We start from the raw sequence: 113941 nt of genomic DNA on the forward strand, positions 1-113941 counted from the left end.
GGCCCGCCGTCATGGGGTCAACGGGCCTTGCGGGTCCTGCTTCTGCCACGGCGCGCCCTTCGTTCCAGTACCCAATGTCCCGGGCGGGAGGTGGACGCCTCCTGCCCGCCGGTTTACCTTTCCGGCACCAGCGTGTTACAGCCCGGCTGAGTCGTCAACCACCGGAACGTCGATGATGTGGTGGGCCTCCAGGTCCGCATCAGGGTGGGCCGGGTTATCCTCGGCGAAATCGAGCTGGCTGTCCCCGACCAGGCTGGTGGCCGCGTTGTCCTGGAAGGGGTCGTCCGGGTGTGCATCCAGCGCCATGGCCCCATGTCCGGCGGGATCGCTGTACGGACCGCCGGCTGGGGAGAACAGGCCGGCCTCCAGGGCGTGGCCGGAATGCCCGGGTTCCTCGGCGGATGAATCATCCGGGTCGAGGCCGGGACCGGCGGCCAGGGAGCCGGACAGCCCGCCGTGATCGTCCCAGGGGCCGTTCGCCGCATCGGCGTCCCCGGGACCTGCGTCCCCAATACCTGGAGCCCCAATGGCGGCGTCGCCGAACACGGCTGGGGCATGGGCTGAGGCCGCGGCCGCGTGGTCACCCGGTGCCACCGCAAGCTCGTTGTCGAACCACTGTTCCGCGTCCCCGTGGGCCCAGACGTTCTGTGGCGCGGATTGGCCTGCGATGGTGGCCCGCTCATCGACGATGGTGGCGCCGGCGGTGTGGGGGAAATGGTCCACCACGTGGTGGAGCTGCTGGACTGCGTAGGCGTGGTCGTCAGGGTCGTGGGCAGTACCGCCGTAGCCCGTGCCATGGCCGCCGGGCCCTGCCGCCGGGCCCGCGGGACCGGTCCACGGGCCGTTACCGCCGCTGCTGTAGCTCCGCTCGAACGAGGAAGCGTTGACCGTGATGGGGGCGTAGTCGAGGACAACAGGCATGGCGGCGTCGACATCGGCCGAACATACGTTGCCCAATCCGTGGTCCGCCAACGCCCGTTCCGGGTTGTCCAGGAACGCCTGGACTGCTTCCCGGTCGCCGAAGAGTTTCATGAGGAACTGCACGAGGTCGTTCGCGAGTGTTGGCATCTGCCTGCTCCTCACATCTTCTTCGAGTTTCGGAATCGACGGGTGCAGGACCCGGCCTGGTTCAAACCTAGGTTCGCAGCCGTGCACGGGGCATCGGGCTCATTCCCCCTAACGGCGGGCCTGGATGCGGGGTTCGGGCACCCCCGCCGCTAGGGGCATTAGGGGTTTCATTCCTGCCGCGGATGCAGGTGCTGGGGTTTGGCCGGCGCGGAATTGTCGGTGCCGAGGGCAAGGCGCAGGCGGGCCAGCAGGTCGGAGCGGTTCTCGGCCCCAAGCCGGCGCCTGATGCGGGCGATGTGGTGCTCCGCCGTCCGGGGCGAAATGTAGATGGACTCCCCGATCTCCCGGTACGTTTTGCCTTCCAGCACCAGCCTGGCCACTTCCTTCTCCCGCTCGCTCAGTCCCGAGGCGTCAGGCTGGCCCTTTCCGCCGGTCTCGGCGTTGGTTCCTGCCGATACCTCCGGCGTCCCGGCCGGGCCGCCCTGCGGGTGGAGGTCCCGGGCGCAGGCAAGCAGGCGCATCATGTCCCTGCGGTCCTCAGCCCGCGCGGCAGCGTGCCCGGCGAGGCGTGCCCCCTCCCATGGCATCCCCACCCCGCCCAGCAGCCTGGCAGCACCCTCCACTTCGGCGGGCCGGAACCTCCCGGCCAGCACCGAAACCCAGGCTTTGCCCGCGGCGGCCAGGATGGCGGCGAGGTGGCTGTGGGTCGAGGCCCTGGCCAGCGCCGTCGCGTGTGGGGCGAGGTCGGCGGGGCTCTCGTTCAGCAGCGCAGCCTGCACCGCGGCCCAATGCAGCGGAACGGTCCACAAGGGAGGTTCCCCCAGGCGGCCGAGCAGCTTCCACGCCTCGTCCACGTAATGCGCCACGCGGCGCGTCTCCCGCAGCCGGGACGCGGCAATGAGGAGTTCGCCCCAGGGCAGCACGCTGTAGAGGTCCACGGATGTATGCAGCATGGCCTCGCGGGCGCGTTCCCAGGCCCGGAGGAGTTCCGGAACCTCGCCATTCCTGCGGGCCAGCCCCACGTCGAGCGCCGCACTGAGGAATTCGTCACGCGGGACCAGCGGCCAGTGGTTGATCTTGGCGGCCTCCGTGGCTGCCAGCCGCGCCTCGTCGGGTTTGTCCTGCATCATGGCCGCCCAGGCCTGGATGAGCAGGAGCCTTGGCTGGGCGGCGCTTCCTCCTTGGCCCGCCGCCACGGCTGCCCGGCATACTGTCTCGGCCAGGTGCGGCTCCCCGCTGTGCAGGGCCAGCAGTGCGGCCAGTGCACCGGGTGTTTCCGGCAACGGAAGCGCCGTGCCGGCCGAGTTCAGCAGGTCCGAGGCATGGATCAGTACGGCGATTCCCTGTTGCGGTTTCTCCCCCAGGGAGGCGAGGATTCCCTCGCCGGTCTGGAGCAGTGCGGACGCGAGGAGTGTCGGGGAGGCCTGCGGGGCTCCCGGCGGAAAGAAGGCTTCCGCGCCCTTGAGGTCTCCGGTCCCCAGGATGGCGACGGCGGCCAGCGGCGCGGATGCCCCCACGCGCTCGGGGCCCAGCCAGTTGTAGGCGTCGCCGGCGCGGGCCAGCATTCCCCGCTGGGCCCACACGGAGGCGGCCACATCGACGCCGCGGCGGACGTCCGGGGGGTCTGGGCTGACCAGGAGGGTGTCGATGATCCGCGCCGCGGCGTCGAGTTCCCCGTCACCGGCTGCGGCCTGCGCGCGCCGGGCTGCAGTTGCCAGGGGATCGGCTCCGGCCAGGAGGGCCTCCTCGTAGAGCTGCGAGGCGAGCCTGGGGTCATGCTGCAGCGCCGCGTCTGCGGCCTGCTCCAGTTCCATGGCTACGCGCGGATCTGCGAGGCCTCCCCGTGCCAGTTCCCGGGCAATGGTTCCGAGCGGTTGCCCTGCGGACGCGAAGACGGTTACGAGTTCCCGCTGGAGGGCATGGATCTTGGCGGTCGGGGTAACGGCCAACAGGGCGTGCCGGGCCGGGCCCACCACCGAGCCGTCCGGCATCAGCAGCCCCGCTGACTCGGCGCGGTCCACCAGGGCGTCAAGGTTGTCCGCTCCCCTGCCAACTTTGTGCTGAAGCTCTGCCGGCAGCGGACCGGGCAATGCGAAACCCACGGAAAGCGCCAGCAGCAGTTCGCGTACTGCACCGTTGGCCCCCCTCAACTGCGTGGCCACTAATTCCGCGGCATGGGGCGGGTGCCCCGGGTGCTGCTGCAGCGCAGCGTGCAGGGATCCGGGCCGTTCCACACGCTGCAGGTTCCCGTCCATATCAGGCCGCCGGGGACGTCGTCGGGGCCGTCGCCACGGCCGCATCAGTGGGCGTGGGCGTAGGGTTTGTTTCCTCGGGCGTCGGGGATGGGGCGGTGGCCGGCACGGGCGTCAGGTCTACCGATGTCGGGGACACGATGGGAGCCGTGGCCGGGTCAGAAACCCCGGTCGTGGTGGGCACCGCCGTCGAGAGCGGTGTGGGCGTGGGTGCTGCCGAGGTGGCCGGGTCGGTGGGGCTCGTGGAACCGGAAACAGGCGTAGGTTCGGTGGTGGTACTCGGCGGCGCGGTCTCCGTCGGTGTCGCGGTGTCCGACGGAGAGGCAGTTCCCGTCCCGGGGCCCGTGCTGCCGGGCGGGGCGGTATCCGGTGGCGGCGCGGGAGCCACGGTCACGGATTCAGGCACCACTCCTGTGCCGGCGGTCCCCGTCCCTGCCGGGGCGCCCCCGGCCGTGGCACCATCGGCGGCCCCGGCGCCCGTAGTCGCCGCACCGCCCAGCTCCTGCTGTTTGCTGGTGGGAGAGGCGGAAACGTCCAGGCCCGCCTGCGGCGCGAGCGGCTTTTTCGCAACGGCCTCGATTCCGACCAGCGGCTGCGGGTTCACCGCGACAGCGGCTCCCCCGGTGCCCGGGGCTTCCGTCCCTGCCGGGCCGGTGGCCGTTCCCGGACCGGAAGCTCCGGTGTCGGCCCCTGCCTGCGGGACGAATATCGACGTCAGGTTCCCCAACCCGGCAGGGCTTTGGGCGGTCGTGGCCGTGAGGACCGTCAGGATGGCGGCCGCGGCGGCGACCGCCGTGACGCGGACCGTCGGTTTCGGGGCGTGCGCACCCCTTCGGCCGCCCCGCACTCCGGTAAGCCGGCCCGTCCCCACCAAGGCCCCCGCCGTCGTCGCATGCTGGCGTGACCAGCTGGGCCTGACCGGGGCACCGGACACGCTTGGTGCTGCGGGAACAGGGACGACGGCGGCCGGGCCCCCGGCTGCCGCGGCAACAGGCCCGGACGCGGCGGCCAGGGCCGGGGCGGCCGCTGCGTGTGCCAGGACGGCCGCCACGGCGGCCCCGAGGCAGATGGATGATTTCGGATCGGCGTCCACCGCAATGGGCCGTCCCAGTTGTTCGGACACCAGCTGCGCCACCAGGGGAATCCGTGACGAGCCACCGATCAGGAGGACCGCGGAGAGGTCCGCGGCTTCAAGGTGGAGCCTGGCCAGTGATTGTTCCAGCGCGTCCACCGTGTCCCGCACGGGGTCCTCGATCAGCGCCTCGAACTCGGCCCGCACCAGCCGCACCTGTTGCTGGACGCCGGGGAGCAGCACCGGAATGGTGGCTTCGCTGTCCGCAGAGAGGGCCTCTTTGGCCTCGACGCATTCACGCCGGAGCCGGCTCAGGGCGCCCATCACGGCGGGATCGGCGGGGTCGAGGTCCGCCAGGACAGTGCCGGTATGCTGCGCGACGTAGCGGAACACGGCGGCGTCAAAGTCCGCCCCGCCCAGGTCCTCGATGCCATCGGGGCGGCCCAGGAGCTCGAAGCGGCCGCCGCCGGACTTCCTTAGCACGGCGGTGTCGAAGGTCCCGCCGCCGAGGTCGTACACCGCGATGGTGCTTCCGTCCTCCACCCGCACTTGGGAGGCGTAGTGCAGGGCCGCAGCCTCGGGTTCGGGAAGGAGCGTGACGTTGTCCAGGCCGTGGGCGGCCAGCGCGTCGCGGATGGCGGACAGCCGGTGGATTCCCCAGGCTGCCGGGTGGGTCAGGAAGATGGCCGCCGGGAGCGCGCCTTCGCGTTCGGCCGCACGGCTGGCCACCCACCGGGCCACGGTGGCGAACACATCTTCAGGCCGTACCGCCAGGGTGCCCAGGGCGAACGGGACGTCGTCACCGACGCGCCGCTTGAACTCGCGGATGACGCGGCCGGGTGAGTCAAGGCCGCGACGCTCCGCGGCTTCCCCCACCAGGACCGGGCCCTCTTCCGGGTAGTACACAACGGAGGGCACGGACGTTCCTCGGAGGCCTAACGGCAGGCACTCCGGAAGGGGCGAAGCACCTTCGTCGAAACGGACAACGGCGGCCGCTGTGTAACTGGTTCCGACGTCGACGGCGAGAGCATAGCTCATGGGTACCTCGGAAAACTGGTGATCCGCCTGCAAACTTCATCACAGGGAACCTGACCAAAGTAGCATTTCCGAAGGACCGGGGAACAGCCCTGTTGCTACATCGAATGGTTATTCGATGCCGGCGGCTTAGAGCCCGGAGTAGGAATGGAGCCCGTTGAACAACGTGTTCACGATGGTGAAGTTGAAGATCACGCAGCAGTAGCCCACGATCGACAGCCAGGCGGCGCGGGTTCCGGTCCAGCCGCGGGTGGCCCGGGCGTGCAGGTAGCCGGCGTAGACAACCCAGATCACGAACGTCCATACCTCTTTGGTGTCCCAGCCCCAGAACCGGCCCCAGGCCTTCTCCGCCCAAATCGCACCGAACATGAGCGTGAAGGTCCAGCCGATGAAGGCAATGGCGTTGATGCGGTAGGACAGGTTTTCGAGGCTGAGCGCCGAGGGCACCAGGCGCATGAAGCCGAGCTTGTCGGCGCCGCCTGCGGCGACGGCCTTCTGCCGGTGGGACTGGACCAGCTGCAGGGCGGACATGGCGAACGTCAGTGTGAACAAGGCGGACGACAGCACCGCAATGGAAACGTGGATGACCAGCCAGTAGCTCTGCAGCGCGGGCACGAGGTGGCCGACGGGGGTCCAGAAGGCCACGGATGCAGCAACCATCATGATGATGACCAGGCCCACTATGAAGGTGCCCAGGAAGCGGAGGTCGCGGCGGATCAGGGAGAGGAGGAACACAGCCGCCACCAGGAACGCGCCGGTGGTAAGGAATTCGTACATGTTGCCCCATGGCACCCGGCCGGCACCAAGGGCCCTGGTCACCACGCCGGCGCCGTGGATGAGGACGGCGAGGGTGGTCAGGGCCACGGCGACCCGCGCCGGGACCCGGCGCTCCGCGGCGTACTTCATGTCGCCGTCGGCCGTGGCGACGCCGCCGGAACCTGCCCCGTTGGCCTTGGCAGTTGACGACGACGGCCGCTCGGCCCGGCCGGCGGGCCCGTCCAGGCGGGCCTCGGCGGAGCCGGCGCCAACGCCGGCTGCTACGGGAACCTTGGCCGGGGCACCCGCCTGGGCCGCCTTGAGGTCCACTGCGCGCAGCGCCTTGCTGCTTTTGGCCAGGTCCCATGCGAAGGCGATGAAAGCCACCGTGTAGGTACCCGCCGCCAGCAGCATGAAGAGTTCGCTGTACTGGCCCATGGTTTCGTTGATTCCAAATGGCATTACTGGTCCTTTTCGGGCCCGGTGGGGCCTGCTGGGGTGCTGACGGAGCCTGCGACATTATCGCCTGCCCGGCTGGGAGTTTGCTGGGACCCGGCGGTGCCTTCGGCATCAGCGTGGTCGGATGCCGTTTCGTCGGCGGCGTTGTCCTCGGGCAGTTGCCATTCCGTGGCGAAGAGTTTCCGGAGGGCGGCCGCCTCGCCGGCGAGGCGGTGGTCCTCACCGCGGGCCAGGAGCCCGTACTCCACCATGGTCCGGCCGTCCGCCGCGGTGCCGGTGCGCACCCAGACGCGCCGGCGGTTGACGTAGAGCGAGACGATCAGGCCCGCCACCGCGAGGAGCGCGAAGACCAGGGCGTAGACCTGGCCCGGGTTGTGGTGGATGTCCACACCGATGTAGCGCTTCACCCCGTCAAAACTGATGGTGCCCTTGCCATCCGGCAGGGTGTAGCTGGAGCCCGGAGCCAGGGTGATGCCGCCTGCGGCCAGGTTCCTCGCGTTGAGCGGCGTCAGGTTCCTGACGTCGAGTTCGAAGACGTTCTGCGGCGCACCGCTGTTCAGGCCCAGGTCGCCGTAGTAGGAGTTCAGGGTCAGCTGCGGGTTGAACAGCTCGGGGTCGGCGCTGAACGAAACGTTCTTGTCCGTGACGAACGCGGTGGGGAGGAAGAAGCCCACGAAGCCCAGCTGGTCCGGCTTCGCGTCGGGGACCTTGATCACCACGGAGGAGTAGTAGTTGTCCCCCTGCAGCTTGGCCACCACCGGGCCCTGCATGGCGATGTTCCCGGCTCCGTCGCGGACCGTGACCACGGGTGCGTAGCCGTTGCCGGTGAGGTAGATGCTGGTGCCGCCCAGGCTCACGGGATCGTTGACCTTCAGGATTTCCTGTTTGGCGGGGGCGTCCGGGGTTTCCTTGGTGGTGACGGCGGCCGAGAAGTCGATGGGCTGGCCGAACTTGCCCTTCGATTCCCGGTCAAAGGTGATGTTGAACTTGTCCAGCTGCAGCGAGTAGGGCTGGAGCTGGCTGGACTGGAAGTTGGTGCCCGGGTTGAACTGGTCGTAGCCCACCAGGGTGTTCACGAACGTGTCGCCTTCCACCAGGATGCGCTGGCCGCTGTACCCGAACAGGCCGCCGGCGGCGACGGACACCAGCACGCCGATCAGCGAGGTGTGGAAGACCAGGTTGCCCACTTCCTTCAGGAAGCCACGCTCGGCACCCAGGGACGGCAGGGCGCCGTCGGCATCCCTGACCTCCACGCGGTAGCCGCGCTTGCGGAGCAGCCCGGCGGCGCTGCGGATGGCGTCCGACGCCGGGATCCCGGCGTCGGCGGGAACCACCAGGGTGCCGTATTCGGGGAGCCGGGACAAACGCTGCGGGGTACGCGGCGGCTGGGAACGCATGGCCTTGTAGTGGGCAATGGCTCGCGGCACCACGCAACCGATCAGCGAGATGAAGAGCAGCAGGTAGATCGCGGAGAACCAGGCCGAGGAGTAGACGTCGTAGAGCTGCAGGGAGTCCAGCAGCTTGCCGTAGTCCGGGTGGTCCTTGATGTACTGGGTCACCACGGAGGGGTTGGCAGGCCGCTGCGGGAACAGGGAGCCGGGGACGGCGGCGACGGCGAGGAGCAGCAGCAGGAACAGTGCTGTCCGCATGCTGGTCAGCTGGGTCCAGGCCCACCGCAGCATGCCAACCGGGCCCAGCACCGGGAGGGTGGCTTCTGCCTTGGCTTCCGCGACAGGGGTGGCTTGCTTCTTCTTTACGTTCACACGCTCGCTCATCAGATCGGCAACTTCACGTCGGTTTGGAACCAGTACTGCAGCCCGGTCACCCAGGCTCCCCAGACGCCGGTGGCCATCAGCAGGCCCAGCACCACCAGGATGCCGCCGCCGGTCCGCTGGATGGCAAGGCGGTGTTTGCGGAAGAACGCCATGACGCCCATCCCGCGGCGCACCGCCAGCGCGATCAGCAGGAACGGGATGCCCAGTCCCAGGCTGTAGACGAACGCCAGGAATGCGCCCTTGGCTGCGGACGATCCGCCGGAGAGGCTCAGCAGCTGCACGGCGGAGTAGGTAGGCCCGATGCACGGCGCCCAGCCCAACCCGAAGGTCAGGCCCAGCAACGGTGCTCCCCAGAGCCCGGCAGGGGGTTTGGCGTGGATTTTCGCGTCCCGCTGGAGCCAGCTGAAGCCGCCCATGAACACGATGCCCATGACGATCACCAGGATCCCCAGGAGCTGGGTGATCCAGGCATTGCGGCTGCCGCTGATCAGGGTGCCCAGCTGCCCGAAGGCGCCGCCCAGCAGGACAAAGATCACCGAAAAGCCCAGGACGAACAAGCCGATGCCGGCCAGCATCCTGCCGCGCTTTTGCTTCTGCAGGTCAACGCCGCTCAATCCCGTGACGTAGCCGAGGTAGCCCGGAACGAGGGGCAGCACGCAGGGCGAGAGGAAGGACACCAGCCCGGCAAGCAGCGCCACCGGGATGGCCAGGAGGAGCGAGCCGCTGAGGATGGCTTCGGCGAAGGGACTGTTCACGGTTCCCGGGCCGCCCTACTCCGCCACGGCGGCGGTGATGAGGGCCTTCAAGGTGCCCTTTTCGATCTCGCCGAGGACCCGGGACGCCACGCGCCCCTGCTTGTCCAGGACCAGGGTGGTGGGAACTGCCCCGGGCGGAACCAGGCCGGACACGGACAGCAGGACGCCGCCGTCCTTGTCATCGAAGCTCGGGTAGGTCAGGTTGAAGGTCTTCTCGAACGCCTGCGCCGTGGGCTTCTCATCCCGGAGGTTGACGCCGAAGAACTGCACGCCCTGGTCCTTGAACTCCTGACGGAGTTCTTCGAGGATGGGCGCCTCCACCCGGCACGGGGCGCAGGCGGCGAACCAGAAGTTCAGGATGCTGACCTTGCCCTGGAAGTCGGCAGGGGTGACCTTGGCGCCACTGAAGAGTGCCCCTTGGATCTGGACGGCTTCCTTGCGGTCGCCGGCGGCGAATTCGGTGACGGAACCGTCGCCTGCCACGTAGTTCTTGTTGTCGCCGGCCTTTGCCTGCTTGGCCAGGGCGTCTTCCTGGGCGCAGCCGGACAAGCCCAGGGTCAGTGCGCCGAGGGCCAGGCCGCCCGCGGCGAGCATGCTCCGGCGCGTAGGGAGGAAATCATTGGTCACAGCTAGGCTCCAGGGGTGCTGGCGGCACCGGGAAGAAGGGACGCGGCGGGTTCGCTGTAGTCGACCCGCACCAGGGAGCCGGCGTCGTCGAACACCAGGGACGTGACGGAGGTCAGCGTGCACTCGCGCTTGCGGGGATCGTGCCACAGGGGCCGGCCTTCGGCGCTGAGCCGTGCGGCCCAGATGGGCAGTTGGTGGCTCACGAGGATGGCCTCGGGTCCTGCGGCACCGAAATCGCCGGCGGCCAGTTCAATTGCCCGGAGCCGGGCGTCCTGCGCTGCGGCGGCAACGCGGGCCGCCTGCTGCGTGTAGGGCTCGCCCCACGACGGGCGCAGTGGATTGACCAGCCGGGGCCAGTGCTTGGGCCGGCGGAGTTCTGCCTTGGTGACCTTCATGCCCTCGAAGTAGTTTTCCGCCTCGATAATCCGCGGCTCCGTGTGGATTTCCAGGTGCAGGGCTTCCGACGTCGGCCGGGCAGTTTCCTGCGCACGGTCCAGCGGCGACGCGGCCAGGTAGGTGATCCGTGCGCCCTGCTCGGCACGCTGCCGGAAGTGCTCGGCGAGGGTCCTGGCCATCTCCTGCCCCAGTTCGGAGAGGTGGAATTCGGGGAGCCGTCCGTACAGAACGCCGTCGGGATTGTGGACCTCGCCGTGGCGGAGCAGATGGACAGTGGCTTGGGGCATGTTTACCAGTTTCTCAAAGATGGCGTGCGATCCGAAATCTTCTACAAAAAGTAGAACTTAAGTTTCTGGAGAAATGTTCCGAATGGGGGAACAAAAGATGCAAATGCATGTTTATACTGGATGCAGCAAGTTAGTTGAGGCTTCAACCGATGAAGGTTCAACTGCATGACCCCAACAGGCATTACGAACAAGGAGCATCATCATGGCACTTCCCGCAGACGTCACCACCGGCACCTGGACCCTGGACAACTCCCACAGCGAGATCGGCTTCACCGTCCGTCACGCCGGCATCAGCAAGGTCCGCGGCCAGTTCACCGAAGCCGCCGCGACGCTTGACCTCGTCGAGGATGTGGCCGACTCAAAGATCAACGCCACCATCAAGACCGCCAGCTTCGACTCCGGCGACGCCAACCGCGACGGCCACGTCAAGGGCGAGGACTTCTTCGACGTGGAGAAGTTCCCGGAGATCTCCTTCGTCTCCAACGGCCTGGTGGCAAAGGGCAACAGCTACGAGCTCAGCGGTGACCTCACCATCAAGGGCGTCACCCGCCCGGTAACCCTGGAGACCGAGTTCAACGGCGTGGCCGTTGACCCGTTCGGCAACACCCGCGCAGGCGTCTCCGCGGAGACCACCATCAGCCGCAAGGATTTCGGCCTGACCTGGAACGCCGTCCTGGAGACCGGCGGCGTGCTGGTCAGCGACAAGGTTGCCATCAACCTGGAGCTCGCCTTCATCGCTCCCGCAGCCTGATTCCGCTCCGGCCCACCCCGGCAGCAGGCATTTCGCCTGGTGCCGGGGTGCCGCGTTTAAGGCCCGTCGCACGGGGAACAGCCCTGCGGAATCACGCACAACCAGGGCTGCCGGGGGTACGGTGGACCTAAGCCATGCTGGGGGCGGCACAGGACCGATTCCCGGCAGCCCGCCCGGATCCCGACCTGCAAAAGGAACGCCCATGAGTACTCCTCCCGTCCCGCCTCCCGTGCCGCACGATCCGCCATCCGGAAACGACCAGCCAGGCAACGGCCAGCCGGCCGGCGAACAGCCCCGCTACGGACAAAACGCCCCGCAGTACGGGCAGAACGCACCTGGTTCGCAGCCGCCGGCAGCACCGCAGTACGGGCAGAACGCACCGCAATACGGACAGAACGCACCTGGTTCGCAGCCGCCGGCAGCACCGCAGTACGGGCAAAACGCTCCGCAGTATGGCCAGAACCCGCCCCAGTACGGGCAGAACGCCCCCCAGTACGGGCAGAACCCGCCGCAGGCTCCGGGCTACGGACAGCAGCAGCCCTATGGACAGCAGCCCTACGGCCAGTCCCCCTACGGCCAGTACCCGTCGGAGCAGCCGCAGCCGGCGGCAAGCACCGGCATCCCGCAACTGGTCAACATTTCCTTTTGGATGCTGATCGCAGCCGCCGTGATCTTCGTCATCTCCCTGCTCACCGGGTTGACCCAGCTTGATGATCCGGCATTCCGGCAGGCCTTTGACCAGCAGGTCAAGGCCAGCGACGCGGGCATCACGTACGACGACATCAAGGGCGTCATCGCCGGAACCCTGGTGGTCTTCGCCATCATCGGGGCCGGACTGTACCTGCTGGTGGCATTCTTCGTCCGCAAGGGCAAGAACTGGGCACGCATCCTGGGGACGGTGCTGGCGGCCCTGTCGGTGCTGGGCCTCTTCGGGGTTCCGTCGTTCGCCACCGTCGGCACGGTCCTGGGCATCGCGGCCATTGTGCTGCTCTACCTTCCCGCGGCCGCCCCGTACTTCCGGAAGCAGCAGTTCGGCAACCCGTATGCCGGCGGCTTCGGAAACCCCTACGGCCGGTAGCAGCCTGCCACACCACCGAAAACGGCCCGGGACGCCTCGCAGCGTCCCGGGCCGTTTTCTTTTATCCGGTGGTCCTTACGCGGTCTGGCCCGGCGCTTGTGCCCGCTGGGCGTGGTAGGCCAGGATCTGCAGCTCGGTGGCCATGTCCACCTTGCGGAGGTTCACGCCTTCGGGGACCTGGAGCATCACAGGCGCGAAGCTCAGGACGCTGTGCACGCCTGCGGCCACCACGCGGTCGCAGATGCCTTGGGCCACCGCCGCCGGCAGCGCCAGCACCACCATGTTGGCTCCGGTGCGGTGCAGGACGGTTTCAAGGTCTGCCACGTCGCTGACCCGCAGCCAGCCCACCTCGTTGCCCACCACCATCTGGTCGGCGTCGAAGATCGCCACGACGTCGAACCCACGGGATTCGAAGCCGCCGTACCGGGCCAGGGCCTTGCCCAGGTTTCCGGCGCCGACGATCGCGACTTTCCAGTCGTGCGTGAGGCCAAGGGCCGCTGCGATATGGCGGCTGAGGTACTGCACCTCGTAGCCCACTCCCCTGGTGCCGTAGGACCCCACATGGGACAGGTCCTTGCGCAGCGTCGAGGAACTGACGCCGGAGGCCTCCGCCAATGACTCGGACGAGACCCGCTCGACGCCCTCCGCCAGCAAGGTGTTCAAGGCACGGAGGTACAGGGTCAGCCGGGCCACCGCCGCGGGCGGGATCTGCTTGGCCGGCGCACCGGTGGCGCCCGGAATGTCCGGGACAGGCTGGGACGTTGGTTCCAAGGACGTCATTGGCCTCCCCCTACCGGGCCATGGCGCGCTGCAGCACGCGTTCCAGGCGGGCTTCGTCAATCTTCCAAAAGTCGCGCTGGACCCCGTCCACCAGGACCACCGGGATTTCCTCGGCATAGCGTTCGCGCAGCTCGGGCTGGTGGTCCACCGACTCTTCGGCCCAGGTCAGTCCCAACGAGGCGGTAACCCGGCCGACGGCGTCGCGCGCCTCTTCGCAAAGGTGGCAGTCAGCTTTGGTGACCAGGACGACGCGGGGGGTAGCCATGGCTTAACGGTATCGCCGTTCGCGGCATGCCGGCGACGCCGACGGCGGCGGGCCGGCCTATTGACTAGACTCGAGTCCATGCCCGAGGAGAAATACGTCGCCGTAGTCACGCGGCCCGTCACTGCGCCGCAGCCCGGTGAAGCGGCGTTTTTCGACGTGGACAACACCTTGATGCGCGGCGCCAGCCTCTTCCATGTGGCCCGGAAAATGCACCAGCGCGGGGCGTTCACCCTGAGGCAGGCGGCTGGTATGGCCTGGAAACAGTTCAAGTTTGTGGCCCGCGGTGAAAACATGGATGATGTCCACGCCGTCCGGGACTCGGCCCTGACCCTGGCTGTGGGCATCAGCGTTGACGATATCCGGGCGTTGGGCGAAGAGGTCTATGACGAAATGATCGCCTCCCGGATCTGGCCGGGTGCCAAGGCCCTGGCCGAGCAGCACCTGCGCGTGGGCCGCCGGGTGTGGCTGGTCACGGCCACGCCCATCGAAGTTGCCACGGTCATTTCCACCCGCCTGGGCCTGACCGGCGCCCTCGGCACGGTCGGGGAAGTCTCCGACGGAATGTACACCGGCCGTTTGGTGGGCGATATCCTGCATGGCTCGGCCAAGGCCGTGGCTGTCCAGGCCATCGCCGACGAGGAGGACCTGGACCTGAAGCGCTGCTGGGCGTACAGCGACTCCTATAACGATGTCCCGCTGCTTTCCCTGGTAGGCCACCCCGTGGCCATCAACCCCGATGCCAAGCTCCGCCGGCACGCCCGCGACCGTAACTGGCCGGTCTACGATTTCCGTGCCGGCCGCCGCGCCGCCACCTTCGGGCTTAAGGTGGCAACCTTTGGCGGCGCCATCTACGGGCTGTGGAAGGGCTTCGCCCGGATGCGCGGCCCGCGCCTGTAGCCAGCTTTCACGCGCGTCTGGATATCCCGCGAGTCTGCCTTCCCCGCCTGCAGGTTCCCGCACCGTACCCTCCAGCGCACGAAAAAACGCCCGCCGCCTTGCAGGCGACGGGCGTTCTCCACGCTGTTCGAAGTATTGCTACTTCTTGTTGCGGCGCTGGTGACGAGTCTTGCGAAGCAGCTTGCGGTGCTTCTTCTTGGCCATACGCTTGCGACGCTTCTTAATAACTGAACCCACGAAAGTTCCTTACAAACTAGATGCAGTACCTGTCTGATGGAAATGGTTCGTGGACAGAGCTACGAACTGGACAACTGACAGATTCTTACAATGACGTAAAACGTTCCTTAACAGGGTACCGCCTATCGGAGGCGGCTTGGGACAAGCTGCCTTAGGCTGTCTCGGAGTGACCGTCCACCACGGCACCCTTGAGGTACTGCTCCACGGCATTCTCAGGTACCCGGTAGGAGCGGCCGAACCGCACCGCCGGCATTTCGCCGGAGTGGACCAGCCGGTAAACAGTCATTTTAGAGACGCGCATGACCTCGGCAACTTCAGCCACGGTCAGGAACTTCGCGTTGGAGAAGTTCTGTTCTGCCGACATTTCCCTATTTTCCTTTGCTGACGGATGGACAACAGTGACCCCAGGTACGTGCCAATGCGGTGTTCCGATGCTGAGCCATCCACCAATCACCTAAATAGATACTCTAGATGTTCATGTGGCAGATGTGAAAGTAGGTAAAGCCACTATTTCGCCTGCCGGCGCTTCCGCGCCGAGGCAGCCAACTGCTCCAGCACGGAGGCGGAAACGTCCCAGTCCATGCAGGCATCAGTGACGCTCTGGCCGTACACGAGTTCGGAGCGGCCGGCCGCATGCTCGGCAACGTCCAGGTTCTGGGCGCCGCCCACCAGGAAGCTTTCCAGCATCACCCCGGCGATCGCCTGCGCCGCGGCGCCCCCGTCTTCAAGCTGGGCACCGATCTCCAGCGCCACCTCGGCCTGGCGGTGATGGCTCTTGCCGCTGTTGGCGTGGCTGGCGTCAACCACCAGGCGCGGGTTCAGGCCCTTTCCGGCCAGCTCCCCGGAGGCCCGTTCGACGTCGGCGGCTGAGTAGTTGGGGCCCTTGCGTCCGCCGCGGAGGATGACGTGGGTATCCGGGTTCCCGGCTGTGGCCACCAGTGCCGCCCGGCCGTCGCCGTCGATCCCCAGGAACGCCTGCGCCGCCGCTGCGGCGCCGCACGCGTCGATCGCCACCTGCAGGCCGCCGTCGGTCCCGTTCTTGAAGCCGATGGGCATGGACAGGCCGGAGGCCAGCTGCCGGTGGATCTGGCTTTCGGTAGTGCGGGCGCCGATGGCACCCCAGGAAATCAGGTCCGCCATGTATTGCGGGCTGATCGGCTCCAGGAATTCGGTGGCGGTGGGCAGCCCCAGCGCGGTCACCTGCTGCAGGAACTGCCTGGCGGTGCGCAGCCCGGTGACCATGTCGTGGCTGCCATCCAGCCGGGGGTCGTTGATCAGGCCCTTCCAGCCGACGGTGGTGCGGGGCTTTTCGAAGTAGGTCCGCATGACCACCAGCAGGTCTTCCTTGTGCTTTTCAGCTTGGCTGACCAGCCGGCGGGCGTACTCCAGGCCGGCTTTGGGGTCGTGGATGGAGCATGGGCCCACGATGACCAGCAGGCGGTCGTCCACGCCGTCCATGATGGCCCGGACCTGGTCGCGTCCGCGTTCGACGACGTCAGCCGCCCGGGCGTCAAGGGGCAGTTCGGCGAGGAGCCCGGAAGGGGTGGGCAGCGCGGTGAATTCGCTGACGCGCAGGTTCGAGGTGGATGTGGTGCCGGCGTTGGCGGCTGCTGCTGTTGCGGTGCTCATGTTCGGGTCCTGTTCCAGATGGGAAGCGGGCCCGGATTTCAGAACCCGCCGGAGAAACGGCGAAGGGCAGAGAATGATCTCTGCCCTGTTGGCTCTGAAGGAATGCTGGATGCGTGTCAGTTAGACGCGGGCCCCTCCAGAGCCAACGAAAAATACGCATACCAACGGTTAGTCATGGAAAAGACCATAAGCCCGGCCGTCCGCCGCCGCAAAATCATCGTCCGTCACATTCCCGCGCCGGCCTACCCCAGGAGCTTGCGCAGGTACTGCAGCTGCCGGATCCAGTGGTGTTCCTGGCCGCCTTCATGGTTGTTGAACCGGTACACCTCGATCTCCTTGGCCGCCCCGGTGGAGGATGCCCCGGACGTCCCGGAGCCGTAGGCGTTGAAGCTGGCGAAGACCGTGGACGGCGGGCAGATGTCGTCCATCTGGGCCACTGAGTAGAGCGCCGGTGCCGTGGCGTACCGGGCCAGGTTGACGCCGTCGAAGTAGTTCAGGACCCCGAGTGCGTGCTGGTACCGGTCGCGGTGGCGCGCCAGGAACTGGGCGATCTCCGGGTAGGGCCCGCGCGGGGTGATGTCGATGGCGCGGGGGAAGTCCTGCAGGAAGGGGACGTCGGGAAGGGCGGCGATGACGCCGTCGAGCCGTCCCGCAGTGAGGCCCGCCGTGGCCACCACGATGCCGCCGCCCTGGCTGACTCCGGCGAGGACCACTTTGGCTGGATCGACGGCGGGGTGGGCCTGGGCTGCCTCCACGGCGCGGAAGGCGTCCACGTAGACGCGCCGGTAGTAGTAGTCCTCGCGCTTCGCCAGGCCCCGGGTCATCAGGCCCGCGTGCGCTACGTCCCCGGCGGAGGGGTGCGGGTCCGGAGTGTCCCCCAGGGTGCCGCCGTACCCCTGGCCGCGGGTGTCCATGATGAAATGCGCGTAGCCGGCCTGGGCCCAGCGGGTGTCCTGGTTGACCAGGCCCCGGCCGCCCGAATAGCCCACGTAGTGCACCACCACGGGCAGCCTGGTGCCGTCTTCCCGGGCGGCGGGCAGGTGCAGCCAGCCCTTGACCGGCGCCCCGCCGTAGCCGGAAAAGGTGACGTCGAAAGTGTCGATGACCGTCAGGTGGTTCTCCACCGGTTCGAACGCGGCGTTCAAGGGGAAGGCCCTGGCTTCTTCGAGGGTGGCGTCCCAAAACGCGCCCAGGTCCTCCGGCGGCGTGACGTCGGAAGTGTAGCTGCGCAGCTGGGCCAGGGGCAGGTCGAAGAGGGGCATCGTTGTCCGTTCTGTCAGGGGTGGTTGGCGGCCTGGTTGCAGCCTACTTCAGCTTCACCGGATGATGACGACATCCAGCCGCCGGGGCCCGTGGACGCCTTCGACGCGTTCAAGCTCGATGTCCGAGGTTGCGCTCGGTCCGCTGATCATGGTGAGGGGCTTTGTTCCGTCCAGGCGGCGGAGCGCTTCGGGCAGGATCGCGGTGACGTCCCGGCTGCGCACCACGCAGACGTGGTGGTCCGGGATGAGCGAGATGGCGCGGCGGCCCTGGTCCGGGCTGCCGTCCAGGATGATGGTCCCGGATTCCGCCACGGTCACCGCACTGGCGGTCACCACGGCGTCTGTTGCGTCGAGCTCGGTGACGGACCTCGCTCCGTGCGCGCCGCCGTCGTACCTGATCCTGCTGGTGTCTGTCTCCCAGGCCAGCCAGGCCGGGTCCAGGCCGGCGGGAACCACGTAGGAGCCGGCCCCGGCGAGGAGGTCCCGGATGGTGGCGGGGACTGCGTCTTCGTCCACCACGGTGACTCCGGCCTTGTAGTCCTCCAACCGGTCCACCAGGACGTCGATGCGCTGCTGCGCGTCGGCCTCCCCGTCCAGCCGGTACTTCCGGGGGATGTCCGGGACGGCGGGGGCGTCCTTGAGTGCGGTGCGGACGGCCGCAAGGATCTGTTCCCGGGTGCTCATGGTCTCTTGTGCTCCTTGGCCCACCAGTCACGGAAGGACTGCGCCGGGGGCGCCGGGATGTCCCGGCTCTGGGTCCAGCCGGCGGCGAGGCCGGGCAGCTTCTTGATCTTCTTGTCCCGTCCGGCGGCGGCCCGGCCCAGGGGCAGGAGCTTTTCGACGGCGGCCAGGCGGCGTCCGCCGGAGAGCGCCCAAGAGGCGGCCTTGAGTCCCACGTCCATCTGGGACGGCAGGCCGCCGCGGTGGGCGTCCACGTCCTTGCCGCGCAGGTGGACCAGGATGTCCGGGATGTTGATCTTCACCGGACAGGCGTCGTAGCAGGCGCCGCACAGCGAGGACGCATACGGCAACGAGCCGTTCTCTTCCGCCTCGATGCCGGTCATCAGCGGCGACAGGATGGCGCCGATGGGGCCAGGGTACGTGGAGCCGTAGGCGTGGCCGCCGGCCCGCTCGTAGACCGGGCAGACGTTGATGCAGGCGCTGCAGCGGATGCAGTGGAGCGCGGAGCGTCCCATCTCATCGGCCAGGGCGTTGGTGCGGCCGTTGTCCAGCAGGATCACGTGGAAATTCGACGGACCATCGCCCTCGGTCACGCCGGTCCACAGCGAGGTGTACGGGTTCATCCGCTCGCCGGTGGAGGAGCGCGGCAGCAGCTGGAGGAAGACTTCCAGGTCGGAGAACGTGGGAAGCAGCTTCTCGATGCCCATGACCGTGATCAGGGTTTCGGGGAGGGTCAGGCACATCCGGCCGTTGCCCTCGGACTCCACCACACCCAGCGTGCCGGAGTCGGCGATGCCGAAGTTGGCGCCGGAGACTGCCACCTTCGCGGTGAGGAACTTGGCCCGCAGGTGGGCGCGGGCGGCCATGGCCAGCCGGCGGGGTTCGTCCGTGAGGCCGGGATCGACGCCGGGCATTTCCTGGAGGAAGATGTCGCGGACCTCAGTGCGGTTCTTGTGGATCGCGGGGACCAGGATGTGGCTGGGCTTGTCGTGGCCCAGCTGGACGATGAGCTCGGCAAGGTCGGTCTCTAACGCCGAGATGCCGCGCTCTTCCAGGTACTCGTTCATGCCGATTTCCTGGGTGGCCATGGACTTGACCTTGACCACCTCATCCACACCTTGGGCGGTGACCAGCCCGTGGATGATCGCGTTGGCCTCGTCGGCGTCGCGGGCCCAGTGGACCGTTCCGCCGCGGGCGGTGACGTTGGCTTCGAAAGCCTCCAGGAGTTCCGGCAGCCGGGCCATGACGGAGGTCTTCAAGGCACTGCCCGCCTCCCGCAGTTCCTCCCAGTCCGGCAGCTCACCGGTCACGGCCAGGCGCTTGGCGCGGATGGTGGACGTGGCGTGCTTCAGGTTCTTCCGCAGCTGGCTGTTGCCGAGCTCGCGGCGGGCAGCGGACGGAAACTTCTCTTCGGCGAACAGGTTGCCGATGCCGGGGCGCAGGCCGGGCATCCCGATCGGGGTGCGGGACATTATTTGGCCACCACCTTGACGGTTCGCCCGGCGGGCCCGGGGACCGCGACCGGTTCCGTTTCGGTGCTGGCAAGGATTTCCGCCAGGTGGAGGGTACCTATGGTGTCTGCCTGCCGCGACAGGCCACCGCCGATGTGCATCAGGCACGAGTAGTCGCCGCCGGCGCACACGGACGCACCGGTGCTGCGGATGTTCGCTGTTTTGTCCGCCAGCATCGCGGATGAGACGTCGGCATTCTTCACGGAGAACGTGCCGCCGAAGCCGCAGCACTGGTCCGCTTCCGGCAGGTCCACCAGTTCCAGGCCCTTGACACCCCGCAGCAGCCCGGCCTGCCGGTCACCCAGCGTGAGCAGCCGCATGCCGTGGCAGGACGGGTGGTACGTCACGGTGTGCGGAAAGTAAGAGCCCAGCTGCGCCGCCGGGTTGGTGACGCCCAGGACGTCCACCAGGAGTTCCGAGAGTTCGTAGGTCTTCTTTCCGACGGCGTCAGCCCGCTGTTCCAGGGCGGCGTCCCCCGCGTGCCGGGCCACCATGGGGTGCTGGTGCTTCACCGAGGCGACGCAGGAACCGGACGGCGCCACGGCGACGTCGTAATCTTCGGATTCGAAGGCCCGCAGGTGGTTGGCCACCACGGGAAGGGCTTCCTTGAGGTAGCCGCTGTTGACGTGCATCTGCCCGCAGCAGGCCTGCCCCGTGGGAAAGACCACTTCGTGGCCCAGGCGTTCAAGGACCGCCACCGTTGCTTGGGCGGCGCGTGGATACATGGCGTCCACGATGCAGGTGGCGAAAAGTGCGATCTTCATGGGTTCAATTCCTGGCGGCGTTCACGGGCAGGGGCGCGGGTTCGTAGCGGCGAAGGCTCGTTCCCGTCGCGATGATTTCGCGCAGCTGCGGCAGCCCGCCCGCGGCTGCCCCGGCCGCGCGGGCCTGTACGAGCACGTTGCCCAGGGCAGTGGCTTCCACGGGTCCGGCGATGACGGGACGTCCGGTGGCGTTGGCGGTGAGCTGGCAGAGCAGGGTGTTCTGCGAACCGCCGCCCACCACATGGACCACTTCCACGGCACGGCCGGCAAGGCGTTCGGCAGCGGTGATGGTCCGGGCGTAACCACTGGCGAGGCTGTCCATGATGCAGCGGGTGATCGCCGCAGGATCGTCGGGCAGGACCTCACCGGTGCGCCGGACCGCCGCCCGGATGCGCTCGGGCATGTTGTCGGGAGCGATGAAGTAGGGATCATCGGCGTTCACTTCCGGACCACCGGCAGGAAGGGCCGCGGCCGCCGTGAGCAGGGCGGTCAGTTCCGGCCGGAAGCCCTCCAAGGCCCAGGTCCGCTGGCATTCGCTGAGCAGCCAGAGCCCGCCCATGTTGCGCAGGTACCGGATGGTGCCGTCCACCCCGCGTTCATTGGTGAAGTTGGCTTCCCGGCCGGCCTCGGTCAGGACCGGATGCTTCAGTTCCAGTCCCACCAGCGACCACGTGCCGGAGGAAATGTAGGCGAAGGCATCCTTCTCCGCAGGGACCGCGGCGACGGCGGATGCGGTGTCATGCGAGCCGACGGCCACCACCTTCGTGTCCTGGGTAAGCCCCACCGCGGCGGCAATCTCCGGCAGCAGCGTGCCGACAGTTTCACCGGGCTGGATCAGCGGCGGGAACAGGTCCTTCCGTAAGCCCAGTGGAGCGAAGAACTCGGTGGCCCACTCCCCTGCCACGGCGTCGAACAGCCCGGTGGTGGAGGCATTCGTGGCTTCCGTCCGGCGGATGCCCGTGAGCAGGAAGGCGATCAGGTCCGGGATCAGCAGGGCCTGCAGCCCGTCGAGGTCCTGTTCCGCGGCCAACTGGTAGATGGTGTTGAACTGCAGGAACTGCAACCCCGTGGTGGCATAGAGGCGCGCGGGGTCCAGCTTGGCGTGGACCGGCGCCACTGCGGCCCGGCTGCGGTCGTCGCGGTAACTGAATGGCTGCGCCACCAGCCGGCCGGCCTTGGTCACCAGGCCGTAGTCCACGGCCCAGGTGTCAATACCGATGCTGGCAATGGTTTCCCCCTGTGCCGAGGCCACGGTGGCCGCAGCCCTAAGGCCGGCAAGGACTTCGGCGAACAACGCGTCGAAGTCCCAGCGGAGGCCGCCATCGATCTCCACCACTCCGTTGGGGAAGCGGTGGACGGTCTCCAGCGACACCCCGGCGCCGGGAGTCACGCGGCCCAGCATGACCCGGCCGGACGAGGCACCGATGTCCACGGCGGCGAAGACGCCGGCGCCGGAACCAGCACCGTCAACGCCTGGAACGTGCGTGCTCATCGCAGGAAGGCTGCGGCCACTCCGGCGTCCACGGGGATGTGCAGGCCGGTGGTGTGGGACAGTTCGTTGCTGGTGAGGACGGCGGCCGCGTTGGCTACGTGCTCGGGCAGGACTTCGCGCTTGAGCAGTGTGCGCTGGGCGTAGTATTCGCCCAGCTTCTCCTCGTCGACGCCGTAGACCGCCGCGCGTTTTGCGCCCCAGCCGCCGGCGAAGATGCCGGAGCCGCGGACCACGCCGTCGGGGTTGATGCCGTTGACGCGGATGCCGTGCTCACCCAGTTCGGCCGCGAGGAGCCGGACCTGGTGGGCCTGGTCTGCCTTGGTGGCGGAGTAGGCGATGTTGTTGGGGCCGGCGAACACGGAGTTCTTGGAGGAGATGTAGATGATGTCCCCGCCCAAGCCCTGCGCGATCATGACCTTCGCGGCGGCCTTGGCCACCAGGAAGGAGCCCTTGGCCATGACGTTGTGCTGCAGGTCCCAGTCTTTTTCGGTGGTTTCCAGCAGCGGCTTGGAGATGGACAGTCCGGCGTTGTTGACCACCAGGTCCACGCCGCCGAAGGCCAGGACGGCGGCGTCGATCGCCGCGGCGACCTGGGCCTCATCCGTGACGTCCGCCTGGACGCCGATGGCAACGTCCGGGCCGCCGAGTTCTTCGGCCACCTTCTGCGCATTCTCCAGGTTCAGGTCGGCGATGACCACGCACGCGCCTTCCGCGGCGAGGCGGGTGGCGATGGCCTTGCCGATCCCGGATGCCGCGCCGGTCACCAGCGCAATGCGGGTGGCGTGCGACTTGGGCTTGGGCATCCGGGCCAGCTTGGCTTCCTCCAGCGCCCAGTATTCGATCCGGAACTTCTCGGATTCCTCGATGGGTGCGTAGGTGGAGATGGCCTCGGCGCCGCGCATGACGTTGATGGCATTGATGTAGAACTCGCCGGCAACCCGGGCGGTCTGCTTGTTGGCGCCGAAGGAGAACATCCCCACGCCGGGCACCAGCACGATGGCCGGGTCGGCGCCGCGCAGCGCCGGCGAATCGGCATCGGCGTGGCGGTCGTAGTACGCCTGGTAGTCCTCGCGGTAGTCGGCGTGGAGCTCCTGCAGCCGGGCAATCGAATCCTCGATGGAGGCGTCGGCCGGAAGATCCAGGATCAGCGGCTTGACCTTGGTGCGGAGGAAGTGGTCCGGGCAGGAGGTACCCAGGGCGCCCAGGCGCGGGTGCTCGGCGGCTTCGAGGAAGTCCAGGACGACGGCGTCGTCGCTGAAGTGCCCCAGCTGCGGCTTGTCCGTGGAGGCCAGGCCGCGGATCACCGGTGCCAACGCTGCGGCTTTGGCACGGCGTTCGGTTTCCGGCAGAGCGCCGTAACCCGGGAGCTTGGCGCCGAAGGGCTCGGCCGTGCCGTTCTCTGCGATGTACTTTTCGGCCTGGTCGATGATCCACAGGGAATTGGCTTCCGCTTCTTCGCTGGTGGCGCCCCAGGCGGTGATGCCGTGGCCGCCCAGGATGGTGCCGATGGCCTGCGGGTTGGCGTCCTTGATCGCTGCGATGTCCAGGCCCAGCTGGAAACCGGGGCGGCGCCAGGGAACCCAGACCACTTTGTTGCCGAAGATCTTGGTGGTCAGTGCTTCCCCGTCAACGGCGGTGGCAATGGCGATGCCGGAGTCCGGGTGCAGGTGGTCCACATGGGCGGCGTCCACCAAACCATGCATCGCCGTGTCGATCGACGGTGCGGCCCCGCCCTTGCCGTGCAGGCAATAATCGAAAGCCGCCACCATCTCGTCTTCACGCTCAACGCCCGGGTACACGTTCTTCAGGGCGGTCAACCGGTCCAGCCGGAGCACGGCCAGGTTCTGTGGCTTCAGCGTGCCCAGGTCCCCACCGGACCCCTTCACCCACAACAGCTGGACGTCCTCGCCCGTGACCGGGTCCTTCTCGATGCCTTTGGCGGAGGTGTTGCCGCCGGCAAAGTTGGTGTTCCGCTTGTCCGCGCCGAGGCGGTTGGAACGGGAAATCAGGTCTTCAACAGTCTTGGCTGCGTTCTGCATGTTCATGCCCTTTATGCGCCCCATCCGGCTTGCTGGCCGCCTGCGCGGTCCTCGTTGATCTGTTTCTGGTAGCCGCTGGCCTTGTAGGCAGCGATCGGGTCCGCGGGCAGGCCGCGGGATTCACGCCATTCAGCCAGGATGGGCCGGACGTCGGTGTAGAACGCATCGTTGAAGATGCCGTTCGCGGCCAGCACGTCGCCGGTGCGCTGTGCCTCGCCCAGGGCGGTGGTGTCCACCAGCAGGGCGCGGGCCGTCATCTCCTGGACGTTGAGGACCGAGCGGATCTGTCCCGGGATCTTCTCCTCCAGGTTGTGGCACTGGTCCAGCATGAGGGCGACGCCGGCCTCTTTCCCGAAACCGCCGCCACGGATCACCTCGTGCATGATGCGGAAGAGCTGGAACGGATCGGCGGCGCCCACGATCAGGTCGTCGTCGGCGTAGAAGCGCGAGTTGAAGTCGAAGGACCCCAGCTTGCCCAGGCGAAGCAGCTGCATCACGATGAACTCGATGTTGGTGCCGGGGGCATGGTGGCCGGTGTCCAGGCAGACGAACGCCTTCTCCCCAAGTGCCAGGGTCTGCGCGTAGGACGTGCCCCAGTCCGGGACATCGGTGTGGTAGAAAGCCGGTTCGAAGAACTTGTACTCCAGCACCAGCCGCTGTTCATCCCCCAGGGCCGCGTAGATTTCCTGCAGGGATTCGGCCAGCCGGTCCTGCCGGCCGCGGATATCGTCCTGGCCCGGGTAGTTGGTGCCGTCCGCCAACCAGATCTTCAGGTCGCGTGAGCCCGTAGCGTGCATGATCTGGATGCAGTCCAGGTGATGCTCGATGGCGCGGCGGCGCACCGACTCGTTGGAGGAGGTCAGGGAACCGAACTTGTACTCGTCATCCTGGAAGGTATTGGAGTTGATGGTGCCCAGCCCCACCCCCAGGCCGGCGGCGTAATCCTTCAGAGCTGCGTAATCGTCCACCTTGTCCCACGGGATGTGCAGGGCCACGGTGGGGGCCAGCCCGGTCAGTTCGTGGACTTTGGCGGCATCGGCCAGCTTTTCCTGGACCGTGCGCGGCGTGCCGGGCGTACCGAACACCTTGAACCGCGTGCCTGAATTTCCATAGGCCCACGAGGGGACCTCGATGGCAAGCTCCTCGAGCCTGCCCAGCGCCGTTGCTACGTCGTTCATGATGTTCTTTCCGGTGTGTGGTTCGTGTGGTTGTGGTGCCCCGCTGCTGGAGCCCTGTTGCTGTTGGTGCGAAAGTTGTGCGCGCAGGCGGTCAGCCTGCGGATGCGCTGGCCGCCAACTGGCTGTCAAGGTTGAAGACTTCCTCCAGCACGCGGAACCCCTCATCGGGCGACTGGCCGGAGTCTTCAAAGAGTGTTGCCATTTCCGCCTGCCACCTGGCGTTGACCTCCGTCAGGGCCATCCGGGCGCGGACGGCGTCGAAGTCGTCACATTCCACGTACCCCACCAGGAGCCCGTCGTCTCCCAGGAACAGCGAATAGTTGTGCCAGCCGGCTTCTTTGAGGGCGATCAGCATCTCCGGCCATACCGCTGCGTGCCGGCGGCGGTACTCGTCGATGAGCGCCGGCTGGACCGAGGAACGGAAACAGACCCTCATTGGTTCTCCTGTTCAAACTCGCGTTTTTTTGAATCGTTTCATTGTTACGATTCAAAGTACAGTTGAACCTGAGCAGGTGTCAAGCAATGGCAGAGAACTTTTGATCGTCCGCGCGGGACACCCGGCCGCGGACAGACCAGCACGGAGATTCGATGAACCGGACAGCAAGTATCAAGGACGTCGCCACCCACGCAAGCGTGGCCGTGGGAACGGTCTCGAACGTCCTGAACTACCCGGACCGGGTATCGGAGCGGACCAGGGAACGGGTCCTGCGGGCCATCGACGAGCTGGGCTTCGTCCGCAATGATGCCGCCCGCCAGCTCCGGGTTGGCCACAGCCGCACCATCGGCCTCATTGTCCTGGACGTGGGCAACCCCTTCTTCACCTCCGTGGTCCGCTCGGCCGAGGACGCCGCCGCCCTCCAGGGCAGCGCCGTGCTGCTCGGGGACAGCGGACACGACGCCGGCCGCGAAGCGAATTACATCGACCTCTTCCAGGAGCAGCGCGTTCAGGGCCTGCTGATTTCCCCGGTAGGCGATGTCACGGACCGGTTGGACCTCCTCCGCGAGCGCGGCGTCCCCACCGTCCTGGTGGACCGGCTGGCTGACGAATCCAAGTTCAGCTCCGTGGCAGTGGATGACGACGCAGGCGGTTACCTCGCAGCCCGGCACCTGCTGGACACCGGCCGCCGCCGGCTCGCCTTCGTGGGTGGCCCCACCTCCATCCGCCAGGTGGCGGACCGCCTCGAAGGCGCCCGCCGAGCCGTCAAGGAGGAACCGGACGCCACCTTGGAGGTGCTGGACTCGGAGGGCCAGACGGTCCTTGCCGGCCGAAGCGTGGGCGACATGCTGGTGCAGCGGGGCCGCGCGGAGCTGCCGGACGGAATTTTCTGCGCCAACGACCTCCTGGCCCTGGGCGTCATGCAGTCCCTCACCATGACGCACACCTTCCGCATCCCGGAGGATGTGGCATTGATTGGTTATGACGACATCGATTTTGCGATTTCCGCCGTGGTCCCCCTGTCCTCCATCCGCCAGCCCACCGAGTTGCTGGGGCGGACGGCGATCGAGCTGTTGTCCGAAGAAGTGGAATCCCAAAACCCTGTCCACCGGGCGGTAGTGTTCACGCCCGAGCTGGTGATACGGCAGAGCACGGCCGCGCCGGCAGCCGGCTGATCCGCGGGTCCGCTACTTGTCCTGCTGCAGCAGCCATTTCATGGACTCGGACCGGGACGTGAAGAAGCGCGTGGGGCACGGCGGAATGTGGACACCCAGGAAAAAGTTGGCGATGATCCGGTCCACCGGGCTTGCCCCGAGCAGGGCGATGCGGTTGGCCGCGCACGGGATGGAGAAGACCCCGCGGGCTTCCCGGCTGACAGACTCCGTGGTGGCCATGTCCACCAGCATGGGGTAGCTGCCGTCGCCGGCGATGTCGTTGACCGTGGCCATTGCTGCCTGCGCATCGTGGACTTCGATCCGTACCTTGGGCTCCCAGATGAGATGGAGAATGCCGTCCGGGCCCAGCTCCACCGTCCCCTTGCCGCCGTCGACCAATACGGGTTCCATGTCCCGCCTCCCTCCAGTGGGCAGATGTACGCCTCCTATCTTGCCTCAGTGCGGAAGCGACCTAAACCTTCTCCACCAGCAGGTTGCGGTAGGCGGCGCGCAGCGGTGCCATCTGGCGGAATCCGATCCGGCCGCCGCCCAACACTTTGTCCGACGGATCGTGCCACTGAAAGAGCCTCAACCCGTTGATGGCGAACTCCACCCGTGGCCCTTCTTTCACGACGTTGAGGCGGTAGAAGCCGGCGGCGTCTTCCGTGGGCGGCAGCGGATCCGCCCCTTGGGCCACCAGTTCGAAGCCGGCACTCTTTCGGAGGTTGCACGTGCGGAAGGCGCGCTCGGACTGGTGTTTGTGCCGGAAGTAGGAAACGTGCAGTACATCGATGTCCCCCGAGTGGTACTGCGGGTAGTACCCGGTCCGGGGCGCGAGCGAAGGGCTGAAAAGGTCCAGCCCGCCCTGTCCGGCGGCCGCGAAGAACAGCATGGCCAGGCCCGGTTCGGCGAGCGGCAGGAAGTCCCAGCTGATGCGGATGCCGTCCGGAAACTCCTCGGGGCACCAAAAGGTCCAGTGCGCATGATCGCCGAACTCGCCGTCATCCAGGGTGCCGGACAGCTCCAGGGCGCCGTTATGGCTGCCGAGGCCCAAGGGCCCTTCCGCCACCCAGCCGGCGACATCGTCCGGGCCTGCCAGCGGGTTGCTGTAGAGGACGCCCGTTGCCAAGCCCGCGGCGTCCACCTAGCCCTGTCCCGACGTCGTACCCAATGCCGGCTCAAGGACTCCGTATCCCAGCCGGCCAAGCTGCCGGGCCACCTCCCCGGCCACCAGCATGGCACCCTGCTGCGAGAAGTGGGTGTTGTCCGCCAGACCACCCGGCCAGCGGGCGTGCTCACCGGGCGCGAAGTGGCAGAAGAGGTTCCGCGATCTGTCGCGCCCCAGCCGCAGGTACAGGTCCCGGGTCCAGGCGTTCAGGTCCACCACCGGCACCCCCAGTTCCAGGCCGAGTTCGCGGACCACCTCGGGGTAGTCCTCCAGGCTTGCCTCCAGGACAGCGCCCGACGCCGGGCCGTCGCCCTGGTGCCTGGCGTCGAGGAAGTGCCGCCGCTCCACCGAGGTGCACAGGAGCGGCGCGGCGCCGGCCCCGTGCACCTCGTCCACCATGGTGCGCAGGTTGGCCGCGTATCCGGTTCGCGCGGCGAGGTGCTGCTTCTTCTGGTCGTTGTGGCCGAACTGGATGAGCACCGCGTCGCCGGGCCCGGCCTCGGCCAGCAGGTCCGCCCAGAGTCCCTCGTCGCGGAAGGATTCCGTGCTTGCCCCGCCTTTGGCGAAGTTGTGCACCGAGCCCCACCGATAGGTATGCGGCGGAAGTTGCGCTCCCCAACCGCTCATCGGGAACTCTTGGGTGGGGCAGTCGGCAACCGTGGAGTCGCCGGCCAGCAGGATTTTCATGGTGTGCTTCCTCCAGTACGGGGTCAGCCCTTGACGGAGCCGATGAGCATGCCCTTGGCAAAGTGCTTTTGCAGGAACGGATAGAAGATCAGGATGGGCAGGGTGGCCACCACGATCACCGCAAACTTGATGCCCTGTTCCGGCGGGATGTAGTTGGGGTCCACGTTGCCGGTGCCCAGGAGGTCCGAGGCGGCGGTGACCTGCCGCAGGTACATCTGCAGCGTCCACTTGGAGTTGTCGCTCAGGTACAGCAACGGGGACATGAAGTCGTTCCAGATCCCCACGGCGTAAAAGAGCGCGAACGTTGCGAGCACCGGCTTGGACAGCGGCAGCAGGATCCGCCAGAGGATGCCGATCTCGGTGGCGCCGTCCATCTTGGCCGATTCCTCAAGCTCGGCAGGGAGTTCCTGGAAGAAGTTCTTGATGATGATCAGGCTGAAGGGGTTGATGGCCGCCGGCAGGATCAGGGCCCAGTAAGAGTTGAGCAGGCCCAGGTCCTTGACCAGCAGGAAGGTGGGGATCATGCCGCCGGAGAAGACCATGGCGAAGACCACCAGCGACAGGATGACGTTCCTGCCACGCAGGCTTTTCTTGGCCAGCGGGTAGGCCATGGTCACGGTGAAGGCCAGCTGGACCAAGGTGCCCACGGCGGTGACCAGGATGGTGGTGACCAGGGCGCGGGTGAACGCCGGGGTGGCGAAGATGTACTCGTAGGAGCCCAGGGTGAATTTCTCGGGCCAGACGAAGAATGCCCGGCGGGTGATCTCCGCTTCGGTGGCGAAGGACCCGGCGAAGACGTAGACGAACGGCAGCAGGGTGATGATGCCGATCAGGGCAAGGAACACATAGTTGACGGCGTCGAAAACCCGGCCGCCGCGGGTGTTGTGGATTTTCATGGCTAGAACAGTCCGCTCTGGTTGAATCGTTTGGCCAGCCAGTTGGTGCCGAAGATCAGCACGATGCCCACCAGGGATTTGAACAGGCCCACTGCCGTGGAGTAGCTGTAGGCGCCCTGGGTGATGCCCACGAAATAGACGTAGGTGTCAAAGACGTCCGCCACCTCGCGGTTGAGGGCGTTGGTCATCAGGTAGATCTGTTCGAAGCCGGTGTTGAGCATCTGCCCGATGGCCAGGATCAGCATCACGATGATGGTGGACCGGATCGCGGGAAGCGTGATGTGCCAGACCCGGCGGAACCGGCCGGCGCCGTCGATGATGGCGGCCTCGTACTGGTCCTGGTCCACCGTGGCCAGGGCGGCCAGGAAGATGATGGTGCCCCAGCCGGTGTTCTTCCAGATGTCCTGCAGCACGATCAGGGGCCGGAACCACGCGGGATCGGACAGGAAATCGATGTTCGTGCCCATGACGTTGTTCAGGAACTGGAACAGCGGGCCGATGTCCAGGGCGAACAGCAGGAAGCTCAGGGACGCCACGATGGTCCAGGACAGGAAGTGCGGGATGTACACCAGGGTCTGGACCGTGCGCTTGAGGACGGACAGGCGTACCTCATTGAGCAGCAGGGCCAGGACGATGGTCAGCGGGAAGGCGATGCCCAGGTTCAGGAATGCCAGGATCAGGGTGTTGCCCAATAGCCGGGGAAAATCCGGGTTGGCAAAGAAATCCGTGAAGTTCTGCACTCCCACCCAGGGGCTGCCGTTTACCCCCAGGAACGGGACGTAATCCTTGAACGCGATGGATACGCCATACATGGGGGCGTACCGGAACACCGCGAAGTACACCACGCCTGGCAGCAGCAGCAGGTACAACCACTTGTAGTGCGCGAAATGGACGGAAAACCTGCGGTTCTTCCGTTCCCGCACGGGCGGCCGGTTGGCCGCCCGTGCCTCAGCCTCGACAACGGGGGCTGCCATTTACTTGTTGTCCTGCCAGAGCTTGTTGATCTCTTCCTTGACCTTGTCGCCGCCGCTGGTGTTCCACAGCTTGATGGCGTCCTTGAGCCCCTGCTCATCGATCTGGCCCGCCAGGTACTTGATCCGGGCATCGGCCACGATGTTGTCCAGCTGGGCTCCCTTGGCCACATAGGTGGCGGAAACGTAAGGCGCTGCCGGGTTGTAGACGGCGCTCTTGAGGTCCTCCGCCATGACGTCGGTGCGCTTGTCGAAGACCTGCTGCTCGTAGTCGCTGGCCTGCTTGACCGGGTAGAACTGGTTGCCGGCAACGTTCATGCCCAGCTGGGCGTAGCTCTTGATGTCCGTGGTGACGGCCTTGCTGGCGTCCGTTTCCGGCTTGACCGGAGCGGCCTTGCCGTCCACCACCGTGAAGTTGACGCCCTCAATGCCGTTGTTCAGGAGGATGCCGGCGTCCTTGCCGTTGAGGGTGTTCAGGAATTCCAGGACCTTGTCCAGTTCGGCTTCCGTCCGGACACTGGCTTTCGGGACGGCCAGGAAGCCGGAGTAGCCGTCGGTGGGGTGGGCGTGCAGCTTGCCGTCGGGGCCTTCGAGGTTGCCCACGAAGCCCACCTTGTTCTGGAAGTTGTTGGGATCTGCCTGCTTGAACAGGTTGATGAGGACGCTGACCCGGGAATCGACGTCCACGATGATGCCGCCCTTGCCGTTGAAGAATGGTTCATTCCATTTGGTGCTGTCGAACGTGGCGAAGTCGGGGTTGATGAGCTTCTCATCCACCATCTTCTTGATGAAGCGGTCCGCTTGGAGGAACTCGTCGGTCTCGAAGCTGGGTACCAGCTTTCCGTCCCGCTCGGTCCAGCGGTTGCCGGCCCCGAACCATTCCTCGATGACGTCGTAGGGGCTGTTGCTTCCCAGCGCGCCCCATTTGGGAATCGTGATGCCGTAGGTGTCATTCTTGCCGTTGCCGTCCGGGTCCTGCTCGGTGAACGCCTTGGCCACCTTGTAGAGGTCCTCCACGGTCTTGGGCGGCTGCAGGCCCAGCTTGTCCAGCCAGTCCTGCCGGAACATGACCGCGGTCCGCATCGGGGCGCGGCCGCGGAAGATGCCGTAGACCTTGCCGTTGACGCTGGCGTTCTGCTGGATGTCCGGGTAGGTGGTCTTGAGGTTGGGGTACTTGTCCAGCTTGCCGGTGAGGTCCCAGAAGGCACCGGCCTGGGCGTTCTTGACGAACCCGGGGCTCTTGCCCTGGATCACCATGACCTGCGGGATGTCCGATCCTGCCAAGGTGATGTTGGTCTTGTCCTCGTAGGAGGCGTTGGGAGCCCAGTTGATCTTTACCTGCTTGCCGGTGATCTCCTCCAGCTTCTTTTGCACTGCGCCGTCCGCGCCGGGCGGCTGCGCCTCGAGGAAGGGCGCCATGATGGACACCGAGGTGAGGTCGGCGGCCGGGGCGTCACCTCCGCTGCAGGCCGTGAGGGACAGGGCAGCGGCGGTGACGACGGCGGCGGCCAGGGAAAGTTTCCTGCGGATCATATTCTTCCTTTTCCACTTCATTGGGGTTCATTGGGCCTTAGGGCCAGTATTGATACGTTTCATTTAGAAGCCGGGCATGGCCTGGCCGCACCCGGGAGGAGGGCGGTCAGGCGGTGGAGGCTCCCTGCAGGGCGGCCCGGCCGTCCGGTTCCACTGCCAGCGCTTCGGCTACCGATTCGTCATTCGCGGTGAAGAAGCGGTCGCAGAGCCAGCCGGTCAGGAAGAGCCAGGCTCCGATGCTGAAAAACGGAATCAGGCCCGGGAGCGCCGCGCTGGCGTACGCCGCGGCGGCGGTGACGAACAGCAGGATGACGGTTCCCGCAAGATGCCGCACGGCAAAGCGCGACGACGTCAGCAAGTACTGCCGCAGCGGCAGTTCGTAGCGGGCGTACATGGGAAACACGTAGCACGCTGCGCCGGCCAGGAAGATTGCGGCAACAAAGATGCCTGCCGCCATGAGCTGCGCGAAGAGCCCGCGCCCCGCCGAAAAGTAGTTCCAGTTCAGGGCAAGAGCAACGGAGACGGCCATGACCGGCAGTGCAAGGATGTTCGCGCGGCCAAAATTCCTGGTGTATCCGGCAGCAAATCCGCGCACCAGCGGAGCCGCCTCCCCCCGGGCCCGCTTGCGCACCAGGATCTGCGCCGCGGCCGTGGCCGGCCCGGCACCAAGGATGCCGCCACCCATCAGGGTGAACACGATCCAAAGCAGGTTCAGGCCCGCAATCCATGCGAGCGTGTCAAAAAATGAATAGGCACGCGCACTGAAGGTCCCTGACAGCATGGCTGGGCTCCCTTCTGTTCTCCATCGTTGCAGAGGCGAAGCGGAAAGTGTCCCGCATCACGCTGGTAATCGGTTTCTCGAAAATCTAGACCCGCACCGGCATCTCGGTCAAGTGAATTTTTGAATCGTTACATAGCTGGACTGGCAATGCCTCCATGCCGCACACTGAACGGTGGAAAGCGCTTGCTGACAGATGGCGGGCGCTACAGGCTGGTGCCCGGACGGGCAGGACGGAGAACCATGGGAACGGCAACGGAAGCGGCCGGCAAGGGCGCCGGAACCGCCCCGGGGACTGCGGCGCGGGTGGCACTGGTGGGCGTGCACGGCTTTGGCACCCATCACCTCCGGAACCTTGAACGCCTGCAGGCGGCAGGCGCCGTCGAGCTGGTGGCGGTTGCCGATCCGCAGCCGCCCGCGCCAGGTGCCGTGCCGCCGTCGGCCGCCATCCACCCCGGGCTCGACGAGCTCCTCCAGGCCGCCGGGGACCTCGACCTGGTCATCGTGGCGACCCCCATCCAGACGCACGCACCGCTGGCCCTGGCTGCCCTTGCCGCGGACGCGGAGCTGTACTTGGAAAAACCCCCCGTCGCGTCCCTTGCCGATTTCAACCGGCTGTGTGCCGCGGCGGAGGATTCCGGGCGCGGTGTCCAGATCGGGTTCCAAAGCCTCGGTTCGCACGCCCTGCGGGCCATCGAGGAACTGCTCGCGGCCGGCACCATCGGCACCTTGGAGGGCATCTCGGCCACCGGCCGCTGGGTCCGGGACCGGGCCTACTACAAACGCTCGCGCTGGGCCGGGAAACGCAGCATCAACGGCGTGGACGTGGTGGACGGCGTCGCCACCAATCCGTTGGCGCATGCCGTGGCAACCGCCCTCCGGATTGCCGGGGCGCGCACCACCGCTGACATCGCATCCGTGGAGACCGAGCTGTACCGGGCCAACGACATCGAATCGGATGACACCTCCGTGATCCGGATCCGCACCACTCCAGGCCTGCCCATCACCTGCGCGCTGACCATCTGCGCGTCCGAATCCGTTGAGCCCTGCGTGACCCTGCAGGGCTCGGCCGGCACCGCCGTGTTCCACTACACCGAGGACCGGCTCAGCATTGAAACCGCAGCCGGGCGCAGCGAAAAGACGTTTGGCCGCGATGACCTCACCGAGAACCTGCTGGCCCACCGCGCCTCCGGCGTTCCGCTCACCAGCAGCCTGCTGGACAGCGGAGCCTTCATGCTGGTGCTGGAAGCGGTCCGGACGGCGCCGCTGCCCTCCCCCATCGATCCCGCCCACGTCCGGTGGGAGGGCGACGGCGACTCAGCCCACGCCGTCGTAACAGGTATTGAGGCCGCGCTGGAACGTGCGGGCCGGGAGCACGCCACCTTCAGCGAGCTGGGACTCCCCTGGGCCGTGTCCGCCCCGGCCACCTTTGATATTCCGGCTTCCTGATGGGCGGCCAGTTCCGCGACGCCGGTCACCTGCACGCAGCCAACCTGCTGACGGACGGGCTTTCCGCCTGCCTGGCTGCTTCGCCGGCCCCCGCGTTCAGCTGGCAGCTGGCCCAGGGCGACGGCGACGATCCCGCACTGGCACAGCAGACCGGCTACGAGGTTGAGGTCCGGGACACCCGGGGCGCGCTGGTGTGGGGCTCGGGACCGGTAGCTTCCGCATCCCAGCGCGGCGTGCCCTATGGCGGCCCCGCCCTGGCGGACGACTCGGACTTCGCCTGGCGCGTGCGCATCCATGATGCTGCCGGCAGGGCGGGCTCCTGGTCTTCCCCGCACCCCTTCAGCACCGGCCTGACGGACGCGTCCTGGCAGGCCGGCTGGATCAGCCGGGCCCCGGGCGGGCGCGCCCCGCTGGAAATCCACAACCGCGCCCTGCGGGTGGCGGGCTCGCCGTTCCTGCCTCTGCCGTGCCCCGCCGTCCGCAGCGTCCGGATCCAGGCCCGGCTCCGGCCCGTCATGGGCAAAGCCGGCATGATCCTGCGGAGCAACGGACCCGGGACGGGCGTGCTGCTCGAACTGGGCCCGGCCGGAGAACTGGTACTCCGCCGCACTCCGGACTGGGAAATCCCCTCCCCCGCCGCCCCGGATTCCGAGGTCCTGGGAACCGCCGCACCGGCAGGAGACCGGCAACCTTGCCCCGGATCGTGGCAGGACCTGGATATCAGGGACGACGGGCTGACCATCCGGGTGTCGCTGGGCGGAACGGAACTGCTGGTGGTTGACGTACCGGCATCCGCGGATAGCGGCGAAAGGGCCGCCCTGCACCAGGGACCCCGGAGCCAGGCGGAGTACGCGCGGCTCAAAATCACCAGGGAGGTTCCCGGCCGTTCCGGGGAGGTCCTGCTGGACCACCGTTTTGACGCCGCCGAGGACGACGCGCTTGCGTCCTTGGCACAATGGGACCGCACCACCGGACACCGGCAGCCCGACGAGTGGACCCTGTTCCGGGGCACCATAGCGCTGGACGGGACGGTCCGGCGGGCCAGGCTTTTCGTGGCGGCACACCACCACGCGCAGGTTTCGGTGGCCGGAACGCCCTGCCTCGGCACCACCTCGTTCGGCTACCCCGGCGAGGGGTATTTCGATGCCGCCGACGTCACCGGGGTCCTGGCGGCACATCCGGCCGGTACGCCCGTGCCGGTGACGGCCCTCCTCCACTGGTACGGTCCGGGCCAGGGCCGCGCCGCAGGCGTTCCCGGCCTGTTGCTCAGGCTGAGTGTTGATTACGACGACGGACGGCGCGACGTCCTTGTCTCGGGCCCTGGCTGGCGTGCCGGCGAGGCCCCGTACCGCCAGTCGGGCTACCGCAATGACGAGGGCGACCCCGTGGAGCACCTGGATGGCGAGGCCGCAGCGTCCCTGGACCTCACCGAAGACCTTCCTGCCGCCATCAGCGCCGGCCGGCACCCGACGTCGGACTTTCCCCGGCTGCACGCCCGCCGGACGTTCCTGGGCGGGGAGTTCGTGGCACCGCGGCGGTTCCTTGCCGCGGAGGACGGCACCCTGGTGGCGGACTTCGGGCGCGTCATCCCGGCCCGGCCCGAGGTGGACTTCCTGGCCGGCGTCCCGGGGCGCACGGTCATGCTCCGGGCCGGCTACGTCCTGCGCCCGGACGGCAGGGTGGATGCCGGAAAGACCCCCAGCCAGAACACGGACATGTCCTTCCCCTACACACAAACCGCCGGGCCACAGCAGTTCCGGGCCTCCGTCCACCTCGGCTTCCGCTACTTGGAACTGCCGGGCGTGGAGGCGGCGGACGTGTCACGCGTCGGCGCCGCCACGGTCTACGGCAGCCACCCCGGCGAAGGCAGCTTCACCAGTTCCGACCCCGTCCTGGACGAGGTCGTCGGGCTGCTGCGCGATTCTGCGCTCTACGGAGTCCAGGAGCAGTTCGTGGACACTCCCACCCGGGAAAAAGGCCAGTTCCTGGCCGACGCCGCCAACATTTCCTACGCCACCATGGCGTTCTTCGGCGAACACGCCTACACGGCGCAGGCACTGCGCGAATTCGCCTGGTCAGCCCGCCGCTACTGGAACACCGGGGCGGACAAGGGCCGGTACAACGCCGTCTATCCCAACGGCGACGGCAAGCGCGACATCCCCGATTTCTCCCTGATGCTGCCGGAGTGGGCGGAGGAGTACCACCTGCGCTCCGGAGACGCCGGCCTGGTCCGCGAACTGCTTCCCCACCTGTGCGACACGGCCGACTACGCGCTGCGCTGCATTCCGGCGGAAGGCCCGACGGCGGGACTGGTCACCAGGCTGGGCGGCGGCTCGGGCCCCTACCTGCACGGCATCGTGGACTGGCCCGCACCCGGCCGGTTCGGCTACGACATGGAGTGCGCGGCCAAGACCACCGTCAACGCCCAGGCCTACTCGGCGCTGGTGTCAACGGCACGGCTCTGCAACACGGCCGGCAAGGAAGACGCCGCCGTCCGCTACGCCACGGCAGCCCGTGCGCTGGCCGGCGCCATCCGCGGCCGGCTGCGCGTCGGCGGGGTCATGGTGGACGGGCTCCATGAGGACGGGACACCCAGTTCCCACGCCTCCCAGCACGCCACGTCCTTCCCGCTCTCACTGGGCATCACGGACCCCGGCCACGCGGAAGCCGATGCCGCCCGGATCGCCGGAATGGGCATGCGGCAGGGCCCCATGACGGTGCACCGGCTGGTCCGTGCCCTGGTGCGCCAGGGCCGCATGGACGCCGTCCTGGACCTCCTCACCGCCAAAGACCAGCCCGGCTGGGCACGGCTCCTGGACCGCGGAGCCACCTTCACCTGGGAAGCCTGGGACCTGGCCGAGGGGACCGACTACAGCCAGTCGCACGCTTGGTCCGCGTCCGTGCTCAAGGAGATCCTCGAGCACCTGCTCGGCATCCGGTACGCCGTCCCCGGCGGCACCGCGGTGGTGATCGAACCGCCGCTGTGCCGCTTGGAGCACGCCCGCGGCAGTATCCCGGTGGACAACGGATACGTACAGGCGAGCTGGCGCAGGCGCGGTGGTTCGGTGGAGCTGGAGTGCACGGTTCCACCGGGCACCACTGCCACCGTGAGGCTGCCCGCCGGCACCTACGGGGTCAAAGGGCCCACTGCGGATGCCGCCCCGGTACCTTCCGCCCCGTTGGGCACCGCGGACGGCGCCGCCAGGGAATTCCGCGTGCACACCGGCACCTGGATCTTTACGCCCCGGTAGTTGCCACTGGAGGACGGGTGCGCCGCCCGTGCCGCCAGAGCAAGAGGCCGATGACCATGGCGGACAGCATGCCCAGGCAGCCGGTGGCCACCAGGCCCGCCCGGACTCCGAACTGCTCGGTCAGCCAGCCGGCCAGGAGGCCACCGAGCGCATGTCCGCCCAGCAGGAGCGGAAGGTACAGGGCCATGACGCGGCCGCGGATGGCGGGACCGGCCTCGAGCTGGACGGCGGTGGCGGCACTGGTGAGGAACAGCAGCGTCATCATGCCCACCACCACCAGCATGGCGATGAAGAGGCCGACGGTGGGCATGAGCGCCGCCAGCAGCTGGGACAGGCCGAAAAGGCCGGCCGAAGCCACAATGCCTTTCCGGCCCATGGTGCCAAGCCGGGCGGCCAGGAGCGCCCCGGCCAGGGCGCCGACGGCGCTGACGGTGTTGAACAGGCCGAAGCCTTCCACGCCGTTGTGCCACACCCGTTCGGCGAACGCCGCCAGGACCACCGGCCCGTTCATCCCGAAGGCGCCCAGCAGGCCGGCGAGGAGAATAAGGAGGAGCAGCCGTGGCCGTTCGCGGACATAGTGGAGGCCGGCAAGCACCTGGCCCCGGCCGCGTCCGGCGCGCGGGCCAGGATGCAGCTCGTTGGTCCGAATGGCCGTGATCAGGCCCAGGACACCCATGCCGATCAGCGCGTTGGCGGCAAAGGCCGCCGCCGGTCCGGCCTGGGCGATGAGCAGCCCGCCCAACGCCGGGCCGGCCATGCCGCCCAGTTGGGACAGCGCATTGTTCAGTCCGATGGCCGGCCGCAGCGCGGCGTCTCCCACCACTTCATTGACGAACACCTGCCTGGTGGGCTGGTCCACCGCCGCAATGATGCCCAAGGCGACGCAGCTGGCGTACACCACCCATACCTTCAGGGTGCCGCTCGCGGCCCAGGCAGCGAGGCCAATGCCCAGCAGCACGATGACGGACTGGCATACCATCATGATCCGGCGCTTGGGAAAGAGGTCCACTACCAGCCCGGCCAGCGGGCCCACCACCAGCATGGGCAGGAACTGCAGGGCGACGGCGGCGCCCACCGCTGCGGGGCTTCCGGTCAGCTGCAGCACCAGCCAGTCCTGGGCCAGGCGCTGCATCCACACCCCCAGGCTGCCGGCCAGCTGCATGCCCAGGAACAGCCGGTAGTTGTGCTGCGTCAGCGGGTGGTACCACCGGGGTTGGCCGGGCCCGGGGCGGCCGCTTTGACCGGTACGGGCGCGTTGATCGGTTCGGGCGCGGCGCAACGGCACAGCTAGCGTCGGGGCCGGCCGGACCGCAGTTTTACTGCCGCCGCGGCGAGGATGAGGGTGCCGGGGACCACCACAAAGAGCGCCGCGAGCATCCAGACGAACACCACGGCGCAGAACAGCGCGGCCGCGAGCAGCAGCGAACCGGTCCAGTCGCGCAGGGTCATTGCCTGCCCGGCATGGAGGGCCGTGCGCCAGGAGTCCCCTGCGGTGGCGCCTTGGCCGGTTGCATCGGTCCAGGCCGAGGCGGCGCGGAGCAGCACGATCGCCGCTCCGGCCGCCAGGATCAGGGTGGCTGGCAGCACCACTCCACGGCCCGGCAGTTGCCCCACCCAGGCGAGCAGGAGGTTGAGGACAATCACGACGGCGGCTGCCGCCGTCGTCAGGCCCAGCTTCCAGCTGCCGGGCAGGGCCGCCCTGAAGAGGCGCCAGAGTCCGCGGACCGAATCATCCCGGCCGGCCAGGTGCCGTTCCAGGTGGGCGATGCCGGCCGCGTAGGCGGCCGGGAGGGTTACCAGCGGGACGGACAGCACCAGCACCAGCAGGCCTGCCAGGAGGGTTTCGGAGAACAGGGCAAACCGGTTCACCGGGATGGGCTCGTGGCCGGAAACGGGGGTGGTGCTGTCCATGGCGCTCATTTTTCTCTCCGTTGACCGTTAGCCCTTGAGGCCCTGGGTGGAAACGCCCTCGACGATGTACCGCTGGAAGATCAGGAAGAAGATCAGCACGGGGAGCAGGGCCAGGACGGACATGGCGATCATGGCGCCGTAGTCCGAGGACTGGGTTTGGTCCACGAAGAGGCGCAGGGCCAGAGGCAACGGGTACTTGTCGGGGGTGTTCAGGTAGAGCAGCGGGCCCAGGAAGTCGTTCCAGCTCCAGATGAAGGAGAAGATCGAGGTGGAGATCAGGGCCGGTTTCATCAGGGGCAGCATGATGGAGGTGAAGATCCGGACGTGCCCTGCGCCGTCGATGCGGGCTGCTTCGTCGAGTTCGGCGGGCAGGTTGCGCATGAACTGCACCATGAGGAACACGAAGAACGCGTCTCCTGCGAGGAACTTGCCGATGAGCAGGGGGACGTAGGTGTCCACCAGTCCGAGCTGCTGGAAGATGATGTACTGCGGGATGATCACCACGTGGAACGGCAGCAGCAAGGTGGCGATCATCATGCCGAAGAACACGCTGCGGCCGGGGAATTTGATCCGGGCGAAGGCGTAGGCGGACACGCTCGCGGAGAGGATGGTGCCGACGACGGCGCCGATGGCCAGGATCAGCGAGTTGGTGAAGAACTGCAGCGTGGAGACCCCGCCGATGCCGTCCATCGCGGTGGCGAAGTTGTCAAAGCTGAAGTTGCTGGACCACAGCGAGGTGTTCTGGCCGCCGATTTCCGAGTTGGGTTTGAACGCGGAGGCGATCATCCACAGGGCGGGGTAGAGCACCACGCAGGTCAGCAGGAGCGCTGCGGCGTGGAAGATGGTGCTCTTGGCGCGTTTGGCGGTGGTGGATTCGGACTTCGGGTTGTAGGCCGGGGCTGTGGCGCCCGGGGCCGGCTGGACGGGGGTTGCCGTGGTTGTCATTTTGCATCACCGCTGTAGTGGACCCAGGACTTGGAGGTGCGGAAGAAGATCAGCGTGATGATGCCGACCACGATCACCAGCAACCAGGCCATGGCCGAGGCGTAGCCCATCCGGAAGTCGCTGAAGCCGCGCAGGTACAGGTAGAGGGTGTAGAAGAGGGTGGAGCCGGCGGGGCCGCCGTCACCGTTGGAGATGATGTAGGCCGACGCGAAGATCTGGAACGCGTGGATGGTTTCCATCAGGAGGTTGAAGAAGATCACCGGAGAGAGCATGGGCCATGTGATGTTGAAGAACTTCCGCACCGGACCGGCACCGTCCATCGATGCCGCCTCGTAGAGTTCGCCCGGGATCTGTTTCAGGCCGGCCAGGAAGATCACCATCGGGGCGCCGAACTGCCACACGGTCAGCAGGATCATCATGGGCATGGTCATGGACGGATTTCCCACCCAGCCGCCGATGTTGATCCCGAAGAAGGACAAGCCTTGGTCCACCGGCCCGGAATCGCCGAACATGGCCTTCCAGACGATCGCTATGGACACCGAGGCCCCGATCAGGGACGGGGCGTAGAACGCCGACCGGTAGAAGCCCTGGCCGCGGCGCTTGCTGTTCAGCAGCATCGCCACCGCCAGGGCCGCGGCGAGCTTGAGCGGGGTGCCGAAGACCACATAGGAGAGGGTCACGCCCACGGACTGCAGGAAGCGCTCGTCCTGGAAGAGGGTGGCGTAATTGTCGAAGCCGATCCACTTGGGCGCCTCGAACAGGTTGTAGTTGGTGAACGAGAGGTACAGGGAGGAGATCATCGGCCCGACCGTCAGGGCGATGAAACCCAGCAGCCAGGGCAGCAGGAAGGTGTAACCGGCGCGGGCATCCGCCCCGCGCTGCCGCGACTTGCGCGGCAACGCGGTACCGGAGTGCCCCTGGCGCCTGCTCAGGGTTGGGCTTTGAGTCACGAGTTCAATCCGTCAGTCGTGAACACTCGATCAGGCACTGGCCGGATCAGGCGTTCTGCTTGATGAGGTCTTCGGCTTCCTTGAACCACGCGTCGACGGCACCGTCAACGGTGAGCTTGCCGTAGTTGAGGTCGGAGGCAATCCGGCCGAACGATGCTTCCAGCGTGCCGAACCCGACGATCGGCGGCTCGGGTGCGTCCTTGAGGTACTGCTCGATGGACTTCTCGTAATCCACCACCAGCTTGTCGGCGCCATCGAACGTGGTGCCGTCGCGCTGGGTCTTGGAGGCCGGAACGCCGCGGGAAGTCTTGAAGATCTGGCCCACCTCGGGATCGTTGACCATGAAATCGATGAAGCGTGCGGCCGCGTCCTTGAACTTGGTCTTGGCGCTGGCCACCATCAGCATGGACGGCTTCAGGAACAGGCCCAGGTTGTTCGGGTCATCCGAGGGCACCGGTACCAGCTTGAGTTGCTTGGCGCCGCTGTCAGCCAGGTATCCGGCCATGAAGTTGTCCCAGGTGACCTCCGCGGCACTGACGTTGGAGCCAAACGGGGACTTGGGCTTGAGCTGGGTTACCCTGTCTTCCGGCACGAGGGCCTGGGTTCCGCGCAGCTTCGAGTTGAGGTTCCACCAGGTCTTCAGGTCGTCCTTGCTGAATCCCAGCTTCCCGTCGCTGGTGAAGGCCTGGATGTTCTTCTGGCGGAGCCAGATGTTGAACTGCCACCAGACACCGGTGAAGTCCGTGGAGCCGAAGAGGGTGCCGTTGCCCTTGTCCCCAACTTCCTTCAGGAACGACTGGAATTCGGACCAGGTCCATTTGCCGGTGGGTTCGGCGATGCCCAGGGAGGCCAGCTTGGCAGGATCGTAGTAGACCGCGAAGGCGTTGGTGCTGGTGGGGATGCCGTAGGTCTTGCCCTTGATCTGGCCGGACGGGAGGAGTGATTTCTCGAACGCGGAGGTATCGATCTTCACCGTGCCCAGGTCCAGGAGCTGGTTGCGCTGGCCGTAATCGCGCAGGTAGGACAGGTCCCACTGCATCACGTCGGGCAGGCCGCCGCCGGCCGCTTCGGTGGCACGCTTCTGCCAGTAGCCCGCGAAATCCGTGAAGTTGCCGTTGACCTTGATGTCCGGGTTCTTTGACTCGAACAGGGCGATGGCTTTGCGGGTCCGCTCGGCGCGGTCGTCGTTGCCCCACCAGGTGTAGTTGATGGTCACGGGTTTTTCAGCGGATCCGGTCTGGCCGGATGAGCTGCCTCCGTTCCCGCAGGCTGCCAGGGCTGCGGCAGATGCGGTGCCGATGGCCACGGTTGTGAGGAAATGCCTTCTGTTGATCACGGGAGCCTCCTTGCTCTTTGGGTGCCTGCCTTGGCTCGGTCTACAACGTAAGTAGTGAGCTGGCTAACATGGCGTCTGAAACGATACAATAGCTGCATTCGGATTAATGGGCAAGCGTTTTCCAAGCCGCCAGGCAAGCGTTTTCCAAGAAAGCGTTTCCTCTTTGCGAACCCCGCCTCACAGTTGACAAAGGAGTCCCATGACACAGCAGGAAAGCCCCGGCCCGTCCAAAGTGTGGAGCAACATTGGGGGCATCGCTTTCGGAGGCGACTACAACCCCGAGCAATGGCCCGCCAGTGTCCGCCTGGAGGATCTGGACCTCATGCAGGAAGCGGGCGTGAATTTCCTCAGCGTCGGCATTTTCTCCTGGGCCCTGCTGGAACCCGCCGAAGGGCACTACGAGTTCGGCTGGCTGGACGAAGTACTGGACAACCTCGCCGGGATCGGCGTGAAAGTGGCCCTGGCCACCGCCACCGCCGCACCTCCGGCCTGGCTGGTGCGCAAACACCCGGAAATCCTGCCGGTCAGGGCTGACGGGACCGTGCTGGGACCGGGCTCACGGCGGCACTACACGCCGTCGTCGGCCGTGTACCGCCGCTACGCCGCCGGGATCACCCGCGCACTCGCCGAACGCTACAAGGACCACCCCGCGCTGGCACTGTGGCATGTGGACAACGAACTGGGCTGCCACGTCTCGGAGTTCTACGGCGAAGAGGACGCAGCCGCCTTCCGCACCTGGCTTGAACGCCGGTACGGGAGCATCGCTGCCTTGAACGCTTCCTGGGGCACGGCATTCTGGTCCCAGAACTACGGCTCCTTCGAGGAAATCCTGCCGCCCGCCGTCGCACCGTCCACCCTGAACCCGGGCCAGCAACTGGACTTCCAGCGGTTCAGCTCGTGGGCGCTGATGGACTACTACCGGGAGCTGGTGGCCGTCCTTCGCGAGGTGACCCCGGACATCCCCTGCACCACCAACCTGATGGCCTCAAGTGCCACCAAATCCATGGACTACTTCAGCTGGGCCAAAGACCTGGACGTCATCGCCAACGACCACTACCTCGTGGCCGCGGACCCGGAACGCCACCTGGAACTCGCGTTCAGCGCGGACCTCACGCGCGGCATTGCGGGCGGTGACCCGTGGATCCTGATGGAACATTCGACGTCGGCGGTCAACTGGCAGCCGCGCAACCAACCCAAGATGCCCGGCGAGATGCTGCGCAATTCGCTGGCCCACGTGGCCCGCGGGGCGGACGCCGTGATGTTCTTCCAGTGGCGGCAAAGCTTCGCGGGGTCGGAGAAGTTCCACTCCGCCATGGTGCCGCACGGGGGACGGGACACGCGGGTGTGGCGTGAGGTGGTGGAGCTTGGCGCGGCCCTGCAGCGCCTCGAACCCGTGCGCGGTTCGCGGGTCCAGTCGCGCGCCGCCATTGTCTTCGACTACGAGGCCTGGTGGGCCAGCGAGATCGACTCCAAACCGAGCGTCGACGTGAAGTACCTGGACCTGCTGAGGGCGTTTCACCGGTCGCTGGTCCTGCGCGGAGTCTCCGTGGACCTGGTGCATCCGTCGGCGTCACTTGACGGCTACGACCTGGTGCTGGCGTGCACCCTGTACGCGGTGTCCGATGAGGACGCCGCCACCATCGCCGCCGCGGCTTCGCGCGGGGCCACGGTCCTGGTCAGCTATTTCAGCGGCATCGTGGACACTCAGGACCATGTGCTGCTCGGCGGCTACCCGGGCGCGTTCCGCGATCTCCTGGGCGTCCGGGTGGAGGAGTTTTATCCGCTGCTGGCCGGAGCCCAGCTCAAGTTGAGCGACGGGACCACTTCTTCCATCTGGAGCGAGCATGTCCACCTTGCCGGCGCCGAGGTGGTGCAAACCTTTACCGAATACCCGCTGGAGGGGGTTCCCTCCCTGACCCGGCGGCCTGTTGGGCCAGGGGCGGCCTGGTACCTGGCCACCCTCCCGGACGCCAACGGCATCGAAGCCCTGGTTGACAAGCTGCTGGCCGAATCGGGCGTTTCGCCCGTCGCCGCTGCCGATCCCGGGGTGGAACTGGTGCGGCGCCTGTCCGCCGACGGGCGCAGCTTCCTGTTCGCCATCAACCACACGAGGGCGGATGCCGCCGTCTCAGCCACTGGCCAGGACCTGCTGACCGGTGGCCCCTTCCCGGGCACCGTTCCTGCCGGCGGCGTCGCGGTGGTGGCGGAGGGCCAGGCACAGTCCTAAGGACGGCCGACGGCGGCACCGGCTTGGGTGCCGCCGTCCGCGGAACGCTCTGTCCCGTTGAAAGTGGACTGCGACTTAAACACCTCCGCCCCGGAAAGGAACCATCGGTTCCCGCCGGGGCGGAGCTGCCACCCGCCGTCGGACGCCTCGGGTGGGGAGGCGTCCACCCGTGTTGTCCGGAGCCGTGTTGGCGGTGTGAAGATCAGCTGCTGATGGCGGACTTCATCTCGTCCGTGGCCTTCTTTCCCGCGTCGGCCGGGGACAAGCGGTCAAACAGGACTTCCGAGGTGTAGCGCTTGATGATTTCCTGGATCGCTCCCGCACCCTTTGGCGGCGGCGCCGGGGCTTCGCCGAGTTCGCCTTTGATCTGGTCGATGAAGGTGACCACCTTGACGTCTGCCGGGGTTAGTTTGGGCTGGATGGCTGCCCGGACATCAGCGTTGGGATACACACCACGGTCCGCCAGGAGCGCTTCACCGGCTTTGACGTTGTTGGTCAGGAAGTTGATGAACTTGGCCGTTTCCTGCGGGTGCTTGGTGCGCGAGGAAGCGGACCAGAACTGCGAGGCTTTGTACCAAAGCTCCGCATCGGCTGCCGTTCCCGTCTTGGTGGGGAACCGCAGGATCTTGAGGTCTCCGCCGCTGGCCTTCTCCAGGGCAGGCGCCTGGTTGGACCACCAGAACGCCATGGCGTTCTTGCCGGTCGCCAGGCCGCTCTGGTCAAGGGGCGCGGCCTCAGCCTCGATCACCTCCGATGCGGAAGGCACCGCCTTCTTCTGGCTCAGCTCCTTCAGGAACGCCCACCATTCGGCGATGTCACCGGACTCAAAGCCCAGCTTGCCGTCGGATGTGTAGAGGGACTTGCCGTCCTGCCGGAGCCAGACGCCCAAGGAGGCCTCATCCGTTCCGTACGCTGCCGCTCCGTAGGTGCCCTTGGGCGACTTCGCGGTGACCTCGGCGGCGATCCGGCCGAAATCGTCCCAGGTCCACTTGGTGTCATCCGGCAGCGGAACTCCGGCGGCCTGGAAGACTGCGGGATTGGCCAGGATGGTGGCGGCGTTGATGCCGGCCGCGATGCCCGTCAGGCCCTTCTGGCTCTTGCCTGCATTCAGGGCCGCCTCATCCAGCTTGGAGGTGTCGATGTCGTACTTGGACAGATCCAGGAGGGCGCCGCGGCTGGAGTACTCGGTGATGTATTTCTCGTCCATCTGGATGATGTCCGGGGCGTCGTTGGCTGCCACCTGGGTGGCGAGCTTGTCCCAGTAACCGCTCCAGTCGCCGAATTCGGGTTTGATCTTGATTTTGGGATTTTCAGCTTCGAACTGCTTGATGGCTTCCTGCGTCAGCTGGGCGCGCTTGTCGCCGCCCCACCAGGAGAAGCGAAGCTCAACGGTTCCGTCGGCGCTCTGCGGAGCTGCTCCACCGCCGCAGGCACTGAGGGCCATGACGGCGGCGACTGCGGCTGCGACAGCACCCGCCGTACGGGTTCGGCGCGATGAGCGTGACGGTGGTGCCCCTGCCGGCTGCTTGGCAGCGGATGCAGGACGGGGAAAAAGCGGCACTGTGTAACTCCGATCTTCTTTGATCCAGGTGCGGTGATGTTGGGGGGTGGCCGGGGGCGTAGCCGTCGAGGTTTCGAAGAGGGCCCCAGGTCGTGAAAGCGCTTTCTACACCTAATACTACAAGTCCAAAACTTGTATTACAAGATGTTCGGCGAAGTGCATCCGCCCCGTGACGCGCGAACGGCCCGCCGCTTGCGACGGGCCGTTCAAACAGGTGGTGCAGGGGCGCGTGGCGCCGGGTGCGGCCCGGCGTTACTTGATGCCCGTGGTGGCGATGCCCTTGATCAGGAACCGCTGGCCGAACAGGAACACCAGGAAGACCGGCAGCAGGGACACGATGGACATGGCGAACAAGGATCCCCAGCTGGTGGCGGACTGCGAGTCGACGAACGCACGCAGTGCCACGGGAACGGTGAACATATCCGGGTCCGTGAGGTAGATCAGGGCGCCGAAGAAGTCGTTCCAGGTCCAGATGAAGGTGAAGATCGTGGTGGTGGCCAGGGCCGGCACCATCAGCGGCAGGATCACGCGAAGGAAGATGCGCGGATGGCCGGCTCCGTCGATCCTCGCGGCCTCGTCAAGCTCCTTGGGGATGCCGCGGATGAACTGCACCATGAGGAAGACGAAGAACGCATCCGTGGCAAGCAGCTTGGGAACGATCAGCGGCCAGAAAGTGTTCACCCAGCCGATCTGCGAGAACAGGATGTATTGCGGCACGATCACCACGTGGAACGGGAGCATGATGGTCAGCAGCATGATGCCGAAGAACAGCTTCTTGGCGGTGAACTGCAGCCGCGCGAACGCGTAGGCAGCCATCGAGCATGAGACCAGGTTGCCCAGGATCGAGCCGATCACCACGATCGCGGAGTTGATCATGTAGTGGCCGAAGGGGTGCGTCAGGGCCGACCATCCGGAGGTGTAGTTGCTCATTTCCAGGCTGTTCAGCCACAGGCCCGGTTCACGGAAGATCAGATCATTCGGCCGCAGCGAGGAGACCACCATCCACAGGAGCGGATAGATCATCAGCCCGCCGGCCAGGATCAGGATCCCGTGCTTCATCAGCGATTTACCGCGCTGGGCCCTGCTGAAGGCCAGCGTTCCCCGGGACTCGCGGACCCTGGGCTTGCGGTTCGTAGGCTTGCCGGCGCCCCCGGACTTCTTCTCCGGGGTGGGCAGCGTCTCAAGCTTAGTCGTCATAGAAAACCCAATACTTAGAAGCGATGAAGTTGATGGCGGTGAAGACGCCGATGATAAGCAGCAGCACCCACGCCATGGCTGAGGCGTAGCCCATGTCGAACTGGCCGAAGCCCTTTTGGTAGAGGTACAACGTGAAGAACATCGTTGAGTCCGAAGGTCCGCCGTTGCCGCCGGAGACGATGAACGCCTGGGTGAAGGACTGGAACGAACCGATGATCTGCAGGACCAGGTTGAAGAAGATGATCGGGCTGAGCATCGGCATGGTGATCCGCCAGAACTGCTGGAGCGTGGTGGCACCATCCACCCTGGCCGCCTCGTAGTACATGTTGGGGATCTGGCGCAGGCCCGCGAGGAAGATGATCATCGGAGCGCCAAAGGTCCAGACGTGCAGCAGGATGATCGATCCCAGGGCCGTGCTGGGATCCGAGATCCAGCCGGGACCCTGAATGCCGAACATGGCCAGGACCTGGTTCACCAGGCCGGTGGTGCCGAAGATCTGCTTCCACAGGATGGCGACGGCGACCGAACCGCCCAGCAGCGACGGCAAGTAGAACACGGAACGGTAGAACGGAAGGCCGCGGAGCCCCTTGTCCAGGACGAGCGCGATCAGCAGTGCCACGGCCAGCTGCAGTGGAACACCCACCAGGACGTAGGTGAACGTAACCCGCAACGAGTTGTGCAGCCGGGCGTCGCTGAGCATCCTGGTGAAGTTGTCCAGCCCCGTCCACTCGGGCGGCTGCAGCAGGTTGTAGTCCGTAAACGAAAGGTAGAGGGACATCAACATGGGGCCGATGGTGATGGCCACCAAACCCACCAGCCACGGGAGCAGGAAAATGTAGGCGGCCTTGTTGTCCCGCCTGTTGGCCTTCTTCTCCTCAGCGGTGGCTTTGCCCTTCCGCCGGCTCAACGAAGACAGTTCGCTGATGGCGCTCACGGTTGCTGCTCCATCACGGACAGCAGGCAAGCGTCGGCCGGCAGCGGGGCCGGACGGCGCGTCCTGGGAATATGCTTTGCGGCCATGTGGTCTCCTTTGGTCATCGTGGCCTCCACGTTTCGGTCATCGCCAGGCGATGGGGGTTCGGGACTCCCTTCGCGGGCCCGCTGCATGCCCGTCAGGGCTGGAGCGGTTCCGCCCGCCGGGAGCGTCGTTCTAGAAAGCGGCTCCGTACCAAAGTAAACGGTTTCTTGACTCCTGTACAGCCCTTTGTTAGTTTTTGAGAAAACGTTTTCTGTTGCATCTGGCAAGGGGACGCGACTACCAGAATAAGGGGGACAACAATGAGGTTTGGTCTCAGGAAATCGGTCATGGGAATCACCGGCGCCGCCGCCGCGCTGGCCATGGTCCTTACCGGCTGCGGCAACAGCCCGCAGGCCGGGAAAGTGGGGACTGCGGAGGATCCCGTCACCATCCGGTTCGCCTGGTGGGGCAACGACTCCAGGGCGAAGACCACCATGGAGGTCATCAAAGCATTTGAAGCCGCCAACCCCACCATCAAGGTCCAGGGCGAGAACACCGAATTCAGCTCCTACTGGGACAAAATGGCCACCCAGATCGCCGGCGGAACCACCCCGGACGTCATCGCCATGAGCGGCGCCTATCCCAGCGAATACTCCAGCCGCGGCGTCCTCCTGGACCTCGACAAGGTGAAGGACCAGATCGACACCTCGAAGTTCGCCGACGGGACCGTTGAGCTGGGCAAGATCAACGGAAAGCAGTACACCATTACGGCGGGCGTCAACTCCATGTCCATGGTCCTGGACCCCAAGGTCTTCGAGGCCGCCGGCGTGCCGCTGCCGGACGACGAAACCTGGACCTGGGACGACTACGCACGGATCGCCGCCGAAATCACCAAGAAGTCGCCGGCCGGCACCTTCGGCACGACCCCCATGGCCAACGACTCCTTCCTCGCCGTCTGGGCACGCCAGAATGGCCAGGAGCTCTACACGGACGACGGCAAGAAGATGGGCATCAGCGAGGACACGCTCGCCAAGTGGTTTGAGCTCAACAAGAAGCTGATGGAAACCGGCGGCGCCCCGTCCGCGTCCCAGACCGTCGAGGACGGGTCCGCCCAGCCTGAGATGACACTGATGGGCCAGGGAAAGCAAGGAATGAAGATTTCCTGGAGCAACCAGATGACGTCCTACTCCGGCGCCCCGCTGGTCATGGTGAAACTTCCCGGCGAAAGCAGGACGCCGGGGGCCTGGCTGCGTTCGTCGATGGAATACGCCATCTCGTCCAAATCCGCCCAGCCCAAGGAAGCGGCCCTGTTCATCAACTACCTGGTCAACAACATGGACGCGGCCACCAAGATCAAGAGCGACCGCGGCATGCCCGCCAACACCGAACTGAAGGCGGGCATCACTCCCCTGCTCAAGGAAACCCAGCAGAAGGAAGCCACCTACCTGGACCGGATCGCGGCCATGAAGGTTCCGGCACCCAAGCCCTTCCCGGCAGGATCATCCGCAACCCTGGAAGTTTTGAACCGTTACAACACGGATGTACTCTTCGGAAAGATCGCGCCTCGGGACGCTGCCAAAGGCATGATTTCAGAGGTCAACCAAAACCTCGCCTGACGGTTGCCGCGGCGGACGGATGAACAGACACCAACCACGAAAGGAGGCAGGCACATGATCACGGCAACACGGCCCAGCGCCATCGGCGGCTACGACGATTGGCCTGTCTACGTCCGGGCCCGTCCCCGCCACCGGGCGTCCACCGGGGCGGCGCAGGAACTCTCTGATGCCTTGGGCGTCCCGGCTGTGCCCGGGTCGCCGGACGTACGGGTGCACTGGGAGGAAACGTACGACGACGCCACCACCACCACCGAACTGAGCTGGCAGTTGGGCTTCGGGCCGCGCACCACGGGCTGGCTGGTCCGGCCGGCAGGACATTCCGGACCGCTGCCAGGCATCCTGGCCCTGCACTGCCACGGCGGCAACAAGTTTGGCGGTGCGGACCGGCTCGTGGAGCTCCCAACAACCCACCCGTCGGCGGTTGCCGCACGCGCAGGGCACTATGACGGCCGTGCGCTGGCCACCGGCCTGGCCCGCCAGGGTTTCGCTGTCCTTGCCCATGACACGTTTGCCTGGGGAAGCCGCAGGTTTGACCTCTCCACCCCGCCATGGCGGACCGCCGCGGCCGTTGACGCACGGCAGGCGCAGTGGCGGGCGGACGGCATCGCGCCTTCCGAGGCCGACGAATACAACGCCGCGGCCGGCGTCCATGAGGACACCGTGGCCAAGGCGGCGGGGCTGCTCGGCACCAGCCTTGCCGGCATGGTGGCCCACGACGACCTTGCCGCCCTCGACGTCCTGGCCGCACTGCCCGGCGTCGATGCGGACAGCCTGGGGTGCATCGGTTTCTCCGGCGGCGGTGGCCGTTCCCTCACCCTGGCCGCCCTTAGCCCGTGCATCAGGGCCGCCGTGGTCACCTGCATGATGACCACGTTTGAATCCCTCTTCCCCGCGTACCTCGACGCACATTCGTGGCTGCTGCAGACTCCCGGGCTGTGGAAGCTGGGTGACTGGCCGGAACTCACAGCCCGCGCAGGGTCCGCCCGGTTCCTGGTGCAGTACGCCCTTGCTGACGAGCTCTTCCCGGAAGCCGGGATGCGCCGGGCCCACCAGTTACTCGAATCCCTGCACGGCGGCACCGACAGGTATGCGGGCAGCTTCTGGCCGGGCGGGCACGTCTTCACGGCGGCCATGCAGGACGAGGCCCTCGACTTCCTGTCGAAAACGCTGACCACCTGACCCCCAACCAGCACCGCTCCCAAGGACCCACGTGACCACACAGCATTCGGCGGAATCCACCCATCCGCAGTCCCCGTCCACAGACCTTCCCAGGGTTGCCCTGGTGGGCGTGCACGGCTTCGGCGAACGGCACCTCGCCAACCTGGCCCGGCTCGAACAGGCCGGCGCCCTGGAACTGGTAGCCGTGGCCGATCCCCACCCGCCGCAGCCCGGCAGCCTGGCCGGCTCGGTGGCTGTGTACCCGGACCTGGACGGGCTGCTGGCCGCCCAGCCTGGCGTCGACGTCGTCATTATTGCCACCCCCATCCAGACGCATGCCCCCTTGGCCATCGCGGCATTGTCCGCCGGGATGGACGTCTATGTCGAAAAGCCGCCGGTGGCATCCCTGGCGCAATTCGAGCAAGTCCTGGCCGCGGCCAGGGACCACGGCCGCCGGGTCCAGGTGGGCTTCCAGAGCCTGGGCTCCCAAGCCCTGCCCGCCATCCGGGGCCTGGTGGAGGCAGGTGAAATAGGCACCGTGCTGGGGCTCAGCGCCACCGGCCAATGGCTGCGGACCAAGGCGTACTTCAACCGCTCGCGCTGGGCCGGGAAACGCAGCCTCGACGGCACTGACGTAGTGGACGGGGTGGCCACGAACGCCCTGGCCCACGCCGTTGCCACCGGACTGCATCTGGCGGGCGCGCATACCCTCGCGGACGTCCGCTCGGTGGAAACGGACCTGTACCGGGCCAACAGCACCGAAAGCGATGACACGTCCATTCTGCGGATCCGCACCGCAGGCGGAGAGACCCTCCTTTGTGCCTTGACGCTCTGCGCCCCCGAACAGCTCAACCCGGCCGTCACCGTGCACGGAACACTGGGCGAGATCACCCTTTCCTACACGGAGGACCACGTCGTCATCACCACCCCGGCCGGCGAGCGCCGGGAGTCCTTCGGCCGGACTGACCTGCTCGAAAACCTGCTGGATGCCCGGGCCAACGGAACGCCGCTGCTGTGCGCGCTGGAAGACACCGGAGCCTTCACCGCCGTCCTGGAGGCTATCCGCACCGCGCCCGCACCGGCCCCGATCGGCACCGGCTTCATCACGTGGGAAGGCGAGGGCGACGACGCCCATCCGGTGGTGCAGGGCATCTCCGGAACGCTGGAGCGCGCCGTCAAGGCACAGGCAACGTTCGCCGAACTCGGCGTGCCCTGGGCCCGTCCCCTTCCGCCGGTCCGGACGCTGACCGTTGGGGGCCGCCCGGTGGCCGATTACCAGGACGGCAGCCATATCAGGGCAGTATCCTCCCCGCGCCCCTACCTCCACCCGGTGAGCACCCTGAACGGCACCGTGGTGACTGACCACCAGCCCCTTGACCACGTATGGCACCTGGGCGCCGGCGTGGCCTTGCAGGATGTGGACGGGGTGAATTTCTGGGGCGGCCGCACCTACACCAGGGAAGCCGGCCAGTACGTGTGGCGCCCGGACCACGGCAGCATCGCAAGCACCGGCACCGCATCCTTCCAGGCCGACGCCGGCGCGGGACGGCCCGGCGTCCTGCAGGAGACGCTGAGCTGGAACGGGCCGGACGGCTCCCCCGTTCTCCGCGAGGAACGCACCTGGGCGTGGTCCGCCGTCGCACCCTCCGCCTGGCGGCTGTCACTGGATTTTGCGTTGTCACCTGCAGGGAACACGCCGGTCAGCCTGGGCAGTCCGGGCTCCAACGGCCGGTTCGAGGGTGGCTACGGCGGCTTCTTCTGGCGGCTGCCCGAGTGCGCGGACCCTGCCGTCTGGACGCCCGCCGGCTCCGGTGAGTCACAGGCCCACGGCAGCGTCGCGCCATGGCTCGCCTGGTCGGGAACGTTCGACGGCGGCCCGGCCACCTTGGTGTTCGTCGCTGCCGGGGACTCCACGGACCCATGGTTTGTCCGGGTTGACGGCTACCCGGGCGTCGGGCAGTCGCTGGCGTGGGATACGCCCGTCATCGCAGAGCCCGGCACGCCGGTGCGGCGGCACGTCACCGTCTTCGTGGCCGACGGACTCCTGGCCACCGCCGACATCGAAACACTGATCAACGAACAAGGGGATCCGTCATGACCCAGACCACAGCCGCAGCCGTTCCCCAGCAGGAGGCCCGCCTGGCTCCCGGATCCCCGGGCGACCGGGCCATCAAGCGCCGGCGCGTGCTGGACATCCTGGACGAGGCCGGGCGGGATTCGCTGCTCCTCACCACCAACACGGCCCTGACCTGGTACCTGGACGGCAGCCGGGTGCACATCAGCCTGGCCGGCGACCCCATCGCCGCCCTGCTCGTCGCGCGCGACGGCGACCACCTGGTGACGTTCAACAACGAAGCCGGCCGGATCGCCGCCGAGGAGCTTCCGCTGGGAGTCAACCTGCATACCGTTCCCTGGTACGCGAACCTGCACCAGGCCGCGGCCGCCGTGGGCAATGGCGCCCTGCCTCCGCTGTCCGAGGCAGAGGTGGCCGCCGAACTGCGCGCCGCGCGCCAGCAGCTGCTTCCGGCGGAAAGCGCCCGCTATGCCCTGCTCAGCGCCGACGTGGCCGGCATCATGACCGAGGTCCTGTCCGCCGCCCGCCCGGACACCACCGAATTCGCGCTGGTGTCGGCGCTGGCTGCCCGGGTGGTGGCCGCCGGTGCAGAGCCGCTGGTACTCCTGTGCAACGGCAGCTCCCGCAGCACGTTCCGGCACCCCTTGGCCACGCACGCGCCTCTTGGCCGGCGTGCCATGGCGGTGGTTTGCGCCCGCCGCGACGGCCTCGTGGCCAACATCACCCGCTGGATCAGGTTCGACGCCGGCACTCCCGGGGAGCGCGACGCCGAGGCCCGCATCGCGGCAGTGGAGGCGGATATATTCGATGCCACGGTTCCCGGCACCCGGCTGGACCGGATCTTCACCGAGATCCAGGCCGCGTACGTCCGGCATGGCTTCGGCGCGGACCAGTGGGAACAACACCATCAGGGCGGGCCCGCCGGTTACGCGGGGCGCGATCCCCGGGTCACGTCGGAAGCCACGGATACGGTGGTGCTGGACCAGGCGTTCACATGGAACCCGTCAGGGCCGGGCGTCAAGATCGAGGACACGGTCCAGCTCACGGAATCCGGGCTCCACATCCTGACTGTTGACCCGCGCTGGCCGGTGGCCACCGTGAACGGGCTGGCGCGCCCCGTGACCTTGCAGCTCTAGTCCGGCGCCCGCTCACATACTGCAGCTTTAATCGAAACGCCCGCTCACTTATGGCCGTTTTTACGGCCATAAGTGAGCGGGCGTTTCGTGTTTAGCTGCAGTATGTGAGCGGGCGTTGTTACGGGAGCCGCAGTTCCCCATCCACACGGCGCGGGATCCCCAGCGGATTGTCGTCACGGAGCGCCGGGTGCAGGACGCTTTCCGGGGCGTCCTGGTAGGCGACGGGGCGCTGGAAGCGGCGGACCGCCGTCGCACCCACCGAGGTGAACAGCGAGGTGGTGGCAGGGTACGGGCCGCCGTGCTGCTGGGCCCAGTTCACGGCGACGCCGGTGGGCCAGCCATCGAACAGGACCCGGCCGGCCAGGCCGGCGAGCTGCTCCACCAGGGCGGCGATGTCCTCCTCCGGCTCTGCGTGCACGGTGGCCGTCAGGCTGCCGGGAACCTCCGCCAGGACAGCAGACAGTTCCTGCTGGTCCTTGTACTCGATGAGGATGGTGGTGGGCCCGAAGCATTCTTCAAGCAGCTGCCCGGGTCGCTCCAGGACCTTGGCCGCGGCGGTGGCGAACACCACCGGGGCAGCCCCGTTGGCTGCCGCGTCCTGGTCAACGCTGCCGCCCACCACCTGCACGCCCTCCACGGCTGCGAAGCTGCGCAGCCCGTCCGGGTAGGCTTCGGCGATGCGGCTGGTCAGCATCCCGGCCGCGGGCTTGTCCTTGCTGGCGTCCGCTACCTCGGCTGCGAAGGAGGTTCCGGCTGGGATGAACACCAGGCCCGGCTTGGTGCAGAACTGGCCGGCCCCAAGGGTGAAGGAGCCTGCCAGGCCGGCGGCGAGTTCCGCGGAGCGGGCCTTCAGTGCTGCCGCGGTGATGACCACCGGGTTGAGGCTGCCCAGCTCTCCGTAGAACGGGATGGGATCCGGGCGGGAGGTGGCGAGGTCGAACAGGGCGCGGCCGCCGGGAATGGACCCGGTGAAGCCCACGGCCTTGATGGCGGGGTCCTGGACCAGCGCCGTTCCCACCTCGCGGCCGCTGACCAGGGCGAACAGGCCTTCCGGGGCACCCGCGCCGCGAAGCGCCTCAGCCACAATCCCGGCGGTCCGCTCGGAGAGCCGCAGGTGCCCTGAGTGGGCTTTGACAACCACGGAGCAGCCGACGGCGAGGGCCGAGGCCGTGTCCCCGCCTGCCACGGAGAAGGCGAACGGGAAGTTCGACGCCGAGAAGACCGCCACCGGCCCGATGGGCCGCAGGATGCGGCGTAGGTCCGGCTTGGGCGGGGTGGAGGACGGGTCCGCGTGGTCGATGATGGCTTCAAGGTAAGAGCCCTCGGTGATCACGCGTGCGAACAAGCGCAGCTGGCCTGTGGTGCGGGCCACTTCCCCCGTCAGGCGCGGGACACCCAGGCTGGTCTCGGCATCGGCGATTTCCACCAGTTCGGCCGCGTTGGCGTCCAACGCGTCCGCCGCCGCGTGAAGCCACGCGGCGCGCTCGGCATCGGTGGCCGCAGCAGCGGTCCGGGCGGCCTCCGTCGCGGCGGCGGTGAGTTCGGACAGGGAAAGCGTTGCAGTTGTCACGTCAGGTACCTGTTCTGTGGATGTGCGTCGGTGGTTACGGTGCGTCCCGGAAACGGAAGCCCAGTCCGGGCTGGTCCGTCAGGGCCACCCTGCTGTTGGCGAACCTCACCGGCGATGGCCCGGCCAGGATCCCCAACTGTTCGAAGGATGCCTCCTCGACATCCTCCACCATGGTGGGCTCCGCCAAGGTCAATGCCAGCTGCCCGGACAGTTCCGGCAGCAGGTGCGGCATGACCTTGATGCTGTGGGTCCGTGCCAGCTCCACGATCCGCCGGAACGGGGTGATGCCGCCTACCCGGATGATGTTGGGCTGGATAATGTCCACCGCCTCCGCCTCGATGAAATCGCGGAACCGGTAGATCGTGTGCAGGTTTTCGCCAAGGGCAATGGGCACCGGCGAATGTTTGCGGAGCCTTCGGTAGGCCCAGAGGTCATCCGCGCGGAGAGGTTCTTCCAGCCATTCCAGCCCGAATTCGGCCAGTACGTCGAGGGCCCGGAAGGTGGTGGGCAGGTCCCACCGCTGGTTGGCGTCGATCATGAGCCTGCGGTCCGGGCCCAGGACGGAACGGACGGCGGCAACGCGTTCGCGGTCCTCGCGGAGGTCCGGCTTGCCCACCTTGATCTTCACTGCCTGGTGGCCGGCGGCAACCCAGCGTTCGGCCTGCGCCACCAACTCTTCCAGGGTGTAGTGCAGGTTCACGCCGGAACCGTAAACCTCGGCTGACTCCTGCCGCTGGCCCAGCAGGCCCGTGACGGACATGCCGGCACGGCGGGCCTGCAGGTCCCACAATGCAAGGTCCACACCGGCCATGGCAATGGTGGTGAGCCCTCCGCCGCCGGCCTCGTGCAGCCGCTTCCAGAGCACGTCCCACACACCCTCGGGGGTTGCGGGCAGCCCGGCCACGAAAGGGGCGATGTCGTGGTCAAGCAACGCCTTGACTGCCTGGGGACCGATGGTAGGCGTCCAGGAGAAACCAAAACCCGTGCCGCCGTCGTCCGTGGAGATCTCGGTGGCGATCACGTGGTTCTCCGGTGCCTCCGCACCCCAGCTGCGGCGCAGCGCAACGGTAAGGAGCCTCGTCGACAGGCCGGTGATGCGCGGGACGGTGCGGACGGTTTCGGCCGCCGGTGCGCTCATCAGTGTCCGGCCAGCTCGTAGCCCTTGGCCAGGATGGCCTTGAGCTCCACGAGCTGCTCCTCCGTGGGATCCACCAGCGGCGGCCGCACGGGGCCCACCGGAAGGCCGCCCAGGCGCAGGCCGGCCTTGATCAGGGAGACGCCGAACCCGGGCGTCTGGTCGCGCAGGCGGACCAGCGGCGCGTAAAAGCCCTCCAGCAAGGCATTGCGGCGGTCTTCATCCCCGGATACGTAGGCGTCGTAGTACGCCTTGGCGATCTCCGGCGCCATCGCGAATGCTGCCGACGAATACAGCGGGATCCCCAGGCCCCGGTAGGCGCCCTGCGTCAGTTCCGCCGTGAGCAGGCCGTTGAAGAACGCAAACTCCTCCCGGCCGGCAGCCTTGACGGCGGACACGATTTCCTGGGCCAGGCCGACGTCGCCCAGTCCGTCCTTGAAGCCGATGACCTTGGGATTGGCGGCCAGCTTCGCCATGGACGCGGCGGTGAACTTTGCATTGCCGCGGTGGTAGACAATGACCGGCAGGCTGCTGGCATCGGCGACAGCCTCGATGTAGGCCACCAGGCCGTCGGTGGGTCCGGTCACCAGGTAGGGCGGAAGCACCAGGAGGGCGTCGGCGCCGGCTTCCTCGGCCACCCGGGCGGCAGCGAGGGCGTGGCCCAGCGGCCCACCCGCCCCGGCCACCACGGGGACCTTTCCGGCGACGACCTCGACGGCGGCCGCCACCACGGTGCGGACCTCGTCGATGCTGAGGGCATGGAATTCACCGGTGCCGCAGGCAGGGAAGACGCCGCCCGGGCCATAGGGCAGCCGGGAGGCGATGTGTTCCTTGAGCAGTGCGACGTCAACGGCGCCTTCGGCCGTGAACGGGGTGACGGGAAAAAACAGTACGCCGTCGAATTTCATGGTGTCTCCTTGCTTCCGCCGCCGGCAGTGACCAGCGCGGAAGCCTCGTCGTTGAGGGTGTGGCGGGACGTGAGTTCGGTGCGCCAGCTGCGCCGCGGCTGCCAGCCCAGGAGTTCCTGTGCCTTGGCGATGGAGAACGCGGGGCTGGTCCCGGTCAGGCCCGCACTGATGTCTTCGCTGCCCGGCAGGAAGCGGGGCATGAGCTCGGCCAGCGGCGCGGTTGCCAGGGCGTCCGCGGCGCCGACGAAGAAGGTTTCGCCGTTGGAAATGTCCGTCATTTTCCGGAGCAGCAGGTCAAGGAAGTCCGCCACATCCCGGGCGTCCACGTAGTTGAACAGGGCCGGCGCCGAAAGGGCGGGATCGGCCAGGCGTTCAGCCAGGGTGTGGCCCTGCTGCGTGGGCGCCCCCTCCCATTCCTCCGGTGAGATCACGAAGCATGGGCGGAATGCCGCATACCGGATCCGCTCCCCCTGGGCAGCGGCGAACATCTGCACTGTCTGTTCGGCGATGAGCTTGGACAGCGCATAGGCGTTCCAAGGCTTCGGCGGCGTCCGCTCATCGAGCGGGAACGACGACGGAAGCCAGCCCGCGGGCGAGCCGTAACCGAGCACGGTGGGGCTGCTGGCGGTGATGATTTTCGGGACGCCAAGCTCGGTAGCCGCGCTGATCACGGCGAAGGCGAGCCTGGTGTTGGTGGCGAAGATGACGTCCTCCGGCGCGCTGAAAGGGACGGCGATCGCTGCAAGGTGGATGACGGCGTCGGGCCTTGACTCCCGGAGGAGGCGCAGCGCCTCGCCCGGCGCCAGGAGGTCGGCGGTTTCCTGCACGACGCCGGGCGGCAGCTGGCCGGCGGGCACGGCGTCCCGGTCCACGGAGACCACCTCGTGGCCCGCCTGGGCGAGCCCCGCGACAACACTGCGTCCCAGGCGGCCGGAGCCGCCGGTAACGAATATCCTGCTCATGGTTCGTCCCTACTTGCCGCGGCGGAGATCGACGCCGAGGTCCAGGTCCTCCACGCGGATGGGCAGCGAGGTCTCGAGCGACTGGTTGCCGGCGATGCCCACAGATACCGAACGCAGCCCGTCGAGGTAGCCGGAGGGGCGGCCCAACGGGTCTTCACCCGGGCCGTTGAAGAGGTCCGAGAGCAGGAGCTCATCGCCCCCGCCGTGGCCGCCTTCGCCATTGACGATCGGGACCTCGTACGCGGCCTCCCAGTGGCGTTGGACCACCAGCCGTTCGCCGTTGCGGCGGACGGCGTCCTCTTCCTCCACGGGGGTTGCGCTCGGGTCCACCACTGTCTTCTTGTCCGTGCTGTGCAGGACGGCGGCGCGTTCCACCACTTCGAGCTCAGCCCGGCCTTCCGTGCCGTTGACCGCCACCCGGTACCCCTCCCACGGGCTGTGCGCGTTCAGGGAGTAGCTCAGGCGCGGCCCGCCCTGGTACTCAACCACCAGTGCCAGGTTGTCCTCGATGGTGATGCCTCCGGTGAAGACGTCCTGGTCGCGGCGGTAGCCGTCGTAGTGTTCGTTGTCCAGGAAGAGCGCTTTGAGCCGTTCGTCCTCGCGGAGGTCCAGCGCGAACGGGTCCTTGTCACCTGCGGGCGCACCGGCGTCGGGCGTTCCGCGCTCGGGGCGGGGGCCCAGCCCGCGTTCGGCGGCGTTCTTGTCGCCATAGAATTTCAGGCCGCCGGAGGCGAAGACGCGCTCCGGGACGTCGTCGATCCACCAGTTGACGAGGTCGAAATGGTGGGACGCCTTGTGGATGAGCAGGCCGCCGGAGTTCTTCTTCTCGCGGTGCCAGCGGCGGAAGTAGTCAGCGCCGTGGACCGTGTCCAGGACCCAGCTGAAGTCGATCGAGGTGACCTTGCCGATCACGCCGCTCTGGATGATCTCCTTCAGGGCGCTGTTGCGGGGCGAGTAGCGGTAGTTGAACGTCACCACCACATTCCGGCCGGTTTCCTGGACCGCTTTGGTGATGCGGCGGCAGCCCTCGGCATCGATGGTGAGCGGCTTTTCCACCACTACGTCCGCGCCGGCCCTGAGGGCTTCGACGATGTAGTCGGCGTGGGTGTAGTCCGGAGTGGTCACCACGACGCGGTCAATGTGGTTGGCCTGGATAAAGGCCGTCAGGTCCGCCGGATCGAACGAGGCAATGGGGCCGGGAGCGCCGAGTTCCTGGATGAGGCCCTGGTAGAACTCCACGCGGCCGGGGTTCACGTCCGAGAACGCGACCAGTTCCGCGGTGTCGGCGTGCTTGCCGAACACTGCGCGGATGTACATTTCAGAACGCCCTCCGGTGCCCACCAGGGCAAGGCGCGCCTTGCGGCCGTCGGAGGTGGGGCTGCCGGCAGCCGTGTGGGGAGCAGCTGCGGCCGACGTCGTCTCGGCTGTGTTGACCATGTGGGGGTCCCTTTCGAAAGCTCATTGCCCGGCCGCCGGGGCGGCCGCTGCGGTTCGGCGGTGGCACTTTGCTGCACCTGCCTGAGAAAGCGTTTTCTCAGTTCGCTATAGAAGTTGTATCAACCCGCCCGCCCATCCGTCAACCACTCCGGGCGCTAACAGAAAGCGTTTTCTGAGCAAGTGCGCAGCGCTGGCGCCCTCCCCGGCGGAAAACTGCCGGAAAAAGGATAGAAATCGCTTTCCGGCTGCCGTATATGCTGTCTTCCAAAGCACCTGCCACCCGGGGCTTGTTGGCCCGGCGCCTAACGCAGCCGGCAGCATCCGTCCGGAGTGGCGCGACAGAAGGGTTCCCCATGGCAAGGAAATCGGCAAGCGGCCGGATCGGCATCGCGGATGTCGCCGTGAAGGCAGGAGTCTCACACGCCACGGTTTCGCGTGTCATGAACGGGAACTTCACCGTGGACCCGGACATCGCCGCCAGGGTCCGCGCAGCCGCCGCCGAACTGAAGTACCAGCCCAACCCGGTGGGCCGCAGCCTCGCACTGGGAAAGACGGACACCATCGGCATCGTGGTGCCGGATCTGGCCAACCCCACGTTCCAGGCGATCCTTCGCGGCCTCAGCCGGGCCGCGGCACAGGACGGCTACCGGGTGCTGATCGCGGATTCGTTCGAGGTTTCCAGCGAGGAGTCCATCCTGGCCGGCGAAGCCCGCCGCCGCTGCGACGGACTGGTCCTCTGCGCCCCCCGCATGTCCGATGCCGAACTGACGGAGATCGCGCCGTCCCTGCACCCGCTGGTGCTGATCAACCGCACCACGGACGCGCCGGACGTGCCCAGCCTGGTGGTGGACTACGGGCAGGGCGTCCAGGACATCGCAGGGCACCTGGTGGAGCTGGGGCACACCCGGCTGGCCTTTCTGGCAGGGCCGCCGCGGAGCGCATCCAACGGCATGCGGCTCAAGGGCTTGGAGTCTTTCAAGGCCGCCCACCCGCAGGTGGAGGTAACCATGCTTGAGGGCGGCTCGGACTTCGACACGGGACATGAAGCAGTTGACGCGGTCCTGGCGAGCGGGGCCACCGGCATCCTCGCCTTCAACGACCTCGTGGCCATGGGCCTGATGAGCGGACTGCATGAACGGGGCCTGGACGTGCCCGGCGACATCTCGGTCACCGGATTCGACGACATCCCCTTCGCCAAGTACACGACGCCGGCGCTCACCACCGCGGCCGTCCCCATCACCGAACTGGGCGAGCAGGCCTGGCACCAGCTCCGGGCATTGATCCGCAAGGAAGGGAACGAGGTGCCCGGCAGCCGGTTCCAGCCGCGGCTGGAAGTCCGGGCCAGCAGCGGCCCGGCCAAGGCGCCACGGAGCGCCGTCCACGGCTAGGGTTCCCGGGACCCGGCCCCCAGGCCCGCTTCCCGGTAATACCCCTCGATGTGTGCCGCCACCAGTTCCGCCGCCCGGCCGCCGTCGCCCTTCCGGACCGCTGCAAGGATGGCGTGGTGCTCGGCGCGCAAACGGGAGGCGGTGGCGTCCCAGTCGGGCAGGTTTGACGTCAGCTCTGCGGCGTAGCCCTGGATAGCCTCGCGGAGGGATCCCATCATGGCGCTGACCACCGCGTTGCCGGCGGCGTTGGCCAGCGCGAAATGGAAGCGGACATCGAGGGCCAGGAAGTCGCCGACCGACACGCCTTCCGCCTGGTCCATCCCGGCCAGCAGGGCCGCGGCCTCGTCGAGTTCGGGGGCATCCGGCCGCGCCTTGCCCGCAGCCCAGGACTCCAGCAGGACGCGGGTCTCCACAATGTCCGCCACGGGCAGGTGCTGGGTGGCAACGTGCAGGCGGAGGGCGGAGGCGAGCGCCGCGGTGGGATCCGAGATGACCACCGTCCCGGCATCGGGGCCGGACCCGACACCCGCGCGGACCACGCCCATCGCCTCGAGGATCCGGATGGCTTCCCGCACGGACGTCCGGGAGACCGTGAGCTGCTCGGCCAGGGTCCGTTCGGCAGGCAGCCTGCCGCCGACGGCCAGCCGGCCGGCAGAGAGTTGTTCCTCGATCCACGCCAGGACCAGCTGATGGGTTCGCATACGGCCAATGGTAGTTGATGTGGTTGGACCACATGGCCTACAGTGTGGTTGGACCACAGGAGGACGCCATGACCCACATCATCCAGCCCGGCAACCCGGAGGCCGCCCCGGCACCGGACACCACGGACATCCCGGCAACGCACGCACCTGCCAAGGCGCCGGCGTCGTCCGCCGTGCCCCCCGCCCTGAAGCGCCGCGTGCCCAAGTACTCGGACCTCGCTCCGCTGATGCAGTTCAAGAAGCCGGAGTTCAGCAAGGATGCCCGGCTCAAGCGGGCCAGCACCATCTGGGAACTCCGGGACATCGCCAAGCGGCGTACTCCGCAAGCTCCCTTCGACTACACGGACGGAGCAGCCGAGGAGGAAATTACCCTCCGCCGGGCCCGCCAGGCCTTCCTGGACATCGAATTCCGGCCCGGGATCCTGCGGAACGTCTCTGCCATCGACCTCAGCACCACCATCCTCGGCAAACCGTCCCGGCTTCCCGTCGGCATCGCCCCCACCGGATTCACCCGGATGATGCAGTCCGAGGGCGAATACGCCGGGTCCCGGGCCGCCGAGTCAGCGGGCATCCCCTACACGCTCTCCACCATGGGCACCGCGTCCATTGAGGACGTGGCAGCAGCCGCACCCAACGGCCGGAACTGGTTCCAGCTGTACCTGTGGACGGACCGCGACCGTTCGCTGGAACTGATCGAGCGCGCCGCCAAGGCCGGCAACGACACCCTCATGGTCACCGTGGACACAGCCGTGGCCGGTGCCCGCCTCCGCGACGTCCGCAACGGCATGACCATCCCGCCGGCACTGACCCTGAAGACTGTCCTGGATGCCTCCTACCGGCCGGCCTGGTGGTTCAACTTCCTCACGCACGAGCCGCTGACCTTCGCCTCGCTCTCGCGCTACACCGGCACCGTGGCGGACCTGATCAACTCCATGTTCGATCCCACGCTCACCTTCGAGGACCTGGACTGGCTGCGCGACACCTGGAAAGGCAACCTGGTGGTCAAGGGCATCCAGACGGTGGAGGACGCCCGCCGCGTCGTGGACCATGGCGCAGACGGCGTGGTGCTCTCCAACCACGGCGGCCGCCAGCTGGACCGGGCCCCCATCCCGTTCCACCTGCTCCCCGAGGTCAAGGAGGCCTTCACCAAGGACCACACGGACGCGGCCATCATGCTGGACACCGGCATCATGAGCGGCGCCGACATCGTGGCCGCCCTTGCCCTTGGCGCGGACTTCACCCTGATTGGGCGCGCCTACCTCTACGGCCTGATGGCCGGCGGACGGGCCGGCGTGGACCGCGCCCTGGAGATCCTGGAAAAGGACATGGCACGCACCATGGCGCTGCTGGGCGTCAGTTCCGTTTCGGGGCTCACGCCGGACCACGTGCGGCTGCTTGGCAAGCACTGAGCAGGGGGCCGGTGGCTGGGCGTGCCGAAACCCGGGTTTCGAGGCACCCAGCCGCCGGCGTCCACCCTATTTCTTGCGGCCGAACTTGGGCAGGTTGGGGAGGTTTGCCAGCAGGTCCGCGGCTTTGGTGGCCGCGCGGCCAACACTGCGTCCGATCTGCTGCGGAACGCTGTCATCGCTCAACGGGGCTGCTGTTCCGCCGGGAATGACGACGGCGGGGCTCAGTTCTGCTCCCTCGCGCGCCAGGACGCCCGCCGCGGCGTCCTCCTGGCGAGGCGCCACATGCCCCGGCACGACGGCGGCGGGTGCCTCCGCCGGGCCCGCCGCGGCGGCCGCCGCCGGCCGGCCCTTCGCCGCTGATGCCGTGTTCCCTGCGGCGCTGTTCTTTGGTGAGGCGCTGATTGGCGAGGAGGCCGCTTTGGCGGCCGTGCCGACGTCGAACGTCTCCAGCCAGCTTGCGATGCCCTCCAACGGACCCCGGTTCAAGGCGTAGTACCGCTTCTGGCCCTGCGCGCGCATGCTGACCAGCTGCGCTTCCCGCAGGACCTTCAGGTGCTTGGAAATGGTGGGCTGGCTGGCGTCCAGTTCCTCCACCAGCTCCCCCACTGCTTTGTCCCCCGCCCGGAGGGCCATCAGGATCTCCCGCCGGGTGGATTCCGCTATGACGGCAAATACGTCGTCTGTCACCATGCCTCCCACCCTAGCGACATATACGCCGAAAGGCATCAACTATTTCGGTACCCCACTGCTCCGGTGCACCACCGGAGCCGCTAGTCGAACCAGGGGTCCAGCCCGTGCAAGGGGAACACCGCCTTGCGGGTCGCCATGACGGTACGGTCCACGGCGTCGTTGGGGTCGAAGCCCACTTCCCAGGACCGCCACCACAGCTCCACGTCATCCCCCATCAGCGCGGGGGCCACGGTCCCGAATTTCTCCGCCACATAGAGCCGCCAGTCTTCCGGGACGGCGGTGCGCAGCGGCACTGGCCGCCCGGCGGCGATCGCCACCAGGTGGCTCCAGGACCGCGGCACCACATCCAGGACGTTGTAGCCGCCGCCGCCGGTGGCGATCCACCGGCCCCCGCAGAACCGTTCGGCCAGGTTTGCGACGGCGTTCGCGGCCTCGCGCTGCCCGTCGACACTGAGGTTGAGGTGGGTGAGGGGGTCGCTGCGGTGTGAATCGCAGCCGTGCTGACTCACGATGACCTCCGGTTCGAACGCGCCCACCAGTTGCGGCACGATGGCGTAGAACGCCCGGAGCCAGCCGGCGTCCCCGGTGCCGGCGGGCAGGGCAACGTTGACGGCTGTTCCCTCCGCTGCGGGGCCGCCGATCTCGTTGGCGAACCCTGTTCCGGGAAAGAGGGTCAGTCCTGTTTCGTGCAGCGAGAGCGTCAGGACCCGGGGATCGTCCCAGAAGATGTTCTGCGTTCCGTCGCCGTGGTGGGCATCGACATCGATGTAGGCCACTTTTCCCACGCCGCCGTCGAGGAGCCGCTGGACGGCAAGGGCGGCGTCGTTGTAGATGCAGAATCCACTGGCACGGTCCCGGGCGGCGTGGTGCATGCCGCCGCCGAAGTTGACCGCATGCACGGCCCAGCCCTCCAGCACGCCCTGGGCGGCCATCAGGGATCCGCCGGCAAGCCGCGCCGCGGCCTCATGCATTCCCGCGAAAGCCGGGTCATCCTCGGTCCCCAGCCCCCGGGACTCGTCCGGCCGGGAGGGGTCGGCGCTGACCCTGCGCACCGCCGCGACATAATCCACCGAGTGAACCGCTTCCAGTTCCGCGTCGGAGGCGGTCTCCGGCGCCTGCACATCCACATGGTCCAGGTCGAAGAGCCCCAGGCTGCGCGCCAGGCGGGCCGTCAGGTCCATCCGTTCCGGTGCCATGGGGTGGCCCGGACCAAAGTTGTAGGCAGTCATGTCAGGGCTCCACGCCACCATCGTCGGCGGCGCGGGCTGGCTTAGACCGGGCAGATATGTCATCAATCACAGGCTACCCGAGCCCGCCGGACTCCCAGCCGGGCCATGAAGCCGGGCTTTAGTGGTTTACTACTGGGGGAAGCAGTTTCGACCGAGGAAAAGCCACACATGACGCAGAGCCAGTCAAGGCCCCGGACCCCGGCCAGCTGGCACCCCCCAGCGCAGGAGCGGGAGGGCCTCTGGATCTTCACGCGGCTTCGCGACTTCATCGACGACATCGCCAACACCTCCCCTGCCAGGCTTGCCCTGACGGCGTTCGCCGCGGTCTGCATGGTGTTCACGTTCCTGCTGTCCCTGCCCATGGCTTCGGCCAACGGAACCGCCACCCCCATCCACGAGGCCCTGTTCACCGCCGTCTCGGCCGTCTGCGTGACGGGACTAACGGTGGTGTCGACGGCGGTGCACTGGTCCTTCTTCGGCCAGCTGGTGATCCTGGTGGGCATCTTCATCGGCGGTTTGGGTACCTTGACGCTGGCCTCGCTGCTGGCGCTGATGGTGAGCAAGCGGTTGGGGGTGCGCGGGAAGATCATTGCCGCCGAATCCATGAACAACGCCGGCCGCCTCGGTGAGGTGGGCACCCTGCTCCGGATCGTCATCACCACCTCCGTGGTCATCGAGGGCGTCCTGGCCCTGGCGCTCGTTCCCCGGTTCCTGACCCTGGGCGAGCCCTTCTGGCAGTCGGTGTGGCATGGCATCTTCTATGCCATCTCGTCGTTCAACAACGCCGGCTTCACCCCGCACTCGGACGGTATCGTGCCCTACGAGACGGACCTGTGGATCCTTATCCCGCTGATGGTGGGCGTCTTCCTGGGCAGCCTGGGCTTCCCCGTGGTGATGGTCCTCCAACAGAACGGCTTGAACTGGAAAAAGTGGAACCTGCACACCAAGCTCACCATCCAGGTATCGCTGATCCTCCTGGTGGCCGGGGCGTTCCTCTGGGCGCTGATGGAGTGGGACAACGTCCGGACCATCGGCACCATGGATGTGGGCGACAAGATCACCCACGCGCTGTTCGCATCCGTCATGACGCGTTCCGGCGGCTTCAACCTGGTGGACCAGAACCAGATGGATTCCACCACCATGCTGCTGACGGACGCCCTGATGTTCGCCGGCGGCGGTTCCGCGTCGACGGCGGGCGGCATCAAGGTCACCACCATCGCCGTGATGTTCCTGGCCATCGTCGCGGAGGCCCGCGGTGACGCGGACGTCAAGGTCTACGGCAGGACCATCCCGCAAGGAAGCATGCGGGTGGCCATCTCGGTGATCGTGGCCGGCGCCACCCTGGTGTCAGTGTCCGCTTTCCTGCTCCTGGCCATCAGCGGCCAGTCGCTTGACCGGGTGCTGTTCGAAACCATTTCCGCGTTCGCCACGGTGGGCCTGAGCACCAACCTCAGCGCCGAGGTGCCCCCTGCCGGCGTCTACGTCCTCGCGGCCCTGATGTTCGCGGGCCGCGTAGGAACCGTGACCCTCGCAGCCGCCCTGGCCCTGCGCCAGCGCAGCCAGTTGTACCACTACCCCGAAGAGAGGCCCATCATTGGCTAGTTCCACAGACGCCCCGCGGCGCCCCGCCCACAACGCCCCGGTGCTGGTGATCGGGCTGGGCCGCTTCGGATCATCCACGGCAGAGCAGCTGGTCAAACAGGGCCGGGAAGTACTCGCGATCGAACGCGACCGGAACCTGGTGCAGAAATGGGCCCCGCTCCTGACCCACGTGGTGGAGGCTGACGCCACCAACATCGACGCGTTGCGCCAGCTGGGCGCGCAGGAGTTCAGTTCCGCGGTGGTGGGGGTGGGGACGTCCATCGAGTCCTCCGTGCTGATCACCGTCAACCTGGTGGACCTGGGAATCGAACACCTCTGGGTCAAGGCAATCACCCCCTCGCACGGCAAGATCCTGACGCGGATCGGGGCCAACCACGTGATCTACCCGGAGGCCGACGCCGGAGTCCGGGCAGCGCACCTGGTCTCGGGCAGGATGCTGGACTTCATCGAGTTCGACGACGACTTCGCCATTGTGAAGATGTACCCGCCGCGGGAGACCGTGGGGTTCACGCTGGACGAGTCGAAGGTCCGCTCCAAGTACGGTGTGACGATTGTGGGCGTGAAGTCCCCGGGCGAGGATTTCACCTACGCCCGGCCCGAGACCAAGGTGTCCTCACGGGACATGCTCATTGTCTCCGGGCACGTCGACCTGCTGGAACGGTTCGCCGCCCGGCCATAAGGTCCCCCGGTGGTTGGGCTTGTCGAAACCGGATTTCGACAAGCCCAGCCTCCGTTACCCAAGCTGCTTGGTGATTTCCGCCGCCCGGTCCGCTGCCGCCTTGGCGCCGGCGGCGATGATGGCCGGGATGCCCTGTTCGTCGAACGTGGCGATGGCCCGTTCCGTGGTGCCGTTGGGGCTGGTGACCGCTTTGCGCAGCGCGGAGGGATCCGCCCCCGGTTCGGCGAGCATGAAGCCTGCGCCGGCCACCGTTTCGCGGGCAAGGAGCAGGGACAGCTCGCGGTCCAGGCCCAACTCCTCCCCCGCCGACGCCATGGCCTCGGCCAGGTAGAAGGCGTACGCCGGGCCCGAGCCGCTGATCGCTGACAGCGCATCCACCTGCTCTTCGGGCACTTCGACCACCGTCCCGGCGCCCTGCAGGATGTCCTTGACCTTCCGGAGCTGCTCGGGAGTGCAGTGGGTTCCCGGCGAGACGGACACCACGCCGCGGCCCAGCTTTGCCGGCGTGTTGGGCATGGTCCGGATGACCGGCTGGCCGGCGGGGAGCGCGGCTTCAAGCTGGGCGATGGATACTGCCGCGGCGACGCTGACCACCACGGCATCCGGCGAAAGGGCCGGGCCGATCTCCCGGGCCAGGTCAGCAATTCCCACCGGTTTGACGCCAAGGATGACGACGGCGGATCCCTTGGTGGCCTGTTTGTTGTTGTCTGGTTCTTCCTCGCCGGCGATCGCGGTAATGCCCGGGTACCGTTCGGCGAGTTCCGATGCGCGCTCCGCGCGGCGGACGGTGGCCACCACATCCCCGGGGTCCGTCCCGGCCTCCAGCAGGCCGGCAAGAATGGCCTCGTTCATGGATCCACAGCCAAGGAATGCAATTCGGTTGCTCATGCCTCCATCATTGCAGTACACATGCATTCACAGGCAACTCCCATGTTCAGCGCAGGCAGCGCACAACTTGGGGTCCTAACGTAGTTATTACCTCATTGAGGGTGCGAGTGATGCGGCAGGCATGGGGATGCCTGCCAGGGCACCGGTGGCTCGGCAACAGGTTTTCCCCCATTTTCCTGTTGCCGGCCCCGGTGCTTCCGCATTTAAGCGCGGCTGGTGTCGCTGCCCGGCCGAACGCTTGGTTGCTAGAGGGCAGGTTCCACCGGGCGGGACGCGGCCACATGGGGCGCCGGTTCCAGCGGCCCGGCGAAGACCAGCTGGTCCAGGCGGCGCAGGATGAGCCCTTCGCGCAAAGCCCAGGGGCAGATGCGCAGCTTCTTGAACTTGAACATCTCCAGGGCGGCTTCGGCCACCAGTGCACCGGCGAGGAGCTGGTGCGCCCGTGCTTCGGATACACCGGGGAGATGCAGCCTGTCCTCGGAGCTCATGGCCGAGATCCGCTGGGTCCAGATCCCCAGGTCCGAGGCGTGCAGTTCGCGCTTGACGTAGGGGCCTTCGGCGCTGGGCGCGGCCCCGGCGATCCGGGCCAGGGAGCGGAACGTTTTTGAGGTGCCTGCCACCACGTTGGCCCGGCCGAGGCCGTCGAATTCCCGGACAGCAGGTTTGAGGGTGGCCCTGATGTAGCGCCGCAGTTCCTTGACGCTTTTGGCCGACGGCGGGTCCTCGGGGAACCAGTCGCGGGTGAGCCTGCTGGCGCCGAGCGGCACGGAGGTGGCCACCTCAGGAAGCTCGTCCTGGCCGAAGGCCATTTCAAAGGAGCCGCCACCGATGTCCAGGTTCAGGATGGGGCCGGCGCCCCACCCGTGCCAGCGCCGCACCGCGAAGAACGTCATGGACGCTTCTTCGCTCCCGGTGAGTTCCTGGAGGGTCACCGTGGTCTCGTGCTTGACCCGGGCCAGGACGGCGGGGCCGTTGGTGGCCTCGCGGATGGCCGAGGTACAGAATGCCAGCAGGTCTTCGGCCTTGTGCCGGGCCGCGAATTCCCAGGCCTCCAGGACGAACTCGGTCAGCTCATGCTGTCCTTCGTCGCTGATGCTGCCGTCCGGTTCAAGGTACTGGACCAGGGACAACGGCCGCTTGTGGGACGCAAACGGGACAGGCTGCGCACCGGGGTGGGCGTCCACCAGGAGCAGGTGGACGGTGTTGGACCCGATGTCGAGGACGCCTAGACGCATGGGGACATTATTGCTCGTCGGCGCGCTTGAAGTCGCGCCGGATGTTCGCCACGCCTTCAGGATCGATCTCGAAGCCGTAGGCGGCGCCGGGGTTGATCACCATGCCCAGTTCGTCGCCAAGGTTGGCGATGATGGCTGCACCCTGCGTGCCCAGCACGTTGGGTGCGGCTTCCAGGTACTGCTGGTCCACCCGGGTGGGGTGCGAGAACACGGCGAGGACGGGGCGGCCGTCGGCGTTGGCAAGGACCAGCGGCTCAACCTGGGAGTCCACGCCTTCCACCGTGTCCGAGCTGATGATGTAGACCTCGCTGTTCAGGAAGGACAGGATGACGTCAACAGGATTGGCGTCTTCCTGCCCACCGGTGGCGAGCTTCTCCTCAAGGTCGTTAAGCGGCTGGAGATCCGTGTGCGCGGGCTGTTCAGTCATACCGTCTACCCGATCACGATCCGGTGGCCGGCGCAAACGCGCCGGCCAGGCACTACTTCTTGGCCGTTGCCTTCTTCTTTGCGGGTGCCTTGCGGGTGGCCGTCCGCTTGACCGGGCCCTTGGCGCGCTTCTCGGCCAACAGTTCCACGGCCTGTTCCCGGGTGAGTTCCTCCAGGGAGGTGGCACGCGGAACCGTGATGTTGGTGATGCCGTCGGTGATGTACGGACCGAACCGGCCTTCCTTCACCACGATGTTCTTCTCCGACACCGGGTCCGGACCGAACTCGGCCAGCGGCGGCACGGCGGCACGGGCGCCGCGCTGCTTGGGCTGTGAATAGATCTCCAGCGCCTGCTCCAGGGTAATGGTGAAGATTTCCTCTTCGGATCCGATCGAGCGCGAATCCGTGCCCTTTTTCAGGTACGGACCGAACCGGCCGTTCTGCACGGTAATGAGGTTGCCTTCGGCGTCCTCGCCCAGCGCGCGAGGCAGGCTCATGAGCTGCAGGGCTTCGTCCAGCGTCACGGACTCCACGGTCATGGACTTGAACAACGAACCCGTGCGCGGCTTGGCCTTGACCGGTTTCTTGGGCGGCTTGGGCTTGCCGTTCTTGTAGTACTCCACCGGCTGCTTGGCCAGGTCTTCGTCGGTCATTTCCGGGATGATCTCGGTGACGTAGGCGCCGTAGCGGCCGTTCTTGGCCACGACAGTGTGACCCGTGTGCGGGTCTGCACCGAGCACGCGCTCCTCCGGCGCCGCAGTCTCCATCAGCTCAATGGCTTTGGCTGCGGTCAGTTCGTCCGGGGCCAGGTCCTCGGGCACGTTGGCCCGGGCCGACTCCACGATCTCGCCCGTCTTGGGATCAACGACGGCTGCCGAACTTTCCAGGTACGGGCCGAACTTGCCCACCCGCAAGGTGATGTCGTCGGTGATCGGGATGGAGTTGATCTCACGGGCATCGATCTCGCCCAGGTTGTTGACGATGCTCAACAGGCCGGGGTCGGAGTCTTCGCCGAAGTAGAAGTGCCGGAGCCACGAAGCTCCCGCCTCCTGGCCGTTGGCGATCTTGTCCAGGTCGCCTTCCATGTCGGCAGTGAATTCGTAGTCCACGTAGTCGCTGAAGTGCTGCTCCAGCAACCGGATCACCGAGAACGCGATCCAGCTGGGCACCAGCGCGGAGCCCTGCTTCCGGACGTAGCCGCGGTCCTGGATGGTGGAGATCGTGGACGCGTACGTCGACGGGCGGCCGATGCCCTTCTTTTCCAGTTCGGCGGTCAGGGACGCTTCCGTGTAGCGCGGCGGCGGCGAGGTTTCGTGGCCTACCGCCTGGATGTCCGCGGCGGTGAGGGAGTCGTCCTTGGCCACGTTCGGGAGCCGGCGTGCTTCGTCGGACTCGTCATCGCCGCGGGTCTCGTCCTTGCCTTCTTCGTAGGCGGCCAGGAAGCCGGGGAAGGTGATGACGGTGCCGGACGCGGAGAACTCGGCGTCCCGCCCGTCGGTGGCAATGGCGCCCAGGCGGATGGTCGCCGTCGAGCCCTTGGCGTCGCCCATCTGGGACGCCACGGTGCGCTTCCAGATGAGCTCGTACAGGCGGAACTCGTCCCCGGAGAGCTGCTTGGCAACCTGGGCCGGCGTGCGGAAGGAGTCTCCGGCCGGGCGGATGGCCTCGTGCGCTTCCTGCGCGTTGGCGGCCTTGTTGGAGTAGACGCGCGGGGACTGCGGAATGTACTCCGGCCCGTAGAGCTCCGAGGCCTGCCGGCGCGCGGCGGTGATGGCTTCGTCACTCAGCGCCGACGAGTCCGTACGCATATAGGTGATGTAGCCGTTTTCGTAGAGCCGCTGGGCCACCTGCATGGTGCTCTTTGAGGAGAAGCGCAGCTTGCGGCCGGCCTCCTGCTGGAGGGTGGAGGTGGTGAACGGCGCGGCCGGGCGGCGGGTGTACGGCTTGGTGTCCACCGAGCGGACGCGGAAGTCCGCATCCTGGAGCCCGGCGGCGAGGGACGTCGCAAGCTCCTCGTTGAGGTGGGCCACGTTCTTGGCGGTGAGCTCGCCGTTGTCGTTGAAGTCGCGGCCGCTGGCCACCTTGGCGCCGTCAACGGCGGCGAGCTTGGCCTTGAACGAGCCCGAGTCCGCGCCGAACTGGCCGGTCAGGTCCCAGTAGGAGGCGGCTTTGAAGGCCATGCGTTCGCGTTCGCGGTCCACCACCATGCGCGTGACCACGGACTGCACGCGGCCGGCGGACAGGCCGCGGGCCACCTTGCGCCACAGCACCGGGGAGATCTCGTAGCCGTACAGGCGGTCCAGCACGCGGCGGGTTTCCTGCGCATCCACCAGGTCCTGGTCAACATCGCGCAGGTTGCCCATGGCGCGCTGGATGGCTTCCTTGGTGATTTCGCCGAACGTCATCCGGTAGACCGGGACCTTGGGCTTGAGCACTTCGAGCAGGTGCCACGCGATGGCTTCGCCTTCGCGGTCCCCATCGGTTGCGAGGTAAAGTTCGTCGGCGTCCTTGAGCGCAGCCTTGAGCTCGGTCACCTTTTTCTTCTTGTCCGGAGACACCACGTAGTAGGGCTTGAAGTCGTGGTCGATGTCGACGGCGAACTTGCCCACCGACGTTTTCTTCAGCTCGGCGGGGAGTTCGGACGGTTGCGGCAGGTCGCGGATGTGACCAATGGAGGCCTCTACGATGAAGCCCTCGCCGAGGTACTTGGCGATGGTCTTGCTCTTGGCCGGAGACTCCACAATCACGAGTTTCTTGCCGGTTTTGGCCTTGCTTGGCACGGTGCTCCTACAGAAAAAGGTTGCTGGGGCAGATGAGCCCATGTTCGCCTAGTTCACCATATTTTGGGGAATCGTGCGCATTCATGTGGAAAAGACGGGGCGCGGCCTGGAGCATAAGGGGGCTTACTGTTCGGCCGGAAACGCGGCCGGAATGAGGAAGCCGTCCCGCACCAGGTTGGCAACGTCGGCAAGCAGCGAGCGCTGGAACGACCCGGCCTCGCCGCCCAGGAGGGCCTCCAGGGCCGCGGCGATCTGCCCGGCGGCCAGGTCGCCGTCGCACGCCGAGACGAACCCGGCCAGCTCGGTGCTCATCAGGTTGGTGCGGCGCAGCCCGGCGCCCTGCCGGAGCAGGATCACGCCGGGGTGCTCGGCGCCGGGGCGCTGGTGGCGCTCCTCGGTGACGTCGTCGGCCACGAGCAGGTGCGTTCCGGCGAGATCGTGCGCTGCCAGCCAGTCGCTGCGTTCGACGGCGGCGCCCAGGTGGGGTCCGATGGGCTGCTCGATGGGGTATGTGATTTCCTCAAAGCGGCTGATGGTTTCCTGCCCGGCCGCAGCGGGGCGCCGCAGCCACACCATGCCAAAGCCGATCCCGGCGACGTTCCGGGACCCGAAATCCGCGAGGTACGCGGCGTAGGCGTCCCGGTAGTGTGCCCGGTCCCGGGATTCGGAGGCGTCCTGCAGCCAGGTTTCCGCGTATTGTTCCGGGCTGACCTGCTCCCGCTGGATGAACCAGGCGTCGGTGCCTGCCCGCACCCAGGACCTCGGCCGCTCGTCCCAGTTGGCGCCGGCGGGGACTTCCCAGTTTCCCAGCAGCTGGGCCACACCGCCCGGCGCCAGGACGCCGGGCAGGTCCGCCACCAGGGACGCGACGATCTCATCGCCCGGCAGGCCGCCGTCGCGGTAGGTGAACTGGCCGGCCGCGTCCTCTCCGGCACTGCGCGGCGTGATCACGAACGGCGGGTTGGACACCACCAGGCTGAATTCCTCCCCGGCCACCGGCTCCAGCAGCGAACCCAGGCGCAGGCTCACCCGGTCCTCGAGCCGGTCCGGGTCCACGGAGAGTGCCTCGGCGTTGAGCAGGATGTTGAAGCGGGCATAGGCCAAGGCGCGTTCGGAGATGTCAGTGGCGGTCACGTGCTGGCAGTGGTGCAGCAGGTGGAAGGCCTGGATGCCGCACCCCGTGCCCAGGTCCAGGGCGCGTTCGGTGTGCTGCCGGACGGTGGTCTGCACCAGCGTGGTGGACGCCTGCCCGATGCCCAGGACATGGTCGTGCCGCAGGACTCCTGCCTGCTGGTGGGCCGCGAGGTCGCTGGCCACCCACAGTTCAGCGCCGCCGCTGCCGTCGGGGTTGGCATCCCAGCCGTACGGGCGCAGGTCGGCTTTGGCCGTGATGCGGGGCGTGCCGGGGACGGGCTGGACCAGCCCCAGCTCCAGGAGCCCTTCCACGCCGATGCCCGGCAGCGCGGCGTCGAGCGTTTCCCGTTCCTGCGGCTCGGCCAGGAGCCACAGCCGGACGACGGCGGCAAGGGGCGCCGCCGCTGCGGTGCGCTGCACTGCCTGCGCGGTTGCCAGCATGGCGGGAATGACCTGGTCCCGGTTCAGCGCCGCGGAGGCCGTGGGCCCCAGCAGCCGGGCGACGCCGTCGAGCGTGTAGTCGATCCTGCGGAGGTCTGCGGCGAGCGCCGCCAGCAGCCCGGGAAGGTCGCTGCGGGGTGCGTCGGGAGTGTTGCCGGCGGTGAACTCGTACGGGGATTTAGGCACCGCTCAAGTTTAGTCCGGCCCGGCAGCGGGGTACGGTGGAAGCATGCCTTCCCGCCTGACCTTCCTTCCGCGCGCCCGCACCGCCGCGGTACGCCGTACGCTGCCGGCGGTACTGGTGGCCGCAGCCCTTGGGCTCACCGTCGCAGGGTGTTCGCCTGCGGGCTCGGTGGAGGCCGCGGATGTTCCGCAGTGGCGGGCCACGGCGCTGCCCACGTCCCCGGCGGACGTGGTGCTTCAGGATTCGGGCAAGATCCTCAACCGGGACCACCTCGTGCAGGAAGCACCTTCCGTTCCTGCCGGCAGCTACACGCTCACGGCGGTGTGTGCCGGCACCGGCAAGGCGTTCTTCGCGGTGTCACTGGACGGCAAGGCCGTCACCGAAGCGGGTGCGGCCTGCAACGGCCGTGCCGAGACCACCAGGATCAACCTGCCTGCCGGCGGCCGGGTCCAAATCAGCAGCTCCAGCGTGGACGCCCCGCTGCTCTACGCGTACCGGCTGGCCCCGGCGCAATAACACCGGTTTCCGGCTCTGGCCCGGCGCCCGTCGCGGGCATACAGTCGGACTATGCCCAGTGTGCGGAGGTTCTCCGCGCCCCTTCCCCGAAGGACAGCACGGGCGCCGCGGGCACCGAAGCCCGCGGCCGCCGTCGCCCTTGGACTGGTGCTTGCGGCAGGTGCCCTGGCGGGCTGCGAATATACGTACGACGACGGCCGGGCCGGTGCCGTCCAGGGCGGCACTACCATCGCCCCGGTTCCAGCGTTCACCCGCGATCCTTTGCAACAGGACCCGGTCAGCGGCGCCGACCTCGATGATTGGGTGTCCCGTGCCCTGCCGGAGGGTACGGCACCCGAGGTCCAGGCCGATGCCGGGTTGTTGGGGTCCGGCGAAGTGCGGACCGTGGCATCACCGGCCCTGGAGACCGGCACATACTCGCTGGCCTTGGCCTGCCGAAGCCAACGCCGGGTAGCGTTCACGGTGAGCACCGAGGACGTGACGCTGGTGGATCTTGGCCTTCGCTGCGGCATCAACCGGGAGAACGTCTTCTATCTCTCCACCCGGAGCGTCCTGACGGTGCGGCTGGAAGCGGGCAGCGCGGCGAACTATGCGTTCCGGCTCCGCAGGCTTTGACGTGCGGGCTCAGGCAGCGGCGCAGCCTTCGGGGCAGCGGAGCGTCTCCGGGCTGGAGGCGCACCCGGCGCAGTACAGCGTCAGGGTCCGGCAGCTGGGGTTGGAGCAGTTCTCGAATTTGCTGGTGGGTGCCGAGCAGCGGGCGCACTGGCCGATCGTCTTGGCGTCCTCGCTGAACTCGAGGTGCATGCGCTTGTCGAAGACGTAGAGTGAGCCTTCCCAGAGCCCCTGGTCCTTGAAGGCCTCGCCATAGCGGACAATGCCGCCGTCGAGCTGGTAGACCTCCTTGAAGCCGCGGTTCACCATCAGGCTGGAGAGGACCTCGCAGCGGATGCCGCCGGTGCAGTAGGTGACCACGGGCTTGTCCTTGAGGTCGTCGTACTTGCCCGAGTCGAGTTCCTTGATGAAGTCGTGCGTGGTGGCGACGTCGGGGACCACGGCGTCCTTGAACCGGCCGATTTGGGCCTCAAAGGCATTCCTGCCGTCGAAGAACACCACGTCCTCGCCGCCCTGCTTCTTGGCGTCCACCAGTTCGTGCAGTTCCTCGGGCTTGAGGTGCTTGCCTCCGCCCACCACTCCATTGGCATCGACGGTCAATTCTCCGGGCGCACCGAAGGAGACGATCTCGTCCCGCACCTTGACGCTGAGCCTGGGAAAGTCCTCTGCGCCGCCGTCGGACCACTTCACGTCGATGCCCCGGAACCCCGGGTACTCGCGGGTGGTCTTGACGTACTGTTTGACCGCGCCGATTTCCCCGCCCACCGTGGCGTTGATTCCGTCCTTGGAGATAAGGATGCGGCCGGTCAGGCCGAGCTTCTCGCAGAGGGCGCGCTGCCAAAGCCGCACGGCGTCCGGATCCGCGATGGGGGTAAAGCCGTAAAAGAGCACAATTCGGTTCAAAGCCACGTATTTAAGGGTACCGCCGGCCCGGAGCAGGGTTACCGCCGGCCCGGGAGCGGGGGCGCATCACAATTCCATAAGCACTGGGCCACCCCCTGTTGCTTGCGATCCTGCTGGAATAGTCTTCATGCCATGAGTCAGGAAACCCTGGTTGAAGACATCACTGGCCTTTTTCAGGTGTGGGTTGCGGGCTGGGCCGGGTGTCGCGGCTACCGGACCTCGACGCAGGGCCGGTTCCCGGCCGTGCTCCGGGCTGATACCAGCGGTGACTGGGAAGTTTTTGCGTCCGAACCCAGCCCCGACGAATTCGCGGCCCTCGCCGCCACGACGGCCGAAGCGCCCGCCCGCGTGCTGACCATCCTTACGCACGATCCCGCCCGGTTCACCGGCCTGGCGGCCAAGCACGGGTTGAACGTCACCTCCGATTCGCAGACGATGATGATCGTGGACATGGAGACCCAGGACGCCGAGGATCCATGGCTTTCCGACGACGACCTGAGCCTGTCCACGTTCGAGCGGGATGGCGTGCACTACGCAGAGGTCCGCTCCGGGGACGAGATCGCGGCCAGCGGAAGGGTATTCGTCGTGGGCGATACCGCGGTGTTCGACAAGATCATCACCGAGCCCGCATTCCAGCGCAGGGGCCTGGGCAGCCTCATCATGCGGGCCTTGGCGGCACAGGCCTTCGGCCACGACGTGCGCACAGGACTCCTGCTCGCGTCCACTGACGGACAGAAGCTTTACTCACACCTGGGCTGGACCACGGTGGCCCGCGTCCTGATGCTCTCGGCGTCCCACGACGGAGCGGATCTTTCGCTCAGCTGAGGGTGCCACGGCCCGGTTGTGCGTTTGGCGAACCGCTGCCCTCCGGCTTGGTGCCGGGTGGAAGAATGGTGGGGTGACCCCCCATGACTCCCTGATTCCCCTCCTGGGCCGCGGCCCGGAACCGGAACAGCTCCGTCATGTCCGCACCATCCCTGCGCGGGAGGCGGTCCACGAGCCTTGGCCTGAATGGATGCACCCGGACCTCGTTGAGGCATACGGCTCGCTCGGCATCCGGGAGCCGTACCGCCACCAGGTGGAGGCAGCCAACGCCGCCCATGAGGGGAAACACGTGGTGGTGGCCACCGGAACCGCGTCGGGGAAATCTCTGGCGTACCAGTTGCCGGCGCTGGACGCGATCCACCGGTCGGAGTTGCGTGTGCTGGCCGACCCTGGGAAGATCCACGACGACGGCGCCGTGACGCTGTACCTCTCCCCCACCAAGGCACTGGCGGCGGACCAGTTGAACGCCATCCGGGCTTTGAAACTGCCTACGGTCCGGGCGGAGACCTACGACGGGGATACCGATCCAGCTGCCCGCCGCTGGATCCGGGACCACGCGAACTTCATCCTGGCCAACCCAGACATGCTGCACTTCGGCATCCTCCCCAACCACGCGTGGTGGGCGTCGTTCTTCCGCCGGTTGCGCTATGTCATCGTCGATGAGGCGCACAGTTACCGTGGCGTGTTCGGCTCCCATGTGGCTAACCTGATGCGGCGGCTGCGCCGGATCTGCGCCTACTACGGGGCAGGATCGTCGTACCCGGAGCCGGTGTTCATTGCGGCATCGGCCACGGCGTCGGAGCCTGACGTCTCCTTCGCGCGCCTCATTGGCGCCCCCGTCACTGCGGTGTCCCGCGACTGCTCGCCCCACGGTGCCACCACGGTGGCACTCTGGGAACCGGCGCTGACGGACGTCCGCGGCGAGAACGGTGCCAAGGAACGACGGACGGCCGTGGCGGAGACCTCTGACCTGCTGGCCAACCTGGTGTCCGCGCAGATCCGCACCATCGCGTTCATCAAGTCACGACGTGGCGCGGAAACCATCTCCGCCATTACCAAACGGCTCCTTGACGAGGTGGATCCGAGCCTGCCGCAACGGGTGGCCGCGTACCGCTCGGGCTACCTGCCGGAGGAACGCCGGGCGGTGGAGAAGGCGTTGCGTTCCGGCCAGTTGCTGGGTGTTTCCAGTACGTCGGCCCTGGAGCTGGGGATCGACATTTCCGGCCTTGATGCGGTCCTGGTGGCCGGGTGGCCCGGGACGCGGGCCTCGCTGTTCCAGCAGATCGGCAGGGCGGGCCGCGCCGGCCAGGATGCGATTGCGGCTTTCGTGGCAAGCGATGACCCCCTGGATACCTACCTGGTGAACCATCCCGAAGCCATCTTCGACGTTTCAGTGGAAGCAACAGTCTTTGACCCGTCCAATCCCTACGTCCTGGGGCCGCATCTGTGCGCCGCTGCCGCTGAACTGCCGCTGGGACCGGCGGAGCTCGATCTCTTCGGCGATACCGCAGAGATGCTCCTGGACCGGCTGGTGGCACAGGGCTACCTCCGGCGCCGGCCGGCCGGCTGGTTCTGGACCCATTCGCAGAGTGCCGCCGCCATGGTCAACCTCCGGGCGGACGGAGGGGGACCCGTCAGCATCGTGGACGCCGAGACCGGTTCGCTCCTGGGAACCATGGACTCGCCGCAGACCCACTACCAGGCGCACACCGGGGCGGTGTACGTCCACCAGGGCGACACCTATGTGGTGGAGGACCTCAACGAAGACGACCACTGCGTCATGGTGCGGCGCGCCAACCCGGACTATTACACGACCGCGCGGGACGTGACCCAGATCGAGGTGCTGGAGACCCAGCGAACCATGCAGTGGGGTGACGTGACGGTCCACTTCGGCGACGTAAAGGTCACCACCCAGGTTGTTTCCTTCCAGCGCAAGGCACTGATTTCCAATGAGGTGCTGGGCGAGGAACCGTTGGAGCTGGGCGCACGCGACCTTTTCACCAAAGCGGTGTGGTTCGTGGTGGAGAACCGTTCCCTGACGGCAGCGGGACTGATCGAGGCACAGTTCCCGGGTGCCTTGCACGCTGCCGAACACGCGGCAATTGGGCTTCTTCCCCTGGTGGCTTCCAGCGACCGGTGGGATATCGGCGGAGTCTCAACCGCACTGCACGCCGATACCGGGGTGCCCACCATCTTTGTGTATGACGGGCACCCCGGGGGCGCCGGGTTCGCCGAACGGGGGTTCGACAAGGCCATGGTGTGGCTGGCGGCCACACGGGACGCCATCAAGGCCTGCGAGTGTGACACCGGCTGCCCGTCCTGTGTCCAGTCGCCCAAGTGCGGCAATAAGAACAACCCGTTGGACAAGGCCGCGGCGGTAACCCTGCTGGATGTCCTGCTCAAGGACGCCTCGGAAGCCAGCCGGGAGGTGCTGGACGCCAGGAGCTGAGCGGAACGTGCCGGTCGGAAGGACGTGCTGGGCTGAAGGATGTGCGGCGCGGCTTGGACAGTCCCGTGCGCCGCCCCCCATGGCGTCTCCTCACGGAGGTGGCCCGGCCCGTGCATGTCCCGTGGCGGCGCCCAGGAGCGACCGTTCGTTAAGCTCGGTCCGCACGTCAATCGTCTGCCCGGCACCTTCCACGCAACTGATCACTGTGGCGGCATGGCGGCCCGATACCTCTGAGGCAACCATGCAGGGTTCCCCGGTGGTGATGCCGCGGAGGGCGTCGGCCGCTGCGAGGGCTGCCAAGTCCGCGGCTGCAGCCGCCCGGCTGGCCAGCACGGCCGACTGGGCGAGCAAGAGCATGACGGCCATGGCTGTCATGACCACCAGCGCGAGCCCTGCCGCCATGACCGTTCCGGAGCCGCGCTCCCGGCCATCGTGCGCACCCGTCCAGCTGGACGAACCGCCAAGGCGACCCAGCCTGTCGGCTGGGCACTCCCTCGAGGCTGGGCGGCACGCGCGGACCTTTGCTGGGAGGCACGTTTCCATCCCCGTCACCGGTTTCCCTTTCCATCGGTCAGGCCGCTGCCGTTGCGGGTCCCGTCTGCGCCACCGGTTCCCGGCGACTCACTCCGCGTCGACGCGCGTGCGGTGAGGGTCCACGGAATGGACGCTCCCAGGGGTCCGGACACATGGTCGGTGACGGTGATGCTGAACCATTCGCCGTCGGCCGCAATGGACGCGGCCGCCGAGTCGCCGGCAAGGGTCCTGACTGTATGTTGCACGGCGCCGGGGTCTTCGCCTCGGGCCAGGGCCCGCGCCCCGGCGCGGGCTCCTTCTTCGATCCGCAGTTGCGTCATACCTGCGGCGGCTCCGGCCAGCAGCATGGCAAGCAGCGCCAGTACCGCCGGCAGCGCCACGGCGAACTCTGCTGTGACCGCGCCCCTGGCCATCCCCCTGGGCGACACATCGGCAGTGCCCGGTACATTGTGTTTGTCCGGCGCATGGGGCGGGTCCTGCGAACTGGTGTTGCCCGCTGCCTGGGGTTTGTCCGGCGAACGGGTCCTGCCCGGTGCATGGGGCGTGTCGGGTGAATCGGCAGTGCCTGGCGCATGGGGGCCGGTCACGGCAACGCCAGCGCGGTCCGGATCAGGTTCAGCAGGAAGCCGCGGACTTCATCACTGCGAAGGATGAACACGAGCAGCCCGGCGAAGCCGACAGCGGCCAAGGTGGCGATGGCATATTCCGCCGTGGCCATACCTGCCTCAGAGCCCAGCAGTTCGGCCCTGCGCCGGTTCCCATGCCGGAATGGATCCGATCCCGGGTAAAGCTCAACGACATTGCCGTCTGCGGCCGCTGCGCCATGCCTGGCAGAAGCGATGGGCGCGGAAGCGTGCCCGGTACCGCCGGTGGCGAACCCTTGACCGCCGGGTGAGGTGCCGGCCGTGGCGGAGTCGGCGAGCGCAGAGGTTCCGGCGGAGCAGCGGTGGTGGTGGATGGACATGTGTTTTCCTTTCGCGGGTCTGCCGGGGTGTTTCCCGGCTGTCTCGACTCTTCCCGCCGGCGCTGCGGCCGGTAAGGGGTGGGGTGGGCTAAGTGGAAAAGCCGGGCCGCCGCCAGCTTGTGGAGGAAAGGACAGAGGCGCCGGGGTACCCGGGCGGAGGTCTAGGAACCGGATGGAACCAAGGCAAGCAGCACCGGGACGACGCCCAGGCAGATGAAGGCCGGCAGCGAGCAAAGGCCCAGCGGGACCACCAGCTTCACGCCGAGCGACGCGGCGCGTTTTTCTGCGGCACGGAATCTCTCCCGCCGAAGCCTTGCAGCCTGCGCATACAGGATCGCGGACGAGGGTGCGCCGGTCAGCGCGGCAAACCCCAGGGCATCCCGAAGCTCCAGGACCTCCGGGAGCCGTACCGCGGAGCTGCGCCACGCCGTCTCCCAGTCGGCGCCGATGGCCAACGCGGAGACCACAGGACGCAGCGAGTCCCGGTAGTGGGGGGCTGCGGAAGCGGCCACCAGTTCCAGCGAACGTCCGATTCCGGCGCCGGCATCCAGCATCGCCGCCACAAGTTCGAGCATCATGGCCGTGTCCTTGAGGCCGCGGGCGCAGCGGTTTTCGGTCCGCGCAGCCGCCTGGGGGTGGTTCTCCCGCGGGGTGTCCAGGTTAAGCTGCCGCAGGCGTTGGCGTGACCGGCTGCGGCCCGAGCACGACAACCAGGCAGCCATCGCGAGGAGCAGGAATAGGGCCGGCCCGTGGCCCCATTCCGGCATCATGGCCCTGACTCCGCGGCGGCCGAAACGAGCCGGGCGGACCACACCCGGCCGGCCAGGGTGAGGACTACGCCGCCTGCCAGCGCTGCCAGTCCCAGCGGAGTGCCCAGCAGCGTGGCCACCGGATCGACCCCCAAGGCTGCGCCCAGGCCAAGTCCCATCAACGGAAGCCAGGTCAGCAGGCGGACCGTGGCCTTAGGCCCGGCGAGGGCCGTCTGCCTGGCGGCGTCGGCGTCCTCCGCGGCCTCCAGCTGGGCCGCGAACCTGGTCAGCACGTCAGCGAGCGGGCATCCGCTGGCTTCAGCGATATCGAGGCAGGCCGCCAGCTCGGACCATGTTCCGGCTTCACGGTCCCGGCCCGGAAATGCCGTGGGAAGCACCCGACGGATGGCCTCGGACACGGGAGCTCCGGTAGCCGCGGCTGCACGCGCTGATGCGAGGACTGTGGTTGACCCCCTCGACAGTACGGGGCGGTCGGGGCATGCGGCGTCCTGGAGCCGCTGCTCTTGGCCGCCGGGGACGCCGTACACGGTCCACAGTTCATCCCACAGCCGGGCGGGCGTCCTTCCGCCCCTGAGCAGCGCCGCCAATTGCTGCACCACCAGGGTTAGGCCCATTCCGCGTTTACCGACAGAGTCGCGGCCGGCGCGCCGGGACCACGGCACCATCGTGCGCCTGGGGGTTCGTTGCGCACCCGGGGAATTCCGCGCCACGGAACGCAACCTCGCCGGCGCACGCAGCGGCGGTTTGAGGAGCAGCGCGGCGGTGCAAAGGAGCGCCGCCAGGAAGAGTGTCACAGGGCTTCCCCGGAATCCAGCCCCAACCGGGCTGCCAGCGCGGGCCACGCCGGGCCCGGCTTTCCGGTTTCCTCAACGGCCGGCACCACGCCAAGGCCCTCGGGACCGTCTGCGAGGAGTCCCACACAGAGGACTTCCCTGCCCCGGGGCGTCCGGCCGAGGTGGATGACCACGTCCAGCGCGCTGGCCGCCTGGAGCCGCACGGCCTCCGGTCCCAATCCGGCGAGGGCCCCGAGTGCTGTGAGCCTGGCCGGGACCGCCGTTGCGGTGTTGGCATGGATGGTTCCGCCGCCACCGCTGTGGCCGGTGTTCATCGCGGTGAGGAGCTCGCGCACTTCGGGCCCCCGGCACTCGCCCACCACCAGGCGGTCCGGGCGCATGCGCAGGGCCTGCCTGACGAGTTCCCCCAGGTCCACGGCTCCCCCGCCTTCAAGGTTTCCATGACGCGATTCAAGGGCCACCACGTGCGGGTGGACCGGGTTGAGCTCTGACGCATCCTCGATCAGGACGAGGCGTTCGTCCGGCGCACACAATCCCAACAAAGTGGACAGCAGCGTGGTCTTGCCGGAACCGGTGGCCCCGCTGACCAGGAAGCTTAACCTCCTGGCCACCACGGCCTCCAGCACTGCCTGCACCCGCGCGCCGAACATTCCGGCGGCCCGGAGCTCCGCCATGGTGAACACCTGCTCCCGGCGGATCCGGATGCTCAGGAGCGTCCCGGACGTGGAAACCGGCGGCAACACGGCGTGGACACGGTAGCCGCCGGCAAGCCTTACATCGACGCACGGCGAGCCGTCATCCAGGCGCCGGCCACCTGCAGCCACAAGCCTGCCGGCCAGTGCCCGCACCTGGGCTTCATCGGCGAACCGGACGGAAACCCGCTCGATGCCATGTCCCCGGTCCACCCAGACAGAACCCGGCTCGTTCACGAAAATGTCCGTGACGGCCGGATCCCGGGTGAGTTCCTGAAGCGGGCCCAGGCCGTTGAGTTCGGCGCTGATCCGCTCTACTGCTGCCAGCGAACCGGCGGTACCCAGCAGCTTGCCGGTGGCCTGGACCGCCGCGGCAACCCGTGAGGGCGTCACGGCCCCTGCCTCGGCCATCATTGACTCGCGGACGGACTCCAGCAGGCCGGCGTCCACTGCCCTTCCGGTCCCTGCTGCATCCCGCGACCGCCAGGAGCGGCCTGCCTGGTTGGTTTCCAGGATCCGGGCGCTCCGCCGGGCGCCGGCGTTTCCTTGCGCCGCCCCGCTGCCCGGATCCCGCCCAATGATTCCGGGAGTTCCCTGCGGGTGCCTCATGCCACGTCCCCCGCGTAGAGGTCATCGCCCAGCCAATCGAGGGCGGCGGCGGCGAAGCGCCGGATGTTGCGCCGCTTCCCCAAGTCCAGCAGGCGGCCCGCTTCCGTGGCACCTGGTACGGCGCGCAGTTCAGGGATCCTGCCATGCACCGGCAGCCCGACGGCGTCGGCGATCAGTGAACTGTCCAACGCGGCGCCCGAACGCCCGCGGACCAGCAGTGCCGCCTCGACCGGGGGAAGCTCCTGGAGCAGTCGCACGGTTGCCACCGCCGCCTTAAGTTGGGCCGGGACCACCACCATGATCCGGTCGCAGTCCCACGCCACCGTGGTCAGCGGCCCTGCACCCCGCCCCACATCGACCACCACCAGTTCGTAGCCACGGCGGGCGGCGTCGAGGACCCCGGCCATGGCAGCGGCGGGGACCGGCAGCGGTTGCTCCCGGGTGGCAGGCCACGAGAGGAAGGACAACCCTCCCGCCGCAGGCAGGGAATCCACCAGCTGCACGGGGTCGATGCTGCCCCTGGCCTCGGCGAGGTCCGGCCAGCGGAGGCCAGGATTGTCCTCCGCGGCGAGCGCAAGTTCAAGTCCCCCGCCCCAGGGATCGCCGTCAACCATCAGGACGCGCACACCGAGCCGGGCGGCTGCCTGCGCAATCCAGATGGCAGCCGTGGTGGCCCCTGCCCCGCCGCACCCGCCCGTGATGCCCAGGACCACTCCACCCGGACCCGGTGAGCGGGACCGGCTGAGGTGGTCTGCCAGCCAGGCCGCGGCGTCCGGCAGTACGGCAACGCGTTCCGCCCCCAGGGCGGCCGCGAGGTGCCAGAGGCTGTCCCCTTCACCGTCCAGGCCAACCATGACCGCCGGCGTGCGTCTGCGCGGCGGTAGTTCCCGCACATCGCTGCCCACAAGGACTGCTGCCGCGGTATCCCAGTGCCGCCCGGCTTCGACGGCATCGGGGGCAACACGCAAGTGCGCGCCCGCGGCCGCCACGATGCGCTCCACCTCGGAACGCAATACCCCGGAGGCGGTGACCAGCAATACTTCACCGGACCCATCCGGCAGCCAGGCCGCGCCTCGTACGTCCCTCCCATCGGCCGACCCAACAGTCGCGCCTGGTTCCCCGTCCGGCGGCCGCCGCGAAGGTGCCCCGGAATGTTCCGGGCCGGACCGGGGTGCGTTCAGCTGGTGCCTGCTCATGGAGCCACTCTGTCCACATCCCGACCCGTGGAGTAGGCAGGAAATCCTGTATGTGGACAACGTGCGTCGGGGCAGCTCCGCGGACAGGGCAGAATTGGAGCATGTACCTGCTGCTCGCCGCCCATTCCCGCGGCGCGGTACTCCAGCAACTGACGCAGGCGGGACATCCCGAACCGGCCAACCCGGAACCCCGGCCCGTGGCACTGACGGACCTTGCCGCCGTCGTCCGCGACCTGGAAGCCCGGCGCCCCGGCGGCCAGCCGCCGCGCTGGATTTGGCACCGGACGCAGGACTGGTATCCCGCACTGCTCAAATCCAGGGTGGAGGTGGAGCGTTGCTATGACGTCAGCCTCTGCGGCAACATCCTGGCCTTTTCGCAGTTCAGCGCGCACACGGAGTATGCCCGGAACACGGACCGGGTCCCCGTGGAGGATCCGATGCTGCCCCCGAAGGCACTGCTGCCGCCGCGTCCCCCGGCGGACCAGGGCGCATTGTTCGAAGACCCCAATGCCGCTGCCGCGCCCGGCGTGTCCCTGGACGAGCTACGAGCCGAATACGCGGCCCAGCAGGCCGCCATGGCTGCGGTGGACACGGCGGAAAACCGCCGGAACCGGCTCCAGCTGCTGCTGGCGGCGGAGTCAGCGGGCGCCATGGTGGCTGCGGAGATGCAGCATACTGGCGTCCCCTGGCGCGAAGACCTGCACGAACGCATCCTGTCAGGCCACCTGGGGCCCCGGCCCGCCGCCGGACAGCGTCCGCCCAGGCTCGAAGCGTTGGCGGCGGAACTGCGTGGCCTGCTCAACGCTCCCGGACTCAACCCGGATTCGCCGCAGGACTTGATGCGGGCCCTGCACCGCAACGGAATCGAGGTGAAGAGCACCCGGAAATGGGAGCTGAGGGAGTCCAGCCACCCGGTCATTGAGCCGCTGCTGGAGTACAAGAGCCTGTCCCGGCTGCACACGGCCAACGGTTGGTCCTGGTTGGATGCCTGGGTGGACGGCGGCCGGTTCCGGCCGGAATACGTCGTGGGTGGCGTGGTCTCGGGCCGCTGGGCTTCCCGCGGCGGCGGCGCCCTGCAGATTCCACGCCAGGTCCGCGGTGCCGTGCACGCCGATCCCGGCCACAAGCTCATCGTTGCGGACGCCTCGCAGCTCGAACCTCGGGTTCTGGCGGCCCTCGCACAGGACTCGTCCATGGCGGAAGCGGCCCGGGACCAGGACCTCTATGCCGGGATTGCCGCCAAGGGATTCGGCGGGGACCGGGCCAAGGCGAAGATGGCGCTGCTGGGCGCAATGTATGGTGCCACGTCCGGTGAAGCAGGCCGGCTGATGCCGCAGCTGGCGCGCATCTATCCCCGCGCCGTCGACTTTGTGGAGCGGGCTGCACGTGCGGGCGAAGCCGGTGGAACGGTCACTACCAGGCTGGGCCGGAGCAGCCCTCCCCCGTCCGAGCGCTGGTACCAAAGCCAGCGTTCGTCGACAGCGGAAGAGCAACGGCGGGCTGAGTCGATCGCCCGGTCGCGGGGCCGTTTCACGCGGAACTTCGTGGTCCAGGGCTCGGCGGCGGACTGGGCGGCGTGCTGGCTGGCGGAATTACGACGACGGTTGCGCACCTTGCGGGCTGACGGCGCGGTGGGGAGCGGGGCCGGCCGGCCCGAGCTGGTGTTCTTCCTCCACGACGAAGTGATGGTGCACGCGCCGGCAGGGCGGGTGGAGGCGTGCATCGCCGCCATCGAGGAAGCGGCCAGCGCCGCCAGGGAACTGTTGTTTGGCCCAATACCGGTGGAGTTTCCGGTGAGCCTTGCCGTGGTGGATTCCTACGACCGTGCCAAATAGGGCACCTGAGGTTCGTCTAAAACACGCCTTTGAGACGCAAAGTAACCTACCGGGCGGTAGCTCGACGGGTGCGGTGACGGCGGTTACAGTCAAAATGGCTGAAGCAGATCCGGTCACTGATGCAACGACGCATACCAGGGAGGTCCCCGTCCATGGCGGGAAGATTTGAAATACACCGTGTTGGGGACGAGTCCTACCGGCTGCGGCTTACAGACGCCGAAGGGAATATCGTCGCGGTTTCTCCGACTTTTCCATCCCTGACGATGCTGCGGGACGGCATCAAGGCAATGCGGGAGAATGCCGCCACGGGCATTGTCGTGGACTTGCGCCGGCAGGCCTGACGCCTAAACCGCCACCGGGTGCAGCCGGTTCCGGTCCCACGGGACGGACCAGCCGAGCTGGTCGAACAGCCCGCTGAGCACAATGCCGGTGAACCCCCATACCAGAACGCCGTTGACGGTGAAGGCCGGGCTGTCGAACGTGCGGCCTGCCCGGTGGACGGTGGCCATCACCCGGTTGTCGGGGTCCAGCAGGTCCCGGACCGGGACGCGGAACACTTGGGCTGATTCACCGTAGTCCACCACCCGGACCGGCGACGGAGCATGCCACCAGGCGAGGACCGGCGTCACCAGGAAGTTGCTGTGCGCCAGGCCCAACTCCTGGAGGGTGCCCAGGATCTCCACGCCGGCCGAGTCCAGCCCGGTTTCCTCCTCGGCTTCCCTCAGCGCAGCCGCCACGGGTGTCTCGTCCCGGTCGATGCTGCCGCCGGGGAACGCCACCTGCCCCGGGTGGGACCCCAGGGTATGGGCCCGTTCCAGGAGAAGGACATCCAGGTCGGCCGCGGCCAACGGCTTGCCGGACGCCGCGGGGACGTCGTCGAGCACGCCGAAAAGCATGAGGACGGCGGCCCTGCGGGCGCGCTCAACGTCCACGGTCAGCGCGGCCCAGCGCGGGTCAGGGGGCCCGGCGGTTCCCGATTCGGCCTGCCGGACCAGCCTGGCGAGGTCTTCGCGCGCGCTCACGGGGTCCTCACCTGGGATGCCATCCGGATCTCGGCGGCCCGGTGCTGCTCTGACAGGTACTGCTCCAGCAGGGCTTCGCTGCCGGGCGCCAGCTCATATTTCAGCAGCTTGGCTGCCTTCGCCGGGTCCGTCTCTCCCATGCCATAGGAGGGGCACCAGTTGGCCACGGGGCAGGCCCCGCAGGCCGGCTTGCGGGCGTGGCACACGCGCCGTCCGTGGAAGATGACCCGGTGGGACAGCATGGTCCAGTCCTTGCGCTCGAAGAGCCTTGCCACGTCCTGTTCGATCTGTACGGGATCCTCCGACTGCGTCCAGCCGAACCGCTTGGTGAGGCGGGCGAAGTGCGTGTCCACGGAGATGCCCGGGACGCCGAAGGCGTTGCCCAGCACGACGTTGGCCGTCTTTCGTCCGACGCCGGGCAATGTGACCAGGTCCTTCATCCGGTCCGGAACCTCGCCGTCGAAGTCGTCCACAAGGCGCGTGCACAGCGCGAGGACGTTCTTGGCTTTGGCCCGGAAGAATCCGGTGGGCTTAAGGATGGTTTCCAGCTCCACCGGATCCGCTTCCGCCAGGGAACGGGCGTCCGGCCAGCGCGCGAACAGCACTTTGGTGACCTGGTTGACGGTGACGTCCGTGGTCTGGGCGGACAGCACGGTTGCCACGAGCAGTTCGAAGGGGTTGCGGAAATCGAGCTCCGCGTGGGCGTAGGGGTATTTTTCCGCCAGCGCCTTGTGGATGCGCCGCGCCCGCCGTTTCAATGCCAGCAAGGATTCGGCCGGGACCACGGGCATGCCGGGAACCTGGTCTTTGTTCGCGGTTTGCCCGGCCGGGTCGTTCCCGCCGGGCATGGCCGCAGGCAGCCCGGCCATGGGCGTCAGCCGCGCTCGATGTTGCTGAGGTCGCGCAGGATGCCCAGCCGGCCGTCAGTGTGCTGGACCAGGAACTCGTGTCCCCGGTCTTCCAGTGCCAGCACCCACCCGCCGGGTTCGATGACGAAGGCAGGCGCCCCGGTCCGGGGATCAAAGGCGGTGCGGTGCTGCGCCACGGCAAACCAGAAGGCCTCGTGGGCAGGCTGTGCGTCCGCCTCGTCGTGGCGGGCAGTGGGGTCCACGGTTGCGCCGATGGGCTCTTCGGGCCGGACCTGCTGGTGCACCGCGGTGGCGGCCGGTGGCTCCCAGGCCGGCTGCGGGGCACCCGCCGCCGGAGCAGCGGCTGCGCGCGTTTCCTCCGCCGCGGGCGTCGCTGCGGGACGGACGACGTCGGCTGCCTGCGTTTCCTCCGCCGCGGGCGTCTCTGCGGGACGGACGACGTCGGCTGCCTGGGTGGGCGGCCCGGCATCCACCTCGGGGGTACGGTCCAAGACCTCCGGTGCGGTGGACACCGGAGTGGAGGATGCCGGCGCGGAAGGAGCAGGTGCCGAGCCGGAAGGAGCAGGGGCAGGCGCTGCAGCAGCCGGGGCGGGCACGGCGGCCGTGGCGGGCGGCTGCCCGCTGCCGGCAGGTTCGTGGCTGGCGCCTCCCGGCTGGATCGCGGATGACCCGGCGCCTCCGCTGCCAAAGACGCCGACACCCTTGAGTCCGAATCCGGTCTTGGACTGGGCGGAGCCGGACTCCGGCTTTGCTGGCTTGGGGGCGCGGGGCTTCCGCACCGGCACAGCGGCTTCGCGCGCCACGATATGGGCCGGCGCATCGGCCCGGCCTTTGAAATCACCGGCGAGATAGGGGATGAAGCGGCCGAGGACCGTGGCGGCGAACAGGACGAGGGAGCCGATCAGGCCCACCAGCAGGCTGGTGGCATAGGCGCCGGCAACCGACAGGAAGAAAAAGGCGACGGCGAAGGAGGCCACTACCGAGGCGAACTGGTCGATAGACAGCGACCCCACCCGGATTTTAGTGCCCGGCACCAGGCGGCGTGCAGCGAACAGCGCGCTGGCGATCAGCGGCAGGATGATGCCCAGCCCCAGGAAGAACAGGTTGTTGAGGTTCCACAGGTTGTAGCGGGCGCCGAACAGTGGCAGCAGGGATGCGACGAAAAGGATCAGGGTGCCGGCGAAAACTGCAAGGTCGCGCACCGTGAACGGACCGAGCACAGCCTGGTTGGCGTTCGGGTCAATCTTCCCCGCGGCCGCCTTCTGAGCTGCAGCGGTGCTGCCGGCAGGGTTTTGGTGGCCTGGTCCCCCGGCGGACCCGGAGCCGCCGGGTCCCGCTTGGGTGTGCGGGGCCGTTCGCTGGCCGAAGCTCTGCTGGTTCATTCTGCTCTCCTTAGCGTGGCGGCACCGGGCCCGTGCGGACCCGAAAACTGTGCCGTCTTGACATGCGGTCCGGCTCCGGCCCGGCACGGTCCATACCTGGCCGGAGCGGTCCGAAGTGAAGTCACAATTCCATCTCAGCCTAGTCAACAGCCAAGCTGATCACTAGCTGGCACGGGGCCGCCGGAGTGGCCTGCACACCATTCACCGCTTAACAAATGCCGTTCGCTGGCGCATCTGTGACGGCGGGCACATTGGGTCCGCGGCAAGCATTAGGCTTGGTTGCGGAACAGCTCTTTGCGGTATGTCCGTCCCGGCTGGAGCCCAGTGCCGCGCCAACGGCGGGCCCTGCGGTGATGGCATCCCGCGGCGACGATCGATGAATGATGAGGTTCATATGTCCCAGGACACCCCCAGCTCCACGGCCACGGTTCCGTCGGATTCCGCCCCGGCCGCAGCCCAGTCCGGCCAGCAGGGTGACGCTTTCGCGAACCTGCTGCACGAGACCCGGGCCTTCCCTCCCAGCGCCGAGTTTGCAGCCGGTGCCGTCGCCACGGCAGCCGAGTACGACGATGCCAACGCGGACCGGCCGGCGTTTTGGGCGAAGAAGGCCCGGGAGCTGCTGACCTGGTCCAAGGACTTCACGCAGGCCCTGGACTGGTCTGATCCGCCGTTCGCGAAATGGTTCGTTGGCGGCGAAATCAACGCCGCGTACAACGCGTTGGACCGGCACGTGGAGGCCGGCAACGGTGACCGGGTGGCCATCCATTTCGAGGGTGAACCCGGCGACACCCGCGCGTACACCTATGCGGAGCTGACCGAAGAGGTGAAGAAGGCGGCCAACGCTTTCGAGTCCTTGGGCGTTGCCAAGGGTGACCGGGTGGCGGTGTACCTGCCGATGATCCCGGAGGCCGTGATCACGCTGCTGGCATGTGCCCGGATCGGCGCGGTGCATTCGGTGGTGTTCGGCGGTTTCTCGGCCGAGGCGCTCCGTTCCCGGATCGACGACGCCGAGGCCAAGCTGGTGGTGACCGCTGACGGCACCTACCGGCGCGGCAAGCCCAGCCCGCTGAAGCCGGCCGTCGACGATGCCCTGGCCCACGACGGCCACACCGTGCAGAACGTGGTGGTGGTCAAGCGCAACGGCCAGGACGTGGACTGGCACGAGGGCCGGGACCACTGGTGGGCGGATACGGTGGGTGCCGCGTCCGCGGAACACACCGCGGTGGGCCACGATTCCGAGCATCCGCTGTTCATCCTGTACACCTCAGGGACCACCGGGAAGCCCAAGGGGATCCTGCACACCACCGGCGGGTACCTCACCCAGGGCGCATACACGCACAAGGCCGTGTTCGACCTGCACCCCGAAACGGACGTCTACTGGTGCACGGCCGACGTCGGCTGGATCACCGGCCACTCGTATGTTGCCTATGCCCCGCTCATCAACGGTGCCACCCAGGTCATCTACGAGGGCACGCCGGACTCCCCGCACCAGGGCCGATGGTGGGAGATCGTGGAAAAGTACAAGGTCTCTATCCTCTACACCGCCCCTACCGCCATCCGCACCTTCATGAAGTGGGGCGCCGAGATCCCGGGCAAGTACGATCTGTCCTCGATCCGCGTCCTGGGCTCGGTGGGCGAGTCGATCAACCCCGAGGCCTGGATGTGGTACCGCAAGGTGATCGGCGGGGACAAGGCGCCGATTGTGGACACTTGGTGGCAGACAGAGACCGGCGCCCAGATGATCGCTCCGCTGCCGGGTGTCACCGCCACCAAGCCCGGCTCGGCCCAGGTCCCGCTGCCCGGCATTGCCGTGGACGTGGTGGACGAGATGGGCCAGTCCGTTCCCGACGGCCACGGCGGCTTCCTGGTGATCCGCGAACCCTGGCCATCCATGCTGCGTGGCATCTGGGGGGACCCCGAGCGGTTCAAGGACACGTACTGGTCCCGGTTTGAAAACATGTACTTCGCCGGGGACGGGGCCAAGAAGGATGAGGACGGGGACATCTGGCTCCTGGGCCGGGTGGACGACGTCATGAACGTCTCCGGGCACCGGCTCTCCACCACGGAGATCGAGTCCGCCCTGGTGTCCCATCCCGCCGTGGCGGAGGCCGCCGTCGTGGGCGCCTCGGACGAGACCACCGGCCAGGCCGTCGTCGCGTTCGTCATCCTCCGCGGCGATGCCGTGAACAACGGCGATGCCACCGTCCAGGAACTGCGCAACCATGTGGGCAAGGAAATCGGCCCGATCGCCAAACCAAAGAACATCCTGGTGGTCCCCGAGCTGCCCAAGACCCGATCCGGGAAGATTATGCGGCGCCTCCTCAAGGACGTTGCGGAAGGCCGCGACCCGGGTGACGCCACCACGCTTTCCGACCCCACGATCATGCAGCAGATCGCGCAGTCGCTCAGAAAGTAACACTGGCTTAGCATCGAGCCGGGAACCATCGGACGGCCCCGTTTCCCCCGCCATCACGGGGAAGGCGGGGCCGTCCGTATTTGTGACGATTCAAAAAAATCAACGCGCAAGATGTTATTTACCGTTCTTCCATGTTCGCTTTTGCGAGGTTATAGTCAGCGTATGTGAGGTGCCTCACACGCGGCTATTTTTCAAGGGAGAGAACATGGCTTCACAGTTTGATGCGTCCGCCAGCGCATTTCCGAGCAGGCGGACCATCCTCAAGACGGTCGGCGTAGGAGCGGTTGGCCTGGCCGGCATCCCGTTCCTCGCCGCCTGCACCGGCGGGAGCGCACCGTCGGCAACGGGGTCGGAATCCTCCGGCCTTACTTTCGGCTCCGGGTCTTCGGACGACGTGCCCAAGCGCGCCTACCAGGCCGTGACGGATGCTTTCACCGCCAAGACCGGCAAGACGGTCACCACCAACGTGGTTCCCCACAACGATTTCCAGAACAAGATCAACTCCTACCTGCAGGGCTCCCCCGACGATGCATTCACCTGGTTCGCCGGTTACCGGATGCAGTACTACGCGGGCAAGGGACTGCTGGCACCTATCGACGATGTCTGGCAGACCGTCGGTGCCAACTATTCGGACGCCTTGAAAAAGGCGTCCACCGGCCCTGACGGGAAGATGTACTTCGTTCCGAATTACAACTACCCGTGGGGGTTCTTCTACCGGAAGAGCCTCTGGACCGAAAAGGGCTACCAGGTACCGGCAACGTTCGATGACCTCAAGGCGCTGGCCACGAAAATGAAGGCTGACGGGTTGATTCCCATCGGCTTTGCCGACAAGGACGGCTGGCCGGCCATGGGCACGTTCGACTACATCAACATGCGGCTCAACGGGTACCAGTTCCACGTGGACCTCTGCGCCCACAAGGAGTCCTGGGACCAGAAGAAAGTCAGTGACGTCTTTGACACCTGGAAGGCACTCCTGCCGTTCCAGGATCCGGGAGCCCTGGGCCAGACCTGGCAGGACGCCGCAAAGGCCCTGGGGGAGAAGAAAACCGGGATGTACCTGCTTGGTTCCTTCGTCACCCAGCAGTTCACCGACCCAACGGTCCTGGCCGACATCGATTTCTTCGCTTTCCCCGAGATCGCCATGGAAGGCAGGGACTCTGTCGAAGCCCCCATCGACGGACTGCTGTTGTCCAAGAAGGGCGGGGACAACAAGGCAGCCCGCGACTTCCTTGCGTTCCTCGGCACACCGGAGGCGCAGAATGCGTACGCCAAGGTGGACTCGTCAAACATCGCCACCGCCAAGGGCGCGGACACTTCATCGTTCACGCCCCTGAACAAGAAATGCGCCGACACCATTGCGGGTGCGAAGAACATCAGCCAGTTCTTTGACCGCGATGCGCTGCCGGCCATGGCCAACAACGTGATGATTCCGGCCCTGCAGACGTTCATCAAGGACGGCACCATGGACGTCAAGAACCTTGAGGCCCAGGCCAAGACGCTGTACGCAGCGCAGTAGTTCCGCCCACGGAACGGCGACGGCGGCGCTTGGCGTGCGCCGTCGTCGTTCCCCCTCCTGCATCCGGACCAAGCAAGGGGAAGAATCCCATGAGCAGCACCGCACAAGAATTGATTCCGCCGGAGTCCAGGGACCCGGCCGGAGCGCCCACGAAGCGGCGGCCCGGGCGCGGCCGGGTACGCCGCCTGTCCAGCCGGGACAAGCTGGTCCTGGCCCTGATGGTGGGGATTCCCACCCTGATTGAACTGATGCTGGTCTGGCTGCCCATGCTGATGTCCGTCGGGCTGAGCTTCACCCGCTGGAACGGCCTGGACCTGGCCGACCTCCGCCCGGCCGGCACCGACAACTACCAGTTCATCACACAGGACTACCCGCCGTTCTGGCCCGCGGTGCAGCACAACATGCTGTGGTTGCTGTTCCTGGCCCTCATCGCCACCCCGCTGGGCCTGCTGCTGGCCGTACTCCTGGACCAGAACATCCGCGGCAGCAAGATCTACCAGAGCATCTTCTTCGCCCCGGTCATGCTGTCCCTCGCCCTGATCGGCATCATCTGGCAACTGTTCTACCAGCGTGACAACGGCCTGCTGAACTTCATCCTGGGAACGGCGGGGACGCCGCAGGCTGTGGACTGGTTCGGCGATTCGTCCGTCAACATCTGGGCCGCCATGATCGCCGCAACCTGGCGCCATGCCGGCTACGTCATGCTGCTCTACCTGGCCGGCCTCAAGGGCGTGGACCCCAGCCTGAAGGAAGCGGCAGCCATCGACGGCGCCTCCGCCACGCAAACCTTCTTCCGCGTGGTCTTCCCGGCCATGCGGCCGATCAACATCGTCATCGTGGTCATCACCATCATCGAGTCCCTCCGCGCCTTCGACGTGGTGTACGTGATCAACCGCGGCACCAACGGCCTGGAAATGCTCAGCGCGCTGGTCATCCAGAATCTCGTGGGCGAAGGCCAGGTGATCGGCGTGGGCTCCGCGCTGGCCGTGGTCCTGCTGGTGATTTCCCTTGTCCCCATCGTTTTCTACCTCAGCCGCACCTTTGGCAAGGAGAACAGAGCATGAGCAATGTTGCAGCCCGGCCCCGGCCGGTTCCCGCAGATGCCGGAACCCGGTCAGGGAGCCGCCCCAAGCGGCACTACGGGACCCACATCTTCCTGATCATCATGGCCATCATGTGGCTGGTCCCGCTTGGCTGGTCCGTCTTCACCGCGCTAAGGCCGGTGGCCTCCACCAACCAGTATGGGTACTTCAGCCTGGCCGGCGCGTTTAACTTCGACAATTTCATCCAGGCCTGGACGCAGGGCGGGTTTTCCACCTACTTCTGGAATTCGGTGATCATCACGGTCCCGGCCGTACTGCTCACCCTGTTCCTCGCCTCGCTTATGGCCTTCGCCGTGAGCCGGGTCAGCTGGAAGTTCAACATCACCCTGCTGATCATGTTCACCGCAGGCAACCTCCTTCCCCCGCAGGTCCTCGCCGCGCCCCTGTTCGAGATGGCCAAGCACCTTACGGTGCCCTACTCGTTCAGCGATTCCGGGAACATGCTCAACACCTACATCATCGTGATCGCCGTGGACACGGCCTTCCAGATGGGGTTCTGCACGTTCGTGCTGTCCAACTACATGAAGGCGCTGTCCGCAGACCTGACCGAAGCGGCGCTGGTGGACGGGGCGGGCATCTGGCGGCAGTACAGGGAAATCATCCTGCCCCTGTGCCGGCCGGCGTTCGCCGCCCTGGGCACGCTGGAAGTCATCTTCATCTACAACGACTACTTCTGGCCCCTGCTCTTCATCCAAAGCGGCAACCGCCTCCCCATCACCACCGCCATCAACAACCTCCAGGGCCAGTTCCTGAACAACTACAACCTCCTGGCGGCTGGTGCGGTCATCACCGTCATCCCCACCCTGATCATCTACCTGCTCCTGCAGCGGCAGTTTGTGGCGGGGCTGACTCTTGGTTCCAGCAAGGGGTAGGCAAAGATGGAACGTGAACGGGACACCGCTCCCTTAGCCGCCCGAAAGGAACTCCATGCTTCCCGCAGCACGTCACCAGGCCATCGTGGACGCCGTCCAGCGGGAGCGGGTGGTCCGTGTGTCAGACCTCGCCCACCAGCTGGGTGTCTCGCTCATGACGGTCCGGCGGGACATCGAGCTGCTGGAGGAGGGCGGCCGGGTGGAGCGGATCCACGGCGGTGCCAAGCTCCCCGGCGGTGCAACCACCCATGAGCCCGGCTTTGAACTGAAGTCGACCCAGCTGCCGGCCGAGAAGCGCGCCATTGCGGCCGAGGCCGCGCGGATGGTGCATGAGGGCATGGCGGTGGGCCTCAGCGCCGGCACCACCACCTGGGCGCTGGCCCAGGAACTGGCCAAGGGGCCACGGATCACGGTGGTGACCAACTCCGTGCGCATTGCGGACCTGTTCCACCACGGGGCCGCTTCCGGGGCTGCCCGCTACGGTTCAACCGTGATCCTGATCGGGGGCGAGCGCACGCCGTCGGACGCCCTGGTGGGGCCGATTGCCACCGCGGCACTGAAACAGCTGCATCTGGACTTGCTGTTTTTGGGCGTGCACGGCATGGATCCGGAAGCAGGATTCACCACTCCCAACCTCCTGGAGGCGGAGACCGACCGGGCCTTCGTGGCGGCGTCCCGGAAGCTGGTGGTGGTGGCGGACCACACCAAGTGGGGTACGCAGGGCATGAGCACCATCGCCGCGCTGGAGGAAGCTGACGAGGTCATCAGTGATGCCGGCCTCAGCGCGGACGCCCGCCGGATCCTGCAGGAGAGCGTCAGCCGGCTGCGGATCGCTGCGCCGGCCTAGCTCCTACGGGCAGCCGCAGGACTGGCGGATGCGCAGCGTAGTGGGGAAGATCCGGTGCCGCGGTTTCCCGCCGCGGCCGGCTTCCAGCAGCGCCCCGACGGCGGCTTCGGCCATGGCCACCACCGGCTGCTCCACGGTGGTCAGCGGCGGCCAGGAGTATTCCGAGTCCGCCGATCCGTCAAAGGACGCGATGGCGATGTCGCCCGGAACCGAGAGGCCCGCCTCGTGGATGGCGCGGAGGAGTCCGATGCCCTGCATGTCGGACGTGGCAAAGATGGCGGTGGGCCGGTTCACCGATGCCAGCAGCCGCTGCCCGGCGGTATACCCACCCGGCCTGGTGAAGGCGCTGTAGGCGATGGGGCCTTCCGGCAGGCCTGCCTCCTGGAGCGCCTCGCGCCAGCCCAGTTCGCGGCCGTCGGTGGAGCCGGAGACGTTGGTGCCCATCGCCAGCCCGATATTGGTGTGCCCATGGCCGATAAGGTGTTCCACCGCGATCCTGGCTCCTGTTGCCAGATCCACGCCGACGCTGTTGAACCCGGGCGCATCGCGCTCCTGGTTCAACAGCACCGCCGGGATGTCCGCGGTCTCCAGGACTTCAAGGTCCGGTTCGAAGAGGACGCTGGCGAGCAGCACCCCGTCCACCTGCCGGGCGGCGAGGTTGCGGACGTTCCGCCGCTCCTTGGCCAGGTTCCCGTCCGAGTTGCTCAGGACCAGGGCATAGCCAAGGGCGGCGGCCGCGTCCTCCACCGCGTGGGAGAACAACGAGAAGAAGGGGTTGGCGATATCCGGGACAATGAGCCCCAGCGTCTCGCTGGACCCCAGCTTGAGCGCCCTGGCAGCGGCATTGGGCCGGTAGCCGAGGACGCGGATGGCGTCCTGGACTTTGGCTTCGGTGGCGGGGGCCACCTTCTTGGGACCTCCGTTGACCACGTAGCTGACGACGGCGGTGCTGACGCCCGCGAACCGGGCAACATCCTTGCGCGTCACCGGCCCGCGCGGGGACGGCACAGCCGAAGTAGTCATGGAGTACATGCTAGCTACCAGGTGGCGGGCGCGTCGCCGAAGTCACGGATGGGCAGCCGCGCGCCGTTTTGCCGTGCCGATTCGTGGGCCACGATCCCGGGAAGCGTGAACCGGGCGGCAACCCAGGCATTAACGGGCGGCAGCGAGCGGTTGTTCACCGCGGTGACGAAGTCGTCCACCAGGAAATGGTGGCTGCCCTCATGCCCGTTGGGTGCGCCGTGGAACTCCGCGGGCAGCCGTGTTGCGTCGTGCACCGGGGCGAGTCCCGACACGAAGGCGTCCCGGAGTTCGGGGGCGACGTTGGCCAGCGACGGATCGTCCAGCGGAATGCTGGGCCGGGTTTCCATCTCTTCGGAGATGTCGTGGACGTCTTGTTTGTCCTGCCAGACGGTGACCTTGGCGAGCTGTTCGAAGCTGGCCTCGGTGCCGAAGAACCGGAACCTGGATTCGCGGATGTGGGAGGGGTAGCCCACCCGGCGCATTTCGTTGGTGCGCATGGCGCCGCCGTCGTTCAGTTCGAAGAGCGCGGTGGCGTTGGAAAGGTCGTTGCCGAACATGCTGACGTCCTTGTCGAAGACGCCGTCGTTCCGCTGGTCCCTGACCCCGACGCAGCTGACGCTGACGGCATGTGCCGGAAGGGCCCCGAGTACGCCGCCGATCGCGTGCGTGGGGTAGAGCATGGGCGGGTAGCTGGCGGTTTCTTTCCACCGCTCGCCGCCGCTGTACTGGTAGGCGTCGTAGAACCCCAGGTCCATGTCGTGGACGTAGTCGCCCTCGGAGTAGAAGACCCTGCCGAATTTGCCGGCAGCGTGCTGCTCGCGGGCATAGACAGTGGCGGGGTTGTAGTAGCTGGTTTCACCCATCATGTAGACGTTTCTGGTTTCCCGGACGGCGTCGATGATGCGGGCGATTTCCGCTTCCGAGACTGCCATGGGAACGGCTGAGTAGACGTGCTTGCCGGCGCGGAGCGCCCGTTCCACCAGGGGGCCGTGGGTCCAGCGCTGGGTGAAGATGGCAACGGCGTCGACGTCGGAGGCCAGCACGGCGTCGAAGTCCGCTTCCTGCCCCGCCAGGTTGTACCGTTCGACGGCCTCGGCCGCACGTTCCGGGCGCTCATCGGCCACGTAGACGGCGTGGACACCGGGGTGCAGGTTGAACAGGTGCGCGAACTGGGAGCCGAACTGGCCCGCGCCCACGATGCCGATCGAGAACGTCATTGTCATGCCTTTCATCAGGGAGGTACCTGAGTCTTACATCACTTTCTACTCGAGTCAATATCCGTAAATCGGACAAAACTCCATGAAGTTAGGCGGAAATTAACCTCTTGCCACCCCTATATCTACTCGTGTAGATTATCTCGCAGCCTGTTACTTCCATCACAATCAGGAAAGGGTCGATGATGACCACCCTTACCAGGAACGCCAGCCCGGCAGAGCACGCAGTGCACCGGCCGCTGAAGCGCCGGGGACAAAGTGACCTGAAGATCGCGCTGTTCTTCATCGCTCCCGCCATGATCGGATTTCTCGTCTTTTACCTGGTGCCGACGCTTCGCGGCATCTACCTCAGCTTCACCGAATACAGCATCCTCGGGGACCCCACGTGGATCGGCACCGCCAACTACCAGGCAATCGCCAAAGATCCCCTGTTCTGGAACGCCCTGGCGGTCACCTCGCAGTACGTCCTGATCAACATCGTCCTGCAGACCGCACTGGCCCTGGGACTGGCCCTGCTGATGCACCGGGTGGCCAAGTCAACCTGGATCCGCGGCGCACTCCTGCTGCCGTACCTGATGGCCAACGTGATCGCCGCCCTCCTGTGGTTCTGGCTCCTGGACTACCAGATCGGCATCGTCAACTACCTCATCGAATCCATCGGCCTGCCCAAAGTGGCGTTTTTCGGCAGCGAGGAATGGGCCATCCCCACCCAGGCGCTCATCAACACATGGCGGCACATGGGCTACACAGCGCTGCTGCTCTTCGCCGGCCTGCAGTCCATCCCCCACCATGTCTACGAGGTGGCCAACCTGGATGGCGCCTCCCCGTGGCAGACGTTCCGCAAAATCACGGTGCCGCTGCTGCGTCCCGTCCTGGTCCTGGTCCTGATCGTCACCGTCATCGGCTCCTTCCAGGTCTTCGACACCGTGGCCGTGACCACCATGGGCGGCCCGGTCAACGCCAGCCGGGTGCTGCAGTTCTACATCTACCAAAAGGCCTTCACGGAATCGGACTTCGGATACGGCTCCGCCCTGGCAGTCATCCTCTTCGTCATCCTCGCCCTGGTGGCCTTCATCCAGATGAAGTTCCTCAAGGGCAACGAATCAGACCTGGACTAAGGACACTTCCATGACCACCGCAAAAGTTTCCGCCCCTGCCCGGCCCGCCGCCCGCCGTCGTCCGTTCAACTGGCGCCGCGCCGCCGCCTGGGCCCTCGTTGCCCTCGCAGTCGCCGTCTCAATCCTCCCGTTCTACTGGATCCTGCGGACGGCGCTGTCCACCAACGGATCCCTTGCCGGCAACGCCACCAACCTGCTCCCGGCCGACTTCAACCTGGGCGCCTTCAAACGGGTCTTCGGCCTGCAATCGCCCGAGGAAGCTGTCGCCGAAGGCGGATCCGGCGCCCAGATCGACTTCTGGAGCTACCTCCGCAACTCCGTGCTCTTCGCCTCCATCACTACTACCGGGGCCGTGTTCTTCAGCGCCATGGCCGCCTACGCGTTCGCCCGGCTGTGGTGGCGGGGACGGAACCTGGTGTTCAGCCTCTTCCTGGCCACCATGATGGTGCCGCCCATCTTCACTGCACTGCCCAACTTCCTGCTCATCAAGAACCTGGGCCTGCTCAACACCCTGGCGGGCCTGGTACTCCCCTACATCTTCATGACCCCGTTCGCCATCTTCTTCCTGCGGCAGTTCTTCCTGAACATGTCCCGCGAGGTGGAGGAAGCGGCCATGCTCGATGGCGCCAAGCACCTTCGGATCTTCTTCCAGATCATCCTGCCCAACGCCGCAGCCCCCATCGCCACGCTTGCCCTGCTCACCTTCATCGGCCAGTGGAACGAGTACTTCTGGCCGCTGCTGGTGGGCCAGGACGAATCCGTCCGCGTCCTCACGGTGGGCCTGGGCGTCTTCAAATCCCAGTCGCCGCAGGGCGCGCCCGACTGGTCCGGGCTGATGGCAGCCACCCTGGTCTCCGCCCTGCCGGTCCTGATCCTGTTCGCCGCGTTCGGCAAGAAAATCGTCAACTCCATCGGCTTCTCCGGCATCAAGTAACCGCCTTTCCGCGTAACCCACCCGTCCCATCCCGGCGCCGGGCCATGGCGGCCTGCCCGGAAGCACTGTGAAAGGAACACCCATGAAAAAGAAAGCACTCACCTCCCTCGCCGCAGCAGCGGCCGCTGTCCTGGCGCTGTCAGCCTGCGGAGGCGGCGGATCCGCCGAGGCCGGCAAGGGCGAAATCAACTACTGGCTGTGGGATGCCAACCAGCTCCCGGCGTACAAGCAGTGCGCCGACGACTTCCATAAGGCCAACCCGGACATCACCGTCAAGGTCACCCAGCGCGGCTGGGACGACTACTGGGGCACCCTCACCAACGGCTTCGTGGCGGGCACCGCCCCGGACGTCTTCACCGACCACCTGGGCAAGTACCCGGAATTCATCAAGAACAAGCAACTGCTCGCCCTTGATGACGCCGTCAAGAAGGACAACATCGATACCGGCATCTACAACTCCGGGCTCGCGGACCTCTGGGTTGGCCAGGACGGCAAGCGGTACGGCCTGCCCAAGGACTGGGACACCATCGCCCTGTTCTACAACACCAAGCTCGCGGCCGACGCCGGCGTCACCCCCGAACAGATGGCCAACCTGAGCTGGAACCCCCAGGACGGCGGCACGTACGAAAAGACGATCGCCCACCTGACCGTGGACAAGAACGGCAAGCGCGGCGACGAAGCCGGCTTCGACAAGAACAACGTGGCCGTCTACGGGCTCGGGCTCAACGGCTCCGGCTCGGGCCAGGGCCAGACCGAGTGGAGCTACCTGACCGGAACCACCGGCTGGACGCACACGGACAAGAACCCGTGGGGCAAGCACTTCAACTACGACGACCCCAAGTTCCAGGAAAGCATCGACTGGTTCGCCGGGCTGGTGGACAAGGGCTACATGCCGAAACTTGAAACCACGGTGGGTGCCAGCATGGCGGACACCTTTGCCGCCGGCAAGTCCGTCATCAATGCCAACGGTTCGTGGATGATCGGCCAGTACACCGGCTACAAGGACGTCAAGGTGGGCATCGCCCCGACGCCCAAGGGTGTCGACGGCAAGCGCGCCAGCATGTACAACGGCCTGGCGGACTCCATCTACGCCGGCACCAAGAAGCCGGAGGCCGCCATCAAGTGGGTGGAATACCTGGGCTCCGCAGCCTGCCAGGACGTGGTGGCTGCCAAGGCCGTTGTCTTCCCCGCCATCAAGACCTCCGCCGACAAGGCAGTGGAAGCGTTCAAGGCCAAGGGCGTTGACGTGACCCCGTTCAGCCAGCAGGTCAAGGACGGCACCACGTTCCTCTACCCGATCGCGGACAACGCCGCCAAGGTTGACGGCATCATGAAGCCGGCCATGGACGCCGTGGTATCCGGCAAGGCCAAGGCCAGCTCCCTCACCCAGGCCAACGACCAGGTCAACGCCCTGTTCAAGTAACCCCTCCAACGTGGCTGCGTATGTGGTCGCAGCCACCGGCCCGGGCGCCGCCGTCCTCCTCCTCGCGGCGGCGGCGGCGCCCGGCCACCCCTTTCCGGATTTCCCTCCTGTGCGTAACTTAAGACGCAACGCTGAACACTGAAAGAGACCTCCTATGGATCCCCTGTACCTCCGTTCCGCCGGCACCAGCCTGCTGATCAGCTTCAACAGCGGGGAGGCCGAGGTCATCCATTGGGGCGCGGACCTGGGCGCGGAGCTGCCGGACCTGGGCTTCCTGGCCGGACCCATCGGTCCCTCTTCGGTCGACGCGCGCGTACCGTCCGCCCTGCTCCCCCAGGCGTCCTCCTCGTGGCGCGGCCGCCCCGCCCTGCGCGGGCACCGCATCACCGGCGACGGCTCCGGCTTCGACTTTTCCACCCGCCTCCGCGTCACGTCCGCCAACGCCGAGGGCCGCACCGCCACGATCGGCCAGGCCGACGCCGACGCCGGCATCAGCGTCTCCACCTCCCTCACGCTGCACGACGGCGGCCTGCTGGAACTGCGCCACACCGTCACCAATGACGGCACCACCCCGTTCCAGGTGGACGAGCTGGCAACCGTCCTCCCGGTGGCCCCCGACGCCGTCGAACTCCTGGACCTCACCGGCCGCTGGTGCCGGGAACGCCACCCGCAACGGCAGCGCATCCAGCAGGGCACCTGGGTCCGGACCGGCCGGCACGGCCGCACCGGGCACGACTCGTCACTGATCTTCGCCGCAGGCACCGAGGGCTTCGGCAACCGGCACGGCAAGGTGTGGGCGACCCATCTGGCCTGGAGCGGCAACCACGAACAGTTCGCGGACACCATCGGCGATGGCCGGACCGTGATCGGCGGCTCGGAGCTGCTGGGGCCGGCCGAAGTCATCCTCGAACCGGGTGCCGGGTACACCACGCCGGCCCTGTTCGCCGCCTACTCCGCCCACGGCCTGGACGGCATCAGCGAGGCGTTCTACAGCTGGTTCCGTTCCCGGCCGCACCATGTGCTGCCGGCCGCCTCCACAGGGCTGCCGGCCGGAAAGCCGCGCCCGGTGGTGCTGAACACCTGGGAGGCCGTGTATTTCGACCACAACCTGGACACGCTGGTCGAGCTGGCTGATTCCGCGGCGGACCTTGGCGTGGAGCGCTTCGTGCTCGACGACGGCTGGTTCCGCGGGCGCCGCGACGACCACGCCGGGCTGGGCGACTGGTACGTCGACGAGACGGTGTGGCCGGACGGCCTGGCCCCGCTGATCGACGCCGTCACCTCCCGTGGCATGGAGTTCGGCCTGTGGGTGGAGCCGGAGATGGTCAACTTGGATTCGGACGTTGCCCGTGCACATCCGGACTGGATCGTGGGTCCTTCCGCCGCGGCGCACAAGGACGGCGGCCGGCTGCCCCTGGAGTGGCGCAACCAGCACGTCATCGACTTGGTGAACCCGGAGGCCTGGCACTACGTGTTCGACCGGATCTCCGCGCTCCTGTCCGGCAACAACATCAGCTACCTGAAATGGGACCAGAACCGCGACCTCGTGGAACACGGCCATGCGGGCCGGCCCTCCGTCCACGAGCAGACCCTTGCTGCGTACCGGCTGTTCGATGAACTCCGCAAGGCCCACCCCGGCGTCGAAATCGAGAGTTGCTCGTCCGGTGGCGCCCGCGTGGACCTGGGCATCCTGGGGCGGACCGACCGTATCTGGGCCTCGGACTGCAATGACGCGCTGGAGCGGCAGGCCATCCAGCGCTGGACCGGCCTGGTGGTCCCGCCCGAGCTGGTGGGCAGCCACATCGGGCCCACCACCTCGCACACCACCGCCCGGACCCACGATCTCTCGTTCCGGGCCATTACTGCCTTGTTCGGCCACTTTGGGATGGAATGGGATGTCCGGGGCGTCCAGGGCAAGGAGCGGGAAGAGTTGCGGCGCCTGGTGGGGCTGTACAAGGAACACCGGGACCTGATCCACAGCGGGCTGCCGGTCCACGCAGACCTCGCCGATGACGCGTTCCAGTTGTACGGCGTGGTGGCTCCCGCACCCGTTGAAGGCGCGACGGCGGCGCTGTTCGCCGTCGTGGGCATGCGCACCTCGGCGTCCGAGACCCCCGGCAGGATGGGCGTTCCCGGTTTGGACGGGGAGCGCAGCTACCGGGTGGAGGCCGTCTTCCCCACACCGGTGGACGCCGACTACGCCCACACCTTCACCCAGGTCCAGCCCCCGGCCTGGCTTGCAGGCGGCGCGGTTGCCAACGGACGGTTCCTCGCCGAAGTGGGGCTGCCCATGCCCATGTTGAACCCGGAGCACGCGTTGCTGTTCAAGGTCACGGCCCTCTAGCGGCTGCTATGGGCCCGCTGCCCGCCGCCGCTTCCAACGTAAGAATGCGCGGCGGGCAGCAGCAGCCGATAGATTTGCAGGCATGACTGAAGCCTCCTCCACCGTCGAAGCCGGCCGCGGCACCATCCTCGTTATCAACGGCCCCAACCTGAACCTGCTGGGCACCCGTGAGCCGGAGAAGTACGGCACCTCAACCCTCGCGGACGTGGAGCAGCTGGCAGCCTCCGCCGCCGCCAAGCACGGCTTCGCGGTGGAGTGCGTGCAGTCCAACCATGAGGGTGTCCTGCTGGATGCCATCCACGCGGCCCGGGGCGCCGCCGCAGGAATTGTCCTCAATGCCGGCGCCTTCACGCACACGTCCGTGGCGCTCCGTGACGCCCTGGCTGCCGTGCAGCTGCCCGCCGTCGAGGTGCACATCACCAACGTGCACCAGCGGGAGGAGTTCCGGCACCACTCGTACCTGTCCCCGGTATGCGCCGCGGTGATCGTGGGCGCCGGCGTATTCGGCTACAAACTCGCCATCGACTACCTGGCCGAGGTCCTGTAGCCGGCAGCCCTGGTTCTGAGCGGCCTGGCTTCCGGCAGCCCTACTTCTGGATGCACTGCCCGGAGGAGACGGGCGCGGACAGGGTGGGCGCCTCCTGGGCTACCGGGTTCAGGTCGCTCATGGTGATGGCGAATCCCACTTCTGCGTCCGAAGTTGCCTTGGCAAAGATCACCCCGGCCACCTGGCCGTCAGTGGTCAGCAGCGGGCCGCCCGAGTTCCCCGGCTGCACGTCCCCCGCCAGGCGGTAGATGTCTTCCGGCGACGGGTTGTTTCCGTAAATGTCCGGCACCAGCACGGTGGCGATGTCCTGCACCGTGGCCGGCTTGGACTGGAACGGGCCGCCGTGGGGGTACCCGGCGAAGGCGGCCTGGCTGCCGCCGGGCAGGTCGCGGCTCAGCGGCAGCGGCTGGGACGGCAGGTTGTCAACCGCCAGGACGGCCAGGTCCCGCTTGGTGTCGAAGTAGACCACGCGCCCCGGCATCGCGCCGCCGTCGGGCATCTCCACGACGGGCTGCGACACGCCCGCCACAACGTGTGCGTTGGTGACCACGCGGCCCTGGGACACCACGAACCCGGTGCCGGTCTGGTTCTGGCCGCATTCATAGGCCGTGCCGGCGATCCTCAGGACCGACTGGGCGGCCTGGTTCAAGGCCGGAGTGTTGGTGCTCGCGTTGGGCACCTGGACCGGCTGGCCCTGGTCCAGCCCTTCGAACAACGTGGGGATCCCGTTGCCGATCACCGTGGACCGCAGCTCCGCCATGGTCGCCTTGACCGGGGTGGGCGTGAGCCCGTCGATGAACCGGATCACCTTGGATTCAGCCAATTGCTGCGACACGACCGGCACGCCCAGGGAGCTGACGCTGAAGGCCAGCATGGACATCACCAGCGCGGACACCACCAGGTTCAGGGCCCCACCCACCAACCGGTCCACGGCACGCAGCGGCCGGATCCGCATGGCACCGCGGATTTGCCGGCCCACCATGGTGCCCAGCCCGTGGCCCAGGGCCATGAGGACGACGGCGGCCGCAATGATGGCGGTCAGCCTCCATCCGGAGTCCGGAACGAAGGTGCTGACCAGGGGGACGGCGAAGAACGCCGCGACGGCGCCGGCCGCGAAACCGGCCAGGCCGCCGACCGTGACCAGGAAACCATTGCGGAGGCCGTAAACCAGGTATGACAGCAGCGCCAGGATCAGGACGAGGTCCAGGACAGTCAAGCCGACCACAAAGGCTCCTTATTAAACAGTTGAACCCCCATTCTAGTGGCGGACACTGACAAACTTCTGTGGGCTTCAACGCCCTCCCATTGACCCGGATCCGGTTGTTCACGGGCGTTTCGGCTGCCAAGTTCGTCACAGAACCTTGAAAATTCTGAAACAATGGCTCAAGCGCCACAGCCGATACTTTTACTCAGGAGATTTCATGGACATCGAGGTACTGCGCCGAGCACCCCTTTTCGCCACGCTCGACGACGACGCATTCCGTCTGCTGACGGACGAGCTCACCGAGGTGGACCTTTCCCGCGGCGCATCCGTGTTCCGCGAGGGAGACCAGGGTGACCAGCTCTACTTCATCGTCTCCGGCAAGGTGAAACTCGGCCGCACGTCCCCGGACGGCCGGGAATCCCTCCTCGCCATCCTCGGCCCGGGCGAACTCTTCGGCGAGATGGCCCTCTTCGACCCGAGCCCCCGCACCGCCACCGCCACCGCGGTATCGGAAACCCGGCTGGCCGGGCTCAAGAACGAGAGCCTGAACACCCTGCTCCGGACGCGCCCCGAGGTTTCCGCCCAGCTGCTGCAGGCCCTGGCCCGCCGGCTGCGCCGCACCAACGACTCCCTGTCCGACCTCGTCTTCTCGGACGTCCCGGGCCGCGTGGCCAAGGCCCTGCTGGACCTGGCAGACCGCTTCGGCCGGCCGGCGACCGATGGCGTCCTGGTGGCACACGAGCTGACCCAGGAGGAACTGGCCCAGCTGGTGGGCGCGTCCCGCGAAACCGTCAACAAGGCCCTCGCCGAGTTCGTCCAGCGCGGCTGGCTCCGCCTCGAGGCCCGCGCCGTGGTCATCCTGGACATGCAGCGCCTCCGCCAGCGCTCCCGCTAGGACACACGAAAAAGGCCGCCCCGAGGGGCGGCCTTTTTCGTGCCCGGAAACAATACCGGCCGAGTCCCAGGCTTCGACAGGCTCAACCGCCTGGCGTCAGCGTTCGCGCTGGTGGTCCCCTGCCACGGTCTTGGCGGCCTCGACCTCAAGCATCAGCTTGCCGTCTTCCTCCACCAGGACCGGCTGGTACACGTGGGGTTTGCGCTTGTAGCTCAGATAGGCGATGCAGCCGTTGGCGGCCGCCATCTTTTCGATCATGATCTCCGAGCCGGGGACCAGCAGCTCGCCCAAGGGCCGGCCCACGGTGTTCTCCTGACCGGCCTCGTCGCCGAGTGCGGTGGTATTCCTTTCCTGCACCACCTGGGCCGCGTTGACCCACCTGCCCCAGACGCCCTTGCCCTCAAGCAGCGAGGGTTCCTGGCCCAACGGGACGGTGGCGGCAAAGTAGCGGGTATCGAACCGGCGGTGCGCAAAATCCGGGCTGCGCCAGTTGACCAGGGATTTGAGCAGGTCCGTACGCAGCGAGAGGCCACGCTTGCCCAGGACCTGGGCCAGCGTCTTTTCCTGGTCCGCGACCGCGATGCGGGCACGCATCCACTCGGACGAGGATGTGGCTTCCACGGTGTTGGACATGTCCGGACCGGCCAGCAGGATGCCGGTCTCTTCGAAGAGTTCCCGGATGGCGCCCACCACATGGCGCCGCGCCAGCCCGACGTCGGCCGTTCCCATCTGCTCGGCCCAATGCTGCGGCGAGGGGCCAAGCCAGCCCATGGCGTCGTCGTCGGCCGGGTCGAGGGAACCGCCGGGGAAGGCGAGGACGCCCAGCGGCGAGGAGCCGGGCCGGTAACCCAGCCAGGTCTCCAGGCCGGTGGGGGAATCACGCAGGAGGACCACGGAAGAGGCGTAGCGCGCGGCCCGGGGAGTCCGTTCGCCGTGTTCGAGCCAGCTTTGAGCCGCCCCTTCAAGGTCCTGGGGAAGTGCAAAAAGGCGTCGTGCGAGGTGAGGCAAGGGAAGTGACCGGTCCTAGCTGAATTCGGCGATCAGTTCGACTTCCACGGGAGAGTCGAGCGGAAGAACGGCAACGCCGACGGCGGAACGTGCGTGCTGCCCGGCGTCGCCGAGGACACGGCCCAGCAGCTCAGAGGCGCCGTTGATAACGGCGGGCTGGCCCGTGAACGACGGGTCGGAGGAGACAAATCCGACCACCTTGACGATGCGGGTGATGCGGTCCAGGTCGCCGATGACGCTCTTGACCGCGGCCAGGGCGTTCACGGCACACACGGCGGCATACTTCTGGGCGTCTTCGGGGGACACCGTGGGCTCGTCGGCGAACCCTTCGGTGCCGGCGGACACCTTGCCGGTAGCTTCGAGCTTGCCGTTAATGAACGGCAGCTGGCCGGAGGTGTACACGTGGTTGCCGGAGACGATGGCGGGGACGTAGGACGCCACGGGAGCGGCGACTTCCGGGAGCGTGATGCCAAGTTCCGCGAGGCGCTGCTCGACGGCGGATGCCGGCGCCGTCGCGGCGCCGGAACGGGCTTCTGCGGGGGTGCTCATGCTACTGCTTCTCCCTCTTGAGGTAGGCGACAAGCCCGTTGCCGTCGGGTCCGGGAACCACTTGGACAAGCTCCCAGCCGTCCTCCCCCCACTGGTCCAGGATCTGCTTGGTGGCGTGAATAATGAGCGGAATCGTCGCGTACTCCCATTTGGTCATGAGAGAAAGCGTAGCCCTTGCCGGTAAAGTGGAAAACATGGCGACTCGCAACAACCCCTTATTCGACACTGCCACCACACTGGGTAAGATCCTTCTTTTCCTCGGTGTGAGCGCGATTTGCGGTGTCCTGGTGGCGGGCCTTCTGGTTCCCGCCGCTGCCGTCTCGGGCAGCGCGGCAAGCGGTTCCATCAACTTCTTCGACTCCCTCCCTGCGGAACTGAAGGTTGACCCGCCCAGCCAGACCACCCGCATCCTGGCCGCCGACGGCAGCGAGATCGCCAGCGTCTATACGGAGAACCGCACCAAGGTTCCGCTGGACCAAATTTCGCCGAACATGAAGAACGCCATCATTGCCGTGGAGGACAGCCGCTTCTACGAGCATGGCGGCGTGGACACCACCGGCATCCTTCGCGCGCTGGTCGCCACCGCCCGCGGCAACAAGCAGGGCGCGTCCACCATCACGCAGCAGTACGTCAACAACGTGCTCAATGCGAACCTCGCCGCTGCCGGCGAAGAAGACCAGATCAAGCTCAACGGCGTCAACAAAGGCGTTGGCGACAAGCTCCGGGAAATGAAGCTCTCCATCGCCCTGGAGAAGGAGTTCACCAAGGACCAGATCCTTGAGGGCTACCTGAACATCGTGTTCTTCAACCGGGACGCATACGGCATCGAGGCCGCCTCCCGGTACTTCTTCAGCACCACCGCCAAGGACCTGACCCTCCCGCAGGCGGCACTCCTGGCGGGCCTGGTGAACAGCCCGTCCATGTTCGACCCCATCACCAATCCGGAGAAGTCCAAGCAGCGCCGGGACCTGGTGCTGGGCCTGATGAAGGACCAGGGCAAGATCACCGCGGACGAATACCAGGCAGCGGTGGCCACCCCGGTTGAACCGAAGGTCACCCAGCCCAAGCAAGGATGCGCCTACGCGGCCACCGCTCCGTACTTCTGCGACTACATCCTGCACCTGCTGGAGAACAACCCGGCCTACGGTGCAGACGTCAAGGACCGCCAGCGGCTCATCTACGGCGGCGGCCTGACCATCACCACCACCCTGGACCCCAAAGCCCAGGCCACCGCCCAGGAGCAGGCCGACGCCGCGGCCGGCGCCAACCCGGATAAATGGGGCGCGTCCATGGTCTCGGTACAGCCCGGCACCGGCAAGATCATCTCCATGGCCCAGAACACCTCGTTCCTGGCCGGCGCGGGCGGCTTCAATTCACAGTTGAACTTCAACGTGGACAAGCTGGACAAGGACGGGAACGACCTCAACGGCGTCGGCGGGTTCCAACCGGGTTCCACCATGAAGCCGTTCACCTTCGCGGAGTGGCTCAACGAGGGCAAGACCATGAATACCGTGGTCAATGCAGCCCAGCGTGTCTACCCCATTGGTTACCCGTGGAAGAACACGTGCGGGAAGGTCCAGGGTGCGTACAGCACGGCGCAGAAGAATGCAGGCCTGGACGCTACTGATGACCTCCAGAATGCCGAGCCACAGTGGTACAAGCCGCTGACCGTCCTTGAGGGCCTTTACAACTCCATCAACACCGTGACGTTCGCGTCCGCGGCGCAGCTGGACTTCTGCGGCATCCAAAAGATCGCCGATGCCGTTGGACTGCACAGCGGCCTGCCCTCGGCTGATGGCAGCGAGCCGCACCCCAAGATCAACATGATGACCCTGGGCAATCTGCTGGGCTCCACCCAAACGTCGCCGCTCACCATGGCCAGCGCGTTCGCCACATTTGCGAACGACGGCAAGTACTGCGAGCCCATTGCCATCACCTCGGTGACCGACGCCACCGGCAAGCAGCTCCCGGCCCAGTCCAGCAGCTGCCGCGACGCCATCAAGCCAGAGGTTGCCCGCGGCGTGAACTACGCGCTTCAGGAAGTCATGAACAGGGGTTCGGGCTCGCTGATCCAGCCGCGCCTGTCCACCAAGACCAGTTTCCCGATCGGCGCCAAGACCGGTACCTCGAACAACAACGGCTCCACCTGGGTTGTTGGCCACACCACCGGTTTGGCTACGGCTGCCTGGTTCGGTGACCCGCTGGGCGACCAGGGCCGTGCCGGCCAGAACATCACCGTCAACGGAAAGTTCTACCAGGGCATTGACGGTTACATGGTCGCCGGACCCATGTTCTCGAACTTCATGACCAAGGTCGCGCCAGGCTACGGCACCAACCCGTTCCCGGCACCGCCGAGCAACATGGTCAACGGGACCACCACCAACTCCGCTCCTGCCCAGAACGGCCAGCAGGCCACCCAAGCCCCTGCAACCCAGGCGCCCGCCACCCAAGCCCCGGCCCCGGCCCCGGCGCCGAGCAGCAACGGAAACGGCAATGGCAAGGGAAACGGCTAAGCGCGCATGAGCATCGACAGCCTGGCAAGCCGCGCCCGTTCCATCGGGCGCGGCTTTGCCGTTGCCGCAGGGGCCGGAACTGCGGCCGGGATGGCGGCCTTCGGCTACGGCTTGTGGGAGAAGAACCAGTTCGTCCTTCGCGAGGAAACCCTGGCCATCCTCCCGCCCGGACGCAACCCGTTCCGTATCCTGCACCTGAGCGACATCCACTTCGTGCCCGGCCAACAGAAGAAGGCCCAGTGGCTCGCCTCCTTGGCGGACCTGCAGCCCGACCTGGTGGTGAATACGGGCGACAACCTCAGCCATGTCAAGGCAGTGGATCCCCTCCTGGCCGCGCTTCGGCCCTTGCTGCAGTTTCCCGGCGTCTTCGTACCGGGCTCCAACGACTACTTCGCCCCCACATTCAAGAACCCCGCGTCCTACCTGTTGGGACCCTCCAAGGCCGCGCCGAAGCCCACCCCCCTGGATTGGCCCCGCCTTCGTTCCGGGTTCGGCATGGGTGGCTGGGTGGACCTGACCAACCGCCACCAGTCGCTGATCCTGAACGGCATGCGCTTCGACTTCTCCGGCGTGGATGACCCGCACCTGAACCGCGAGCGCTACGCCGGCTGGCCGCGCGGCACGGTCAACCAGGACGCCAACGACCATCTCAAGGTGGCGGTCATCCATGCCCCGTACCAGCGGGTGCTGGACCACTTCACGGAAAGCGGCGCGGACCTCCTGCTCGCCGGCCATACGCATGGCGGCCAGATCTGCATCCCCGGGTATGGTGCCGTCGTCGCCAACTGTGACCTCCCCACGTGGCGGGCGAAGGGCCTCAACGACTGGACCAGCAATGGGCGCACGACGCCGGTCAACGTCTCCGGCGGCATCGGCACCTCACGCTTCGCCCCGGTAAGGATCGCCTGCAAGCCTGAGGCAGTCCTGCTGACGCTTACCTCCCGCGGCTGACCCTCCCATTACGGACTGCAATAACTGGGCAAGCCTGGCGCCCCGGCGGCAACCCTTGTGAATCGTCTCACCCCATGGCATAGGGTAGTTGCTAGAGGAAACTACATTCGTTTTAGAGCTTGAGAAGCGGGCATGGCCAAGCAGACTCCATTTTTCAGATCAATCAGCCGTCTTTATCCGCACGTCCGGCCCATCATTCCCCGGCTTTTTCTGGGGCTTCTCTGTGCGCTGGCGGCAAGTATCGTTGCCCTGACCA

General features: G+C 67.1%; 102 protein-coding genes (2 of these 102 cut by a window edge). 35 read left to right on the forward strand and 67 right to left on the reverse strand.

Annotated elements, in window-relative coordinates:
* The 9 genes from QRM96_RS10115 to QRM96_RS10155 all read right to left on the reverse strand — a co-directional run.
* Positions 1-13, reverse strand: partial view of a dynamin family protein gene (locus tag QRM96_RS10115; protein WP_285319618.1) — the start only. 1838 nt of this gene lie to the left of the window's left edge; the window shows 13 of its 1851 coding nt (coding positions 1-13); its start codon is at positions 11-13; its stop codon lies off the left edge, out of view.
* A 122-nt stretch (positions 14-135) separates the two neighbouring features.
* Positions 136-1068 carry an IniB N-terminal domain-containing protein gene (locus QRM96_RS10120; protein ID WP_285319523.1) on the reverse strand — a complete coding sequence of 311 codons (933 nt, stop codon included), beginning with the start codon at positions 1066-1068 and terminating at the stop codon, positions 136-138.
* 167 nt (positions 1069-1235) lie between these two features.
* Positions 1236-3323, reverse strand: coding sequence for a LuxR C-terminal-related transcriptional regulator (locus QRM96_RS10125; RefSeq protein ID WP_285319525.1), 2088 nt, complete (start codon positions 3321-3323; stop codon positions 1236-1238).
* Position 3324: 1 nt separating this feature from the next.
* Positions 3325-5430 (reverse strand): Hsp70 family protein, encoded by a 2106-nt coding sequence (locus tag QRM96_RS10130; RefSeq protein ID WP_285319526.1) that lies wholly within the window; start codon positions 5428-5430, stop codon positions 3325-3327.
* A gap of 126 nt (positions 5431-5556) precedes the next feature.
* Positions 5557-6645 carry a c-type cytochrome biogenesis protein CcsB gene (gene ccsB, locus QRM96_RS10135; RefSeq protein WP_133830580.1) on the reverse strand — a complete coding sequence of 363 codons (1089 nt, stop codon included), beginning with the start codon at positions 6643-6645 and terminating at the stop codon, positions 5557-5559.
* Positions 6645-8417 (reverse strand): cytochrome c biogenesis protein ResB, encoded by a 1773-nt coding sequence (gene resB / locus QRM96_RS10140; protein WP_285319527.1) that lies wholly within the window; start codon positions 8415-8417, stop codon positions 6645-6647. Before resB ends, ccsB begins: the two co-directional genes overlap by 1 nt.
* Positions 8417-9172, reverse strand: a complete 756-nt coding sequence (locus QRM96_RS10145; RefSeq protein WP_109045204.1) for a cytochrome c biogenesis CcdA family protein — start codon at positions 9170-9172, stop codon at positions 8417-8419. Before QRM96_RS10145 ends, resB begins: the two co-directional genes overlap by 1 nt.
* A gap of 15 nt (positions 9173-9187) precedes the next feature.
* Complete coding sequence (locus tag QRM96_RS10150; RefSeq protein WP_285319620.1) at positions 9188-9766, reverse strand: TlpA family protein disulfide reductase; 579 nt, start codon at positions 9764-9766, stop codon at positions 9188-9190.
* 35 nt (positions 9767-9801) lie between these two features.
* Positions 9802-10482 (reverse strand): histidine phosphatase family protein, encoded by a 681-nt coding sequence (locus QRM96_RS10155; RefSeq protein ID WP_026264588.1) that lies wholly within the window; start codon positions 10480-10482, stop codon positions 9802-9804.
* 202 nt (positions 10483-10684) lie between these two features.
* Here QRM96_RS10155 and QRM96_RS10160 point away from each other — a divergent pair, with 202 nt between their 5' ends.
* Together QRM96_RS10160 and QRM96_RS10165 are read left to right on the forward strand one after the other, a co-directional pair.
* Positions 10685-11233 carry a YceI family protein gene (locus QRM96_RS10160; RefSeq protein WP_109045203.1) on the forward strand — a complete coding sequence of 183 codons (549 nt, stop codon included), beginning with the start codon at positions 10685-10687 and terminating at the stop codon, positions 11231-11233.
* 202 nt (positions 11234-11435) lie between these two features.
* Positions 11436-12311: a hypothetical protein gene (locus QRM96_RS10165; protein WP_285319529.1), complete on the forward strand. Its 876-nt coding sequence runs from the start codon at positions 11436-11438 to the stop codon at positions 12309-12311.
* Between the two features lie 75 nt (positions 12312-12386).
* On the opposite strand, the gene QRM96_RS10170 is transcribed toward QRM96_RS10165, so the two are convergent.
* Positions 12387-13091: a redox-sensing transcriptional repressor Rex gene (locus QRM96_RS10170; RefSeq protein ID WP_109045201.1), complete on the reverse strand. Its 705-nt coding sequence runs from the start codon at positions 13089-13091 to the stop codon at positions 12387-12389.
* Between the two features lie 10 nt (positions 13092-13101).
* Complete coding sequence (locus QRM96_RS10175; RefSeq protein ID WP_109045200.1) at positions 13102-13356, reverse strand: glutaredoxin family protein; 255 nt, start codon at positions 13354-13356, stop codon at positions 13102-13104.
* Between the two features lie 78 nt (positions 13357-13434).
* On the opposite strand from QRM96_RS10175, the gene QRM96_RS10180 reads away from it, so the two are divergent.
* The gene (locus tag QRM96_RS10180; protein ID WP_018761776.1) at positions 13435-14253 is read left to right on the forward strand and encodes an HAD family hydrolase; all 819 of its coding nucleotides are present in this window, start codon (positions 13435-13437) and stop codon (positions 14251-14253) included.
* Between the two features lie 138 nt (positions 14254-14391).
* On the opposite strand, the gene QRM96_RS10185 is transcribed toward QRM96_RS10180, so the two are convergent.
* The 11 genes from QRM96_RS10185 to QRM96_RS10235 form a co-directional block, all read right to left on the reverse strand.
* Positions 14392-14490, reverse strand: coding sequence for a 30S ribosomal protein bS22 (locus QRM96_RS10185; protein WP_003792170.1), 99 nt, complete (start codon positions 14488-14490; stop codon positions 14392-14394).
* Between the two features lie 151 nt (positions 14491-14641).
* The gene (locus QRM96_RS10190) at positions 14642-14854 is read right to left on the reverse strand and encodes a helix-turn-helix domain-containing protein (RefSeq protein WP_018761777.1); all 213 of its coding nucleotides are present in this window, start codon (positions 14852-14854) and stop codon (positions 14642-14644) included.
* A 143-nt stretch (positions 14855-14997) separates the two neighbouring features.
* The gene (locus QRM96_RS10195; RefSeq protein WP_109045199.1) at positions 14998-16119 is read right to left on the reverse strand and encodes a 3-deoxy-7-phosphoheptulonate synthase; all 1122 of its coding nucleotides are present in this window, start codon (positions 16117-16119) and stop codon (positions 14998-15000) included.
* Between the two features lie 242 nt (positions 16120-16361).
* Entirely contained in the window at positions 16362-17381 is a 1020-nt protein-coding gene (locus tag QRM96_RS10200) for an acetylxylan esterase (protein WP_109045198.1), read from the reverse strand.
* A 54-nt stretch (positions 17382-17435) separates the two neighbouring features.
* Positions 17436-18065, reverse strand: coding sequence for a LutC/YkgG family protein (locus tag QRM96_RS10205; protein ID WP_018761780.1), 630 nt, complete (start codon positions 18063-18065; stop codon positions 17436-17438).
* Positions 18062-19534 (reverse strand): LutB/LldF family L-lactate oxidation iron-sulfur protein, encoded by a 1473-nt coding sequence (locus QRM96_RS10210; RefSeq protein ID WP_285319533.1) that lies wholly within the window; start codon positions 19532-19534, stop codon positions 18062-18064. The genes QRM96_RS10205 and QRM96_RS10210 overlap by 4 nt, the downstream gene beginning before the upstream one ends.
* The gene (locus QRM96_RS10215) at positions 19534-20337 is read right to left on the reverse strand and encodes a (Fe-S)-binding protein (protein WP_285319535.1); all 804 of its coding nucleotides are present in this window, start codon (positions 20335-20337) and stop codon (positions 19534-19536) included. The genes QRM96_RS10210 and QRM96_RS10215 overlap by 1 nt, the downstream gene beginning before the upstream one ends.
* Positions 20338-20341: 4 nt before the next feature.
* Positions 20342-21829: a rhamnulokinase gene (locus QRM96_RS10220; RefSeq protein ID WP_109045195.1), complete on the reverse strand. Its 1488-nt coding sequence runs from the start codon at positions 21827-21829 to the stop codon at positions 20342-20344.
* On the reverse strand, positions 21826-23868 hold the full coding sequence (locus QRM96_RS10225; protein ID WP_166651662.1) for a bifunctional aldolase/short-chain dehydrogenase: 2043 nt from the start codon (positions 23866-23868) through the stop codon (positions 21826-21828). Before QRM96_RS10225 ends, QRM96_RS10220 begins: the two co-directional genes overlap by 4 nt.
* An 11-nt stretch (positions 23869-23879) precedes the next feature.
* Positions 23880-25046 (reverse strand): L-rhamnose isomerase, encoded by a 1167-nt coding sequence (gene rhaI, locus QRM96_RS10230; protein WP_109045193.1) that lies wholly within the window; start codon positions 25044-25046, stop codon positions 23880-23882.
* A gap of 91 nt (positions 25047-25137) precedes the next feature.
* Positions 25138-25482: an L-rhamnose mutarotase gene (locus QRM96_RS10235; protein ID WP_109045192.1), complete on the reverse strand. Its 345-nt coding sequence runs from the start codon at positions 25480-25482 to the stop codon at positions 25138-25140.
* A 152-nt stretch (positions 25483-25634) separates the two neighbouring features.
* Between QRM96_RS10235 and QRM96_RS10240 the strand changes: the two genes are divergently transcribed.
* On the forward strand, positions 25635-26657 hold the full coding sequence (locus QRM96_RS10240) for a LacI family DNA-binding transcriptional regulator (RefSeq protein WP_285319537.1): 1023 nt from the start codon (positions 25635-25637) through the stop codon (positions 26655-26657).
* Between the two features lie 12 nt (positions 26658-26669).
* On the opposite strand, the gene QRM96_RS10245 is transcribed toward QRM96_RS10240, so the two are convergent.
* The 7 genes from QRM96_RS10245 to QRM96_RS10275 all read right to left on the reverse strand — a co-directional run bounded on the left by QRM96_RS10245 (position 26670) and on the right by QRM96_RS10275 (position 32672).
* Positions 26670-27047 (reverse strand): DUF7793 family protein, encoded by a 378-nt coding sequence (locus tag QRM96_RS10245; protein ID WP_109045191.1) that lies wholly within the window; start codon positions 27045-27047, stop codon positions 26670-26672.
* Positions 27048-27108: 61 nt separating this feature from the next.
* Complete coding sequence (locus tag QRM96_RS10250) at positions 27109-27765, reverse strand: DUF1961 family protein (protein WP_243835309.1); 657 nt, start codon at positions 27763-27765, stop codon at positions 27109-27111.
* A gap of 15 nt (positions 27766-27780) precedes the next feature.
* On the reverse strand, positions 27781-28491 hold the full coding sequence (locus QRM96_RS10255; protein WP_018761790.1) for a rhamnogalacturonan acetylesterase: 711 nt from the start codon (positions 28489-28491) through the stop codon (positions 27781-27783).
* 23 nt (positions 28492-28514) lie between these two features.
* Positions 28515-29387 (reverse strand): carbohydrate ABC transporter permease, encoded by an 873-nt coding sequence (locus QRM96_RS10260; RefSeq protein WP_018761791.1) that lies wholly within the window; start codon positions 29385-29387, stop codon positions 28515-28517.
* Positions 29388-29389: 2 nt separating this feature from the next.
* Positions 29390-30361 (reverse strand): ABC transporter permease, encoded by a 972-nt coding sequence (locus tag QRM96_RS10265; protein ID WP_109045189.1) that lies wholly within the window; start codon positions 30359-30361, stop codon positions 29390-29392.
* Positions 30362-31891, reverse strand: a complete 1530-nt coding sequence (locus QRM96_RS10270; protein ID WP_018761793.1) for an extracellular solute-binding protein — start codon at positions 31889-31891, stop codon at positions 30362-30364.
* 106 nt (positions 31892-31997) lie between these two features.
* Positions 31998-32672 carry a YesL family protein gene (locus tag QRM96_RS10275; RefSeq protein WP_285319538.1) on the reverse strand — a complete coding sequence of 225 codons (675 nt, stop codon included), beginning with the start codon at positions 32670-32672 and terminating at the stop codon, positions 31998-32000.
* A gap of 240 nt (positions 32673-32912) precedes the next feature.
* On the opposite strand from QRM96_RS10275, the gene QRM96_RS10280 reads away from it, so the two are divergent.
* Both QRM96_RS10280 and QRM96_RS10285 read left to right on the forward strand, forming a co-directional pair.
* Complete coding sequence (locus QRM96_RS10280; RefSeq protein ID WP_285319540.1) at positions 32913-34118, forward strand: Gfo/Idh/MocA family protein; 1206 nt, start codon at positions 32913-32915, stop codon at positions 34116-34118.
* On the forward strand, positions 34118-37369 hold the full coding sequence (locus QRM96_RS10285; protein ID WP_285319542.1) for a family 78 glycoside hydrolase catalytic domain: 3252 nt from the start codon (positions 34118-34120) through the stop codon (positions 37367-37369). Before QRM96_RS10280 ends, QRM96_RS10285 begins: the two co-directional genes overlap by 1 nt.
* On the opposite strand, the gene QRM96_RS10290 is transcribed toward QRM96_RS10285, so the two are convergent.
* The 5 genes from QRM96_RS10290 to QRM96_RS10310 are packed head-to-tail and all read right to left on the reverse strand — an operon-like array spanning position 37356 to position 42511.
* The gene (locus tag QRM96_RS10290) at positions 37356-38648 is read right to left on the reverse strand and encodes an MFS transporter (RefSeq protein WP_350224066.1); all 1293 of its coding nucleotides are present in this window, start codon (positions 38646-38648) and stop codon (positions 37356-37358) included. The two genes, QRM96_RS10285 and QRM96_RS10290, sit on opposite strands and share 14 nt — an antisense overlap.
* An 8-nt stretch (positions 38649-38656) precedes the next feature.
* Positions 38657-39289 carry a Poxvirus protein I5 gene (locus QRM96_RS10295; protein WP_285319543.1) on the reverse strand — a complete coding sequence of 211 codons (633 nt, stop codon included), beginning with the start codon at positions 39287-39289 and terminating at the stop codon, positions 38657-38659.
* An 18-nt stretch (positions 39290-39307) separates the two neighbouring features.
* Positions 39308-40225: a carbohydrate ABC transporter permease gene (locus tag QRM96_RS10300; RefSeq protein WP_109045184.1), complete on the reverse strand. Its 918-nt coding sequence runs from the start codon at positions 40223-40225 to the stop codon at positions 39308-39310.
* Positions 40222-41175: a carbohydrate ABC transporter permease gene (locus tag QRM96_RS10305; RefSeq protein WP_285319544.1), complete on the reverse strand. Its 954-nt coding sequence runs from the start codon at positions 41173-41175 to the stop codon at positions 40222-40224. The genes QRM96_RS10300 and QRM96_RS10305 overlap by 4 nt, the downstream gene beginning before the upstream one ends.
* A 46-nt stretch (positions 41176-41221) precedes the next feature.
* Complete coding sequence (locus tag QRM96_RS10310) at positions 41222-42511, reverse strand: ABC transporter substrate-binding protein (protein ID WP_285319545.1); 1290 nt, start codon at positions 42509-42511, stop codon at positions 41222-41224.
* A 199-nt stretch (positions 42512-42710) separates the two neighbouring features.
* Here QRM96_RS10310 and QRM96_RS10315 point away from each other — a divergent pair, with 199 nt between their 5' ends.
* Positions 42711-44738: a beta-galactosidase gene (locus QRM96_RS10315; protein ID WP_285319547.1), complete on the forward strand. Its 2028-nt coding sequence runs from the start codon at positions 42711-42713 to the stop codon at positions 44736-44738.
* 202 nt (positions 44739-44940) lie between these two features.
* On the opposite strand, the gene QRM96_RS10320 is transcribed toward QRM96_RS10315, so the two are convergent.
* The 3 genes from QRM96_RS10320 to QRM96_RS10330 form a co-directional block, all read right to left on the reverse strand.
* Positions 44941-46299 (reverse strand): ABC transporter substrate-binding protein, encoded by a 1359-nt coding sequence (locus QRM96_RS10320; RefSeq protein WP_285319549.1) that lies wholly within the window; start codon positions 46297-46299, stop codon positions 44941-44943.
* Positions 46300-46551: 252 nt separating this feature from the next.
* Positions 46552-47496, reverse strand: coding sequence for a carbohydrate ABC transporter permease (locus QRM96_RS10325; protein WP_018761805.1), 945 nt, complete (start codon positions 47494-47496; stop codon positions 46552-46554).
* Positions 47486-48430, reverse strand: a complete 945-nt coding sequence (locus QRM96_RS10330; RefSeq protein ID WP_018761806.1) for a carbohydrate ABC transporter permease — start codon at positions 48428-48430, stop codon at positions 47486-47488. Before QRM96_RS10330 ends, QRM96_RS10325 begins: the two co-directional genes overlap by 11 nt.
* Positions 48431-48801: 371 nt before the next feature.
* Between QRM96_RS10330 and QRM96_RS10335 the strand changes: the two genes are divergently transcribed.
* Genes QRM96_RS10335 through QRM96_RS10350 form a run of 4 tightly spaced genes read left to right on the forward strand, consistent with a single transcriptional unit; the run spans position 48802 to position 54438 of the window.
* Positions 48802-50070 carry an ABC transporter substrate-binding protein gene (locus QRM96_RS10335; protein ID WP_018761808.1) on the forward strand — a complete coding sequence of 423 codons (1269 nt, stop codon included), beginning with the start codon at positions 48802-48804 and terminating at the stop codon, positions 50068-50070.
* Between the two features lie 54 nt (positions 50071-50124).
* Positions 50125-51249, forward strand: coding sequence for an alpha/beta hydrolase family protein (locus tag QRM96_RS10340; RefSeq protein WP_285319550.1), 1125 nt, complete (start codon positions 50125-50127; stop codon positions 51247-51249).
* A 31-nt stretch (positions 51250-51280) separates the two neighbouring features.
* Positions 51281-53326 carry a DUF6807 family protein gene (locus tag QRM96_RS10345; protein ID WP_285319552.1) on the forward strand — a complete coding sequence of 682 codons (2046 nt, stop codon included), beginning with the start codon at positions 51281-51283 and terminating at the stop codon, positions 53324-53326.
* The gene (locus QRM96_RS10350) at positions 53323-54438 is read left to right on the forward strand and encodes a M24 family metallopeptidase (RefSeq protein WP_285319553.1); all 1116 of its coding nucleotides are present in this window, start codon (positions 53323-53325) and stop codon (positions 54436-54438) included. The genes QRM96_RS10345 and QRM96_RS10350 overlap by 4 nt, the downstream gene beginning before the upstream one ends.
* Positions 54439-54556: 118 nt before the next feature.
* Here QRM96_RS10350 and QRM96_RS10355 read toward each other — a convergent pair whose 3' ends face one another.
* From QRM96_RS10355 to QRM96_RS10375, 5 genes are read right to left on the reverse strand one after another with little or no spacing between them, the layout of a single operon-like run.
* Positions 54557-56008: an aldehyde dehydrogenase (NADP(+)) gene (locus QRM96_RS10355; RefSeq protein WP_018761812.1), complete on the reverse strand. Its 1452-nt coding sequence runs from the start codon at positions 56006-56008 to the stop codon at positions 54557-54559.
* A 34-nt stretch (positions 56009-56042) separates the two neighbouring features.
* Positions 56043-57146, reverse strand: coding sequence for a mandelate racemase/muconate lactonizing enzyme family protein (locus QRM96_RS10360; RefSeq protein WP_285319555.1), 1104 nt, complete (start codon positions 57144-57146; stop codon positions 56043-56045).
* A complete protein-coding gene (locus tag QRM96_RS10365) occupies positions 57146-58051 on the reverse strand; it encodes a 5-dehydro-4-deoxyglucarate dehydratase (protein WP_018761814.1) in 906 nt (301 codons plus the stop codon). Before QRM96_RS10365 ends, QRM96_RS10360 begins: the two co-directional genes overlap by 1 nt.
* On the reverse strand, positions 58048-59013 hold the full coding sequence (locus QRM96_RS10370) for an NAD-dependent epimerase/dehydratase family protein (protein ID WP_285319556.1): 966 nt from the start codon (positions 59011-59013) through the stop codon (positions 58048-58050). Before QRM96_RS10370 ends, QRM96_RS10365 begins: the two co-directional genes overlap by 4 nt.
* 9 nt (positions 59014-59022) lie before the next feature.
* The gene (locus tag QRM96_RS10375; protein WP_018761816.1) at positions 59023-60450 is read right to left on the reverse strand and encodes a Gfo/Idh/MocA family protein; all 1428 of its coding nucleotides are present in this window, start codon (positions 60448-60450) and stop codon (positions 59023-59025) included.
* A gap of 353 nt (positions 60451-60803) precedes the next feature.
* On the opposite strand from QRM96_RS10375, the gene QRM96_RS10380 reads away from it, so the two are divergent.
* Positions 60804-61838 (forward strand): LacI family DNA-binding transcriptional regulator, encoded by a 1035-nt coding sequence (locus QRM96_RS10380; RefSeq protein WP_285319557.1) that lies wholly within the window; start codon positions 60804-60806, stop codon positions 61836-61838.
* Here QRM96_RS10380 and QRM96_RS10385 read toward each other — a convergent pair.
* Positions 61835-62539: a FadR/GntR family transcriptional regulator gene (locus tag QRM96_RS10385; protein WP_285319558.1), complete on the reverse strand. Its 705-nt coding sequence runs from the start codon at positions 62537-62539 to the stop codon at positions 61835-61837. The two genes, QRM96_RS10380 and QRM96_RS10385, sit on opposite strands and share 4 nt — an antisense overlap.
* Positions 62540-62607: 68 nt before the next feature.
* On the opposite strand from QRM96_RS10385, the gene QRM96_RS10390 reads away from it, so the two are divergent.
* On the forward strand, positions 62608-63948 hold the full coding sequence (locus QRM96_RS10390) for an alpha-hydroxy acid oxidase (RefSeq protein WP_285319559.1): 1341 nt from the start codon (positions 62608-62610) through the stop codon (positions 63946-63948).
* 66 nt (positions 63949-64014) lie between these two features.
* On the opposite strand, the gene QRM96_RS10395 is transcribed toward QRM96_RS10390, so the two are convergent.
* Together QRM96_RS10395 and QRM96_RS10400 are read right to left on the reverse strand one after the other, a co-directional pair.
* Positions 64015-64638 carry an ArsR/SmtB family transcription factor gene (locus tag QRM96_RS10395; protein ID WP_285319560.1) on the reverse strand — a complete coding sequence of 208 codons (624 nt, stop codon included), beginning with the start codon at positions 64636-64638 and terminating at the stop codon, positions 64015-64017.
* A gap of 80 nt (positions 64639-64718) precedes the next feature.
* Positions 64719-65930, reverse strand: a complete 1212-nt coding sequence (locus tag QRM96_RS10400) for an acetoin utilization protein AcuC (protein ID WP_285319561.1) — start codon at positions 65928-65930, stop codon at positions 64719-64721.
* Between the two features lie 105 nt (positions 65931-66035).
* On the opposite strand from QRM96_RS10400, the gene QRM96_RS10405 reads away from it, so the two are divergent.
* Together QRM96_RS10405 and QRM96_RS10410 are read left to right on the forward strand one after the other, a co-directional pair.
* A complete protein-coding gene (locus QRM96_RS10405; protein WP_133830612.1) occupies positions 66036-67469 on the forward strand; it encodes a TrkH family potassium uptake protein in 1434 nt (477 codons plus the stop codon).
* Positions 67470-67509: 40 nt separating this feature from the next.
* Positions 67510-68148: a potassium channel family protein gene (locus QRM96_RS10410; protein ID WP_018761823.1), complete on the forward strand. Its 639-nt coding sequence runs from the start codon at positions 67510-67512 to the stop codon at positions 68146-68148.
* 54 nt (positions 68149-68202) lie between these two features.
* Here the strand turns inward: QRM96_RS10410 and proC are convergent, their stop codons facing one another.
* The 5 genes from proC to QRM96_RS10435 form a co-directional block, all read right to left on the reverse strand.
* Positions 68203-69036, reverse strand: coding sequence for a pyrroline-5-carboxylate reductase (proC, locus tag QRM96_RS10415; RefSeq protein ID WP_018761824.1), 834 nt, complete (start codon positions 69034-69036; stop codon positions 68203-68205).
* 245 nt (positions 69037-69281) lie between these two features.
* A complete protein-coding gene (locus tag QRM96_RS10420; RefSeq protein WP_109045173.1) occupies positions 69282-70271 on the reverse strand; it encodes a Ppx/GppA phosphatase family protein in 990 nt (329 codons plus the stop codon).
* 7 nt (positions 70272-70278) lie between these two features.
* Positions 70279-70698 carry an SseB family protein gene (locus tag QRM96_RS10425; RefSeq protein WP_018761826.1) on the reverse strand — a complete coding sequence of 140 codons (420 nt, stop codon included), beginning with the start codon at positions 70696-70698 and terminating at the stop codon, positions 70279-70281.
* Positions 70699-70750: 52 nt separating this feature from the next.
* Entirely contained in the window at positions 70751-73477 is a 2727-nt protein-coding gene (topA, locus tag QRM96_RS10430) for a type I DNA topoisomerase (RefSeq protein ID WP_109045172.1), read from the reverse strand.
* 123 nt (positions 73478-73600) lie between these two features.
* Positions 73601-75238, reverse strand: coding sequence for a N5-glutamine methyltransferase family protein (locus QRM96_RS10435; RefSeq protein WP_285319562.1), 1638 nt, complete (start codon positions 75236-75238; stop codon positions 73601-73603).
* Positions 75239-75281: 43 nt separating this feature from the next.
* Between QRM96_RS10435 and QRM96_RS10440 the strand changes: the two genes are divergently transcribed.
* Positions 75282-75752, forward strand: coding sequence for a DUF6023 family protein (locus QRM96_RS10440; protein WP_018761829.1), 471 nt, complete (start codon positions 75282-75284; stop codon positions 75750-75752).
* Positions 75753-75803: 51 nt separating this feature from the next.
* Positions 75804-76367, forward strand: a complete 564-nt coding sequence (locus QRM96_RS10445) for a DUF6023 family protein (RefSeq protein ID WP_026264600.1) — start codon at positions 75804-75806, stop codon at positions 76365-76367.
* Positions 76368-76376: 9 nt separating this feature from the next.
* On the opposite strand, the gene trhO is transcribed toward QRM96_RS10445, so the two are convergent.
* Positions 76377-77273, reverse strand: coding sequence for an oxygen-dependent tRNA uridine(34) hydroxylase TrhO (gene trhO, locus QRM96_RS10450; protein ID WP_026264601.1), 897 nt, complete (start codon positions 77271-77273; stop codon positions 76377-76379).
* Between the two features lie 126 nt (positions 77274-77399).
* Here trhO and QRM96_RS10455 point away from each other — a divergent pair, with 126 nt between their 5' ends.
* Both QRM96_RS10455 and QRM96_RS10460 read left to right on the forward strand, forming a co-directional pair.
* Positions 77400-78092, forward strand: a complete 693-nt coding sequence (locus QRM96_RS10455; RefSeq protein ID WP_109045168.1) for a GNAT family N-acetyltransferase — start codon at positions 77400-77402, stop codon at positions 78090-78092.
* Positions 78093-78165: 73 nt separating this feature from the next.
* On the forward strand, positions 78166-80541 hold the full coding sequence (locus tag QRM96_RS10460) for a DEAD/DEAH box helicase (RefSeq protein ID WP_018761833.1): 2376 nt from the start codon (positions 78166-78168) through the stop codon (positions 80539-80541).
* 90 nt (positions 80542-80631) lie between these two features.
* Here the strand turns inward: QRM96_RS10460 and QRM96_RS10465 are convergent, their stop codons facing one another.
* From QRM96_RS10465 to ssd, 7 genes are all read right to left on the reverse strand, one after another.
* Positions 80632-81015 carry an Rv3654c family TadE-like protein gene (locus tag QRM96_RS10465; protein ID WP_109045376.1) on the reverse strand — a complete coding sequence of 128 codons (384 nt, stop codon included), beginning with the start codon at positions 81013-81015 and terminating at the stop codon, positions 80632-80634.
* A gap of 74 nt (positions 81016-81089) precedes the next feature.
* Positions 81090-81662: a TadE family type IV pilus minor pilin gene (locus QRM96_RS10470; protein WP_285319564.1), complete on the reverse strand. Its 573-nt coding sequence runs from the start codon at positions 81660-81662 to the stop codon at positions 81090-81092.
* Entirely contained in the window at positions 81659-82039 is a 381-nt protein-coding gene (locus tag QRM96_RS10475; RefSeq protein ID WP_109045166.1) for a DUF4244 domain-containing protein, read from the reverse strand. Before QRM96_RS10475 ends, QRM96_RS10470 begins: the two co-directional genes overlap by 4 nt.
* A gap of 161 nt (positions 82040-82200) precedes the next feature.
* On the reverse strand, positions 82201-82809 hold the full coding sequence (locus QRM96_RS10480; protein ID WP_109045165.1) for a type II secretion system F family protein: 609 nt from the start codon (positions 82807-82809) through the stop codon (positions 82201-82203).
* A complete protein-coding gene (locus QRM96_RS10485; RefSeq protein ID WP_109045164.1) occupies positions 82806-83603 on the reverse strand; it encodes a type II secretion system F family protein in 798 nt (265 codons plus the stop codon). Before QRM96_RS10485 ends, QRM96_RS10480 begins: the two co-directional genes overlap by 4 nt.
* A complete protein-coding gene (locus QRM96_RS10490) occupies positions 83600-84904 on the reverse strand; it encodes a TadA family conjugal transfer-associated ATPase (RefSeq protein WP_285319566.1) in 1305 nt (434 codons plus the stop codon). The genes QRM96_RS10485 and QRM96_RS10490 overlap by 4 nt, the downstream gene beginning before the upstream one ends.
* On the reverse strand, positions 84901-86100 hold the full coding sequence (ssd, locus tag QRM96_RS10495; RefSeq protein WP_502934884.1) for a septum site-determining protein Ssd: 1200 nt from the start codon (positions 86098-86100) through the stop codon (positions 84901-84903). Before ssd ends, QRM96_RS10490 begins: the two co-directional genes overlap by 4 nt.
* Before the next feature lie 101 nt (positions 86101-86201).
* Between ssd and QRM96_RS10500 the strand changes: the two genes are divergently transcribed.
* Together QRM96_RS10500 and QRM96_RS10505 are read left to right on the forward strand one after the other, a co-directional pair.
* The gene (locus tag QRM96_RS10500; protein ID WP_285319568.1) at positions 86202-87935 is read left to right on the forward strand and encodes a bifunctional 3'-5' exonuclease/DNA polymerase; all 1734 of its coding nucleotides are present in this window, start codon (positions 86202-86204) and stop codon (positions 87933-87935) included.
* 152 nt (positions 87936-88087) lie between these two features.
* Positions 88088-88276 carry a YegP family protein gene (locus tag QRM96_RS10505; RefSeq protein WP_018761842.1) on the forward strand — a complete coding sequence of 63 codons (189 nt, stop codon included), beginning with the start codon at positions 88088-88090 and terminating at the stop codon, positions 88274-88276.
* A gap of 3 nt (positions 88277-88279) precedes the next feature.
* On the opposite strand, the gene QRM96_RS10510 is transcribed toward QRM96_RS10505, so the two are convergent.
* The 3 genes from QRM96_RS10510 to QRM96_RS10520 form a co-directional block, all read right to left on the reverse strand.
* Complete coding sequence (locus QRM96_RS10510; RefSeq protein WP_285319569.1) at positions 88280-88957, reverse strand: NUDIX hydrolase; 678 nt, start codon at positions 88955-88957, stop codon at positions 88280-88282.
* Entirely contained in the window at positions 88954-89748 is a 795-nt protein-coding gene (gene nth, locus QRM96_RS10515; RefSeq protein WP_285319625.1) for an endonuclease III, read from the reverse strand. The genes QRM96_RS10510 and nth overlap by 4 nt, the downstream gene beginning before the upstream one ends.
* An 83-nt stretch (positions 89749-89831) precedes the next feature.
* The gene (locus tag QRM96_RS10520) at positions 89832-91208 is read right to left on the reverse strand and encodes a hypothetical protein (protein ID WP_285319570.1); all 1377 of its coding nucleotides are present in this window, start codon (positions 91206-91208) and stop codon (positions 89832-89834) included.
* A 394-nt stretch (positions 91209-91602) separates the two neighbouring features.
* Between QRM96_RS10520 and acs the strand changes: the two genes are divergently transcribed.
* From acs to QRM96_RS10545, 5 genes are all read left to right on the forward strand, one after another.
* A complete protein-coding gene (gene acs, locus QRM96_RS10525; protein WP_018761845.1) occupies positions 91603-93624 on the forward strand; it encodes an acetate--CoA ligase in 2022 nt (673 codons plus the stop codon).
* Positions 93625-93829: 205 nt separating this feature from the next.
* On the forward strand, positions 93830-95140 hold the full coding sequence (locus QRM96_RS10530; protein WP_285319572.1) for an ABC transporter substrate-binding protein: 1311 nt from the start codon (positions 93830-93832) through the stop codon (positions 95138-95140).
* Positions 95141-95229: 89 nt separating this feature from the next.
* Entirely contained in the window at positions 95230-96204 is a 975-nt protein-coding gene (locus QRM96_RS10535; protein WP_285319574.1) for a carbohydrate ABC transporter permease, read from the forward strand.
* Positions 96201-97115, forward strand: coding sequence for a carbohydrate ABC transporter permease (locus QRM96_RS10540; protein ID WP_285319575.1), 915 nt, complete (start codon positions 96201-96203; stop codon positions 97113-97115). The genes QRM96_RS10535 and QRM96_RS10540 overlap by 4 nt, the downstream gene beginning before the upstream one ends.
* Positions 97116-97170: 55 nt before the next feature.
* Positions 97171-97962, forward strand: a complete 792-nt coding sequence (locus tag QRM96_RS10545) for a DeoR/GlpR family DNA-binding transcription regulator (RefSeq protein WP_018761849.1) — start codon at positions 97171-97173, stop codon at positions 97960-97962.
* A 3-nt stretch (positions 97963-97965) separates the two neighbouring features.
* Here the strand turns inward: QRM96_RS10545 and QRM96_RS10550 are convergent, their stop codons facing one another.
* Both QRM96_RS10550 and QRM96_RS10555 read right to left on the reverse strand, forming a co-directional pair.
* Positions 97966-98994, reverse strand: coding sequence for a LacI family DNA-binding transcriptional regulator (locus QRM96_RS10550; protein WP_491339781.1), 1029 nt, complete (start codon positions 98992-98994; stop codon positions 97966-97968).
* A 5-nt stretch (positions 98995-98999) separates the two neighbouring features.
* On the reverse strand, positions 99000-100202 hold the full coding sequence (locus QRM96_RS10555) for a Gfo/Idh/MocA family protein (protein WP_285319626.1): 1203 nt from the start codon (positions 100200-100202) through the stop codon (positions 99000-99002).
* Positions 100203-100384: 182 nt separating this feature from the next.
* Here QRM96_RS10555 and QRM96_RS10560 point away from each other — a divergent pair, with 182 nt between their 5' ends.
* From QRM96_RS10560 to aroQ, 5 genes are all read left to right on the forward strand, one after another.
* A complete protein-coding gene (locus QRM96_RS10560) occupies positions 100385-101317 on the forward strand; it encodes a carbohydrate ABC transporter permease (protein ID WP_109045372.1) in 933 nt (310 codons plus the stop codon).
* 10 nt (positions 101318-101327) lie between these two features.
* A complete protein-coding gene (locus tag QRM96_RS10565; protein WP_285319586.1) occupies positions 101328-102251 on the forward strand; it encodes a carbohydrate ABC transporter permease in 924 nt (307 codons plus the stop codon).
* Positions 102252-102333: 82 nt separating this feature from the next.
* Complete coding sequence (locus QRM96_RS10570; protein WP_133830627.1) at positions 102334-103674, forward strand: ABC transporter substrate-binding protein; 1341 nt, start codon at positions 102334-102336, stop codon at positions 103672-103674.
* A 154-nt stretch (positions 103675-103828) separates the two neighbouring features.
* Complete coding sequence (locus QRM96_RS10575) at positions 103829-106018, forward strand: alpha-galactosidase (protein ID WP_285319587.1); 2190 nt, start codon at positions 103829-103831, stop codon at positions 106016-106018.
* Between the two features lie 82 nt (positions 106019-106100).
* On the forward strand, positions 106101-106565 hold the full coding sequence (gene aroQ / locus QRM96_RS10580; protein ID WP_018761856.1) for a type II 3-dehydroquinate dehydratase: 465 nt from the start codon (positions 106101-106103) through the stop codon (positions 106563-106565).
* Positions 106566-106605: 40 nt separating this feature from the next.
* On the opposite strand, the gene QRM96_RS10585 is transcribed toward aroQ, so the two are convergent.
* The gene (locus QRM96_RS10585; RefSeq protein ID WP_109045151.1) at positions 106606-107790 is read right to left on the reverse strand and encodes a MarP family serine protease; all 1185 of its coding nucleotides are present in this window, start codon (positions 107788-107790) and stop codon (positions 106606-106608) included.
* Between the two features lie 196 nt (positions 107791-107986).
* Here QRM96_RS10585 and QRM96_RS10590 point away from each other — a divergent pair, with 196 nt between their 5' ends.
* Positions 107987-108664: a Crp/Fnr family transcriptional regulator gene (locus tag QRM96_RS10590; RefSeq protein WP_013602309.1), complete on the forward strand. Its 678-nt coding sequence runs from the start codon at positions 107987-107989 to the stop codon at positions 108662-108664.
* A gap of 96 nt (positions 108665-108760) precedes the next feature.
* Here the strand turns inward: QRM96_RS10590 and QRM96_RS10595 are convergent, their stop codons facing one another.
* Genes QRM96_RS10595 through sp36 form a run of 3 tightly spaced genes read right to left on the reverse strand, consistent with a single transcriptional unit; the run spans position 108761 to position 110378 of the window.
* Positions 108761-109672 carry an NUDIX hydrolase gene (locus tag QRM96_RS10595; protein WP_026264606.1) on the reverse strand — a complete coding sequence of 304 codons (912 nt, stop codon included), beginning with the start codon at positions 109670-109672 and terminating at the stop codon, positions 108761-108763.
* A 15-nt stretch (positions 109673-109687) separates the two neighbouring features.
* Positions 109688-110221 carry a RidA family protein gene (locus QRM96_RS10600; protein WP_109045149.1) on the reverse strand — a complete coding sequence of 178 codons (534 nt, stop codon included), beginning with the start codon at positions 110219-110221 and terminating at the stop codon, positions 109688-109690.
* 1 nt (position 110222) lies between these two features.
* A complete protein-coding gene (gene sp36 / locus QRM96_RS10605; RefSeq protein ID WP_009359196.1) occupies positions 110223-110378 on the reverse strand; it encodes a Sp36 family protein in 156 nt (51 codons plus the stop codon).
* 37 nt (positions 110379-110415) lie between these two features.
* Between sp36 and QRM96_RS10610 the strand changes: the two genes are divergently transcribed.
* The 3 genes from QRM96_RS10610 to QRM96_RS10620 all read left to right on the forward strand — a co-directional run.
* Positions 110416-112734, forward strand: a complete 2319-nt coding sequence (locus QRM96_RS10610; protein WP_018761861.1) for a transglycosylase domain-containing protein — start codon at positions 110416-110418, stop codon at positions 112732-112734.
* A 6-nt stretch (positions 112735-112740) separates the two neighbouring features.
* The gene (locus tag QRM96_RS10615) at positions 112741-113685 is read left to right on the forward strand and encodes a metallophosphoesterase (RefSeq protein WP_018761862.1); all 945 of its coding nucleotides are present in this window, start codon (positions 112741-112743) and stop codon (positions 113683-113685) included.
* 132 nt (positions 113686-113817) lie between these two features.
* On the forward strand, positions 113818-113941 hold the start of the coding sequence (locus QRM96_RS10620) for an ABC transporter ATP-binding protein (RefSeq protein ID WP_285319591.1). 1685 nt of this gene lie beyond the right edge of the window; 124 of the gene's 1809 nt are visible here — the first part of the coding sequence; it begins with the start codon at positions 113818-113820; its stop codon lies beyond the right edge, outside the window.

The sequence above is a fragment of the Pseudarthrobacter sp. lyk4-40-TYG-27 genome, assembly GCF_030209295.1.
In the GTDB taxonomy this organism is placed as follows: Bacteria; Actinomycetota; Actinomycetes; order Actinomycetales; family Micrococcaceae; genus Arthrobacter.

Excerpts from the sequence above, each read along its gene's own strand:
- QRM96_RS10160 (WP_109045203.1), top strand. The coding sequence starts at position 10,685 with ATGGCACTTCCCGCAGACGTCACCACCGGCACCTGGACCCTGGACAAC.
- QRM96_RS10255 (WP_018761790.1), bottom strand. The coding sequence starts at position 28,491 with ATGAAAATCCTGCTGGCCGGCGACTCCACGGTTGCCGACTGCCCCACC.
- QRM96_RS10500 (WP_285319568.1), top strand. The coding sequence starts at position 86,202 with ATGTACCTGCTGCTCGCCGCCCATTCCCGCGGCGCGGTACTCCAGCAA.
- QRM96_RS10560 (WP_109045372.1), top strand. The coding sequence starts at position 100,385 with ATGACCACCCTTACCAGGAACGCCAGCCCGGCAGAGCACGCAGTGCAC.
- QRM96_RS10375 (WP_018761816.1), bottom strand. The coding sequence starts at position 60,450 with ATGGTCAACACAGCCGAGACGACGTCGGCCGCAGCTGCTCCCCACACG.
- QRM96_RS10175 (WP_109045200.1), bottom strand. The coding sequence starts at position 13,356 with ATGGCTACCCCCCGCGTCGTCCTGGTCACCAAAGCTGACTGCCACCTT.
- QRM96_RS10475 (WP_109045166.1), bottom strand. The coding sequence starts at position 82,039 with ATGTCCATCCACCACCACCGCTGCTCCGCCGGAACCTCTGCGCTCGCC.
- QRM96_RS10165 (WP_285319529.1), top strand. The coding sequence starts at position 11,436 with ATGAGTACTCCTCCCGTCCCGCCTCCCGTGCCGCACGATCCGCCATCC.
- QRM96_RS10425 (WP_018761826.1), bottom strand. The coding sequence starts at position 70,698 with ATGACTGAACAGCCCGCGCACACGGATCTCCAGCCGCTTAACGACCTT.
- proC (WP_018761824.1), bottom strand. The coding sequence starts at position 69,036 with ATGAGCAACCGAATTGCATTCCTTGGCTGTGGATCCATGAACGAGGCC.
- ssd (WP_502934884.1), bottom strand. The coding sequence starts at position 86,100 with ATGAGCAGGCACCAGCTGAACGCACCCCGGTCCGGCCCGGAACATTCC.
- QRM96_RS10150 (WP_285319620.1), bottom strand. The coding sequence starts at position 9,766 with ATGCTCGCCGCGGGCGGCCTGGCCCTCGGCGCACTGACCCTGGGCTTG.
- resB (WP_285319527.1), bottom strand. The coding sequence starts at position 8,417 with ATGAGCGAGCGTGTGAACGTAAAGAAGAAGCAAGCCACCCCTGTCGCG.
- QRM96_RS10615 (WP_018761862.1), top strand. The coding sequence starts at position 112,741 with ATGAGCATCGACAGCCTGGCAAGCCGCGCCCGTTCCATCGGGCGCGGC.
- QRM96_RS10225 (WP_166651662.1), bottom strand. The coding sequence starts at position 23,868 with ATGCAGAACGCAGCCAAGACTGTTGAAGACCTGATTTCCCGTTCCAAC.
- QRM96_RS10210 (WP_285319533.1), bottom strand. The coding sequence starts at position 19,534 with ATGTCCCGCACCCCGATCGGGATGCCCGGCCTGCGCCCCGGCATCGGC.
- QRM96_RS10390 (WP_285319559.1), top strand. The coding sequence starts at position 62,608 with ATGACCCACATCATCCAGCCCGGCAACCCGGAGGCCGCCCCGGCACCG.
- QRM96_RS10270 (WP_018761793.1), bottom strand. The coding sequence starts at position 31,891 with ATGATCCGCAGGAAACTTTCCCTGGCCGCCGCCGTCGTCACCGCCGCT.
- QRM96_RS10130 (WP_285319526.1), bottom strand. The coding sequence starts at position 5,430 with ATGAGCTATGCTCTCGCCGTCGACGTCGGAACCAGTTACACAGCGGCC.
- QRM96_RS10155 (WP_026264588.1), bottom strand. The coding sequence starts at position 10,482 with ATGCCCCAAGCCACTGTCCATCTGCTCCGCCACGGCGAGGTCCACAAT.
- QRM96_RS10610 (WP_018761861.1), top strand. The coding sequence starts at position 110,416 with ATGGCGACTCGCAACAACCCCTTATTCGACACTGCCACCACACTGGGT.
- QRM96_RS10180 (WP_018761776.1), top strand. The coding sequence starts at position 13,435 with ATGCCCGAGGAGAAATACGTCGCCGTAGTCACGCGGCCCGTCACTGCG.
- QRM96_RS10170 (WP_109045201.1), bottom strand. The coding sequence starts at position 13,091 with ATGACGTCCTTGGAACCAACGTCCCAGCCTGTCCCGGACATTCCGGGC.
- sp36 (WP_009359196.1), bottom strand. The coding sequence starts at position 110,378 with ATGACCAAATGGGAGTACGCGACGATTCCGCTCATTATTCACGCCACC.
- nth (WP_285319625.1), bottom strand. The coding sequence starts at position 89,748 with ATGCCCGTGGTCCCGGCCGAATCCTTGCTGGCATTGAAACGGCGGGCG.
- QRM96_RS10600 (WP_109045149.1), bottom strand. The coding sequence starts at position 110,221 with ATGAGCACCCCCGCAGAAGCCCGTTCCGGCGCCGCGACGGCGCCGGCA.
- QRM96_RS10370 (WP_285319556.1), bottom strand. The coding sequence starts at position 59,013 with ATGAGCAGGATATTCGTTACCGGCGGCTCCGGCCGCCTGGGACGCAGT.
- QRM96_RS10335 (WP_018761808.1), top strand. The coding sequence starts at position 48,802 with ATGGGAATCACCGGCGCCGCCGCCGCGCTGGCCATGGTCCTTACCGGC.
- acs (WP_018761845.1), top strand. The coding sequence starts at position 91,603 with ATGTCCCAGGACACCCCCAGCTCCACGGCCACGGTTCCGTCGGATTCC.
- QRM96_RS10275 (WP_285319538.1), bottom strand. The coding sequence starts at position 32,672 with ATGCTGTCAGGGACCTTCAGTGCGCGTGCCTATTCATTTTTTGACACG.
- QRM96_RS10280 (WP_285319540.1), top strand. The coding sequence starts at position 32,913 with ATGGGAACGGCAACGGAAGCGGCCGGCAAGGGCGCCGGAACCGCCCCG.
- QRM96_RS10550 (WP_491339781.1), bottom strand. The coding sequence starts at position 98,994 with ATGTACTCCATGACTACTTCGGCTGTGCCGTCCCCGCGCGGGCCGGTG.
- QRM96_RS10365 (WP_018761814.1), bottom strand. The coding sequence starts at position 58,051 with ATGAAATTCGACGGCGTACTGTTTTTTCCCGTCACCCCGTTCACGGCC.
- QRM96_RS10535 (WP_285319574.1), top strand. The coding sequence starts at position 95,230 with ATGAGCAGCACCGCACAAGAATTGATTCCGCCGGAGTCCAGGGACCCG.
- QRM96_RS10440 (WP_018761829.1), top strand. The coding sequence starts at position 75,282 with ATGCCTTCCCGCCTGACCTTCCTTCCGCGCGCCCGCACCGCCGCGGTA.
- QRM96_RS10380 (WP_285319557.1), top strand. The coding sequence starts at position 60,804 with ATGGCAAGGAAATCGGCAAGCGGCCGGATCGGCATCGCGGATGTCGCC.
- QRM96_RS10190 (WP_018761777.1), bottom strand. The coding sequence starts at position 14,854 with ATGTCGGCAGAACAGAACTTCTCCAACGCGAAGTTCCTGACCGTGGCT.
- QRM96_RS10360 (WP_285319555.1), bottom strand. The coding sequence starts at position 57,146 with ATGAGCGCACCGGCGGCCGAAACCGTCCGCACCGTCCCGCGCATCACC.
- QRM96_RS10400 (WP_285319561.1), bottom strand. The coding sequence starts at position 65,930 with ATGACATATCTGCCCGGTCTAAGCCAGCCCGCGCCGCCGACGATGGTG.
- QRM96_RS10530 (WP_285319572.1), top strand. The coding sequence starts at position 93,830 with ATGGCTTCACAGTTTGATGCGTCCGCCAGCGCATTTCCGAGCAGGCGG.
- QRM96_RS10215 (WP_285319535.1), bottom strand. The coding sequence starts at position 20,337 with ATGAAGATCGCACTTTTCGCCACCTGCATCGTGGACGCCATGTATCCA.
- QRM96_RS10555 (WP_285319626.1), bottom strand. The coding sequence starts at position 100,202 with ATGACGTTCTCGATCGGCATCGTGGGCGCGGGCCAGTTCGGCTCCCAG.
- QRM96_RS10540 (WP_285319575.1), top strand. The coding sequence starts at position 96,201 with ATGAGCAATGTTGCAGCCCGGCCCCGGCCGGTTCCCGCAGATGCCGGA.
- rhaI (WP_109045193.1), bottom strand. The coding sequence starts at position 25,046 with ATGAACGACGTAGCAACGGCGCTGGGCAGGCTCGAGGAGCTTGCCATC.
- QRM96_RS10245 (WP_109045191.1), bottom strand. The coding sequence starts at position 27,047 with ATGGAACCCGTATTGGTCGACGGCGGCAAGGGGACGGTGGAGCTGGGC.
- QRM96_RS10200 (WP_109045198.1), bottom strand. The coding sequence starts at position 17,381 with ATGCCCCTCTTCGACCTGCCCCTGGCCCAGCTGCGCAGCTACACTTCC.
- QRM96_RS10325 (WP_018761805.1), bottom strand. The coding sequence starts at position 47,496 with ATGACGACTAAGCTTGAGACGCTGCCCACCCCGGAGAAGAAGTCCGGG.
- QRM96_RS10300 (WP_109045184.1), bottom strand. The coding sequence starts at position 40,225 with ATGACAACCACGGCAACCCCCGTCCAGCCGGCCCCGGGCGCCACAGCC.
- QRM96_RS10125 (WP_285319525.1), bottom strand. The coding sequence starts at position 3,323 with ATGGACGGGAACCTGCAGCGTGTGGAACGGCCCGGATCCCTGCACGCT.
- QRM96_RS10205 (WP_018761780.1), bottom strand. The coding sequence starts at position 18,065 with ATGAGCACCCGGGAACAGATCCTTGCGGCCGTCCGCACCGCACTCAAG.
- QRM96_RS10395 (WP_285319560.1), bottom strand. The coding sequence starts at position 64,638 with ATGGTGACAGACGACGTATTTGCCGTCATAGCGGAATCCACCCGGCGG.
- aroQ (WP_018761856.1), top strand. The coding sequence starts at position 106,101 with ATGACTGAAGCCTCCTCCACCGTCGAAGCCGGCCGCGGCACCATCCTC.
- QRM96_RS10315 (WP_285319547.1), top strand. The coding sequence starts at position 42,711 with ATGACACAGCAGGAAAGCCCCGGCCCGTCCAAAGTGTGGAGCAACATT.
- QRM96_RS10340 (WP_285319550.1), top strand. The coding sequence starts at position 50,125 with ATGATCACGGCAACACGGCCCAGCGCCATCGGCGGCTACGACGATTGG.
- QRM96_RS10295 (WP_285319543.1), bottom strand. The coding sequence starts at position 39,289 with ATGAGCGCCATGGACAGCACCACCCCCGTTTCCGGCCACGAGCCCATC.
- QRM96_RS10520 (WP_285319570.1), bottom strand. The coding sequence starts at position 91,208 with ATGAACCAGCAGAGCTTCGGCCAGCGAACGGCCCCGCACACCCAAGCG.
- QRM96_RS10385 (WP_285319558.1), bottom strand. The coding sequence starts at position 62,539 with ATGCGAACCCATCAGCTGGTCCTGGCGTGGATCGAGGAACAACTCTCT.
- QRM96_RS10120 (WP_285319523.1), bottom strand. The coding sequence starts at position 1,068 with ATGCCAACACTCGCGAACGACCTCGTGCAGTTCCTCATGAAACTCTTC.
- QRM96_RS10455 (WP_109045168.1), top strand. The coding sequence starts at position 77,400 with ATGAGTCAGGAAACCCTGGTTGAAGACATCACTGGCCTTTTTCAGGTG.
- QRM96_RS10505 (WP_018761842.1), top strand. The coding sequence starts at position 88,088 with ATGGCGGGAAGATTTGAAATACACCGTGTTGGGGACGAGTCCTACCGG.
- QRM96_RS10350 (WP_285319553.1), top strand. The coding sequence starts at position 53,323 with ATGACCCAGACCACAGCCGCAGCCGTTCCCCAGCAGGAGGCCCGCCTG.
- QRM96_RS10590 (WP_013602309.1), top strand. The coding sequence starts at position 107,987 with ATGGACATCGAGGTACTGCGCCGAGCACCCCTTTTCGCCACGCTCGAC.
- QRM96_RS10260 (WP_018761791.1), bottom strand. The coding sequence starts at position 29,387 with ATGAAAATCCACAACACCCGCGGCGGCCGGGTTTTCGACGCCGTCAAC.
- QRM96_RS10480 (WP_109045165.1), bottom strand. The coding sequence starts at position 82,809 with ATGATGCCGGAATGGGGCCACGGGCCGGCCCTATTCCTGCTCCTCGCG.
- QRM96_RS10240 (WP_285319537.1), top strand. The coding sequence starts at position 25,635 with ATGAACCGGACAGCAAGTATCAAGGACGTCGCCACCCACGCAAGCGTG.
- QRM96_RS10565 (WP_285319586.1), top strand. The coding sequence starts at position 101,328 with ATGACCACCGCAAAAGTTTCCGCCCCTGCCCGGCCCGCCGCCCGCCGT.
- QRM96_RS10195 (WP_109045199.1), bottom strand. The coding sequence starts at position 16,119 with ATGAGCACCGCAACAGCAGCAGCCGCCAACGCCGGCACCACATCCACC.
- QRM96_RS10285 (WP_285319542.1), top strand. The coding sequence starts at position 34,118 with ATGGGCGGCCAGTTCCGCGACGCCGGTCACCTGCACGCAGCCAACCTG.
- QRM96_RS10575 (WP_285319587.1), top strand. The coding sequence starts at position 103,829 with ATGGATCCCCTGTACCTCCGTTCCGCCGGCACCAGCCTGCTGATCAGC.
- ccsB (WP_133830580.1), bottom strand. The coding sequence starts at position 6,645 with ATGCCATTTGGAATCAACGAAACCATGGGCCAGTACAGCGAACTCTTC.
- QRM96_RS10570 (WP_133830627.1), top strand. The coding sequence starts at position 102,334 with ATGAAAAAGAAAGCACTCACCTCCCTCGCCGCAGCAGCGGCCGCTGTC.
- QRM96_RS10545 (WP_018761849.1), top strand. The coding sequence starts at position 97,171 with ATGCTTCCCGCAGCACGTCACCAGGCCATCGTGGACGCCGTCCAGCGG.
- QRM96_RS10405 (WP_133830612.1), top strand. The coding sequence starts at position 66,036 with ATGACGCAGAGCCAGTCAAGGCCCCGGACCCCGGCCAGCTGGCACCCC.
- QRM96_RS10420 (WP_109045173.1), bottom strand. The coding sequence starts at position 70,271 with ATGCGTCTAGGCGTCCTCGACATCGGGTCCAACACCGTCCACCTGCTC.
- QRM96_RS10235 (WP_109045192.1), bottom strand. The coding sequence starts at position 25,482 with ATGAGGGTCTGTTTCCGTTCCTCGGTCCAGCCGGCGCTCATCGACGAG.
- QRM96_RS10220 (WP_109045195.1), bottom strand. The coding sequence starts at position 21,829 with ATGAGCACGCACGTTCCAGGCGTTGACGGTGCTGGTTCCGGCGCCGGC.
- QRM96_RS10490 (WP_285319566.1), bottom strand. The coding sequence starts at position 84,904 with ATGAGGCACCCGCAGGGAACTCCCGGAATCATTGGGCGGGATCCGGGC.
- QRM96_RS10445 (WP_026264600.1), top strand. The coding sequence starts at position 75,804 with ATGCCCAGTGTGCGGAGGTTCTCCGCGCCCCTTCCCCGAAGGACAGCA.
- QRM96_RS10265 (WP_109045189.1), bottom strand. The coding sequence starts at position 30,361 with ATGGCAGCCCCCGTTGTCGAGGCTGAGGCACGGGCGGCCAACCGGCCG.